At 67.6% G+C, this 114,851-nt stretch carries 109 protein-coding genes, 6 tRNA genes and 5 pseudogenes (1 of these 120 running past the window's edge); 49 read left to right on the top strand and 71 right to left on the bottom strand.

Annotated elements, in window-relative coordinates:
- On the bottom strand, window positions 1–396 hold the start of the coding sequence (locus tag VFA08_10930) for a phosphatase (protein HYZ14096.1). It extends 432 nt beyond the left edge of the window; 396 of the gene's 828 nt are visible here — the first part of the coding sequence; it begins with the start codon at window positions 394–396; its stop codon lies beyond the left edge, outside the window.
- A 42-nt stretch (window positions 397–438) separates the two neighbouring features.
- Between VFA08_10930 and VFA08_10925 the strand changes: the two genes are divergently transcribed.
- Window positions 439–1,212: an SDR family NAD(P)-dependent oxidoreductase gene (locus tag VFA08_10925; protein ID HYZ14095.1), complete on the top strand. Its 774-nt coding sequence runs from the start codon at window positions 439–441 to the stop codon at window positions 1,210–1,212.
- Between the two features lie 10 nt (window positions 1,213–1,222).
- On the opposite strand, the gene VFA08_10920 is transcribed toward VFA08_10925, so the two are convergent.
- Genes VFA08_10920 through VFA08_10895 form a run of 6 tightly spaced genes read right to left on the bottom strand, consistent with a single transcriptional unit; the run spans window position 1,223 to window position 8,251 of the window.
- Window positions 1,223–2,371 (bottom strand): acetoin utilization protein AcuC, encoded by a 1,149-nt coding sequence (locus VFA08_10920; GenBank protein ID HYZ14094.1) that lies wholly within the window; start codon window positions 2,369–2,371, stop codon window positions 1,223–1,225.
- The gene (locus tag VFA08_10915; protein HYZ14093.1) at window positions 2,368–3,684 is read right to left on the bottom strand and encodes an aminotransferase class III-fold pyridoxal phosphate-dependent enzyme; all 1,317 of its coding nucleotides are present in this window, start codon (window positions 3,682–3,684) and stop codon (window positions 2,368–2,370) included. The genes VFA08_10920 and VFA08_10915 overlap by 4 nt, the downstream gene beginning before the upstream one ends.
- The gene (locus VFA08_10910; protein HYZ14092.1) at window positions 3,681–4,463 is read right to left on the bottom strand and encodes a CoA-transferase; all 783 of its coding nucleotides are present in this window, start codon (window positions 4,461–4,463) and stop codon (window positions 3,681–3,683) included. Before VFA08_10910 ends, VFA08_10915 begins: the two co-directional genes overlap by 4 nt.
- Complete coding sequence (locus tag VFA08_10905; protein HYZ14091.1) at window positions 4,460–5,374, bottom strand: CoA-transferase; 915 nt, start codon at window positions 5,372–5,374, stop codon at window positions 4,460–4,462. The genes VFA08_10910 and VFA08_10905 overlap by 4 nt, the downstream gene beginning before the upstream one ends.
- Before the next feature lie 25 nt (window positions 5,375–5,399).
- Window positions 5,400–6,689 carry an aminotransferase class III-fold pyridoxal phosphate-dependent enzyme gene (locus VFA08_10900; GenBank protein ID HYZ14090.1) on the bottom strand — a complete coding sequence of 430 codons (1,290 nt, stop codon included), beginning with the start codon at window positions 6,687–6,689 and terminating at the stop codon, window positions 5,400–5,402.
- Window positions 6,686–8,251: an aldehyde dehydrogenase family protein gene (locus tag VFA08_10895; GenBank protein HYZ14089.1), complete on the bottom strand. Its 1,566-nt coding sequence runs from the start codon at window positions 8,249–8,251 to the stop codon at window positions 6,686–6,688. The genes VFA08_10900 and VFA08_10895 overlap by 4 nt, the downstream gene beginning before the upstream one ends.
- A gap of 145 nt (window positions 8,252–8,396) precedes the next feature.
- On the opposite strand from VFA08_10895, the gene VFA08_10890 reads away from it, so the two are divergent.
- The gene (locus VFA08_10890) at window positions 8,397–9,182 is read left to right on the top strand and encodes a fumarylacetoacetate hydrolase family protein (GenBank protein HYZ14088.1); all 786 of its coding nucleotides are present in this window, start codon (window positions 8,397–8,399) and stop codon (window positions 9,180–9,182) included.
- 134 nt (window positions 9,183–9,316) lie between these two features.
- On the opposite strand, the gene proC is transcribed toward VFA08_10890, so the two are convergent.
- From proC to sat, 8 genes are all read right to left on the bottom strand, one after another.
- Window positions 9,317–10,147 (bottom strand): pyrroline-5-carboxylate reductase, encoded by an 831-nt coding sequence (gene proC / locus VFA08_10885; protein HYZ14087.1) that lies wholly within the window; start codon window positions 10,145–10,147, stop codon window positions 9,317–9,319.
- A 90-nt stretch (window positions 10,148–10,237) separates the two neighbouring features.
- Window positions 10,238–10,879 carry a helix-turn-helix domain-containing protein gene (locus VFA08_10880; GenBank protein HYZ14086.1) on the bottom strand — a complete coding sequence of 214 codons (642 nt, stop codon included), beginning with the start codon at window positions 10,877–10,879 and terminating at the stop codon, window positions 10,238–10,240.
- A gap of 556 nt (window positions 10,880–11,435) precedes the next feature.
- A complete protein-coding gene (gene mshA, locus VFA08_10875) occupies window positions 11,436–12,707 on the bottom strand; it encodes a D-inositol-3-phosphate glycosyltransferase (GenBank protein HYZ14085.1) in 1,272 nt (423 codons plus the stop codon).
- A 49-nt stretch (window positions 12,708–12,756) separates the two neighbouring features.
- Entirely contained in the window at window positions 12,757–13,743 is a 987-nt protein-coding gene (locus tag VFA08_10870; protein HYZ14084.1) for an asparaginase, read from the bottom strand.
- A 61-nt stretch (window positions 13,744–13,804) separates the two neighbouring features.
- A complete protein-coding gene (locus tag VFA08_10865; GenBank protein ID HYZ14083.1) occupies window positions 13,805–14,584 on the bottom strand; it encodes an HD domain-containing phosphohydrolase in 780 nt (259 codons plus the stop codon).
- 175 nt (window positions 14,585–14,759) lie between these two features.
- Window positions 14,760–15,284, bottom strand: a complete 525-nt coding sequence (locus VFA08_10860; GenBank protein ID HYZ14082.1) for an aerial mycelium formation protein — start codon at window positions 15,282–15,284, stop codon at window positions 14,760–14,762.
- A 75-nt stretch (window positions 15,285–15,359) separates the two neighbouring features.
- Window positions 15,360–16,379, bottom strand: a complete 1,020-nt coding sequence (locus VFA08_10855) for a peptidoglycan DD-metalloendopeptidase family protein (protein ID HYZ14081.1) — start codon at window positions 16,377–16,379, stop codon at window positions 15,360–15,362.
- 93 nt (window positions 16,380–16,472) lie between these two features.
- The gene (gene sat, locus VFA08_10850) at window positions 16,473–17,648 is read right to left on the bottom strand and encodes a sulfate adenylyltransferase (GenBank protein HYZ14080.1); all 1,176 of its coding nucleotides are present in this window, start codon (window positions 17,646–17,648) and stop codon (window positions 16,473–16,475) included.
- Window positions 17,649–17,752: 104 nt separating this feature from the next.
- Here sat and VFA08_10845 point away from each other — a divergent pair, with 104 nt between their 5' ends.
- Complete coding sequence (locus VFA08_10845) at window positions 17,753–18,538, top strand: phosphoadenylyl-sulfate reductase (GenBank protein ID HYZ14079.1); 786 nt, start codon at window positions 17,753–17,755, stop codon at window positions 18,536–18,538.
- A gap of 4 nt (window positions 18,539–18,542) precedes the next feature.
- Here VFA08_10845 and VFA08_10840 read toward each other — a convergent pair whose 3' ends face one another.
- Window positions 18,543–19,457 carry a diacylglycerol kinase family protein gene (locus tag VFA08_10840; protein HYZ14078.1) on the bottom strand — a complete coding sequence of 305 codons (915 nt, stop codon included), beginning with the start codon at window positions 19,455–19,457 and terminating at the stop codon, window positions 18,543–18,545.
- Window positions 19,458–19,512: 55 nt separating this feature from the next.
- Window positions 19,513–19,755: a MoaD/ThiS family protein gene (locus tag VFA08_10835; protein ID HYZ14077.1), complete on the bottom strand. Its 243-nt coding sequence runs from the start codon at window positions 19,753–19,755 to the stop codon at window positions 19,513–19,515.
- 49 nt (window positions 19,756–19,804) lie between these two features.
- Between VFA08_10835 and VFA08_10830 the strand changes: the two genes are divergently transcribed.
- The 4 genes from VFA08_10830 (at window position 19,805) to VFA08_10815 (ending at window position 23,303) form a co-directional block, all read left to right on the top strand.
- Complete coding sequence (locus VFA08_10830) at window positions 19,805–20,464, top strand: winged-helix domain-containing protein (protein ID HYZ14076.1); 660 nt, start codon at window positions 19,805–19,807, stop codon at window positions 20,462–20,464.
- A gap of 45 nt (window positions 20,465–20,509) precedes the next feature.
- Window positions 20,510–20,806, top strand: coding sequence for a hypothetical protein (locus VFA08_10825; GenBank protein HYZ14075.1), 297 nt, complete (start codon window positions 20,510–20,512; stop codon window positions 20,804–20,806).
- Window positions 20,807–20,899: 93 nt separating this feature from the next.
- Window positions 20,900–22,330, top strand: coding sequence for a type I glutamate--ammonia ligase (gene glnA, locus VFA08_10820; GenBank protein ID HYZ14074.1), 1,431 nt, complete (start codon window positions 20,900–20,902; stop codon window positions 22,328–22,330).
- A 76-nt stretch (window positions 22,331–22,406) separates the two neighbouring features.
- Window positions 22,407–23,303: a DNA-3-methyladenine glycosylase 2 family protein gene (locus tag VFA08_10815; protein HYZ14073.1), complete on the top strand. Its 897-nt coding sequence runs from the start codon at window positions 22,407–22,409 to the stop codon at window positions 23,301–23,303.
- A 65-nt stretch (window positions 23,304–23,368) separates the two neighbouring features.
- On the opposite strand, the gene VFA08_10810 is transcribed toward VFA08_10815, so the two are convergent.
- On the bottom strand, window positions 23,369–26,041 hold the full coding sequence (locus tag VFA08_10810) for a DUF294 nucleotidyltransferase-like domain-containing protein (protein ID HYZ14072.1): 2,673 nt from the start codon (window positions 26,039–26,041) through the stop codon (window positions 23,369–23,371).
- A gap of 73 nt (window positions 26,042–26,114) precedes the next feature.
- Here VFA08_10810 and VFA08_10805 point away from each other — a divergent pair, with 73 nt between their 5' ends.
- On the top strand, window positions 26,115–27,443 hold the full coding sequence (locus VFA08_10805) for a glutamine synthetase family protein (GenBank protein HYZ14071.1): 1,329 nt from the start codon (window positions 26,115–26,117) through the stop codon (window positions 27,441–27,443).
- Between the two features lie 117 nt (window positions 27,444–27,560).
- On the opposite strand, the gene VFA08_10800 is transcribed toward VFA08_10805, so the two are convergent.
- Window positions 27,561–28,106, bottom strand: coding sequence for a hypothetical protein (locus VFA08_10800; protein HYZ14070.1), 546 nt, complete (start codon window positions 28,104–28,106; stop codon window positions 27,561–27,563).
- Between the two features lie 115 nt (window positions 28,107–28,221).
- Here VFA08_10800 and VFA08_10795 point away from each other — a divergent pair, with 115 nt between their 5' ends.
- The 5 genes from VFA08_10795 (at window position 28,222) to VFA08_10775 (ending at window position 35,499) form a co-directional block, all read left to right on the top strand.
- Entirely contained in the window at window positions 28,222–28,962 is a 741-nt protein-coding gene (locus tag VFA08_10795) for a hypothetical protein (protein HYZ14069.1), read from the top strand.
- 135 nt (window positions 28,963–29,097) lie between these two features.
- Window positions 29,098–32,304, top strand: a complete 3,207-nt coding sequence (locus VFA08_10790; GenBank protein ID HYZ14068.1) for an adenylate/guanylate cyclase domain-containing protein — start codon at window positions 29,098–29,100, stop codon at window positions 32,302–32,304.
- Window positions 32,305–32,375: 71 nt separating this feature from the next.
- Entirely contained in the window at window positions 32,376–34,004 is a 1,629-nt protein-coding gene (locus VFA08_10785) for an NAD+ synthase (protein HYZ14067.1), read from the top strand.
- 13 nt (window positions 34,005–34,017) lie between these two features.
- Window positions 34,018–34,092 (top strand) — tRNA-Lys (locus VFA08_10780).
- Window positions 34,093–34,197: 105 nt separating this feature from the next.
- On the top strand, window positions 34,198–35,499 hold the full coding sequence (locus VFA08_10775; GenBank protein HYZ14066.1) for a sigma-70 family RNA polymerase sigma factor: 1,302 nt from the start codon (window positions 34,198–34,200) through the stop codon (window positions 35,497–35,499).
- A 193-nt stretch (window positions 35,500–35,692) separates the two neighbouring features.
- Here VFA08_10775 and VFA08_10770 read toward each other — a convergent pair whose 3' ends face one another.
- A complete protein-coding gene (locus VFA08_10770) occupies window positions 35,693–35,923 on the bottom strand; it encodes a hypothetical protein (GenBank protein HYZ14065.1) in 231 nt (76 codons plus the stop codon).
- A gap of 334 nt (window positions 35,924–36,257) precedes the next feature.
- Here VFA08_10770 and VFA08_10765 point away from each other — a divergent pair.
- Window positions 36,258–36,536, top strand: a pseudogene (locus tag VFA08_10765) (DUF192 domain-containing protein).
- Between the two features lie 48 nt (window positions 36,537–36,584).
- On the opposite strand, the gene VFA08_10760 reads toward VFA08_10765, so the two are convergent.
- Window positions 36,585–36,749, bottom strand: coding sequence for a hypothetical protein (locus VFA08_10760; protein ID HYZ14064.1), 165 nt, complete (start codon window positions 36,747–36,749; stop codon window positions 36,585–36,587).
- Window positions 36,750–36,885: 136 nt separating this feature from the next.
- On the opposite strand from VFA08_10760, the gene VFA08_10755 reads away from it, so the two are divergent.
- Together VFA08_10755 and VFA08_10750 are read left to right on the top strand one after the other, a co-directional pair.
- Window positions 36,886–36,958 (top strand) — tRNA-Glu (locus tag VFA08_10755).
- Window positions 36,959–36,976: 18 nt separating this feature from the next.
- Window positions 36,977–37,052 (top strand) — tRNA-Asp (locus VFA08_10750).
- 22 nt (window positions 37,053–37,074) lie between these two features.
- Here the strand turns inward: VFA08_10750 and VFA08_10745 are convergent.
- Complete coding sequence (locus VFA08_10745; GenBank protein ID HYZ14063.1) at window positions 37,075–40,266, bottom strand: adenylate/guanylate cyclase domain-containing protein; 3,192 nt, start codon at window positions 40,264–40,266, stop codon at window positions 37,075–37,077.
- Between the two features lie 91 nt (window positions 40,267–40,357).
- On the opposite strand from VFA08_10745, the gene VFA08_10740 reads away from it, so the two are divergent.
- Window positions 40,358–40,738 carry a hypothetical protein gene (locus tag VFA08_10740; GenBank protein HYZ14062.1) on the top strand — a complete coding sequence of 127 codons (381 nt, stop codon included), beginning with the start codon at window positions 40,358–40,360 and terminating at the stop codon, window positions 40,736–40,738.
- 97 nt (window positions 40,739–40,835) lie between these two features.
- Window positions 40,836–40,908: transfer RNA gene (locus tag VFA08_10735), tRNA-Phe, on the top strand.
- Between the two features lie 21 nt (window positions 40,909–40,929).
- Here VFA08_10735 and VFA08_10730 read toward each other — a convergent pair.
- On the bottom strand, window positions 40,930–41,730 hold the full coding sequence (locus VFA08_10730; protein ID HYZ14061.1) for a hypothetical protein: 801 nt from the start codon (window positions 41,728–41,730) through the stop codon (window positions 40,930–40,932).
- Window positions 41,731–41,842: 112 nt separating this feature from the next.
- Between VFA08_10730 and pdhA the strand changes: the two genes are divergently transcribed.
- The 4 genes from pdhA to VFA08_10710 all read left to right on the top strand — a co-directional run bounded on the left by pdhA (window position 41,843) and on the right by VFA08_10710 (window position 45,294).
- Window positions 41,843–42,901 carry a pyruvate dehydrogenase (acetyl-transferring) E1 component subunit alpha gene (gene pdhA, locus VFA08_10725; protein HYZ14060.1) on the top strand — a complete coding sequence of 353 codons (1,059 nt, stop codon included), beginning with the start codon at window positions 41,843–41,845 and terminating at the stop codon, window positions 42,899–42,901.
- The gene (locus VFA08_10720) at window positions 42,894–43,880 is read left to right on the top strand and encodes an alpha-ketoacid dehydrogenase subunit beta (protein HYZ14059.1); all 987 of its coding nucleotides are present in this window, start codon (window positions 42,894–42,896) and stop codon (window positions 43,878–43,880) included. Before pdhA ends, VFA08_10720 begins: the two co-directional genes overlap by 8 nt.
- Complete coding sequence (locus VFA08_10715; GenBank protein HYZ14058.1) at window positions 43,880–45,019, top strand: dihydrolipoamide acetyltransferase family protein; 1,140 nt, start codon at window positions 43,880–43,882, stop codon at window positions 45,017–45,019. Before VFA08_10720 ends, VFA08_10715 begins: the two co-directional genes overlap by 1 nt.
- Window positions 45,020–45,084: 65 nt before the next feature.
- Window positions 45,085–45,294, top strand: coding sequence for a hypothetical protein (locus VFA08_10710; protein ID HYZ14057.1), 210 nt, complete (start codon window positions 45,085–45,087; stop codon window positions 45,292–45,294).
- Between the two features lie 7 nt (window positions 45,295–45,301).
- Here the strand turns inward: VFA08_10710 and VFA08_10705 are convergent, their stop codons facing one another.
- From VFA08_10705 to VFA08_10635, 15 genes are all read right to left on the bottom strand, one after another.
- Window positions 45,302–45,682 carry a response regulator gene (locus VFA08_10705; GenBank protein HYZ14056.1) on the bottom strand — a complete coding sequence of 127 codons (381 nt, stop codon included), beginning with the start codon at window positions 45,680–45,682 and terminating at the stop codon, window positions 45,302–45,304.
- Between the two features lie 126 nt (window positions 45,683–45,808).
- The gene (purM, locus tag VFA08_10700; GenBank protein ID HYZ14055.1) at window positions 45,809–46,804 is read right to left on the bottom strand and encodes a phosphoribosylformylglycinamidine cyclo-ligase; all 996 of its coding nucleotides are present in this window, start codon (window positions 46,802–46,804) and stop codon (window positions 45,809–45,811) included.
- Between the two features lie 39 nt (window positions 46,805–46,843).
- Window positions 46,844–48,244 carry an amidophosphoribosyltransferase gene (gene purF / locus VFA08_10695; GenBank protein HYZ14054.1) on the bottom strand — a complete coding sequence of 467 codons (1,401 nt, stop codon included), beginning with the start codon at window positions 48,242–48,244 and terminating at the stop codon, window positions 46,844–46,846.
- Between the two features lie 83 nt (window positions 48,245–48,327).
- Window positions 48,328–49,401: a sulfite oxidase gene (locus tag VFA08_10690; GenBank protein ID HYZ14053.1), complete on the bottom strand. Its 1,074-nt coding sequence runs from the start codon at window positions 49,399–49,401 to the stop codon at window positions 48,328–48,330.
- Entirely contained in the window at window positions 49,398–51,617 is a 2,220-nt protein-coding gene (gene purL / locus VFA08_10685) for a phosphoribosylformylglycinamidine synthase subunit PurL (GenBank protein HYZ14052.1), read from the bottom strand. The genes VFA08_10690 and purL overlap by 4 nt, the downstream gene beginning before the upstream one ends.
- On the bottom strand, window positions 51,614–52,339 hold the full coding sequence (gene purQ / locus VFA08_10680; protein HYZ14051.1) for a phosphoribosylformylglycinamidine synthase subunit PurQ: 726 nt from the start codon (window positions 52,337–52,339) through the stop codon (window positions 51,614–51,616). Before purQ ends, purL begins: the two co-directional genes overlap by 4 nt.
- Window positions 52,336–52,611 carry a phosphoribosylformylglycinamidine synthase subunit PurS gene (gene purS, locus VFA08_10675; GenBank protein HYZ14050.1) on the bottom strand — a complete coding sequence of 92 codons (276 nt, stop codon included), beginning with the start codon at window positions 52,609–52,611 and terminating at the stop codon, window positions 52,336–52,338. Before purS ends, purQ begins: the two co-directional genes overlap by 4 nt.
- Window positions 52,608–53,558, bottom strand: a complete 951-nt coding sequence (locus tag VFA08_10670; GenBank protein ID HYZ14049.1) for a phosphoribosylaminoimidazolesuccinocarboxamide synthase — start codon at window positions 53,556–53,558, stop codon at window positions 52,608–52,610. The genes purS and VFA08_10670 overlap by 4 nt, the downstream gene beginning before the upstream one ends.
- Window positions 53,555–54,859 carry an adenylosuccinate lyase gene (purB, locus tag VFA08_10665; GenBank protein HYZ14048.1) on the bottom strand — a complete coding sequence of 435 codons (1,305 nt, stop codon included), beginning with the start codon at window positions 54,857–54,859 and terminating at the stop codon, window positions 53,555–53,557. The genes VFA08_10670 and purB overlap by 4 nt, the downstream gene beginning before the upstream one ends.
- A 13-nt stretch (window positions 54,860–54,872) precedes the next feature.
- Complete coding sequence (locus tag VFA08_10660) at window positions 54,873–55,346, bottom strand: AIR carboxylase family protein (GenBank protein ID HYZ14047.1); 474 nt, start codon at window positions 55,344–55,346, stop codon at window positions 54,873–54,875.
- Window positions 55,343–56,623 carry a phosphoribosylamine--glycine ligase gene (gene purD / locus VFA08_10655; GenBank protein ID HYZ14046.1) on the bottom strand — a complete coding sequence of 427 codons (1,281 nt, stop codon included), beginning with the start codon at window positions 56,621–56,623 and terminating at the stop codon, window positions 55,343–55,345. Before purD ends, VFA08_10660 begins: the two co-directional genes overlap by 4 nt.
- Window positions 56,624–56,658: 35 nt before the next feature.
- Window positions 56,659–57,954, bottom strand: a complete 1,296-nt coding sequence (locus VFA08_10650; GenBank protein ID HYZ14045.1) for an adenylosuccinate synthase — start codon at window positions 57,952–57,954, stop codon at window positions 56,659–56,661.
- Window positions 57,955–57,979: 25 nt separating this feature from the next.
- The gene (locus VFA08_10645) at window positions 57,980–58,183 is read right to left on the bottom strand and encodes a dodecin family protein (GenBank protein HYZ14044.1); all 204 of its coding nucleotides are present in this window, start codon (window positions 58,181–58,183) and stop codon (window positions 57,980–57,982) included.
- A 2-nt stretch (window positions 58,184–58,185) separates the two neighbouring features.
- Entirely contained in the window at window positions 58,186–59,100 is a 915-nt protein-coding gene (locus tag VFA08_10640) for a DUF2090 domain-containing protein (GenBank protein ID HYZ14043.1), read from the bottom strand.
- Between the two features lie 26 nt (window positions 59,101–59,126).
- A complete protein-coding gene (locus VFA08_10635) occupies window positions 59,127–59,771 on the bottom strand; it encodes an MBL fold metallo-hydrolase (protein HYZ14042.1) in 645 nt (214 codons plus the stop codon).
- A 63-nt stretch (window positions 59,772–59,834) separates the two neighbouring features.
- On the opposite strand from VFA08_10635, the gene VFA08_10630 reads away from it, so the two are divergent.
- A complete protein-coding gene (locus tag VFA08_10630; GenBank protein HYZ14041.1) occupies window positions 59,835–61,142 on the top strand; it encodes an MFS transporter in 1,308 nt (435 codons plus the stop codon).
- 28 nt (window positions 61,143–61,170) lie between these two features.
- Here the strand turns inward: VFA08_10630 and VFA08_10625 are convergent, their stop codons facing one another.
- From VFA08_10625 to dnaK, 9 genes are all read right to left on the bottom strand, one after another.
- Window positions 61,171–61,827, bottom strand: a complete 657-nt coding sequence (locus VFA08_10625) for a LemA family protein (GenBank protein HYZ14040.1) — start codon at window positions 61,825–61,827, stop codon at window positions 61,171–61,173.
- A gap of 66 nt (window positions 61,828–61,893) precedes the next feature.
- Window positions 61,894–62,637: a hypothetical protein gene (locus VFA08_10620; GenBank protein HYZ14039.1), complete on the bottom strand. Its 744-nt coding sequence runs from the start codon at window positions 62,635–62,637 to the stop codon at window positions 61,894–61,896.
- Window positions 62,638–62,670: 33 nt separating this feature from the next.
- Window positions 62,671–65,271: an ATP-dependent chaperone ClpB gene (gene clpB / locus VFA08_10615; GenBank protein ID HYZ14038.1), complete on the bottom strand. Its 2,601-nt coding sequence runs from the start codon at window positions 65,269–65,271 to the stop codon at window positions 62,671–62,673.
- A 13-nt stretch (window positions 65,272–65,284) separates the two neighbouring features.
- Window positions 65,285–65,860, bottom strand: coding sequence for a GNAT family protein (locus VFA08_10610; protein ID HYZ14037.1), 576 nt, complete (start codon window positions 65,858–65,860; stop codon window positions 65,285–65,287).
- A complete protein-coding gene (locus tag VFA08_10605) occupies window positions 65,857–66,261 on the bottom strand; it encodes a helix-turn-helix transcriptional regulator (protein ID HYZ14036.1) in 405 nt (134 codons plus the stop codon). The genes VFA08_10610 and VFA08_10605 overlap by 4 nt, the downstream gene beginning before the upstream one ends.
- Before the next feature lie 12 nt (window positions 66,262–66,273).
- Window positions 66,274–67,413, bottom strand: a complete 1,140-nt coding sequence (gene dnaJ / locus VFA08_10600) for a molecular chaperone DnaJ (protein HYZ14035.1) — start codon at window positions 67,411–67,413, stop codon at window positions 66,274–66,276.
- A gap of 14 nt (window positions 67,414–67,427) precedes the next feature.
- Entirely contained in the window at window positions 67,428–68,039 is a 612-nt protein-coding gene (locus VFA08_10595; protein HYZ14034.1) for a nucleotide exchange factor GrpE, read from the bottom strand.
- Window positions 68,039–68,491 (bottom strand): Hsp20/alpha crystallin family protein, encoded by a 453-nt coding sequence (locus tag VFA08_10590; protein ID HYZ14033.1) that lies wholly within the window; start codon window positions 68,489–68,491, stop codon window positions 68,039–68,041. Before VFA08_10590 ends, VFA08_10595 begins: the two co-directional genes overlap by 1 nt.
- Window positions 68,488–70,353: a molecular chaperone DnaK gene (gene dnaK, locus VFA08_10585; protein HYZ14032.1), complete on the bottom strand. Its 1,866-nt coding sequence runs from the start codon at window positions 70,351–70,353 to the stop codon at window positions 68,488–68,490. Before dnaK ends, VFA08_10590 begins: the two co-directional genes overlap by 4 nt.
- A 274-nt stretch (window positions 70,354–70,627) precedes the next feature.
- On the opposite strand from dnaK, the gene VFA08_10580 reads away from it, so the two are divergent.
- The 3 genes from VFA08_10580 (at window position 70,628) to VFA08_10570 (ending at window position 74,238) form a co-directional block, all read left to right on the top strand.
- Window positions 70,628–72,631 carry a (Fe-S)-binding protein gene (locus VFA08_10580; protein ID HYZ14031.1) on the top strand — a complete coding sequence of 668 codons (2,004 nt, stop codon included), beginning with the start codon at window positions 70,628–70,630 and terminating at the stop codon, window positions 72,629–72,631.
- Window positions 72,632–72,844: 213 nt separating this feature from the next.
- Window positions 72,845–73,540, top strand: coding sequence for a sensor histidine kinase (locus VFA08_10575; GenBank protein ID HYZ14030.1), 696 nt, complete (start codon window positions 72,845–72,847; stop codon window positions 73,538–73,540).
- Window positions 73,537–74,238 (top strand): response regulator transcription factor, encoded by a 702-nt coding sequence (locus VFA08_10570; protein ID HYZ14029.1) that lies wholly within the window; start codon window positions 73,537–73,539, stop codon window positions 74,236–74,238. The genes VFA08_10575 and VFA08_10570 overlap by 4 nt, the downstream gene beginning before the upstream one ends.
- Before the next feature lie 35 nt (window positions 74,239–74,273).
- On the opposite strand, the gene dcd is transcribed toward VFA08_10570, so the two are convergent.
- Entirely contained in the window at window positions 74,274–74,858 is a 585-nt protein-coding gene (dcd, locus tag VFA08_10565; GenBank protein HYZ14028.1) for a dCTP deaminase, read from the bottom strand.
- A gap of 12 nt (window positions 74,859–74,870) precedes the next feature.
- Window positions 74,871–75,905, bottom strand: coding sequence for an anthranilate phosphoribosyltransferase (trpD, locus tag VFA08_10560; protein HYZ14027.1), 1,035 nt, complete (start codon window positions 75,903–75,905; stop codon window positions 74,871–74,873).
- A 102-nt stretch (window positions 75,906–76,007) separates the two neighbouring features.
- Between trpD and VFA08_10555 the strand changes: the two genes are divergently transcribed.
- Window positions 76,008–76,081 (top strand) — tRNA-Gly (locus tag VFA08_10555).
- Between the two features lie 15 nt (window positions 76,082–76,096).
- On the opposite strand, the gene VFA08_10550 is transcribed toward VFA08_10555, so the two are convergent.
- From VFA08_10550 to rpsF, 6 genes and pseudogenes are all read right to left on the bottom strand, one after another.
- Window positions 76,097–76,801 carry an endonuclease III gene (locus VFA08_10550; GenBank protein ID HYZ14026.1) on the bottom strand — a complete coding sequence of 235 codons (705 nt, stop codon included), beginning with the start codon at window positions 76,799–76,801 and terminating at the stop codon, window positions 76,097–76,099.
- Between the two features lie 9 nt (window positions 76,802–76,810).
- Window positions 76,811–78,160: a replicative DNA helicase gene (gene dnaB, locus VFA08_10545; GenBank protein HYZ14025.1), complete on the bottom strand. Its 1,350-nt coding sequence runs from the start codon at window positions 78,158–78,160 to the stop codon at window positions 76,811–76,813.
- A gap of 437 nt (window positions 78,161–78,597) precedes the next feature.
- Complete coding sequence (gene rplI, locus VFA08_10540; GenBank protein ID HYZ14024.1) at window positions 78,598–79,050, bottom strand: 50S ribosomal protein L9; 453 nt, start codon at window positions 79,048–79,050, stop codon at window positions 78,598–78,600.
- Complete coding sequence (rpsR, locus tag VFA08_10535; GenBank protein HYZ14023.1) at window positions 79,047–79,325, bottom strand: 30S ribosomal protein S18; 279 nt, start codon at window positions 79,323–79,325, stop codon at window positions 79,047–79,049. Before rpsR ends, rplI begins: the two co-directional genes overlap by 4 nt.
- A gap of 58 nt (window positions 79,326–79,383) precedes the next feature.
- Window positions 79,384–79,752: pseudogene (ssb, locus tag VFA08_10530) on the bottom strand (single-stranded DNA-binding protein).
- 74 nt (window positions 79,753–79,826) lie between these two features.
- Window positions 79,827–80,180, bottom strand: coding sequence for a 30S ribosomal protein S6 (gene rpsF, locus VFA08_10525; GenBank protein ID HYZ14022.1), 354 nt, complete (start codon window positions 80,178–80,180; stop codon window positions 79,827–79,829).
- A 168-nt stretch (window positions 80,181–80,348) separates the two neighbouring features.
- Between rpsF and panB the strand changes: the two genes are divergently transcribed.
- From panB to VFA08_10500, 5 genes are all read left to right on the top strand, one after another.
- Complete coding sequence (gene panB / locus VFA08_10520) at window positions 80,349–81,137, top strand: 3-methyl-2-oxobutanoate hydroxymethyltransferase (GenBank protein HYZ14021.1); 789 nt, start codon at window positions 80,349–80,351, stop codon at window positions 81,135–81,137.
- 254 nt (window positions 81,138–81,391) lie between these two features.
- Window positions 81,392–82,618 carry a glycosyltransferase 87 family protein gene (locus VFA08_10515; protein ID HYZ14020.1) on the top strand — a complete coding sequence of 409 codons (1,227 nt, stop codon included), beginning with the start codon at window positions 81,392–81,394 and terminating at the stop codon, window positions 82,616–82,618.
- Window positions 82,615–83,823, top strand: a complete 1,209-nt coding sequence (locus tag VFA08_10510; GenBank protein ID HYZ14019.1) for a mannosyltransferase family protein — start codon at window positions 82,615–82,617, stop codon at window positions 83,821–83,823. Before VFA08_10515 ends, VFA08_10510 begins: the two co-directional genes overlap by 4 nt.
- Window positions 83,824–83,901: 78 nt before the next feature.
- Window positions 83,902–84,528, top strand: a complete 627-nt coding sequence (locus VFA08_10505; GenBank protein HYZ14018.1) for a response regulator transcription factor — start codon at window positions 83,902–83,904, stop codon at window positions 84,526–84,528.
- A 144-nt stretch (window positions 84,529–84,672) separates the two neighbouring features.
- Window positions 84,673–86,793 (top strand): PAS domain-containing sensor histidine kinase, encoded by a 2,121-nt coding sequence (locus VFA08_10500; protein ID HYZ14017.1) that lies wholly within the window; start codon window positions 84,673–84,675, stop codon window positions 86,791–86,793.
- A gap of 25 nt (window positions 86,794–86,818) precedes the next feature.
- On the opposite strand, the gene VFA08_10495 is transcribed toward VFA08_10500, so the two are convergent.
- The 3 genes from VFA08_10495 to VFA08_10485 all read right to left on the bottom strand — a co-directional run bounded on the left by VFA08_10495 (window position 86,819) and on the right by VFA08_10485 (window position 89,914).
- Window positions 86,819–89,011, bottom strand: coding sequence for a transglycosylase domain-containing protein (locus VFA08_10495; GenBank protein ID HYZ14016.1), 2,193 nt, complete (start codon window positions 89,009–89,011; stop codon window positions 86,819–86,821).
- 91 nt (window positions 89,012–89,102) lie between these two features.
- The gene (locus tag VFA08_10490; protein HYZ14015.1) at window positions 89,103–89,498 is read right to left on the bottom strand and encodes a DUF5318 family protein; all 396 of its coding nucleotides are present in this window, start codon (window positions 89,496–89,498) and stop codon (window positions 89,103–89,105) included.
- Between the two features lie 44 nt (window positions 89,499–89,542).
- The gene (locus tag VFA08_10485; GenBank protein HYZ14014.1) at window positions 89,543–89,914 is read right to left on the bottom strand and encodes an Rv3654c family TadE-like protein; all 372 of its coding nucleotides are present in this window, start codon (window positions 89,912–89,914) and stop codon (window positions 89,543–89,545) included.
- Between the two features lie 121 nt (window positions 89,915–90,035).
- On the opposite strand from VFA08_10485, the gene VFA08_10480 reads away from it, so the two are divergent.
- The gene (locus VFA08_10480) at window positions 90,036–90,728 is read left to right on the top strand and encodes a hypothetical protein (protein HYZ14013.1); all 693 of its coding nucleotides are present in this window, start codon (window positions 90,036–90,038) and stop codon (window positions 90,726–90,728) included.
- Between the two features lie 21 nt (window positions 90,729–90,749).
- On the opposite strand, the gene VFA08_10475 is transcribed toward VFA08_10480, so the two are convergent.
- Window positions 90,750–91,775 carry a hypothetical protein gene (locus VFA08_10475; GenBank protein HYZ14012.1) on the bottom strand — a complete coding sequence of 342 codons (1,026 nt, stop codon included), beginning with the start codon at window positions 91,773–91,775 and terminating at the stop codon, window positions 90,750–90,752.
- Window positions 91,776–92,030: 255 nt separating this feature from the next.
- Between VFA08_10475 and VFA08_10470 the strand changes: the two genes are divergently transcribed.
- From VFA08_10470 to VFA08_10460, 3 genes are all read left to right on the top strand, one after another.
- Window positions 92,031–92,534, top strand: a complete 504-nt coding sequence (locus VFA08_10470) for a hypothetical protein (protein ID HYZ14011.1) — start codon at window positions 92,031–92,033, stop codon at window positions 92,532–92,534.
- Between the two features lie 107 nt (window positions 92,535–92,641).
- On the top strand, window positions 92,642–93,919 hold the full coding sequence (locus tag VFA08_10465) for an AAA family ATPase (protein ID HYZ14010.1): 1,278 nt from the start codon (window positions 92,642–92,644) through the stop codon (window positions 93,917–93,919).
- Between the two features lie 14 nt (window positions 93,920–93,933).
- Window positions 93,934–94,395, top strand: a complete 462-nt coding sequence (locus VFA08_10460; GenBank protein ID HYZ14009.1) for a hypothetical protein — start codon at window positions 93,934–93,936, stop codon at window positions 94,393–94,395.
- 40 nt (window positions 94,396–94,435) lie between these two features.
- Here VFA08_10460 and VFA08_10455 read toward each other — a convergent pair whose 3' ends face one another.
- Window positions 94,436–94,672, bottom strand: coding sequence for a hypothetical protein (locus tag VFA08_10455; GenBank protein HYZ14008.1), 237 nt, complete (start codon window positions 94,670–94,672; stop codon window positions 94,436–94,438).
- A gap of 379 nt (window positions 94,673–95,051) precedes the next feature.
- On the opposite strand from VFA08_10455, the gene VFA08_10450 reads away from it, so the two are divergent.
- The 5 genes from VFA08_10450 to VFA08_10430 all read left to right on the top strand — a co-directional run bounded on the left by VFA08_10450 (window position 95,052) and on the right by VFA08_10430 (window position 99,463).
- A complete protein-coding gene (locus VFA08_10450; GenBank protein HYZ14007.1) occupies window positions 95,052–95,270 on the top strand; it encodes a hypothetical protein in 219 nt (72 codons plus the stop codon).
- 66 nt (window positions 95,271–95,336) lie between these two features.
- Entirely contained in the window at window positions 95,337–95,588 is a 252-nt protein-coding gene (locus VFA08_10445; protein HYZ14006.1) for a hypothetical protein, read from the top strand.
- Between the two features lie 167 nt (window positions 95,589–95,755).
- Entirely contained in the window at window positions 95,756–96,280 is a 525-nt protein-coding gene (locus tag VFA08_10440) for an RNA polymerase sigma factor (protein HYZ14005.1), read from the top strand.
- Entirely contained in the window at window positions 96,270–98,264 is a 1,995-nt protein-coding gene (locus VFA08_10435) for a zf-HC2 domain-containing protein (GenBank protein ID HYZ14004.1), read from the top strand. The genes VFA08_10440 and VFA08_10435 overlap by 11 nt, the downstream gene beginning before the upstream one ends.
- The gene (locus VFA08_10430) at window positions 98,261–99,463 is read left to right on the top strand and encodes a M15 family metallopeptidase (protein HYZ14003.1); all 1,203 of its coding nucleotides are present in this window, start codon (window positions 98,261–98,263) and stop codon (window positions 99,461–99,463) included. The genes VFA08_10435 and VFA08_10430 overlap by 4 nt, the downstream gene beginning before the upstream one ends.
- 210 nt (window positions 99,464–99,673) lie before the next feature.
- On the opposite strand, the gene VFA08_10425 is transcribed toward VFA08_10430, so the two are convergent.
- The 4 genes from VFA08_10425 to VFA08_10410 all read right to left on the bottom strand — a co-directional run bounded on the left by VFA08_10425 (window position 99,674) and on the right by VFA08_10410 (window position 102,886).
- Entirely contained in the window at window positions 99,674–100,477 is an 804-nt protein-coding gene (locus tag VFA08_10425) for an HAD family hydrolase (protein HYZ14002.1), read from the bottom strand.
- A 76-nt stretch (window positions 100,478–100,553) separates the two neighbouring features.
- Window positions 100,554–100,931, bottom strand: coding sequence for a hypothetical protein (locus VFA08_10420; protein ID HYZ14001.1), 378 nt, complete (start codon window positions 100,929–100,931; stop codon window positions 100,554–100,556).
- 109 nt (window positions 100,932–101,040) lie between these two features.
- A complete protein-coding gene (locus tag VFA08_10415; GenBank protein ID HYZ14000.1) occupies window positions 101,041–102,456 on the bottom strand; it encodes a PH domain-containing protein in 1,416 nt (471 codons plus the stop codon).
- Complete coding sequence (locus VFA08_10410; protein ID HYZ13999.1) at window positions 102,434–102,886, bottom strand: PH domain-containing protein; 453 nt, start codon at window positions 102,884–102,886, stop codon at window positions 102,434–102,436. The genes VFA08_10415 and VFA08_10410 overlap by 23 nt, the downstream gene beginning before the upstream one ends.
- A gap of 73 nt (window positions 102,887–102,959) precedes the next feature.
- Between VFA08_10410 and VFA08_10405 the strand changes: the two genes are divergently transcribed.
- Window positions 102,960–103,051 (top strand) — tRNA-Sec (locus VFA08_10405).
- A 300-nt stretch (window positions 103,052–103,351) separates the two neighbouring features.
- Here VFA08_10405 and VFA08_10400 read toward each other — a convergent pair.
- The 4 genes and pseudogenes from VFA08_10400 to VFA08_10385 form a co-directional block, all read right to left on the bottom strand.
- Entirely contained in the window at window positions 103,352–104,506 is a 1,155-nt protein-coding gene (locus VFA08_10400; GenBank protein ID HYZ13998.1) for a hypothetical protein, read from the bottom strand.
- Entirely contained in the window at window positions 104,499–105,023 is a 525-nt protein-coding gene (locus VFA08_10395; protein HYZ13997.1) for a sigma-70 family RNA polymerase sigma factor, read from the bottom strand. The genes VFA08_10400 and VFA08_10395 overlap by 8 nt, the downstream gene beginning before the upstream one ends.
- 240 nt (window positions 105,024–105,263) lie before the next feature.
- Complete coding sequence (locus VFA08_10390; GenBank protein HYZ13996.1) at window positions 105,264–105,863, bottom strand: hypothetical protein; 600 nt, start codon at window positions 105,861–105,863, stop codon at window positions 105,264–105,266.
- Window positions 105,864–105,892: 29 nt separating this feature from the next.
- Window positions 105,893–106,021: pseudogene (locus tag VFA08_10385) on the bottom strand (PEP-utilizing enzyme).
- A gap of 162 nt (window positions 106,022–106,183) precedes the next feature.
- Here VFA08_10385 and VFA08_10380 point away from each other — a divergent pair.
- A complete protein-coding gene (locus VFA08_10380; protein HYZ13995.1) occupies window positions 106,184–106,555 on the top strand; it encodes a YciI family protein in 372 nt (123 codons plus the stop codon).
- Window positions 106,552–107,806, top strand: a pseudogene (locus VFA08_10375) (sigma-70 family RNA polymerase sigma factor). Before VFA08_10380 ends, VFA08_10375 begins: the two are co-directional and overlap by 4 nt.
- A gap of 146 nt (window positions 107,807–107,952) precedes the next feature.
- Here VFA08_10375 and VFA08_10370 read toward each other — a convergent pair.
- Window positions 107,953–108,501, bottom strand: coding sequence for a dihydrofolate reductase family protein (locus VFA08_10370; GenBank protein ID HYZ13994.1), 549 nt, complete (start codon window positions 108,499–108,501; stop codon window positions 107,953–107,955).
- Window positions 108,502–108,598: 97 nt separating this feature from the next.
- Window positions 108,599–109,213: a dihydrofolate reductase family protein gene (locus tag VFA08_10365; GenBank protein HYZ13993.1), complete on the bottom strand. Its 615-nt coding sequence runs from the start codon at window positions 109,211–109,213 to the stop codon at window positions 108,599–108,601.
- Between the two features lie 384 nt (window positions 109,214–109,597).
- Here VFA08_10365 and VFA08_10360 point away from each other — a divergent pair, with 384 nt between their 5' ends.
- The 5 genes and pseudogenes from VFA08_10360 to VFA08_10340 all read left to right on the top strand — a co-directional run bounded on the left by VFA08_10360 (window position 109,598) and on the right by VFA08_10340 (window position 113,109).
- A complete protein-coding gene (locus VFA08_10360) occupies window positions 109,598–110,125 on the top strand; it encodes a hypothetical protein (GenBank protein HYZ13992.1) in 528 nt (175 codons plus the stop codon).
- On the top strand, window positions 110,082–110,480 hold the full coding sequence (locus tag VFA08_10355; protein ID HYZ13991.1) for a zinc-binding dehydrogenase: 399 nt from the start codon (window positions 110,082–110,084) through the stop codon (window positions 110,478–110,480). The genes VFA08_10360 and VFA08_10355 overlap by 44 nt, the downstream gene beginning before the upstream one ends.
- Before the next feature lies 1 nt (window position 110,481).
- The gene (locus VFA08_10350; protein HYZ13990.1) at window positions 110,482–111,276 is read left to right on the top strand and encodes an isocitrate lyase/phosphoenolpyruvate mutase family protein; all 795 of its coding nucleotides are present in this window, start codon (window positions 110,482–110,484) and stop codon (window positions 111,274–111,276) included.
- 48 nt (window positions 111,277–111,324) lie between these two features.
- A pseudogene (locus VFA08_10345) lies at window positions 111,325–112,817 on the top strand (FAD-dependent monooxygenase).
- Window positions 112,818–112,827: 10 nt separating this feature from the next.
- The gene (locus tag VFA08_10340) at window positions 112,828–113,109 is read left to right on the top strand and encodes an antibiotic biosynthesis monooxygenase (GenBank protein ID HYZ13989.1); all 282 of its coding nucleotides are present in this window, start codon (window positions 112,828–112,830) and stop codon (window positions 113,107–113,109) included.
- Here the strand turns inward: VFA08_10340 and VFA08_10335 are convergent.
- A partial coding sequence (locus tag VFA08_10335; protein ID HYZ13988.1) for a diguanylate cyclase occupies window positions 113,106–114,851 on the bottom strand: 1,746 nt, incomplete at its 5' end. The genes VFA08_10340 and VFA08_10335 overlap by 4 nt on opposite strands.

Below are 114,851 nucleotides of genomic sequence, written 5' to 3'. Positions count from 1 at the left end.
CCCAGTCGCCAGCACCATCCGCTCGCGGCGTTCGGCGGCGAGCGCGAGGCGGTCGCCGACCTCCTCGCAGGCGGCGAGAACGCGTACCGGATCAACGGGAACGGGACCGCTGCGAACGCCCTTTTCCGGTTCGAACCCCGCCGCGGTCGCCACGAGCTCGAGCACCTCGGACTCCGAGAACGTCCCCAGGCCCGACATGCCGAACTGCTTGTCGGGGTCGCCGGCGATCAAGAGATGGATGTTGCCGAGCACATTGTCGAGCGGATGACTGATCTCCTCGCCCGCGATGCGGCCGTCGAGCAACCCGGCGACGAGCTCGTCATGGTCGACGTCGCGCGTCGTCCAGCGGTCGTCGATCCGCGGCAGACGCGCGGCGTGTCGTTCGATGACGTCCATCTCACATCCATGGTACGGAAGTGAACGTACGCTTCCGGGGCGATGGAGCTTCGCGACGCCGTAGTCGTCATCACCGGAGCGTCGTCGGGGTACGGCGTGCTCGCGGCGACACGGTTCGCTCGCGCCGGCGCTCGGGTGACGGTCGCCGCACGGCGCGAGGACCGTCTTGTCGAGCTCGCGGAGCGACTCGAGCGAGCGGGGGCCACCGTTATCGCAGTCCGGTGCGACGTCACCGAGCGAACCGATATCGATTCGTTGCGTGATCGCGTCCTGGACGCCTTCGGCCGGTGCGACGTGCTCGTGAACAACGCCGGGATCGCCGGCACGGGGCGGTTCGACCACCAGGATGCGGAGTTCCTCGAACGGCTCATCCGGACGAACGTCCTCGGCGTCGTGCTGACGACGAAAACGTTCCTGCCCACGATGCTGGAACAAGGACGGGGGCACGTGGTGAACGTCGCCTCGATCGCGGGCCGGATCGCAACGCCGGGCCTGGCCGTATACGGCGCGACCAAGCACGCGGTCGTCGCCTTCAGCGAGGCGCTCCATTACGAGCTCGCGCCGAGCGGGGTCCTGGTCACGACGGTGAACCCCTGGCTTTCGAAGACCGAGGGATTCCCGCAACGTCAGACGCCGCGATGGTTGCTCGTCGATGCCGACCGTGTGGCGCGTGTGATCGTCGACGTCGTCCGGAAGGACATTGCGCCGGAGATCTCCGTTCCCAGGTGGCCGTCGGCGCTGCAGGCGTTCCGCGTGCTGACGCCGCCGCTGTATCGGTGGGGCGTGGGCGTGGCCGTTCGGCGGTTCCGTCGATGAAGCGGGGTTACTACGGCGCGAGCCCGAACGCGGGGAACGCCAGGCGTCGGACGCGCTCGATCGCCCGCTCCGTCTCCGGATCCAGGCGATCGCCTTCGATCGTGGGGTCGGTGAACGTCACCGGGATCTCGCGGCCGACCTCGCGCTCCACCGTCTCGATCCAGGACTCGGGCAGGGCGTCCTGGAGCGTGGCGCCACACATCTCGGCGAAGTAGATCGTCCAGGCGCGAGGAACGACGTCGGCCCACAGGTAGCCGCCGCCGCCGGTCGCGAGCCACCGTCCTCCCGTCACCTCGTGCGCCAGCGCGTGCAGCTCGGCGGCGGTATCGCGGTACGCACGCGTCGTCAACCGCAAGTGCGCGAGCGGGTCGCCGGCGTGCGTATCGCAGCCGAGCTGGGTCACGAGCATCGACGGCTCGAACGCGTGCACGATTGGAGGCACGATGACCCGGAACGCAGAGAGCCACGCCTCGTTCGTTGCGCCGGGTGGAAGCGGGACGTTCACCTTCGTCCCGACGGCATCGCCGGCTCCTCGCTCGTCCTCGAAGCCGGTGCCGGGGAACAAGTACGCGCCGGACTCGTGCAGCGAGATGGTGAGGACGCGAGGATCGTCGTAGAAGATCGCCTGCGGGCCGTCGCCGTGATGCACGTCGACGTCGACGTAGGCAACGCGTTCAACGCCTTCGCGCAGGAGCCACGCGATGGCAACGGCGGGATCGTCGTACACGCAGAACCCGGAGGCTCGCGAGGCCATCGCGTGGTGGAGGCCGCCTGCCGCGTTGAACGCGTGAGCGACGGTGCCGTCGAAGGTCGCGCTCGCCGCGACGATGGACGCACCCGCGACGAGCGCACCGGCCTCGTGCATCTGCGGGAAGATCGGGTTGTCGCCCGGCCCGTAGCCGAACTGTTGCCAGTCGCCGTCCTCGTCGTGCCCCGCTCGGCGCGTCGCGTCGACGAACTCGGCGGTGTGAACGAGTTCGAGCTCCGCGTCGTCCGCCGAGCGACACCCGAGGCTCACGACGTCGGGGCGCGCGAGCAGGCCGCACGCCTCGATGAGCCTCCACGTGTAGAGCACTCGCTGCGGTCGGAGGGGATGAGCCGGACCGTGGTCGTAGATCCGGGCTTCGGGACAGACGACGAGGCCCGCTCGGCCGCTCACCCCGACGTGGCGACGGCGGCGATTGCGTCGGCGGTGTGCTCGACGATGCGGCCGCTCTCCTCGTCGGTGATCGTGAACGGAGGTCCGAGCATCAGCAGATCGCCGTCACCGTCGACGTGTCCAACGCTCGAGTAGAGCAGCAGCCCGCGTTCCCTCGCCGCGACGAGGACGCGTTCGGTCGTCTGGCGTGAGCGCGGGTACGGCGCCCTGGACGAGCGATCCGCGACGAGCTCGATCCCGATCATCAGGCCGACGCCCCGAACGTCTCCCACGGTCGCCTCGTCGTCGAGCGCCGAGGTGAGCTCCTTGAGCAGCCGTTCGCCCTGACGCGCGCTCGCCTCGATCAGCCCGTCGTCCCGGAGTCGGCGGAGCGTTGCGTGCGCCACGGCCGCGCCGGTTCCGTTGTGGGACCAGGTGAACCCGTGGATGAAGCCGTTCCGGCGAACGACCTCGAACACGTCTCCGGTGCACGCGGCGAAGCCGAACGGCCAGTACCCGCTCGTCGAGCCCTTGCCGGCGACGACGATGTCCGGCCGAACGTCCCAGTGGTCGACCCCGAACCATCGGCCGGTCCGACCGAATCCGGTCATCACCTCGTCGGCGATGACCAGGACGCCGTGCCGGCGGCACACCTCGACGACGGCGGGCCAATAGTCGTCCGTGGGAACGGCGGCGGCGAGCGTCGCGCCCGCCACGGGTTCCGCGATGAACGCGGCGACGTTGGACGTCCCGATCTCGTTGATCGTCCGATCGAGTTGCTCGGCGTGCCACGAGCCGCACCCGGTCGGGTGGTCGGGATTCGCGCAGCGGTACTCATACACGGGATCGACATGCCGGAACCGCCCCAGCCACGGCGCGTACGGCGCGCGGAGGATCTGCTTGCCGCCGACGTCGAGCGTTCCGATCGTGTTGCCGTGGTACGAGGAACGCCGACCGATCACCGCTTTCCGCTCGTCCTCGCCGCGTGCCAGGTGGTACGAACGTGCGAGCTTGAGCGCCGTCTCGACCGCCTCGCTTCCGCCGCTGACCGGGTAGATACGCGCGTCGTCGAGCGGCAACACCGACGCGACGTCGTCGGCGTAGTCCTCGAGAGCGTCGGTCGTGAACGCCGTCCCGTGGACGTACTGGGTTCGCGATGCTTGCTCGGTCATGGCGTCGACGAGCGAGGCGTCACCGTGTCCGACGCTCACGACGATGGCACCGCCCGCCGCGTCGAGGTAGCGGCGTCCGTCGGCATCCTCGATCCACACGCCTTCGGCGCGCACCGCACGCGGCAGATCGCGCGTCAGCACGCGCGGGAACACGTGGCTCACGACGTGTACACGCCTTCGGGATCGAGCTCTGTGCGGATGAGACGCAGCTCCTCGTCCGTCGGCTGAGGCGTCTCTCCGATCGACTCCGAGACGCGGGGCTTCCAGCCGGTGTTCTCCTCCACCTCGTCGAGGGTCACGCCCGGATGAACGGTGAGCAGCGTCATCTCACCGGTCTGCTCGTCGAACCCGTAGGTGCCGAGGTCGGTCACGACGGTCGTCGGACCGCTGCCGAACCAGCCTCGCGCGCGATCGTTCGCCGGGTCACCGGAGTGACCGGGTGACGTTCGGAAGTCGAGGCGTTCGACGAACGAGCGGCGGGCCTGCCGCATGATGACCAGGATCTTCCTGGCGTGGATGGCGATCTCGCAGGCGCCGCCCGAGCCGGGCAATCGGACCTTCGGGTTGCCGTACTCGCCGATCACGGTGGTGTTGAGGTTCCCGAACCGATCGATCTGAGCGCCGCCCAGGAACGCCGCGTCGATCAGCCCGGCCTGCAGATAGAACGCGAACAGCTCGAACATGGAGGTCACCGCGGTGGAGCCCGACACGAGCGTCGGATCACCGATCGACAGCGGCAACCGGGCCGGCCTGGCGCCGAACACGCCAGCCTCGTAGACGAGCTGAAGCTCGGGGGCGACCGTTCGCTGCGCGAGGTTGCAGACGATGTTCGGCAGGCCGACGCCGACGAAACAGTTCCGTTCGCCGGCCAGCGCTCGAGCGCTGGCGACGATCATCATCTCGTTCTTCGTGTGGCCGTTCGATAGCGAAGCAGTGCTCACGAGTAGTCTCCGTAGTCCACCTCACCGGACATCGCGGTTCCCGGCTTGAGGGAATCCCGTCGGTCGCCCAGCTTCTCGACGTACTCGGCGTGCGTCTCGAGGCCGTACACCCACTCCTTCAGCCAGCCGTCGAGCGACTCCGGATCCTTGGAGATCCTCTCCCATTCCAGGTAGAAGGCGTTGTCTCGGTCGTAGTAGCCCTGGGCGTAGCTCGGGTGGCAGGCGAGCGGCTGCTCGACGACGGCGTCCACCACGATGCCGGGGATGATCGTTCGATTCGGATCCCGACGGACGACGGCGTCGTCGACGACCTCCTCGCACACGACGATCACGCGCTCGGCGGCGAACGCGGCCTCCTTCTGACAGCCGAGAAGTCCCCAGATCTGGGTGTCGCCGGCCGCCGTGGCGCGCTGCGCGTGCACGATCGTCACGTCTGGCTTCAACGGCGGCACGACGTACACCTCGGTTCCGTCGTCGAAGGGCGATCGCATCGGCTTGATGTTGGGAGTAACTCGCGGGATGTCGCTCTCGTAATACGAGCGGATCGGGAAGAACGGAAGGTTCGACGCGCCGGCGACGTATCGGCACACCATGCCGAAGTGCGAGTATTCCTCGATCTCGAGCGGCTCCGGGTCGGCTTGCTCGATCCGGCGGCGGACGGCGTGGAGCGAGCCGACACCCGGGTTCCCCAGCCACGAGAAGATGAGCTTGCGCGCGACGCCCGCGCCGATCATCTGATCGTAGATCACATCGGGCGTCATCCTCGCGAGCGTCAGGTCGCGTTTCCGCTGGCGGATGATCTCGTGCCCGGCCGCGAAACAGATGAGGTGAGTGAATCCCTCGATCGCGACGGTGTCGCCGTCGCGGACGATTTCCGCGACGGCGTCACGCATCGTCGCGACCTTGCTCATGCGTACGTCCTGGCCGTCGTCCCGCCTAGGCTTTCGCCACCTCCGCGACGGCTTCCTCGAACACCTCGAGCGCCGTCTCGGCCTGATCGCGCTTGAGCACGAGCGGAGGCGATAGACGGACAACGTCCTCGCCGGCGCCGAGCACGAGCAGCCCGCGCCGGAACGCGGCGTCCTCGACCGCGACCATGTGCTCGTGATCGCTGAACTGCACGCCGATCATCAGGCCGACGCCGCGAACGTCACGCATCTCGGCACGGCGGCTCGCCATCGCGCGGAGCCCGTCGATGAGCACACCGCCCACCTGGCGGGCGTTCTCGATCAAACCATCCTCGAGGAGCTCGAGCGTGGCGAGCGCGGCCGCGCACGAAACCGGATTCCCACCGTAGGTGGAGCCGTGGGCGCCGGCGTCCCACTTCATGAGGCCTTCGCGCGCGATCATCGCCCCGAGCGGCATCCCGCTGGCGATCCCCTTGCCAGCGGCAACGATGTCGGGCTCGGTGCCGAAGTGCTCGATCGCCCACATCTTGCCGGTCCGGCCCATCCCGCTTTGCACCTCGTCGGCCACGAGCACGATGCCGAAGCGGTCGCACAAGTCGCGCAGGTAAGGGAACCATCCGTCGGGCGGGAACACGTATCCGCCCTCGCCGAGGACCGGCTCCACCACGATGGCCGCGACCTCCTCCGGCGCCACCAAGTGCTTGAAGACCACCGACTCCAGGTGCTCGAAGTCGCCGAAGTGCGTGTGAACGACGCCGGGGAGCAGCGGCGCGAACCCAGTCCGGTACTTCGCCTTGCTCGTGGTGAGGGACAGCGACCCGTAGGAACGCCCGTGAAACGCGTTCAGCATCCCCACGACGTACTGCCTGCCCGTCGCGAACCGCGCGAGCTTGATCGACGCCTCGACGGCCTCCGTCCCCGAGTTCGTCAGGAACGTCTTCGCCGCGTCCGAGAACGGCGCGATGCGCGCGAGCTGCTCGCACAGCTCCGAATAGATCGGTAGGTAGAAGTCGCTCGCCGAGTAGTGGATCAGCTCGGCGGCCTGGCGGGTGATCGCCTCGACGACTCGGGGGTGCGAATGCCCGGTCGAGGTGACCGCGATCCCGGCGTTCACGTCGAGGAACAGGTTGCCGTCGACGTCCTCGACCACGCAGCCGGCGCCCTGCTTGGGAACGAAGTCGTACACGCGTGGCAGTGAAGGGCTGGTGACCTTGCGGTCGCGTTCGATCGTCGCCCGCGCCTGGGGCCCCGGGACGTCGGTGACGAGCCGCGGGGCCTGCGCGTTCGCCAGATCGGCAAGCTCCGTGACGCTGCTCACTCCTCGATCACCGTCCGGGACTGCTCGCGCAGGTACTGCTGAACGTAGTACGGGCCGCCGCCGGCTTTACCGCTCGTTCCGGAGCCCTTCCAGCCGCCGAACGGCTGGACCCCCGGCCACGCGCCGGTGGTCGCGCCTGCGCGCCGGTTGACGTAGACGACGCCCGCCTCGATCGAGCTCAGCCACTTGTCGATCTCGGCACGATCCTCGCTGTAGAACCCTGCGGTCAGGCCGTACTCGGTGTCGTTGGCGAGCTTGATCGCCTCGTCCAGATCGTCGTACGGCGCCACCGTGACGAACGGCACGAACAGCTCCTCCTTCCAGATCCATGAGTCGAGCGGGACCTCTGCGATCGTCGGCTGAACGAAGGTGCCGTTCGCGTACTCGCCGTCGCTCAGCCGCTCGCCCCCCGTGACGATCGTGCCGTTCTTCTTGGCCTCCTCGGCCGCGCGCTCGAACGTCTCGACGGCGTTGTCGTCGATCACCGGTCCGAGCCAGTTCTCCTTCTCGAGCGGGTCGCCGATCTTGATCTTCTCCGACTTCTCCTTGAGCATCCTGACGAACTCGTCGTGCACGCTCCGGTGTACGTACACCCGCGAGTTCGCCGAGCACTTCTGTCCACCGAAGCCGAACGCCGAACGCATCACGCCGTCGGTCGCCTTGTCGAGATCGGCCTTCTCCGTGACGATCGTGGGGTTCTTCCCGCCCATCTCGCAGATGACCGGCTTGGGGTAGTCCTTCGCGAAGTTCTTGTAGATCCCCATGCCGACCTCGTACGAGCCGGTGAACGTGATGCCGTCGACATCGGGGTGGTTCACGATCTCGTCGCCGACGACGCTGCCCGGGCCGCTCAGGTAGTGGAAGACGCCCTTCGGAACGCCGGCCGCCATGTAGACCTCGTACAACTTCAGCCCGGTGAACACGCCCATGTGCGCCGGCTTGAACACCACGGTATTGCCGGCGACGAGCGCGCCCGATGATGGGCCCGCGGCAAGCGCCATCGGGAAGTTAAATGGGCTGATGACCGCCCACACGCCGTACGGCCGTAGGACGTCGTAGTACTCCCCGGGCGAGCCGAGCGACTGCATCGGTCTGCGGAATCCGTCGTTGTCCTCGATCTCATTGGCGTTCCACCGCAGCAGGTCGGCGGACTCCTCGACGTCGCCGAGCGCCTCGAGCCGGTTCTTGCCGACCTCCATGGCCATCAGGGCGGAAAGCTCGTTCCGCTGCTCCGTCATGAGATCGGCGGCCTTGCGGATGATCGCCACGCGGTCCTGCCAGGGGCGATTGGCCCACTCGTGAAACGCCGCGCTGGCGGACGCGACGGCGTCACGAACGTCCTCCCTGGTCCCTTGGGCGAAGTGGCCGATCAGCGTACCGTCGATCGGCGAGCGGGCCTCCTTGTAGCCGGAGCCCTCGCGCGCCTCTCCGTTCACGTACAGAGGGTGCTTCTGGCCGAGCCACGAGCGCGCGATCTCGATGCCCTTTTCGTACTGCCGGTGCATCTCCTCGTTGTCCGCGGACATCGTGGCGTAAGTGATCCGGAAACCTTGCTCTGCCATCGGATTGCCCTCCCGGAGTGCGGATGCTGAACTTGCATCGTAGCCGCCCCGCGCGAACGGCCCCAAATCCCCCACACGTTCCCCCTACTAGCCCCCGGATACCCTGGAATCGCACGGTAGCCGGGCGTACCATCGGCCTCCCTTTGTGAGGCTCGTGACCTTCGACCGGAGGGGGCACCGGCGACTGGGAGCGCTTCTCCAGGGGAAGGTCGTCGACCTGCCCGAGCTGGTCGGACACCCCGCCTTCCCCGACACGATGGAGCGTCTGGTCCGGCGAAACGGGGGGACGGTGCTCGATGCCGCCCGGGCCGCCCTTGAGCGCGACGAGGCAGACGTGATGGCCTGCGTCGTCGACGAAGCGCGGCTACTCGCATCCGTCGTTCCGTCGACGCTCCGCTCATCGGACGCCGCCGAGAGCCATCGCCCCGTGTTTGGCCCCGACGACGAGATCCCGTGGCCCGAGGGCGCCGGCTGGCTCGAGTTTCACCCGAAGATCGCCGCCGTCCTGCGCCGGCCGGTGGACGACGCGCTGCGACCCGAGAACGTGCCGGACGCGATATTCGGCTACACGCTCGTGGCTGACTGGTTCGCGCTCAGCGCGTCCGGAGACCCGATCGCCACGCCCGCGGGCGTTCCGGTCTCCATCGGCCCGAGCGTGGTGACGGCGGACGAGATCGATCCGCAGACCACGTTCGTCACCATTCGGGTGGACGGCACCGAGTGGCTCAAGGGAAACCTCAACGGTACGGCGCGGTCGTTGCTGCGAGAGGTCGCCGCCGCGTCACGCCAAGAACGATTGAGCCCGGGCGACGCGTTCGCGTCGGCGCCGTTTGAGATCCCCGGGTTCGAACACCGGATCTGGCAGGGCGCCGAGGTCGAGGTCGAGGGCGAAGGGATCGGCGTGCTGCGGAACCGCCTGGGCCGCCGCTAACTGGGGTCGGAGCTACTTCCGGCGCGCTGCCTTGCGGGCCTTGCCCCGCTCCTCGGCGGCGCGCTTGCGTGCTTCCTTCTTTCTGCGTACCCGGTCGTGCGCCCAGCGCACCTTCGCTCGGTCGCCGCGGCCCATCAGCCCTCGTCCTCCTCTCCGCCCTTGGCGAGCTCCGCGCTCCGGTGTCGGGCGGCGTCGATCGCGTTGAGGAACGCGGCGCGGACGCCGGCCTCCTCGAGATGTCGGATCGCGGCGATCGTCGTTCCGCCCGGTGACGTCACCATCTCGCGAAGCTCGACCGGGTGCTTCCCGGTGTCGCGAAGCATCTTGGCCGAGCCCAGCATGGTCTGGATGATGAGCTCGGTGGCCACGTCGCGCGAGAGTCCGAGAAGGATGCAGGCCTCGATCATCGCCTCGGCGAGCAAGAAGAAGTACGCGGGACCGCTGCCGCTGGTCGCGGTGATCGCGTCGAGGTGCGTCTCCTTCAGGCGCAGCACCCTGCCCACGTAACCGAGGAGCTCCTCGGCCACCGCGAGGTGCTTGTCCTCCGCGTGTTGGCCGGCGGCGACGACGGACATCGCCTCGTCGACGAGCACGGCGACGTTCGACATCACTCGAACGACGGGAACCATCTCGGTGAGATGCCTCTCCACGAACGACGTCCGGATGCCCGCCGCGAAGCTCACCACCAGGTGGTCGGACGTCACCGAGTCCGCGATCTGTTCGAGGAGCGCCTCCATGTCCTGCGGCTTGACCATCAGGACGAGCGTCTTCGCGCGTTCGACGGCGTCCGGGTTGGACAAGGTCGCGGAAACCCCGTGCCGTTCGGCGAGCTCGCGCGCTCGCTCCTCGCGCCGAGCCGTGACCACGATCTCGTCCGGAGTGCGCCCGCGCGAGCGGATCAGCCCCGAAATGAGCGCCTCGCCCATGCGGCCGCCGCCGAGGAACGCCACCGTCCGGTCGTCCAACTGCCAGTCTCCCGAGGGGATCGGTCCCCATCCCTGGCGGACGGGGCGACCATGTTCGCAGCCGGATGCGTCGCCGTCGAGCCTCGCCCGCTATCCGGTGGCGATGCCGCTCCGAAGGACCTCGATGAACTCGCGGATCCGAACGTTGCGGCGTTCGGGGAGGAATGGCTTCCGGTGGACCAAGCCGGGGTCGAGCTCCTCGCTCGCAAGCGCGTCCTGGAACCGTTCGGCGACCCAGTCGAGGACCGTGGCGATCATGTCGGGGTCGACGTCGTCGCGCACCTCTCCGCGCCGGATCCCGAACTCGACGAAGTCGAGCGTTCCGTAGGGGTCCTCGCTTCGCATCAGTCGGTCGATCGGTCGACGGAGGCCGAGACCGGTGTCATGGCGGCCGATCATGGCCACCCGGTTCGGTACCCACGCGTCGCTCAGCGACTGTTCCGTGAGGTCGATCCAGTAATCGAAAACCGCCCAGAATCCCCGATCGATCACGTCCTGCGGTGCATCCAGCCATGCGGGCAGCTCGCTCACCGCGCGTTCGAACGCCGCGAGGAACAGCCCTTCCTTGGTTCCGAAGTGAAGGAAGACGGTGCCCTTGGCCACGCCCACCTCGGCCGCGATGTCCTCGACGCGCGCACCCCGGTAGCCGTGCTCGGCAAAATGCCGCATGGCCACCTCGACGATCAGCCCGCGTTTGGTCTGCGCGTCCGAAGACCCCTGTCGGGTGGCCATGGCGGCGCAACCGTAGCGGCGGTACCGAAGCCGGACAAGGAGTGGTTCGGACGTGCGGGCCGACAGAAACGAAAGAACCCGAGGGACCTCGGGCTCGCCGGAAACCGAAGTCTCCAGCCACCCTCAGCCCCTCGGGCTCGAGTGCCCCGAGCAACCTCTCACGGCCGTCTCGGTTTCCTGGCCGTAGACCCTTTCGTTGGGCTTTGGGGACTCCCGAGCCTCTCCGCCAGCACAGCCAGTTAGCTCTCCCGACCGTACGTGACAGATGCGCCCAGTTGTCCTTACGGCTTTCCCAGGGGTCCCGACTTCGGTTCCCTGACTCGGCCGCTCCGGCTGCTCGGAGCGACGCGAAATGTATAGGCGGCCCCAGACGGGGTCAACCTTGAGAAGGTGCTGGTCATACCGCATATGCGCAGGTAGATCGATTGAGACAAAGAGTGACAAGATGTTGAACGGCACGCGACGAAGAGCTTGAACGTGTTGCGGCGCAAGTGTTCCGGAGACATCCTTTTCGAGACCACCCAGCGCGCTCGAAGGACGTGTGACTCAGAACGCGTTACGCCGCGGCCTCGACGTCGATCAGCTCGCGATACACGCCGAGAAGCTCGACGGCGGTGGCGTCCCACGAGAACTGCATGGACCGCTCGACGGCGGCTCGTCCCATACGCTCGGCCTCCGTTCGGTCGCGGAGAAGCTCGATGATCCGTTCGGCGTGATCGACGGGGTCGTGGCCGTCGACCAGGAATCCGGTCACGCCGTCCTCGACGACGTAGCGGAGCCCCCCGACGGCCGCGGCCACGACGGGGATCCCGCTCGCTTGTGCCTCGAGCGCGACGAGTCCGAACGACTCGGATCGCGACGGGACGAGCACCATCTCGGCCGCCGAATAGAAGTCCGCCAGACGCGTCTGCGACTGCGGAGGGAAGAACACCACGCGATCGCCAATCCCAAGCGCCGTTGCGAGGTCGAGCAGGCGCGCGACGTCGACGCCGTGCCCCGACCCGCTCGGACCACCGACGACGCCGAGCACGACGTCTCCGGTGGCGGCCGGATCTCGGGCTACGGCTTCGGCTACCGCTCGAACGGCGAGGTCGGGACCCTTGTGCGCCTGGAGACGCCCGACGAACAGCGCGAGCCGAACTCCGGTCAGGTGCAGACGTTCCCTCGCCGCGTCGCGTGGCCTGGGATGGAATAGCGCGTGATCCACGCCAGGTGGCACGAGGCGGATCATGTCCGGATCGGCCCCGTACAGGCCGACGAGCTGTGACGCCTCGCTGGGTGTTGCCGCGACGAGACGGTCCGCTTCGGCGATGACGCGTTCTTCGCCGGCGAGCCGCGCGGAGGGCTCCCGCGCGTCGCCGGGCGCGAGCGAGGCGTTCTTCACCTTGCCGAGGGTGTGGAACGACGCGACGAGCGGCACATCCCAGATGTCCTTCGTGCTCCGGCCGACCCAGCCTGAAACCCAGTAGTGCGTGTGGACGAGGTCGTAGCGCCTGCGTTCGAGCCGTTCGCGGCCGAGCATGCCACCCAGGAACTCGCCCGCGTACCGCTGGAGTTCGTCCTTGGGGACCGGCGCGCAGGGTCCGGCCTTGACGGTGATGAGCCTCGACCGTCCCGCGAGCGGCTGCACCTCGGGAAGGTCATGTCCGCGGCATCGCGTGAAGACGTCGACGTCGACACCCCTCGCCGCCACCCGCTCGGCCGCGGCTCTGATGAACACGTTCATGCCGCCCGAGTCGCCCGTTCCGGGCTGGTCGAGCGGGGAGGTGTGAACGCTGACGACCGCGACGCGCGGGCGTGCGCCAGCGGTCATCCGTGCGTGGGCCATCGAGGAATGGTACTCGGGAGAGCCGACATCGTTGCAGTTGCACTACGGTTCAGCGGCGATGGCGCGACAGCCGGTAGTCCGCGACCATCTCCCCGACCGGCCGCGAGCCCCCGAGAACTGGGCGCCGCGCGATCGGCTGGAGCCTCTCACGCTCGTCGGGCGTCAACGCCTCGAGGAGGGTGAGAGCTCGCACGAGCGCCGGTCCCGCTGCACGCTCTCCCCCGTCCGCGATCTTCACCGCGACGCCGATCCCCTGCTCGAGGATTCCCGCGCAGTGAAGCGCTTCCGCGCCGTACTTGCATACGACGCCGCGCGCGGCCCCCATCACCACCGTGTCAGCCCCGTTTGTCCCGGCGATCAGGAACGGACGGGCGCGCATTGCGGCGACGACGCGTTCCGCGTTCGAGGCGAGCGGCCCGAGCCGCTCAGGTCGCGTGAGCCGAGCAAAGGCCGTCGCCATCGCCCGCAGCGGGAGGCCGAAGACGGGTACGCCACATCCATCGACGCCTATCGTCGGGTCCTGCACGTCCGTCGCCCGAACGACGGCCTTCTCGATCTCCCGCTGCAGCGGGTGATCTCGCTCGACGTACGACTCCAGCGGCCACGCCGTGGCCGCGCATGCGCCGAGCATTGCGGCGTGCTTGCCCGAGCAGTTGTAGAAGATGCGTCGGCGTCTCGCACCGGTCCGAGATATGTCGTCAGCATGCGCCGGAAGCGCGGGCGGACATCGAAGCGCCGACTGCGTCACTCCGCCCGCCCGGAGCAACCGCCGGACCGCGCTGAGATGGCGCGGTTCGGCGTGGTGCGACGCCGCGCTGATCGCAATGAGCTCGTCGGGGAGGTCGGCACCGATCCGACCGAGCGAAACCGATGCCTGGATCGGTTTCATCGACGACCGGGCGAAGACGAGCCGATCGGGATCGCCCATCGCCGCGATCAACTGCCCATGCGAATCGCACACCGCGACGTGGCCGACATGCACACTCTCTTCGAGGCCGGAACGAACGACGCGAACGAGCGGAACCGGCGAGGGCACGCGCACAAGCGTAGCCACACGGACGGGGAGACGAACCTCCTGCCGCCAGAGGCGAGGACCGTCAGCAGGCGTGGCGAAGCGCGTCCGCGAGCTCGGGCTCGTCCTCGTCGGCGCCGCGACCGATCATGTCCACGAACACGCCGACGACCGCAGGGTCGAACTGCGAGCCGGATCCGGCTCGTATCTCGCCGAGCGCGCGCTCGATCCCCATCGATCCCCGGTAGGGCCGGTCGCTCGTCATCGCGTCGAAGGAATCTGCGACCGCGAAGATCCGCGCCGACAGGGGAATGTCGTCGCCTCGAAGCCCGTCGGGATATCCCGAGCCGTCGAACCGCTCGTGATGGTGACGGATCAACTCGACGGTCGTCGTGAGGAAGGCCATTGGGGCGACGATCTGCTCGCCGATCACAGGGTGCGTTCTCATGACGTCCCACTCGGAGACGCTGAGCGGGCCCGTCTTGCACAGGATGTGCTCGGGGATGCCCACCTTCCCGACGTCGTGGAGGAAGAACCCGTAGCCCAGAGTTGGTGAACGCGCGAGGTCGCCATCGATCCGCTTCGTCAGGGCGAGGCCGTACGCCTGGGTGCGTTCCAGATGACCGCGGGTCGTTCGGTCCTTCGCCTCGATCACTTGCGCAAGCGACTTCATCGTCGCGATGTACGTCTGCTGCAGGCTGGCCAGGACGATCTCGAGCTCGGCGCTCCGAGATCGCTCCAGCCGGTACAGCGTCCCGAGCTCTTGGGCGAACACGGCTAGCTGTTGGTGGATCGCCTGCATCTCGGCGTCGGGGGGCGCCGCCGCTGTCAGACCCGCTACGGGGAAGGACATCGCCTCGTTCATGACATCTGGTCGGCCCCCTTTGGGCCGAGGACCGGTCAAGGGTGGCGTCCCCACGCGGCGCGGTCCATAGGTCTCGCGGGCGAAACGCCACGTCCCCGTGGGAGGCCGCCGCCGGCAACGAGGGTTCCGACGATCGGCCTGCGCCCCCTCCCCCGGACGGGGGACGCGCCGGGCGTCATGCGAGCACCAGAGACGGATCCTCCTTGTACCGGCGCTTGAGCTCATCCTGGAGCGCGTCGAGGGCGGCGAGGACGTCGTTCCGCTCCTCGGAGACGGTGCGCTCCTCTTCAGCGAGCATCTCCGCCGCCGATTCGAGGCTGGCGTCGTCGAGTGCGCCGGGATCGGAGAGGCCCGCATCGGTCACGAGACGCTCCACACGGCGCCTCGCCAGGAGCATCTCCTCCTCGGGAATACCCACTCGGAGGGCCTCCCCCCGCGACGGGCCTTGTGGCTCGCCGGAGAGGATCTCCGACAGGCGTTCGACGATCGGCACGCCGCCGCCCGAGCCGCGCCGCTCGATCTCCGCCTTCAGGATCTCAGCGCGTCCCTGGACGAGACGCCGGAGGAGGGATAGATACTCGCGCTCGGCCAGGCACTCGTCGCGCCGGGCGCGGAGCTCGTCGATCGACAGTGCGTCGAGTCTACGAACGTACCCCTGGTCGCGGATCCGATCGATGCGCCGCTTGGTTTGCTCGCTCACACAGACTCCCGCCGGCCCGAGGCGTTGGCATCGTAGCGCTCGTGCGTCGAGGGAACTCCGAAGCGCACGAGGGATTCAGCAGACCGCGAGGAGCATCTGATAGGGGTTCACGGCCGCCCCTCCGCCGGGGTGGTACTCGAAGTGCAGGTGGTTCGTGCTCCCGGCGTTGCCTGTGCTCCCCACGTACCCGATCACGGTGCCGGCGCTCACGCTCCCGGCGGCCGCGTAGCTCGAGAGGTGAGCGTAGAACGTGTACGTGCCGCCAGACATGTGAACGTACGCTTGGAGCCCTCCGAGGGAGCTCGTGCTCTGCGAGACGACCCCGGCGTGGGCGGCCACGATCGGTGTGCCGTAGGGCGCAATGAGGTCGATCCCCTGGTGCGCCCGCCCTCCCGAGCGAGGCCATCCGAACGAGTCGACGAACGAGTTGGGACCAGCGACGGGGCATCGCTGGATCACCCCGTCGGGGTTCGGGGTCTGGCCGAAAACGAGCAGGAACGCCGTCTCCTCGCGGACCTGCGCCTGGAGCTCGTCGACCCGATCCTCGATCTGGCGGAACCGCTCGTCGATGGCCGTGCGGGCGGCCGCGAGATCCCGAGCCTCCTCGGCCTGCCGCTCGGACAGCACCTGCAGGTCCTCACGCTGACTTCGGAGCTGATCCTGCAGAACCTGTTGCTCGATGGCCAGATCCACGTCGTCCTGTGCCACGCTGCCAAGGAACTCCAAGCGGTCGGAGAACTCGGTGAACGACGAGGACGAGAGCAGGATGTCGATCGTCGTCGCCGGCCCGTTCGTGAACGCCGCGACGGCTCTCCTCGCGAGCCGAGCATCGATGCGCTCGAGCTGAAGCTCCAGATCACCGATCCGGTCGTGGGCCTGAACGATCTCGGTCTTCGTCGCTTCGAGACGAACGATCGCCGAATGCCACGCCGTGGTGGCTCGATCGAGCTCGGCCTGGACGTCGGCGAGGTCGGCCTTGGCGCGATCGAGCTCCTCTTGCGTGTCGGCGAGCGCGGGAGAGAGGCTGAGGAGCCCCGCCACGAGGGCCAGGGGAATCAGTGATGAGAACCGATTCCTGCGAGCGGTCGTCCGCACCCCCTTCGGCTCGTCGGCCGCGCTCAGGCTGCCGCAGAGTACCGAACGTGTTCGCGCTCGGGCAAGCATCGGTGCGCGCGCGAGCAACCGCGCCTAGCGGGCGCGCATCGCTTCGATCAGGATGTCGGCGACGTCGGGCCGGCTGAATTCGGGGGGCGGCCGCTCACCCGCGCGCAACATCTCTCGGACCTTCGTCCCGGAAAGCGAGACGCGGTCCTCATCACCGTGAGGACACGTCTTCGGCGACGCCATCCCCTCACACCGGTTGCACCAGAAGGAGTGCTCGAACATCAGCGGCGTGATCCCCAGCTCGCCGGGTTCGAATCGTTCGAAGATCCGCTGCGCGTCGTACGTCCCGTAGTAGTCGCCGACGCCGGCGTGGTCGCGACCTACGATGAAATGCGTGCATCCATAGTTCTTCCGCGCGATGGCGTGCCAGATCGCTTCCTTCGGACCGGCGTAACGCATCGCCGCTGGGAACACGGTGACCATCGCGCGGTCCTTGGGGTAGTAACCGTCGAACAACGCCTCGTAACACCGCATCCGAACGTCCGCCGGCACATCGTCGCCCTTCGTTGCGCCAACGAGCGGATGAACGAGCAGGCCGTCGACGATCTCGAGCGCGCACTTCTGGAGGTACTCGTGCGCGCGGTGGATCGGGTTCCGCGTCTGGAACCCGACCACGGTTCGCCACCCTCGCTGCGAAAACTCCGCGCGTGTCTCCGCCGGCGTGAGCCGGTACTGGCGGAAGTCTTCGTGTTCCGGCAGCCGCAGCACTCGAAGCTCGCCAGCGACGCACAGATCACCCGCATCGTTCAGCGCCTTGACGCCGGGATGGGCAAGGTCGTCCGTGCCGAACACCGCCTGCGCCTCACGCTCTCGCTCACGCTCGAAGACCTCGTCGACTTCGAGGATCGCGAGCGGTTCCGCCGCCTCGTCCGGTACGAGCGAGACGGCCTCCGTACCGCCGATCCGCTTCGCCTCCTCGTCGGTGAGCGAGAGCGTCACGGGAATCGTCCACGGCAGCCCGTTCGGTAGATGCATCGAGTCGAGGATCGAGTCGTACTCCGCCTTGCCCTGGAAGCCTGTCAGCGGCGAGAGCGCGCCGATCGACAGCATCTCGAGATCCGACAGCTCCCGCTCGTTCACCGTGAGCTTCGGGAAATTGCGTGCCTCGTCGGCGAGCTTGTCGCGGTCACCTTCCGATACGAGCAGGTCGACGAGCGTTCCGCCGTGCGGCGCGATCGACTGGGAGGGCTTGGGCTCCATGGGGGCGTCAGCATAGCGGCGACGATCCGACCGCAAACTCTTGGGCGGACGGCGCCGTTCGGTGTGCGCGCCTATACTTCGCGCACCGACGGGGAGACTTCCCTATGTCCCGAACCCTCCTATCCGACTCGGCCGTCCGCGACCTCAACGAACGGTTCGAACGCGCACATCCACGAGAGGTCGTTCGCTGGGCGCTCTCCGAGTCCGGCCTCGAGCCGATCGCCATCGCGTCTGCGTTCCAGGCCGAGGGCACGTGCGTGATGCACATGGCGGGTGAGTTCCGCCCCGACGTTCCGATCCTGTTCCTGGAGACGGGGTTCCAGTTCGCGGAGACGCTAGCCTTCAAGGCTCGTCTCACCGAGCACCTGGGACTGAACGTCGTGGACGTCGTCGGGGAGCACACGGTCGCATCACAAGCGGCCGCGTTCGGCCCGCGGCTGTACGAACGAGATCCCGAACGCTGCTGCGACATCAACAAGGTTCAGCCGATGCTTGCCGCACTCCGAGGGTACGAGGCGTGGATCACGGCGTTCCGTCGTGATTCGTCACCGACCCGCGCCCGTGCTCCCATCGTCGATCGGTACGAGGTCGAGAACGGCCGGTGGATCGTGAAGATCAACCCGGTCGCGACGTGGTCTCGTCGCGACACGTGGGCGTACCTGAAAGAGCACGCCCTGCCGCACAACCTGCTGTACGACCTGGGCTATGCGTCGATCGGGTGCGCGCCGTGCACCCGCGTGCAGCTCCCCGGCGAACACGAGCGCGAAGGCCGTTGGGCCGGCTTGTCGAAGTGGGAGTGCGGGATCCAGGAGCGAGGGGGCGCGGGGGGTAGCACAGCGAGCGTAGCGAGCGTTGTGCGAACCCCCGTAGCAAAGGAGACGGCTCCCTAACGCACTACGCGACGACCCACAGCGCCTCGTGGGCCAGGTCTACCTCGAGCCGTTTGTGATCGCCATGCGAGTCCCCGTCGACCTGCACAGGGAACGGCCTTTCGGACGTCACGAGGACGTGAGACGCGTCGTGGACGTAGTCGATGTCACGACCCTGAACGTGTCGCGCGGAGCCGAACACCTGCCACGCGATGCGCGGGACGCTCCGGCGTCGAAGCTTTCGAACGGAGAGCACGTCGAGACCCGAATCGAGCGACGCATCCGGCGTCATCCGCAGCCCGCGGCCCTTGTAGTACGTGTACGGGTCCGTCCGCCCCACCATCACCGAGAGCGATGGCACCGGCTCGCCATCGTCGATCCGCAATTGCAGGTCCGCCGTTCTGCCGGCGTAGCGGACGAGCAGCTCCCAGGCCACGGCGCGGAACGCGACCCTGTCGAAGTCGGCCTTCGTCCGCGGGAACTTCGCGTCGAGCCGCCGCATCGCCGCAGCGTCGACGCCGGCGCCGCAGTTCACCGCGAAGTACCGACCATCCGCACGACCGAGCGAGAGCTTGAACGCGTGGTCATCGAGCGCCTTGCCGATGAGCGTGCCGGTCGCCTCGATCGGATCGAGCGGCAGATCCAGCGAGCGAACGAGGATGTTCGTCGCGCCCCCAGGAAGTGCAGCCAGCGCCGTCCGCGTTCCCGCGAGCGCGTTCACGACCTCGTTGACGGTCCCGTCGCCGGAGAACACGACGACGAGGTCGATCCCGTCGTGCACAGCCTGTGTTCCGAGCTCGAACGCATGTCCGCGCTCCTTCGTCTCGACTACCTCGAGGCGGAAGTCGGCGGAGAGTGCCTTCTCGATGACGGCGAGCGTGGCCTTGGAGTATGTGCGGGCGACCGGGTTGACCACGAGGAGGAGTCGCTCGAAGCGCATGGGGTCGGGTCAGTATGACAAAACCCAGGTCGGCCCGCGTATCCCGTCGAGCCGGTCACCCGCCCGACACGGGAGGGAGCAGAGCGACCTCCTCCGAGCCGGTCAGCGCGGTGTCCGGCCGCGCACGCTCGCCGTCGACGACCATGGAGCCGGTCCGCGCGATCGCTTCGAACCGGTGCCCGTAACGCGCCGAAAGCGCGTCGACCACCTCGCTGACCGTCGAGCCCTCGGCATCGACCTCGCTGGCACCCGCGAGCTCGCGCAGCGCGGCGAACAGGCGGACCTTGACAGTCGACATCACTGCTCAGGCTATCGTCGGAACGCCTGTTGTCGATACTCTCGTCATCGTGGGTCGCACGGTCTTGCTCTCGGATCGCTCGCCGGACGAGGTCCTGCCGGCGCTCGCCGGACTGCTCCTCGATGTCAAGACCGAGCATCTCTCGGTGACGGCAGTCGGCCACGTCGTCGAGCTCGAGCCCGATGTCGTCCTCGTCGACGCCGTGGAGAACGTCGGACAAGGATTCGCCGTCCTTCGAACGGTGCACCAGCACGGGGCGCGACCGCCGGTCGTAGCGGTGGTCGAGCGGGCGGATCTCGAGCGGTTCGCATGGGACGAGGTAGCCGACGATCTGTTGTTCCCCGGGGCCCCGGAAGCCGAGATCCGCCTGCGTCTGACGATGCTTCGCAGGCGGGCCGGCGGTGGCGACTCGAACACCGTGAGACTCGGTGCGCTGATGCTCGACAAGGACTCGTACCGCGTGACGGTGCACGGGCGCGCGCTCGACCTCACGTTCAAGGAGTTTGAGCTCCTTCGGTACCTGGCCGAACGTCCCGGCCGTGTCCTGACCAGGCCCGGGCTGCTCCGAGAGGTGTGGGGGTACGACTTCTACGGCGGAACCAGGACCGTGGACGTGCACGTTCGCCGGTTGCGCGCGAAGCTCGGCCCGGAGTTCGAGCATCTGATCGAGACGGTTCGCGGCGTGGGGTACAGAGCGGCGGACGTCTAGTTCGACTCGCGTTCCGGCATGTCGACGGACGGGTACGCTGCGAGCATGCGTGGCAGCAAGGCGGCGGAGCTCCGAGCGCTCGCCGGTCAGCTCGAGGCCGAGGTCGACGAGGGGATCGACGAGGCGCGGGCCTGGCTGGCGTCCGAGCAGGGTCGCAGGTATCGCGCGATCGCGGCGCGCGGGCTCATCCTGGCCGCTCCGCTCATCGTTCGGCACCCCGTCTTCAAGACGCCGCTCGGCAGGTTCGTGCAGATCGCCGGTGGCGCGACGCTGATCGTCAAGGTCGCCGAGCTGCTCCGTGATTGGGAGCCCTCGGTTCCGGCCACCCTCGCCTCGCGGTAGCGAAACAAAGAGTTAACGCGCCGGAAACGGCTCTTCCCACTGTCGCTCCTAGGCTGTCCGCGTCCGTCCACGGGTGGCAGAAGGGGAGGCGGGATGGCATCGCCCAAAGAGGTTCTCGCCCTGGCCAAGGAATCGGGGGCCGAGATCGTCGATCTTCGGTTCTCGGACCTTCCGGGGTTGATGCAGCACTTCTCGGTTCCGGTTAGCGAGCTCTCCGAGGAGAGCTTCGACGAGGGGCTGGGCTTCGATGGCTCATCGATCCGCGGCTTCCAGGAGATCCAGGAGTCGGACATGCTCCTGGTACCCGACCCGGACACCGCGTATCTCGACCCGTTCACCGCACACGGCACGCTGAACATCCATTGCTTCGTGAAGGATCCGGTGACGGGCGAGATGTACTCGCGGGACCCGCGATACATCGCGCGCAAGGCCGAGCTGTACCTGAAGCAGACGGGGATCGCCGACACGTCGTTCTGGGGGCCGGAGTGCGAGTTCTACATCTTCGACGCGATCCGGTTCGACCAGAACCAGCACGAGGGCTACTACCACATCGACGCGATCGAGGGCGTGTGGAACTCGGGGCGCGAGCGCGAGCTCTCGGGTCAGCCCAACCTGGGGTACAAGCCGCGGTACAAGGAGGGCTACTTCCCGCTTCCCCCGATGGACCACTATCAGGACCTCCGCTCGGAGATGGTGCTGAACCTCGAGAGAACCGGGATCGACATCGAGGTGCACCACCACGAGGTCGGCACGGCCGGACAGGCCGAGATCGACATGCGCTACGGCACGCTCCTCGCGACCGCCGACAAGGTCATGAAGTACAAGTACGTCGTCAAGAACACGGCACGGCACGCGGGCAAGACCGTGACGTTCATGCCCAAGCCGATCTTCATGGACAACGGTTCGGGCATGCACACGCACCAGAGCCTGTGGCGGAGCGACGAGAACCTGTTCTGGGACGAGATCGGCTACGCCGGAATCTCGGACATGGCCCGGTGGTACATCGGCGGCCTGCTCACGCACGCTTCGTCGCTGCTGGCGTTCACCAACCCCACGACGAACTCCTATCGCCGGCTCGTTCCGGGATATGAGGCGCCGATCAACCTCGTCTACTCGCAGCGGAACAGGAGCGCGTGCGTTCGGATCCCACAGTACTTCAAGAACCCCGGCGCGAAGCGCCTCGAGTTCCGCACGCCGGACCCGTCGTGCAACCCGTACCTCGCGTTCGCGGCGATGCTCATGGCGGGGCTCGACGGCGTGAAGAACAAGATCGAGCCGCCGGAGCCGATCGACAAGGACCTGTACGACCTGCCGCCGGCCGAGAAGGCGACCGTCAAGCAGGTACCGGGCTCGCTCGAAGAGGTGCTCGACTCGCTCGAGGCCGACCATCAGTGGCTGCTCGACGGCGGGGTGTTCACACAGGACGTGATCGACACGTGGATCGAGTACAAGCGATTGCACGAGCTCGACCAGGTGCGGCTGCGGCCTCACCCATATGAATTCTCGCTGTACTTCGATCTCTGAGCGCTGAGAGAGCGAACCGAGAGCCCGCCATCGGGTCGGCTCTCGGCGTTTGCAGGTGTCGTAGCCTGCGCGCGCTATGCCGTCACGCTTTGTTCCGACGCCGCAACCGATCGACCTTCGCTCGACGCTCCGTCCGTTGTACCGGGGGGCAGGCGATCCGACGATGCGCCTGTCGGAGCGCGACGTCGTCCGCGCGTCGAGGACGCCGGAGGGTCCGGTCACCATCCAGTTCCGCTCGACGGACGGTGGCGTCGACGTCGAGGTATGGGGGCCCGGCGCAGATTGGATGCTCGATCGCGCGCCGGCCTGGTGCGGCGCCCTCGACGACGTCGACGGGTTCGATCCGCCGCAGGGTGTCGTCCGCGACGTCTGGCGCCGCCGTCGCGGCTTGCGCATCACGCACACCGGACTCATCACCGAGCGGATGATCCCGATCGTCCTCGAACAAAAGGTCACCGGCGGCGAAGCGCGGCGCGCGTACCGTCGACTGACACACGCGATCGGCGAACCCGCACCCGGTCCGTTCGCTCTGCTGATGCCGCCCGATCCGGCACGCGTCGCCGAGATGGCGTACTTCGAGTTCCACCCGTTCGGGGTGGAACAGCGGCGCGCGAACGTTCTCAGGACGATGTGCTCACGCGCGGCATGGCTGGATGGATCCGAGAGGCTGCCGCTCGGCCTGGCGAAGGCGCGCATCGGTTCGATCCACGGGATCGGTCCGTGGAGCGTCGCCGAGGTCGCCCGGATCGCGCTCGGCGACGCGGACGCCGTGTCGGTCGGCGACTATCACGTCCCGAACCTCGTGGCGTGGGCGCTCGCCGGCGAGCCGCGCGGAACCGACGAGCGGATGCTCGAGCTGCTCGAACCGTTCCGTCCTCACCGCGGCCGAGTGCAGGCGCTCCTCGAGCTGAGCGGCATCCGAGCACCGGCGTTCGGACCGAGGATGGAGGTCCGCGCCATCGATCGGATCTAGAGCGCGTTCCGGGAGGGCCGCGCCGGCCTCGAACTCGACGATCCAACTCGGGTCGATGGACCCCGTCATGCCTCCTCGTAGAACATTCGATCCATTGCCCGCCGGGCGCGCCGCGTGATCCTCCGGTACTCCTGCAGGAATGTCTGGCGCGGATACTCCTCGAATCCGAGCCGGCGGGCGAGCGCGAGCTGTTCGTCCGGCGCGGCCGGGATCGCCTCGGCATGCACTCGACGGTCGACCTCGAGCGCGTTCTTCACGTCGTTCAGGAAGACGAACGCTTCCCCCAACGCCAGCGCGACGCCGTCCTCCACGAGTCGCGCTTGCGCGAGCCGTTCGATCGCCTCGAGCGTTCGCGCCGTTCTGATCTCCGGGTGTGCGCCGCCGAACCGCATGAGCGACAGTTCCACGGCGAACTGGACATCTGCGAGCGATCCGTACCCCAGCTTGAAGTGGAACCGTGCTGCCTCCGGTGGACGGACCCGCTCCAGCTCGATGCGCTCGCGCATCCGGCGGATCTCCGATGCGCGCTCGACGGGCAGGTACTCGGGATACGCGAAGTCCGACGCGAACGAACGGAATCGCATCCCCAATCCCTCGTCGCCGGCAACGAACCGCGCTCGGAGCAACGACTGGAACTCCCACGTCTCGGCGTATCGCTCCCAGTACTCGAGGTAGCCGGCAAACGACTTCGCCAGCGGACCGCTGCGCCCCTCCGGACGAAGGTCGGCGTCCGGCTCCCATCCGGCAGCGCGTATGCCCGCGATGATCCGCTCGGCGATCTCGACGCCGCTGCGGAACTCGTTCGGTCCCTCGCCGTCGTAGACGAACACGACGTCCAGATCCGACGCGAAGTTCAGCTCTTGTGCGCCGAGCTTCCCGAGACCGATCACCGCGAAGGGGACGTCCGCTCGAGCGGCTTTCATCGCCTCTCGAACGACGTCGTCGGCCACGTTGGAGAGGGCCGCTCCCACGTCCTTCGGTGCGAGCTCGCGGCTGGCGTAGCGTGCGGCAACGGACACGAGCGAGCCGGCGGCGTCATGTGTGGCGGCGCGGTTCGTGAGCGCACGTACGGACCGCGGGTTGGCGACGAGCAGATCGCTCGCGAACGAGCTCGCCGACACGACGTGCCCGAGACGCACAGCCGCGCCAGGATCTCCCGCGAGCACGTCCGGGACCTCGTGGTCTTCCCCGATCGCCGCGGCGACGCGCTCCATGCGAACGAGCGCGGCGTCGGGATCGGCCGCGAGCGCGAGGGGCGGAGCGACGAGCGGAAACAGGTGCTCGAGGACCTTCCCCAGTCGGGTCGACGGGTCGACCAGGCGGTCGAGCACCGCGAAGGCCTGGGACGGTCGCTGGAAGCCGAGTCCAGCAAGAAGCTCCTCCGTCGCCAGGCGATCGACACCCGGCCGCGGCGCGCGCGGCCCGGCGAACGCCTCCAACAGCGGGCGATAGAACAGCCGCTCGTGCAGCCCGCGAACGAGCGCGGTCTGGCGCTCGTACTCGGCCTGGAGGCCGGCGAGACCCGAGAATCCAAGCGACCGTGCCAACGTGCTCCGCGCGGCTCGATCCGACGGGAGCTCGTGTGTCTGGAGGTCGCGCACGATCTGCAACCGGTGCTCGACGGTTCGAAGGAACCGGTAGGCGCCGGCGAGAGAGTCGGCGTCGGCCTCGGCGACGTATCCGGAGGACGCGAGCGCGTCGAGCGCGGCCAGAGTGTTCGGTTCGCGAAGCCGCTCGTCGCGACGACCGTGAACGATCTGCAACAGCTGGACCGCGAACTCGATGTCGCGGATCCCGCCCCACCCCCGTTTGACCTCGACAGCTGCTTTGCCCCGGGCGCGCACGTATTCCTCGAGCCGAACCTTGACCTGACGAACCTCGTCGATCGCTCGCGGCGTGAGCTCGTCCGGATACACGAACGGGGCGACGGCCTCGACGAACGCCTCGCCGAGCTCGACGTCTCCCGCCACCGGACGCGCCTTCAGCAACGCCTGCCGCTCCCACGTCGCGGCCGTCGAGGCGTAGTACTCGCGCATGGCGCCGAGCGAACGCGTCAACGCGCCGCCGCGACCACCCGGCCGCAGCGTCGGGTCGACGCGCAGCGCGACCCCCTCCGCAGTGGGTTCCGAAAGCAGGCGAATCAACGCCGCGACAGAGCGGTCGACCTGTGTACCGCCGGCTGTGTCGGCGGACACGAACACGATGTCGACGTCTGATGAGTAGTTGAGCTCGCGCCCACCGAGCTTTCCGAGCGCGATCAGCGCCAGGCGGGTCGCCTCCTCGCTCGCGCGCGCGAGACACGACTCCGCGACCGCGGTGGTCTCCGCAACGATGTCCTCGAACGTCGCGTCGCCGAGATCTCGGGCCGCGATCCGCAGCATCGCTCGCTTACGGAATCGCCGAAGCCCGCCCGCCGCACCGAGCCGTTCGACATCATCGGCGAGCTCCGCGTCGAGCTCGGCGCGTGTTCGCGCCCGAACGTCGGCGAAGACGCCGATCTCCTCCGGATGCGCCACCAGGAAGTCGGCGGCCGCGGTCGAGAACCCCAGGACTCGAACGGCCACGGCGAGCACGTCCTCTCGCGCCAGGACCTCGCGAACGCCGGGACCCTCGCCCACTCGTGAGAGCGCGACGCGCGCGAGCTCGGGGTCGGCGGCCGTCGACAGCGTTCGGCCGAGCACCTCGGGCGTGATCACCAAGACATGATGCCCGGCGTCGCGGCCGGAGCGCGCAGGCAACCGACTACACCCAGACGTGGAGAGTTAACCCTCCCGTAACGGGCGTGGCCGCGGAGGCGCTACGCTGCAAGGCATGGCGCTCTCAGCCGAAGCCGAGTACGCGCTCAAGACGATCGAGGAGCGAGGCATCCGGTACGTTCGGCTGTGGTTCACCGACGTGCTCGGGTTCCTCAAGTCCTTCACCATCACCTCGCAGGAGCTCGAGGGCGCGTTCGCCGAGGGCATGGGGTTCGACGGCTCGTCGATCGACGGGTTCAGCAGGATCCAGGAGTCGGACATGGTGGCGATCCCCGACCCCTCGACGTTCCAACTGATCCCGTGGAAGACCGAGGCGCAGGTCGTGCGGATGTTCTGCGACGTGCTGAACCCCGACGGGACGCCGTTCGAGGGCGACCCCCGGAACGTCCTCAAGCGACAGCTCGCGCGCGCGGCTGAGCTCGGTTACACGTTCTACGTCGGTCCGGAGCTCGAGTACTTCTATTTCCGCGGCCCCGACGACCCGTCCTTCCTCGATCAGGGCGGCTACTTCGACGAGACGCCGCTGGATGTAGCCACGGACTGGCGCAAGCGGACCGTCGCGTACCTCGAATCGATGGGGATCCCGGTCGAGTACGTCCATCACGAGGTGGCCCCGAGCCAGCACGAGATCGATCTGCGTTACGCGGACGCGCTCACGATGGCGGACAACGTCATGACCTACCGGCTCACGGTGAAGGAGGTGGCGCAGGAGTTCGGCATCTACGCCACGTTCATGCCGAAGCCGGTCATGGGCGTGAACGGCAGCGGGATGCACACCCACCAGTCGCTGTTCTCCGGCGATCGCAACGCATTCTTCGAGCAGGGCGACGAGTACCACCTGTCGCGAACCGCGAAGCGGTACATCGCGGGGATCCTTACCTATGCGCCGGAGATCACGCTCGTCACCAACCAGTGGGTGAACTCGTACAAGCGGTTGGTTCCCGGGTACGAGGCACCCGTCTACGTGTGCTGGGCCCGCCGGAACCGCTCGGCGCTCGTGCGGGTTCCGCAGTACAAGCCAGGCAAGGAAGAGGCGACGCGGATCGAGTTCCGCTCCCCGGACCCGGCATGCAACCCGTACCTGGCGTTCGCGACGATGCTGGCGGCGGGTCTCGCGGGGATCGAGGAGGAGCTCGAGCTCCCGCCCGAGGCCTCCAACAACATCTATGAGATGGCCGAGGCAGAGCGCCGCGCTGCGGGGATCCGGTCGCTCCCGGCGGATCTCTACGAGGCGATCGAGCTCGCCAGCGAGTCGAAGGTGCTCCGAGACGCGCTGGGCGAGCACGTCCACGAGTTCCTGATCCGAAACAAGCGGGAGGAGTGGGACTCGTACAAGTCCTACGTCACCCCCTACGAGCTGGAGCGATACCTGCCCATCCTGTAGCTGTTCGCTCGCCTTGTCAGCTGCTGGCTCGATTGCCCTTCCACAGTCATCCCCCAACTGCGGGACGTGCGGTGGATTTGCCTCTCGCCTCAGGCACGCCTCAGTTGACAGCGAGCGCTACCGCCGGGAGACTTCTTCGGCCATCCTCCGGTCGCCCGGACGGGGGACAGCAAATGCATTGGTCCGGCGACCCGTCAGGAGGCAGATTGTGAAGCTCGCTACTCCCCGTTGGGGTGCGCCATTCGTCCTTACCGCCCTTCTGTTGCTGACAGGCCTGATGGCGCCAGCCGCGCTCGCCGTTCCATCGACCGCGACGGCGAGTATCACGGCTTCATCGCCCCCGGCAGAGGCGGGCGCGACCCAAGACTTCACGTTCTCGCTCGCGCCATCAAGCGGCCAGATCAGTTCGTTCAACCTAACTGCACCATCAGGTTGGAGCATTTCCCCTCTCGTGTCGCCGCCTGCCGGCGTCACCCGGCCGTCGGCCTCGCAAATCCAGGGCCGGAGCCTCAGCATCTCCTCCTCGTCTCCGTTCACCCTCAGCTTCACGGCCCAGGCTGCCTGTAGCCCGGCGAGTGCGGCGTGGTCGGTCGCCGCGAGATCGGGTCCGAACTTCAACGGCTCTTCGTTCGACATCAACGAGCAGCCGACGACGACGCTCACGCCTTCGTGCACCGCCGAGTTCGTTACTGGGCGCCAGCCGGCGGACGCGGAGTTCGGGGCGAACACCAGCGGGCCGAGTCAGAACATCACGAGCGCCCCGTATACGGCAGACGGCTTGGCGATCCAAGCGATCGTGAAGGACGGCAGCGGGGCACCCCGGCCGGGTATCTCGGTCACCCTCGCGTTCGCGACCAACCCGACTGGCGCCACGCTGGCCGGGTCGATCTCAGCGGTGTCGAACGGCAGCGGCGTCGCGACGTTCGACGGCACGTGTGGCACGTGCTCGCCCATCACGATCAACAAGATCGGCCAGGGGTACAAGCTGAAGGCCACAGGTACCGGCGTTGTCGGGACTCCGCAGACGGACGTCTTCGGCGTCTATCAAGAGGGCGAAGCGTGCACGACCACTCCCTGCGTGGTTCACGGACACAACGGCAACAACAGCATCAAGACGACGGTGTCTGCAGGTGCCGGTGGTGACCTGGGGACATTCGTTTCGGCTGACGTGAACGTTGCGTGCGCCGGGTACACGCCGCTCACGGGCGATGCCGTCGTCTGGAAGTACACAGGCGGTGGGTCACAGACGATCGTCATCGACTTGAGCAAGAGCATCATCCGGCAGATCGTCGATCGAGGCTCGGACCACCTCGACTTCTGCTTCGACAGCGAGGGCAAGCCGTTCACCGACAAGTTCGGCGACGATCACTGGGGAGACTCGGGGAACGACACCAACGGGCTGCTCTCCGACTGCAATACGGGCATCGATCCGCTCAATTGCATCGTCTCGCAGACCGGACTCAACGGTGGTGGCCGCCGGGTCACCGTCATCGTGGCGGACGGTCGAGGGAAGATCTAGACGGCTCGATCGACAGATCAACCGCGAGGGCCGATCCGAAGGATCGGCCCTCGCGCATCTCCGCAGTAGACGCTTCGCGCTCGATAGTTCGCACGGTCCCTCCCCCGCGCCGGGAGACGCTCATACACTTGCCGCGTGCAGATCTGTCCCAACTGCGGCGAGGAGAACCCCGATCGGTTCCGCATCTGCGGGATCTGCGGGACCAAGCTCGCCGTTGAAGAGGTCGCACCGGAAGTTCGCAAGACCGTCACGATCGTCTTCAGCGACCTCAAGGGATCGACCGCGCTCGGGGAGGCGCTCGACACGGAGTCCGTCCGCGAGGTCCTGAACGTCTATTTCAACGAGATGAAGGCGGTCCTGGAGCGGCACGGCGGCACCGTCGAGAAGTTCATCGGCGACGCGATCATGGCCGTCTTCGGGCTGCCGACTCTCCACGAGGACGACGCCCTCCGTGCGGTCCGCGCCGCGCTCGAGATGAAGGCCACGCTCGAGGTCGTGAACGACCGCCTGGAGCAGGGGTGGGGTGTCCGTCTCGAGAACCGGACTGGGGTCAACACCGGCGACGTCGTGGCGGGTGACGTCGCCTCAGGTCAACGACTCGTGACCGGCGACGCGGTGAATACCGCGGCGCGGCTCGAGCAAGCCGCACCGGCGCTCGAGATCTTGATCGGGGAGCCGACGTACCGCCTGGTGCGAGACAGCGTCGAGATCGAACCGGTCGAGCCGCTCGAGCTCAAGGGCAAGGCCGAGCCGGTACCCGCGTACCGGCTGCTGTCGGTCCGCGCCGTCGACGATGCCATCAGCCGCCGGATGCACGCGCCCATGATCGGCCGGCTCGAAGAGCTCGAGAGTCTCACGGGCGCGCTCGACAACGTCGAGGCGCATGGCCGACCGCGGTTGGTCACGGTCGTCGGGCCCGCCGGGGTGGGCAAGTCTCGCCTGCTGCGCGAGTTCCTCGACAGGGAGGCTGACCGGATCTCCGCCGTGCGCGGCCGATGCCTGTCCTACGGCGACGGCATCACGTTCTGGCCTTTGGGAGAGGTGATCAGACAGGCAGCCGACATCTCGGACGACGATCCGCTCGAGACGGCGCGCGCAAAGCTCTTCACGCTGGCCGGCGAGGAGGGCCGCGATGCCGCGGAGCGCGTCGCGGCGGCGATCGGCCTCTCGGATGCGACGTTCCCCGTGCGGGAAACGTTCTGGGGTGCGCGCCGTCTCCTCGAGGTCGTCGCGCGCGAGCGTCCGACGGTGATGCTGATCGACGACATCCACTGGGCCGAGCCGACCTTCCTGGAGCTCCTGTCGTACTTGCTGGAATCGGTCGAAGCTCCCGTGCTGATCGTCTGCTCGTCGCGACCGGAACTGCTCCACGACCAGATCGAGTGGGTCGACGACAAGGAGCACGCAACGTGGATCACGCTCTCGCCTCTCTCCGAGGATGAGAGCGCGCGCGTCGTCGAGAACGTCCTCGGGGCGGCGCTCGACGAGCGGCTGCGTGCCCGGATCATCGAAGCGGCTGAGGGCAACCCGCTGTTCGTGGAGCACATGGTCTCGATGTTGATCGACGAGGGCGTCCTTCGCCGTGACGAAACCGGTGCCTGGATGATCGTCGGCGACCAGCGCTCGATCACGATTCCTCCCTCCATCCTGGCGCTTCTCACGGCGCGCCTCGACCGGCTGTCCACGGCGGAGCGCACGGTGATCGGTCGCGGCGCGGTGATCGGACAGGTGTTCTTCCGGGGCGGTGTCGAGTACCTCGTTGGCGAGCCGACCCGGCCGCTCGTCGAGGCCAGCCTCGGTGGTCTGATGCGAAAGGAACTGATCCACCCCGGCGAATCGATGTTCGCTGGTCAGGAGGCCTACCGGTTCGCGCACGTCCTGATCCGGGATGCCGCGTACCTCGGCCTGCTGAAGCGGACGAGGGCCGAGCTACACGAACGGTTCGTCGACTGGCTCGAGGAGGTCACGACCGACCGAATCAAGGAGTACGAGGAGATCCGGGGCTACCACCTCGAACAGGCGTACACCGTCCTTGTGCAACTGGCGCCCGTCGACGATCACGCGCGTCAGCTCGGGCTGCGTGCCGCCGGGTATCTCGCGTCCGCCGGACATCGAGCGCTTGCACGGGCGGACCTCCACGCCGCGTCGAACCTGCTGCAGCGAGCCGCGACCTTGCTTCCCGCTGAGGACGAACGGCGGTCGCGTCACCTCCTCGACGCCGGCGAGGCGCTGATGGAGCTCGGCGAGTTCCGTTCGGCCGAGATGTTCCTTCAAGCCGGCATGGACTCGGCCGCCCGACGAGGGGACGCAGGGCTCGAGGCGACCGGTCGAATGATGATGCTCAGCCTCCGATACGAGACCGCGCCCGAGGAGAGCGGCGCGGACGTCGTAGCGGAGGTCGAGCGGACCATGCCGCTTCTCGAGGAGCTTCGGCAGAACGAGGGGCTCGCACGCGCGTGGCGCATGCTGACGCTCGTCCACTGGGAGGCATGCCGGTGGGGTTCGAGTGAGACAGCGGCGCAGAGGATGGTCGAGTACGCGCGTCGTGCAGGGAACACGCAGCTCGAGGATCGGGTCTTGCCGGCCCTCGCCACGTGTGCGCTGTACGGACCGACGCCGGTACCCGACGCCATCGAACGGTGCACCGAGATCCTCGGGCGGACGGGATCCGACCGGAAGGCCGCCGCGGTGACGAAGCGGGCGCTCGCGCATCTCGAAGCCATGCGAGGACAGTTCGACCGCGCCCGTGAACTGTGTCGGGAGAGTCGATCTTCCCTCGAGGAGTTGGGGTGGAAGGTACAGGCCGCCGTCACGTCTCAGTCCTCTGGGCCGATCGAGCTCTTGGCAGGCGATCCGGCCGCCGCGGAGGTCGAGCTCTTGCTCGACTTCGCCGCCCTCGATGCCATGGGCGAGAAGTACTACCTGTCCACCACCGCAGCGTTCCTCGCGGAAGCGCTGTACCAGCAAGACCGTCTCGAAGATGCGGCCGGCTACTGCGCGATCTGCCGCGAGCTCGCCTCGCCGGACGACATCTCGTCGCAGTTCCTGTGGCGCTCGATCCAGGGGAAGGTCCTCGCCCGAACGGGTGACCTCGAGAACGCGCAGTCGTTGGGCAAAGAGGCGGTGGCACTCATCGACCCGTCTGAGGATCCCGATGCCGCAGCATCGACGCTGCTGGATCTCGCCGAAATCTACGAGCTTGGCGGCAGGCTCGACGATGCTCGAGACGCCGCACGCCAGGCCGAGACGCTCCTCGATGCAAAGCAGGACATCGTCTCTCGCGAGAGAGCGCGGAAGCGGTTGGCGTCCCTGGGATCGGTCCACGAACCCTTGGGTGGCTAAACCGGTCGATCTCGTTCGCGTCTCGACCTGGGGTGCGGAGGAACGCTGGCCCACGGCTAGGCTGAGCGGCGATGGTTCGCATCGCGCTCGGGCAGATCGATCCGTCGGTCGGCGATCTCGAGGGCAACGTGGAGCTCATGACCGCGTGGGCGTCTCGAGCCACCGAGGCCGGCGCCGACGTCGTGGTCTTCCCCGAGCTCGCGATCACGGGGTACCCCCCGGAAGATCTGGTGCTGCGGCCGGCGTTCGTCGACGACAACCTCTCGGCGCTCGAGCACTTGGCAAAGCGGACCGCGGGCGGCTGCTCCATCGTCACCGGCTTCGTCGATCGGACCGACCGAGGGCTTCACAACGCGGCGGCGCTCGTGGCAAACGGCGAGATCGTCGCCCGCTACCACAAGGTCAAGCTGCCGAACTACGGGGTGTTCGACGAGCAACGAACGTTCGTTCCAGGCGATGCCGAATGTGCAGTGCGCCTCGCCGGCTCCGAGCTCGGGCTCTCCGTGTGCGAGGACGCGTGGGCGCCCGGCCCGCCATTCGACGCGTACGCCGCCCGAAAGACCCCGATCGTCCTCAACATCAACGGCTCGCCGTATCACCGGGGCAAGGCGGGAGAGCGCATCGAGATCGCGCGCGATCGCGCACTCGAGACCGGCGCATGGATCGTGTACGTCAACACCATCGGTGGCCAGGACGAGCTCGTCTTCGATGGGGGAAGCATGGTTGTCGCGCCGGACGGAACGCTGCGGCACCGCGCCGCGATGTTCGAGGAGGACCTGCTGATCGTCGACATCGAAGGCGACCGCTCGATCGCCGAGGATCGGCCCGAATGGCCGGGCGAACCAGAGGACATCTACCGCGCCCTCGAGCTCGGTCTCGGCGACTACGTTCGCAAGAACGGGTTCGAGGGGGTGGTGCTCGGGCTGTCCGGTGGAATCGACTCGGCGTTCGTCGCCGTACTCGCGACGGACGCGCTCGGCGCCGGGTCCGTTCGCGCGCTCACGATGCCGTCGCGGTACTCGTCGGCGGAGAGCACCGAGGACGCGACGGAGGTCGCACGTCGCCTGCGGGTCCGGCTCGACGAGGTGGCCATCGACGACGTCTTCTCGGCATACCTCAACGCGCTGCGGGAGCCGTTCCACGGAACCGAGCCCGGCCTTGCCGAGGAGAACATCCAGGCGCGAATCCGGGGCAACCTGCTGATGGCCTTCTCGAACCGGTTCGGCTCGATGGTGCTCGCGACGGGGAACAAGAGCGAGTACGCCGTGGGGTACGCCACACTGTACGGAGACATGGCTGGCGGGTTCGCACCGATCAAGGACGTCCCCAAGACGCTCGTCTACAAGTTGGTGCGGTGGCGGAACGCTCAGGGACCGGGCGAGGGACCGATCCCCCACCGCGTCGTCGCGAAGGCACCATCGGCAGAGTTGCGGCCGGACCAAAAGGACACGGATTCGCTTCCCCAGTACGAGCAGCTCGACCCGATCATCGAAGCGTACGTCGTCGAGGATCGTTCTCCGGAGGAGATCGCCACGTCGGGCGACGATCCGGAACTCGTCGAACGCGTCGTCCAGTTGATCGACCGAGCCGAGTACAAACGACGGCAGGCCGCGCCGGGCATCAAGATCACCCCGAAGGCGTTCGGCCGCGACCGCCGCATGCCGATCACGAACCGGTATCGCCCGGACGCAAGCCCGTAGACTCGTCAAGCACGGGGCGGTAGCTCAGTCTGGTCAGAGCAGGGGGCTTTTAACCCTCGTGTCGCGGGTTCGAATCCTGCCCGCCCCACGCGTCTCATTCATCTGGCTCGGCAGGACGGCTTCCTGATACCGGCAGGTAGGTCTGACCTTCCTGGAATGAAGCCGACCGGGGCTCCCGCCGATAACTGCTTGGATGCTCGGTCCGAGTTGGGGGTCCGTGCTCGCGGCCTGCCGAGTGGGCGCCGAGTGGGCGTGGCGGCAGGTTTATGAGGATCTCGCGCCGGCGCTCCTTCGGTACCACCGCGCGCGAGGTTCCGCCGACCCCGACGACCTGGTCGGCGACACGCTCGTCAGGGTTGTGCGTGGGCTACCCGCGTTCGAAGGCAACGAGGAACAGTTCCGAGCGTGGGTCTTCGCGATCTCGCGTCGACGCGCGATCGACATCGGTCGTTCGGTGCGTCGCCATCCGGTCCACCCTGTCCCCTCCGAGGACCTCATCGCGCAGGCGCCCATCGGCGACGCCGAGGACGACGCCATGCGCTCGCTCGACGAGGAGCGGGTTCGCGTTGTGCTCGACGGGCTCACGCCTGACCAGCGGGACGTGCTCGTGCTCCGACTCGTGACCGACCTCACCATCGATCAGGTGGCAACCGTGATGGGGAGGTCGCCCGGCGCGGTGAAGGCGCTGCAGGCTCGTGGACTCGAGCACGTCCGCCGACAGATCTATCGCGGAGCCGTGACCTTTTCAGCCCCTGCTTGCGTTTCCACCAATGAGATGAGCAGCCATCTGGACCCCGACGAGCGCTTCGCTCTGGACCTTCGGACGGCGTTCCCCCCCGCCGCGATGCCTAAGGAACTCGCCGAGGAGCACGTCGTGGCGATGATGGCCGAGGCTCAGCTCCTCGCCGAGCAGGGAGCCACCCCGGCGCCGGCGAGCCGTCCGCAAGTCGCCAGTGAGCGACTCCAGGTACGGAGGAGGAGATCGATGCGAGGACGAATGCTCAGGCGGGTGATCGCAGTGGCCGCCGGACTGGCTTTGTCCCTCGGAGGTGTGGCAATGGCGGCTGCGCTCACCGGGGACGAAACGGGCGACGATGACCAGGCGACCCTGGTGTCGACCGACGATCCGGCGGGCGACGTCGAAGAAAGCGAAGACGTCGACGAGGCCGAGGCGGCCGACAGCGATGACGCCGACGCCGACGAGCAAGGTGAGGACGCCGATGATCAAGGCGAGGACGCCGATGATCTGGGCGAAGATGGTGACGACCAGGGCGAAGACGGTGAGGACCAGGGCGAGGACGGTGACGACCAGGGCGAGGACGGAGACGACCAGGGCGAGGACGGAGACGACCAGGGCGACGATGCCGATGACCAGGTCGAGGACGCCGATGATCAGGGCGACCAGGGCCAAGACTCCGACGACGACTCGGACGATGACTCGGACTCCGACTCAGACTCCGACGAGGGCGATGGAGGCAACGGCGACGATCAGTGATTCGCCGGGATCCGACTACTTGGTCCGGATCTCCTAAACCGCAGATTCACCGTTGAGCGGAAGGGTGGGCACCGCGCCCACCCTTCCGATCTGTTCAGCATCGGAGTGAGTGAGCACCGAACAATGGGCCGCTCGAGACAGACAGCGACGGCCCGCTACTTCTAACGTTTAACGTCGAGGTGGGAGCACCCTTCTAGCTGCCGAGCGCCGCCGAACCGTCGTCCTCGGTCTTGCCGCCGGCGTGCGCCTGTCCGGCCGCCATGTTCTCGAGCGCGTGCGCCGGCGGTCCACCGCCGTGTCCGACAGCCACCATCGGCTTGCCGCAGTCGCTGTGTGCGGCCTCGCGGATCTGAATGGCGGCGCCATCGGCGGCGACGGCGCTCACGTAATCGCCGTGCGTCCAGTTACCGGGGAGCGAGGACACGGCCGTGAGATCGCACGACCCCGCGTTGTGGAATCGATCGATCGGCCCACCGTGAACTCCGGCGTCCTGCTCGTTAGCCTCAGCGTTATTGTCTTGCCCAAGAGGCCCTCCGGCAGGCGACCGGGCGGCGAGGAAACCAGCTGTGGCAATGCCCGACACACCAAGAACCGCCATGACCACGAATGCGACAACACCTCGCCTCACACGAGCCTCCTTTGTCTTCTCGGAGAAGCATCGGCAGGGGCGAGCGCCCGGTCAATGGTCCGATCGGACGTTTCGTAGGCCGGATGACCTAGCACCGAGCTTCGTCGGCGCTGCGCGCTAGCGTCCGCCGATGTATGTGGTGGCGGCGGTAACGCCCCGAGGTGACGCCCTTCTGTGCCGTGTGGCGGAGGCAGGCCCCGACCGGCGAACGGGACTGCGGAACGCAACCGACCTCTCGCCCGAGGCGGCCCTCCTGTTCCCGAACGCGACCTCGGTTCATACGTTCGGCGTGCGGTTTCCGATCCTGGTGGCGCGCCTCGACGATGCCTTCACGGTCGTCGACGTTCGCAGAGTTCGCCCGGGGCGGTTCGTCCCTCCGATGAGACGAGCGAGCCACGTTCTCGAGTGCAACGAGGACGTCGACCTACGGGTGGGGGATGTGCTTCGGATCGGCCGGTCAGCTGGCGATCGCGCGAACGAGCGCGAACACCACCATCGAGACAACCGTCAAGGCGACGACAACGATCGGAACGAGATGCGTGGCCCAAGCCGGGAGAGCGACTGGTTCGCGGCGGGTGGAGTCGGGTTCGACGAACCCCAGGAACTCCAGCAGAGACCGCATCGATAGAGGCATCGGCAGCAGTTCTCATGATCTGAAGCCAGACGCCGACCTCTCCCCCGGTTCGAGCGCAACGCCGTCGCTATACTTCGGGCGCTGCCCTCGGGCCGGGGGTGGGGGCGAGCACGGTCCGACCCAGGCCCCCATCGTCTAGCGGCCTAGGATTTCGCCCTTTCAAGGCGGCGACACGGGTTCGAATCCCGTTGGGGGCACACAACTGAATAGAACACGCGCCCGTAGAGGAGCCTGGCCGTCCTCACCGCCCTGTCAAGGCGGAGATCGCGGGATCGAAGCCCGTCGGGCGCGCTACGAACGAACCGCGATCGCTCTAGCCGAGCGCCGCGAGCCTGCGTCTCGTCGAGTCGGCCGCCACCTCGTTCCCCTTGGCCTCGTAGCGTTCGAGAGCCTTGGCAAACGCGGACGCAGCGTCCTGCGACTCGTTCGCCGCCCCGTGAACCTCGCCGAGGGCGATGAGCGTGTCGGCCCGCATGTTCAGGTCGTCCGTCTGTTCCGCCAGCCGTACCGCCGTCTCCGCGAGCGCCCTGGCCTCGTCCGGTCGTCCGCGAGCCGACAACACTCGAGCGAGGGCGCTCCGCCACATCACCTGCGTCGACACGTCGTCCTCTGCGCCGGTCTTCTCGCTCAATGACGCGGCGTCTTCGGCTTCGTCGAAGCGTCGCTGGTCGACGAGGGCGTGCGCGAGCAGCGCGGCGACCGTCGACGCGAATCCTTGCTCTCCCATCTCGGCCGCCTGATCGAGGCCGGAGCGCAGCTCGCGCTCGGCGGCGACCGGATCGCCCGCGAGGAGCTCGATCGAACCGAGCGTCTCGGAGACGAACATCGCGCGCAGCTGCAGTCCGAGCTCGTCGTGGAGCGTCCGGGCGCGACGTGCGAGCTCACGGGCTTCGTCGAAGCGTCCGCGCATCGCGCGCGCGACGGCGAGCGCGCGGTGAGCGGGAGCCTCGTAGCCCGTGCCGCTCCACCTCTCGAGGACCTCGTTGCACCTGCGCTCGATCTCGTCGCCCGGCGCCGGTCCGTACGCGCCCGAGCCCGTGTAACGGCCGAGCGCGTCGGCCTCCTCACGACGTGCTCCCGCCTTTCGAGCGTGCTCGATGGCCCGAGACAGCGCGTCGTCGACGGCGGCGTAGCGCGCGTGCGCCCAGTTGAGGTCCGCCACCAACAGCCACGCCCGAGCTACGCCGAGGTCGTCGCCCAAGCTCTCGAGGATCGAGATCAGGCGCTCTGCCTCCGAGAGCTCACCGGCTAACAACTTGGGATCGGTGGACTCCAACAACAGCAAGCGTTGGATCGCGGCGTTGGCCGCCGTTTTCTCATCGCCAGCCGCCAGCCCGAGCTCTTCGGCCTGGTTCATGACGGCCTCGGCGGCAGAAAGGTCTCCGAGCTCGGACAGCGCCTCGCCGAGCGCGAGCAACACAGGGCGTCGCTCTGAATGGTCTCGAGGGAACAGGTCCGCGCCGCGCCGAAGCAGCTCGGCGGCGGCGGAAACATCGCGGCGGTCCATCGCCCGCAGGCCGGCAGCCGTAAGCGGCCGAGCGGCACGAACGGCGAGTTCCTCGACAGTCTGCCGCGGTGCACCCAGCTCCGCTCGGTACCGCACGGACTGCTCGAGGTGGTATCCGATGACCTCGTCGAGCTCGTTCGCTCGGTCCCGCGTCACGCGCGCGACCCACGTCGCGAACCGCTCGTGGAGCTCGGCACGCTGCTCTTTCGGCGTCGCTCGATAGGCCGTTTCCTGGATCAGGATGTGATGGAAACGGAACGCGTCCTCCCCGCCGAAGTTCGAGCGGTCCGGGCGCACCAGATCCTTGCGAACGAGGGATTGCAGGTGTCCTCCGATGCGCGGTCGGACGTGGTCGGGCGCGATATCCGCAACGGCGCCCCACCAGAACACCTTGCCGATCACCGACGCACATCGGATCACCACCCGTTCTTCATCGGAAAGCCGGTCCAACCGTGCACTGAGGAGCGCGTGGATCGTGTCGGGGACGCGGACCGTGGCGAGATCACCCTCGACGACCCAACGAGTTCCCTCGCGACGCAGGACACCGTCGTCCTCGAGCATCCGCAGCATCTCCTCGAGGAACAACGGGTTGCCGCCCGCGGCGTCGGAGATGCGAGCGAGAGCGCTGCCCTCGAGCTCGGCCGCTCCCGGACCAAGAAGCCCCTCCACGAACCGAACCGTGTCCTCGTCGCCGAGCGGCTCGAGCATCAGCGTCTGCGCTCGCGAAACGCCGCCCCACGACGGCCGCGATTCGAGTAGGTCGGGTCGAGCCAGACAGACCAAGAGCACCGGCGCGTCGCGCGTCCACCCGGAGACGTACTCGACGAGATCGAGGAACGTCTGCTCGGCCCACTGAACGTCGTCGACGATCGCGACGACGGGACGGTCGCGCGCCAGCCAGGCGAGGAACCGGCGGATCGCCCAGAACGTCTCCTGCGGTCCCGCGTCCACCGTTCCGATCCCCGTCACTTCGGCCAGGCCGCGCACGATGATCTCGGCGTCTTCGGCGCCGTCGAGGGCGGCCGACAGCTTCGCCTGCGCGACGTCGCGTCGTTCGTCGTCCGTGATACCGCAGGCGCGTTTAACCAGCTCCGCCACGGGCCAGAACGTGATGCCCTCGCCGTACGGCAGACAGCGTGCGCGCAGCACGACCGCGTCGCCCTCGAACGACGTCGCGAATTCCCGAGCCAAGCGTGACTTGCCCACGCCGGCCGGTCCGACGACGGTGACGAGGACGCACTCCCGAGTGGAGATGGCGCGTTCGAACGCCGAGCGAAGGGCGGTGAGCTCGCGCTCACGGCCGACGAGCGGCGGATCGGGTCGAGCACCGATCGCATCGGCGCCGGGCTCGACCGATCCCAGTCGATACGCGACGACCGGGGATCGCCGTCCCCTCAGCTCCATGGGGTCGGTCGGCGTGGCGACGACGTGGTCGCGAACGAGGGCGTACGTCGTGGGTCCGAGGAGGATCTGGCCCGGCTCCGCCGCCCGCTCCAGACGCGCCGCGACGTTGACGGCATCCCCCACGACGAGCGAGTGCCCCGCCCCGGGATCTCCGACCACGACCTCGCCGGTATTGACGCCGATCCTCGCCTGGATCTCCGTGCCGAATCGCTCTCGGAGCTCGACGTTCAGCTCGCCGAGCGCCCTGACCATCGCGTCGGCCGCTCGCACCGCGCGGAGCGCGTCGTCCTCGTGCAGGCGAGGAACGCCGAACACCGCCATCACGGCGTCGCCGATGAACTTCTCGACCTGGCCGCCGTGGCGTTCGAGCTCGTTGCGCATGCGACGGAAGAAGCGCGCGATCAGCTGCCTGGTCGATTCGGGATCGAGCTCTTCTCCCAGCGCCGTGGAGCCGACCACGTCGCAGAACACGACGGTTACGGTCTTGCGATCGGCCTCCGGCGCGGGCCCGGTCCCGGCGAGAGGTGACGCGCACGACATGCAGAAGCTCGCATCGGCGGGATTGGCCCGGCCACACGTCGCGCAGACAACCATCGCAGGAGTGTAGGCCACCGTTTCGAGCGGTTTGCCCCGAAAGGACGAGCGCGCCTAGTGTGCCGACGGTACGCGGGCGAGGGAGGGAACGATGGGAACAGAGGGTGCCGGCTACGACTTCCCGGTCGTGAGCGACCGGCCGGGCGAAGAGCTCATCGGTGCGCTCCCGGGGTCGACGGTGATCGTCGACGAACCCATCTATTCGCCGGAGGCACCGGACCCCTTTGGCCACGGGGACGAGGAGATCGGAACCGTGACGATCGTGCAGTTCAAGGGCCAGGGGAAGCGGATCCCGTTCGCCGCGCACTTCGCCTTCAACGACGGGGACTCGGTGTCCCTTACTGGATTCGTCCCGGGGGATGGATCGTGGAAGGGTAGGGGCGTCGTGGCGTACGGCGGTGGAACCGGCAAGTTCGCCAGCCGCGCAGGACAGGTCGACCTGCAGAGCGACAACCCGAAGCGGTGGGGGTAGCCGCCGTCCGGCGCGGTATCCTTGGCCGACGCGCGCAACGTCCGAACGAGAGGCGATCTCCAGCAGCCGATCGTCGGTCCCGCCGATAGCACTCGCCGGCCAGGTAGCTCAGTTGGCAGAGCACGCGGCTGAAAACCGCGGTGTCGGCAGTTCGATTCTGCCCCTGGCCACGAACACCGGATCGTTCCGTGTCAGTTGACGCTCTCGCGGCTTCGCAGCTCGGCTGAACGAGCGGCGGCCGCCTGATACAGCTCCGCGGAGCGCGTGAACTCCCTCGCCCCGAGCGCCTTCAGCGCGTCATTCACGTCCCGCGCGCTGTGATCGTCGTCCATCTCGTCCCACGTCATGAACTCGCACAGCCCGCCGTAGTCGAGCTCGAGCAGCGCGGTCGTGTCGAACGCTGTCAGCCATTGATGAACCTCGACCACGAGCTCCGCCATCGGGCCGAGCTCGCTGTGGCGAAGCACCGGAACGGATCGCTCGGCGCGCCGGAGCGCTTTCCGTACGGTTGTCAGGTAGGAAAGCCGGTGCGCTTCGTGCACCTCTCGGATCCGACGCTCGTCGTCGTCGAACAGGACGAACCACCTGACCGGCACGTGCCACGGGCTCTCCATGATCGCCGCGAGCTGTCCGGGGTTGCGCCGGCGCATGCGGCCCAGCTCGCGCCGCGCGCGGCGCGCTGCGCCGTCGGGAACGAATGCCTCCGAACCCTCGAACGGCGTACCGTCGTGAAACGCGAGAAGTCCCGCGAGCACGCGCAGGCGCGTTCGCTCGGGGCAGACGAAGAACGCGCCGTCGATGACCTTCACGTGCGCTTGCTCAGGGCTCGATGGAGTGAGAAATCCGAGGCCGTCGCGCGTCGCCAGATCCGTGTAACGCGGCGCCACCGCTCGCGGCGCGCCCTCCACGATGTATCGCTCCCAGTACGCCATCTCCTCCGCGGCGAACGCGTCGAGCGGCTGGTAGACGCGCAATTCGGCGGCCGGGATCACGGCGCACGAGTGTATATCCTCTCGTCCGCCCGCCGTTGCGAGGGGTCACGGGGGGTAGCGCAGTGAGCGAAGCGAACGTTGTGCGTGCCCCCGTACTGAGGAGACTCCGCGCGTGAGCCGCGACATTTACGGCGTTTCGATGGTTCAGATCCTCGCGCCGGACGGAACGCCGACCGCCGACACCGGGGTCGGCCTCGACGATGAACGGTTGCGCGATCTAATGCGCTTGATGATCCGAGCGCGCCGACTCGACCGCGAATGCATGGCGCTACAGCGACAGGGTGAGCTGACGGTCTATCCCCCGTTCGAAGGGCAGGAGGCGGCCCAGGTGGGCAGCGCGTTCGCGCTCGGGGCCAACGACTTCGTGTTCCCGTCATTTCGGGAGCTCGCAGCGGCCGTCGTTCGCGGCGTGGACGTCGTCGAGTACCTGGAGTATCACCGCGGCACGTGGCACGGCGGTCCGTACGACCCGATCGAGAACCGGTTTGCGCCGATCTGTGTTCCGGTTGCCACGCAGATCGTCCACGCGGTCGGGTGGGCCCTCGGGGCGAAGCTCGACGGACTCCCCGCGTGCGCGCTCGCCTACTTCGGCGACGGTTCTGCGTCAGAGGGCGACTTCCACGAAGCCGCGAACATGGCCGGCGTGTTCGGCGCGCCGGCCATTCTGTTCTGTCAGAACAACGGGTGGGCCATCTCGGTGCCGCTTGCGGAGCAAGCGGTCGCGCCGATCGCGAGCCGCGCGAGCGGCTACGGGTTCGAGGGCGTCCGCGTCGACGGGAACGACGTGCTGGCGGTGTACGCCGTCACAAAGACGGCAGTCGAACGGGCACACGCCGGCGAGGGCCCGACACTGATCGAGGCGGTTACGTACCGGATCGGTCCGCACTCGACGGCCGATGACGCATCCCGCTATCGAGACGACGACGAGGTCGCGGCGTGGCGTGCGCGCGATCCGATCGACCGCTTCCGCCGATACCTATCGGGTGCCGGCGTCGCGGACGATGCGTTCGTGCACGAGTGCGAGTCAGATGCGGCGCGCTGGGTGGCGCAGATCCGCGCGAAGCTGATCTCACTCGAGGCCCCCGCAGCGTCGGAGATCTTCGACCAGGTGTTCGCCGCTCCGCCGCGAACGCTGGAACGGCAACGCGATGCTTGGTCCGCCGATGCCTGATATCACGATGGTCGCGGCGCTCAACGCCGCGCTCCGCGACGCTCTCGAAAGCGATCCTCGAGCGCTCGTTTTCGGCGAGGACGTCGGTGAGCTCGGAGGCGTATTCCGTGTCACCGAAGGTCTGCAGCAGAAGTTCGGCCGGGAGCGCGTGTTCAACACGCCGATCGCCGAAGCGGGCATCGCCGGGATCTGCGTCGGTCTGGCGATGGCTGGATGGCGTCCGATCGCCGAGATGCAGTTCGATGGGTTCAGCTACCCCGCGCTCGACCAGGTCATCAGCCACATCGCGAAGTACCGGCTGCGGACCAGAGGCCGGGTCTCGATGCCGATCGTGATCCGTATCCCCTCGTTCGGTGGGATCAAGGGGAAGGAGCACCACGGCGAGAGCCCCGAGACGTACTACGCACACACCGCAGGCCTGAAGGTCGTCGTGCCCGCGGACGCCATCGACGCGTACCGACTGCTTCGCCTGTCCATCGACGATCCAGATCCGGTCGTCTTCCTGGAGCCGAAGAGCCGGTACTGGTCGAAGTCGCAGAACGGACCCGAGGCGCTCACGACGGACGGGCCGCAGATCGGCGTGGCCGTTGTGCATCTACCCGACGGCGGCGACTGCACGATCGTCACGTACGGAGCGATGCGCGCACGGTGCCTCGACGCGGCGAGATCGCTCGCCGAGGACGGCATCGGTGTGCGCGTCGTCGACCTTCGATCACTCGTTCCGCTCGACGTCGAGACGATCAGCCGCTGTGTCGTCGAGACCGGGCGTGCCGTCGTCGTGCACGAAGCCCCGCTCACGCTGGGGTTCGGCGCGGAGATCGCGGCGCTGATCATGGAGGAGGCCTTCGATCATCTGGAGGCCCCGGTCGCCCGCGTCACCGGACCCGACGTTCCCTACCCCCCGGCGTCGCTCGAGCAGGAGTACCTCCCGAGCGTCGAACGTATCGTCGCGGCTGTCCGCCGAACCATCGAGTACTGATGGCCGCTCGCGTCTTCGTGTTGCCCGACCTCGGCGAGGGACTCGAGGAAGCCGTGGTCACGCAGTGGCTCATTGCCGAAGGTGACGAGGTCGAGCTCAACCAGCCGATCGCGGAGGTCGAGACGGCGAAGGCCGTCGTCGAGGTGCCGTCTCCGTTCGCGGGGAAGGTGGCCCGACTGCACGTAGCCGCCGGCGCGACGCTCACGGTCGGATCTCCACTCGTCACGTTCGACGTCGCCGGAACGGAAGAGCGGCGGGAGCCGTCGGGGCCAAGCGCTTCGGATGAGCAGTCACGCCCAGTTGCTTCGATGTCAGGCGGATCGCACGTCGCGACGACGCCTGCCGTGCGGAAGCTCGCCAAGGACCTCGGCGTCGACCTCGGATCCGTCACGCCCTCGGGTGCAGGCGGTCGCGTCACGCGGATCGACGTCGAGACCGCGGCGGGTGTCGAGCGTGCAGCGAGCGACCTGGAGAACGTCGAGACAGTTCCCGTCACCCCGGTGCGGAAGGCCATCGCCAACCGGCTCGCGCAGGTCGCCGCCATCCCTCACGTCACCACGTTCCGCCACGTCGAGTGCTCGGCGCTCGAGACCGTGCGGGGCGAACTCGGCGTGTCACCACTCCCCCTGTTCGTCGGCGCGCTCGCCGAGGTGTGCGCCGATCACCCCCTGCTGAACTCGAGCTGGGGCGGCGACCGGATCCTCGTCCATCGCGCCGTGAACGTCGGCATCGCTACAGACACCGAACGAGGACTCGTCGTGCCGGTCGTGAGGGACGCCCGTGCCAAGACGGTCGCGCAGATCGCTGAGGAGATCGCCTCGCTCGCCGAGCGGGCGCGCGCGAACGCCCTTTCGCGGGACGCTCTTGCCGACGCGACGATCGCCGTCACGAACACCGGGAGCTATGGATCGGAGTTCGGCACTCCGCTGCTCAACCCAGGCCACGCCGTCACGATCGCGCTCGGCGTGATCGAGCCGCGCGCACTCGTCGTCGACGGACGGGTCGAGGGTCGACCTGCGTGCACGCTCTCGTTGACGTTCGACCATCGAGTGCTCGACGGCGCGACGGTCGGCCGGGCATTCACTGCGCTCGTCGATCTGCTCCAGTCGTCGGAACGGCTCTCGAACCTCCCGCGCTAGGCTTTCCCGGGGGTACGCACGCCACTCGCCTCGCTCGCTCTGCCTTTGGCCGATATCCTCGACTCGTGAAGCGAGAGAACCACGTGACGCCCGCGGACGTGGGAAGGCGCGTCTCGTTCCAGTTCGAGCTCCCGAACGGGTTCCTCGGCGAGGCCGTCGGCGTGCTCGAGTACTACGACGAGGGAGCCGAGACGTACATGGTTCGCCGGAAAGACGGCGAGCTGGCGCGCGTGCCGGTGCGCGGGATCCGGTTCGGGAAGCTCGTCGAAGGCTGACGGCTCGTCAGCCCTCGAGTCCGTGGATGATGCCGATGAGCTCGTCCATGCTGAAGGGCTTCGCCACGAACGCGTCCGCGCCGAGCTCCATGGCCTTGGCTCGATCGCGCCGGCTCGAACGGGCGGAGACCACGACGACCTTGGGGCGCTCGTCGGCAGGGAACTGCCGGACGCGCTCGAGCACGGTCCATCCGTCCATGACGGGCATCATGATGTCGAGCAGCATCATCGAGGGCCGTTGCTCGGCGATCTCCTCCAAAGCCTCCTCGCCGTTGCGGGCGGCGTAGGTTCGGTATCCCTCGGCCTCGAGGCTGAACTGGAGCATCCAAAGGACCTGCGGCTCGTCGTCCACGACGAGGACACTGGTCGTCGTCTTCGTGGCGCTCATCTGTGTAGGTATCGGCCGCAGCTCGTTGCTCGAAGATGCGACCAAGGGACCAACTTCGTTCGCCTGGACGGCCTCCCCCCGACGCCCGACGCGCCGGCACGGATCGGCGTCCCGCTCCGCGTCGCGTCACCCGCGCACTACACGTCCGATCTCGAAGGACGCGGATCCCCCAGCCTTCCCCCGAGAGATCACCTCAGCGGTGCGATGGGCAGGTACGACGAGGATCATCCCGACGCCGAGGTTGAACGTCCGGCGCAGCTCCTCGTCTCCGGCACCTGAAGCCTCCGCGACAAGGTCGAACACGGCAGGAACCGGCCAGCTGCGCCAGTCGATGTCGGCGTGGAGACCGGCCGGCATGACTCGCGGAACGTTCTCGACCAGCCCACCCCCGGTCACGTGCGCGGCGGCGTGGACGACACCGTCGCGCGCCAGCCCCAGCACGAGTGGTGTGTAGACCGCCGTGGGCTCGAGCAACTCGTCTCCCAGCGACCGGCCGAGCCGCGGTAGGACGTCGTCCAGGCGGTACCCGCCGTCTTCGAGGAGCGCCTTGCGGACGAGCGAATAGCCGTTCGCGTGCAATCCGGTCGAAGCGAGCCCGATCAACACGTCGCCTTCCTGAACGCGGTGCGGCCCCAGCATCGTGCGCTCGTCGACGACGCCGACGCAGAATCCCGCCAGATCGAGCTCCTCCGGACGCATCGTTCCCGGGTGTTCGGCCGTCTCGCCGCCGAGCAACGCGCAGCCGGCGCGGCGACACCCGTCGGCGACTCCCGTAACGATCGCCGCAACGTCCTCCGGCACGAGGCGTCCCGTCGCGACGTAGTCCAGGAAGAACAGCGGCTCGGCGCCCGTACACACGACATCATCCGCGCACATCGCCACGAGGTCGACGCCGATCGTGTCGAGCCGGCCGGCCGCGAGCGCGACGCCGAGCTTGGTCCCCACGCCGTCGGTTGCCGCGGCGAGCAGGCGATCCTCCGAGATGCGGAACAGGCCGGCGAATCCTCCGACGCCCTCGATGACCTCCGGACGAGTCGCTTCGCCAGCGAGGTCCCGTATCAGGCCGACGGCACGGCCCGCGGCGTCGAGGTCGACACCGGCGCGGCCGTACGCATCACTCATCGCGACGACGCGAATCGGCGCCGACCACGCACGCGATAATCACGACTTCGCGGGATTCTCGAGGAGGAACTTGCCGGCGTACTCCGGGATGGGGATCGGATACTCCCCGTCGAAGCACGCGCGACAGAACTCGCCGCCGCCCTGTCCAGTGGCGGCAACCATTCCTTCGAGGGAGAGGTACCCGAGCGAGTCCGCGCCGACGTACCGGCGGATCTCCTCGACCGCCAGATCCGAGGCGATGAGCTCGGAGTGGCTCGACATGTCGATCCCGTAGAAGCACGGCCACCGGATCGGCGGGCACGTGATACGGGTGTGAACCTCGGCCGCGCCCGCCTCGCGCAGCGCCTGAACGAGCTGACGCGTCGTCGTTCCCCGGACGATCGAGTCGTCAATCACGACCAACCGCTTGCCGGCGATCGCGTCCGGGATGGGGTTGAGCTTGAGCTTCACCCCCCGTTCGCGAAGTGTCTGCGACGGCTGGATGAACGTCCGTCCGACGTATCGATTCTTCATCAGGCCTTCGCCGTACGGGATACCGGAGACCTCGGCGAACCCCTGCGCCGCGGAGTGTCCGGTATCCGGAACGGGGATCACCAGGTCGCCGTCGGCGGGCGCCTCGATCGCCAGCCGGCGCCCGAGGTCGCGGCGAACCTCGTAGACCGTGCGACCGCGAAGGCGGGAATCGGCGCGCGCCAGGTAGACGTACTCGAAGATGCACAGCGCTTGCCGCGGGCTCTCGGCGAAGCGCGTCGACTGCAACCCGCGATCGTCGATTCGAACGACCTCGCCGGGCTCCACGTCGCGAACGAACACCGCGCCCACGATGTCGAGCGCACACGTCTCGGACGCAACGACATAGCCGTTCGTCAAACGGCCGATCGACAGAGGGCGCAGCCCAAGAGGATCGCGCACGGCGAACACGCTCCGCTCGTTCATCATCACGAACGAGAACGCGCCCTCCAACGTTGGTAACACGTCGAGCGCTGCGGCCTCGAGGCCACCGTCCCCGAACCGCGCCAGCAGCGTGGCGACCAGGTCCGAGTCCGTGGTCGCCCCGCCCGCCCGCGCCGCGCGCTCGGCGAGCTCGAGCGTGTTGACGAGGTTGCCGTTGTGGCCGAGCGCGAGCGACCGGATGCCGTCGGTCTTGAAGGCGGGCTGCGCGTTCTCCCACGTCGTCGAGCCCGTCGTCGAGTATCGGTTGTGGCCGATGCCCAGATCTCCCTGCAGCGTCGTCAGCGTCGCCTCGTTGAAGACCTGGGAGACGAGGCCGAGCTCCTTGTAGACGAGGAGATGCTCGCCATCGGATACCGCCATGCCGGCGGATTCCTGGCCGCGGTGCTGCTGCGCGAAGAGGCCGAAATAGATGAGACGGGCGACGTCTTCGCCCGGCGCCCAGACGCCGAAGAGGCCGCATTCGTCTTTCGGACTCTCCGCCCCCACGCGCCGCGATGCTAGCACCGGCCTCCGACGGGTCCGGGATGCACGGCGTTTCTTGTCGATCTTTCCGTGGCGGCGTGGGAAGGTCAGCCGCGAACCGTGACGGTTACGCGCTGGACGGAGTTGTTGGCGTAGCCGCCGACGTTCCATCCCGGCTCGAGTGGCTGCGCCACGCCTGTGGAATCCGTCGCTCGACAGCACAGGACGCGCGCACCCGGTGACGCGCCCCACTCGATCGACCACCCGCGCCACGCGGTGGAGTCGCGGTGCGGCGCATCCAAGCGAGTGTCGACCCACGTCCCGCCGTCGTCGTCGGAGAACTCCACGCGTTCGATCGCGCCGAGCCCCGACCACGCCCGACCTCGAACCTCGTGCGTTCCTGCGTCGAGGACCCGGCTCCGAGTGAGGAACTCCGGGATGCCGGGCGGGATCATCAGGCTCCGCGGGCGGATCCGGGTGACCGCCTCGCCCACCTCGTCGGGATCCGAACGGAACCGGTAGCTCGTCGCCATCTGATAACCGCCGAACTTCTCCCCCACCGCCGTGATGCGTGAGAGCCACTTCACGCTGGTCATGCCGTACCACCCGGGGACGATCAGGCGCAGCGGGGCACCGTGCTGCGGGGGAAGCTCCTGTCCGTTCATGGCGAACGCCAACAGGACGTCCTCGCGCATCGACTCGTCGATCGACAGGCTGCGTTCGTAGGCCTGCTCGATCTCGCCCTCGACGCCGCGATCGAGCCCGGTGAAGACGAGCTCGGCAGCGCCGGGCTCGACGCCCGCTTCCTCGAGCACGTCGCGAAGCGGCACGCCCGTCCATTCCGCGTTGCCGACGGCTTCCAGGAGCCACGGCTGGCTGAGCGGGCGCGGATCGAGCAACGCCCTTCCGTTCCCGGCGCACTCGAGCGTGACGGCGCGAGTGACCGTTGTGCGTTGACGAAGATCCGAGAGAGAGAGCTCGAGCGGGCGAGCGAGGAGACCGCCGACGCGCAGTCGCCACGCGTCGGCGTCGATCTGCGGGATGTCGTAGTGGATCAGCAGGTAATGCAGGCCGGGCGGCGTCACGTCATACCGCAGCGCCTCGAGTGGCATCCCGTGATTGCGGGCCGCGAGCTGAAGCTCCTGCCGCGTGATGCCCGCGTCGTCTGCCACGGACGTCATCCCGCCTCTCGCAGGACGCGCTCGCCCGACATGAGTTTGGGGATCGCGTCCTCGTATGCCGCCGCGGCCTCGTCGACGGTGACGTCGGCGACCTGGTCGAACACCATCCGCGGCCCGCCCGTTTCGCCGATCCGCGCGAACGGCACCCGGAGATCTGCGGCCAGATCCTCGAGCTCGGACGCCCGAGCGGGATCGACGGTGACGACGGCGCGAGAGGCCGATTCGGCGAAGAGCGCCACGTGCGACGGCAGGTCGCCGGGGATCGACACGGCGAATCCGGTACCGCCGGCCATCGCGGACTCGGCGAGCGCGATCGCCAGGCCACCGTCGCCGCAGTCGTGCGCCGAGCGGATCAGGTCCCTCCGCGCCGACTCCACAAGGAGAGAATGGAGAGAACGTTCGCGTTCCAGATCGAGGGCAGGCGGCCGACCGGCGACGACACCGAGAACGGACTCCGCGAACTCGGAGCCGCCGAGCTCCGGGAGGGTCTCTCCCATGACGTACACCAGCGTTCCGTCACCGAACGCATGGCGCACGGCGAGCCGGTAGTCCTGTATGAGCCCGACCATGCCGATCACGGCGGTCGGCCAGATCGCCGAGTCCCCCGACTCGTTGTACAAGCTCACGTTCCCGCCCGTAACGGGCGTCTCGAGCGCACGACACGCGTCGGCGATCCCCCGGATCGATTCGGCGAACTGCCACATCACCTCGGGACGCTCCGGGTTGCCGAAGTTCAGACAGTCCGTGATGGCCAGCGGTTTTGCGCCCGTGCACGCGACGTTTCGTGCCGATTCCGCGACCGCATGTGCCGCGCCGAGGTACGGGTCGAGCGCGCCGTATCGACCCTTTCCGTCCGTGGCGAGCGCGAGCGCCTTCAGCGTTCCCTCGATACGGACGAGCGCGGCGTCGGCGCCCGGGCCGAAGACCGTCCCACCCTGCACGATGGAGTCGTACTGCTCCCAGACCCAGCGCTTGCTCGCGACGTTCGGGGCGGAGAGCAACCGGAGCAGCGCGTCGCCAACCGGGGTGGTCATCGTGGTAAAGGTCGGATCATCGGCGAGGAGGTCGTCGCGTTCGAGCGGCACCGACATCGGCCGCGAGTAGACCGGCGCGCCGTCGGCGAGCGAACGCGCGGGCACCCGAGCGACCTCGAAGCCGCCGTGCCGGACATCCAGCATTCCGCCCCCGTCGACCAGCCGGCCGATGACTGCGGCGCCAAGGCCCCATCGCGTGCACACCTCGATCACGTCCTCCAGGCGTTCCGGGACGAGAATCGCCAACATCCGCTCCTGCGACTCGCTCGTCAGGATCTCGAACGGCTCGAGATCGTCCTGGCGGAGCGGAACGGCGCCGAGGTCGAGTTCCGCCCCGAGATCCGCTCGCGTTGCCGTCTCGCTCGCCGCGCACGTCAGTCCGGCGCCGCCGAGATCCTGGAGACCTTCGAGCAGGCCGCGCTCGACCATCTCCATCGACGCCTCGATCAGGAGCTTGCCGGCGAACGGGTCGCCGATCTGCACGCTGGGTCGGCTCTCGGCTGCATCGTCCTCGAGCGTTCGCGAGGCGAGCACCGACACGCCGCCGATACCGTCCCGACCGGTCGACGCGCCGAACAGGACCAGCAGCGACCCCGTCGGCGGCGCCTTCGCGGCCGTGACCAACCGATCGGCTCGTGCGATCCCCAGGCACATCACGTTGACCGTCGGATTCGCCGAGTGCGGCGCCCCGAAGTGGACCTCGCCGCCGATGGTGGGGACGCCGATGCAGTTGCCGTAGCCGCCGATGCCGGCAACGACGCCGTCGAAGAGCCACCGATTGCGCTCGTCCGTCAGCGGTCCGAACCGGAGCGGGTCGAGCAACGCGATCGGGCGCGCCCCCATCGAGATGATGTCGCGGACGATGCCACCAACGCCGGTAGCCGCGCCCTGGTACGGCTCAACCGCGCTCGGGTGCGAGTGCGACTCCATCTTGAACACGACGGCGACCCCGTCGCCGACGTCGATCGCGCCCGCGTCCTGCCCGGGACCGACGAGGACGCGCGGACCGTCCGTAGGCAGGTTGCGCAGGTGTACCTTCGAGCTCTTGTACGAGCAGTGCTCGGACCACATCGCGGCGTACATCGCGAGCTCGGTGGGGTTCGGATCGCGACCGAGCGTCGAGCTGATCGACGCGAGCTCATCGTCGGTGAGCCCGAGCCGTCGATGAAGCGGCTCGTTCACCTGATCCCTGAGGCGACCGGGTCGAGGGCAGACTGCAAGAGGGCGGCGAGCATCGGCTGCCCACCCGTCGGCCCGAGATCCGGATCGATCGCGTGCTCCGGATGCGGCATCAGGCCGACGACGTTGCCCGCCTCGTTGCGAACCCCGGCGATGGCGGCGGCGCTGCCGTTCGGGTTGTGCTCCGCCCCTAAGCCGCCGTCGGGATCGCAGTAGCGGAACACCACGAGTCCATCGCCCTCCATGCGATCGAGCTCGTCCCCACGGGCGACGAACTGGCCTTCGCCGTGCTTCACGGGAACGCGGAGCACCTCGCCGGCGACGAGCCCGGCGGTGAGCGGCGAGAGCGACGTCTCGACGCGGACGTCCACCCAGCGGCAGACGAACCGCCTGCCGGCATTCCGAATGAGAGCGCCCGGCAGGAGGCCCGCTTCGCACAGGATCTGAAATCCGTTGCAGATGCCGACGACCGGCCGCCCGGCATCGGCGAACGCGCGGAGCTCATCCATCACCGGCGCGAACCGCGCGATCGCGCCGGTCCGCAGGTAGTCGCCGTAGGAGAACCCGCCGGGAAGGATCACCGCGTCCGCGCCGCCAAGGTCGCGTTCGCCGGACCAGAGCGAAACGGCTTCCCCGCCCATCGCTCGCACGGCGCGAACCGCGTCGCGGTCGTCGAGCGATCCGGGGAACGTGACCACGCCGACCCGTGGCGCGCGCGCGGTCATGCTCGGTCGTTCCCCACCGCGTCCTCGAGGACCTCGCGGATCACCGCGTCCTCGATGACGGGGTTCGACAGCAGCCGTCGCGACATATCTCCGACCTGGGTCGTCGCCGCCTCCAGGTCGGTTGCATCGACGACGAGACGAACGTACTTGCCGACGCGGACGTCGGACACGTTCGACCAGCCGAGCGCGGGCAGCGACCCTTCGATCGCTTTGCCCTGAGGGTCGAGGAGTCCGGGCTTCAGCGAGACCTCGACGTGCGCGACGTACCTCACGTGCCTTCGAGACGCGCGAGGTCCACCGACGCGCGCTCCCAGTCGTTGTCCGTCATCACGCCCATCCGGTGACGGTAGTGATCCCATCGATCGCCGGCGACGCGCTCGTAGGCCTCGCGGTACTTCGACGCGGTGCGTTCGATCACCTCGGACGGCAGGTCGGGAGCCGGCGGCTCGTGGTCCCATCCGCTCGCGTCCAGCCAGTCGCGCACGAACTGCTTGTCGAACGAGGGCTGCACGCGGCCGGGCGTGTACCCATCGGCAGGCCAGAACCGCGACGAGTCCGGCGTGAGCACCTCGTCGATCAGGATGAGCTCGCCATCGACGAAACCGAACTCGAACTTGGTGTCGGCGACGAGGATGCCGCGTTCGGCGGCGACCTCGGCGCCGCGCTCATACAGCGCGATCGTGATCTCGCGGAGCTTCTCGGCGAGACCCTTTCCCACGACGTCGACGGTTTGCTCGAACGTGAGTGGAAGGTCGTGCCCCTCCGAGGCCTTCGTCGTTGGGGTGAAGATCGGCTCGGGGAGCTTGTGAGCTTCATCCAGACCGGGTGGCAGCGGAACGCCGCACACATGCCCCTCGGCTCGGTACTGCTTGAGGCCCGAGCCGGTGAGGAATCCGCGAGCGACGCATTCGACCGGCACGACCTTCGCCCTCCGCGCGAGCATCGCCCGCCCCGCCAGAGCGGGCTCGCTCCGGAACGGCTCGGGGAAGTCGCGTCGGTCGGCGCTCAGAAGATGGTTGGCGATCAGGTCGCGCGTTCGCTCGAGCCAGAACAGCGTGAGGCCGGTGAGCACGCGACCCTTGTCGGGGATCGGGCTCGGAAGCACGACGTCGAATGCGCTGATCCGATCCGTCGCCACGAGGAGGAGGCGTTCGTCGCCTGCCTCATACACGTCGCGCACCTTTCCCCGCGAGTGAAGGTTCACAGCCGCCTCGCTCACGCGTTCACCTCGACCTTCTCGAGGCGGTCGAACACGACGTCGAGGTAGCGAAGCGCGCGCAGCGGGTCGAACAGCTCATCGAGCGAGCCGCGGATGCGCTCACGCACCTCGGTGTCGGACGCGATCGTCTCGCGGAAGGGAGCCCCATCGTCCCACGCGGACGCCGCGGCGCGCTGCACGATGGTGTACGCCTCGTTCCGACTCATCCCCGAGTCGACGAGCGCCAGAAGCACGTTCTGCGAGTACGCCAGCCCACCGCCGACGTCGAGGTTCTCCCGCATCCGTTGTGGGAAGACAACGAGACCCTCGAGGATCTCTACCGTCTCGGCCAGCATGAAGTCCAGCGCCATCGTCGAGTCCGGCAGGATGACCCGTTCGGCCGATGAGTGGGAGATGTCGCGCTCGTGCCACAGCACGGCGTTCTCCAGTCCGACGTGCGCGTTGCCCCGCACTACCCGCGCGAGGCCCGTGATCCGCTCGCATCGCACGGGGTTCCGCTTGTGCGGCATGGCGCTCGAGCCCCTCTGCCCTTCGGCGAACGGCTCCTGCACCTCACGCACCTCCGTGCGGGCGAGATGACGGATCTCGGTGGCGACCGCGTCCAGCGTCGTGGCCGCGATCGCCATCGCGCTGAGGTACTCGGCGTGACGGTCGCGCGCGACGATCTGGTTCGACGCCTCGACCGAGCGGAGGCCGAGGCGCGCGCACAGCTCTTCTTCGATCCGCGGATCGACCTGCGCGTACGTCCCCACGGCGCCGCTGATGGCGCCGACGCTCACCGTCTCGCGGGCACGACGGAGTCGCTCGCGGTCGCGATCGAGCTGGAACGCCCACAGCGCAACCTTGTGACCGAAGCTCGTCGGTTCGGCCACGACACCGTGCGTACGACCAGCCATCACGGTGTCGCGATGCTCGAGGGCCAAGGCCTTCGCCACGGCGAGCAGCCGCTCGACGTCATCGAGCAACAGGTCGGCGGCTTCTCGAAGTTGCAGGGCCAGCGCCGTGTCGAGCACGTCGGACGACGTCAGGCCGAAATGCACCCATCGACCGGCCGGACCGACCGACTCGGCCACGTCCTGGACGAACGCGGCCACGTCGTGCCTGGTGTCGCGTTCGAGCTCCTCGACGCGGGCCGGATCGAACACGGCGCGCTCACGTACCTGACGCGCGTCGGCCTCGGGCACGACGCCGAGCCGAGCCCACGCCTCGACCGCCAAGATCTCGATCTCCAGCCAGTGGCGCAGGCGGGCGTCGTCCGACCAAACGGCCGCCATCCGGGGAAGGGCGTACCGCGAGATCACATCTCGCGGAGGGTCACAGCCGGAGGCCCTCCGCCAGGTCGTCTTTGAACCGCCACAAGCGCTTCTGCACAACCGGATCGCCCACCCCGACGACCTGCGCGGCGAGGACGGCGGCGTTGACGGCGGCGTCGACCCCGACGGTTGCCACCGGGACGCCGCTCGGCATCTGCGCCGTGACATAGAGCGACTGTTCGCCACCCATCTGATCGCTCGTGACGGGCACCCCGATCACCGGGAGGATCGTTCGCGCCGCAACGGCGGATGCGAGATGGCCCGAGATGCCGGTCGTGCACACGACCACCTTGAGGCCGCGGTCGAACGCGGTGCGCGCGTACTCGTCGACGAGATCGGGACTCCGAGCGACCGACATGACGCGGATCTCGTGAGGGATCTCGAGCTTCTCCAGGATCGCCGTGGCCTGCTGCATCACTGCGAGCTCTGCCGGCGAGGCGACGAGTACGCCGACCTGCGGGGCCTCGCCGTTCACGCTCTCCCCCCTTCCGCCGCCTTCGCTGCGATATCGCTCCGAAAGCGCATCCCGTCGAACGAGATGCGCGACACCGCCTCGTACGCCCGCGCCCTCGCCTCGGCGACATCGTCCCCGAGCGCGCCGACCGATAAGACACGCCCCCCGGCAGTGACCACTCTACCCCCGCGCTCCGCGGTGCCGGCGTGGAAGATGAGCGCGCCCTCGACCGATTCGGCTGCATCGAGCCCCTCGATCGCGAACCCCGTTTCGTAGGTATCCGGATAGCCGCCCGACGCGAGCACGATGGTCACGCACGACTGCGGCGACAGGTTCGTCTTGTAGAGGGCGAGGTTCCCCTCCGCGCACGCGAGACACAACTCGGCGAGATCGGAGCCGAGTCGCGGAACGATCACCTGCGTCTCGGGGTCGCCGAATCGCGCGTTGAACTCGAGCACCTTGGGACCTTCTTCGGTGAGCATCAGTCCGGCATACAACACGCCTGCGTAGCGTGCGCCCTCGGATTCCATCGCGCGTACGGTGCGAACGAGCACGTCGTTCAGGATCTCGTCCGCCGTCGCGTCGTCGACGAAGGGCACCGGAGAGTACGCCCCCATCCCTCCGGTGTTGGGCCCGGCGTCGCCGTCGCCCACGCGCTTGAAGTCCTGCGCGAACGCGAGCGGCAACACGTCGCGCCCGTCGGAAAGCGCGATCGCCGACACCTCGGTTCCGGAGAGGAACTCCTCGATCACGACTGTCGCTCCCGCCGCCCCGAACGTGCGCTGTTCCAGCGACGCCCGAAGCCAGGCCATCGCCTCGTCGCGGTCCGCGACGACGGCAACGCCTTTGCCGGCCGCGAGCCCGTCGGCCTTCACAACGTACGGGGCCTCGAACTCGTCGAGCGCCTCGAGCGCACCTTCCATCGTGGTCGCCGTTCGCGAACGCGCGGCCGGGATGCCGTACCGCTCGCAGAGCGACTTCGCCCACGACTTCGAACCCTCGAGCCTGGACGCGTCCTTCATCGGACCGAATACGAGCCGTCCCCGCGCGAGGAGCTCGTCCGCCAGTCCGGCGACGAGTGGGATCTCCGGGCCGACCACGGTCAGGTCGATCCGCTGCCGATCGACGAGGTCGGCGATCGCAGTGACGTCGTCGAGCGCGACCGGAACGCACTCGGCGTCCTTGGCCATTCCGGCATTCCCGGGCGCCGCGAACAGCTTGTCGATCGTCGGGTTCTCCGCCATGCGCCAGATGAGCGCGTGCTCACGCGCTCCGCCGCCGACGACGAGCACCCTCATCGATCAGCCCGGGGTTCGCCCAACGTTCGCTTCGCTCACTGTGCCGCGCCTCCCTCGGCGGTGAGGCTCTGCTCTCGCGCCGGCCCGACCGAGACGACGCCGATCGAAACGCCTGCCAGATCCTGCAACCGGTCGAGGTACTTCCGCGCGGGGGAGGGAAGGTCGCCGAACGAACGCACCCGCCCAAGGTCCTCGTCCCACCCCTCCAGCTCCTCGTACACCGGCTCCGCGTCGTGGAACAACGACTGATTCGGAGGGAAGTCCTCGAACATCTCGTTGCCGGCTCGGTAGGCCGTGCATACCTTGAGCGTCTCGAATCCCGACAGCACGTCGAGCTTGGTCACGAACAGCTCGGTGAGACCATTCACGCGTGCCGCGTATCTCGCGATCACCGCGTCGAACCACCCGCAGCGGCGCTTGCGTCCGGTCACCGTCCCGAACTCGCGGCCGCGCGCGCCAAGCCGCTCGCCGTCCGAACGGGTGTCCTCTGTCGGGAACGGCCCCGCGCCGACGCGCGTCACGTATGCCTTGGTGATCCCGACGACGCGGTCGACCTCGCGCGGCCCGATGCCCACCGACGCGAGCGCGTAGCCGGCCACAGGATTCGAGGATGTAACGAACGGATACGTCCCCTTGTCGAGGTCGAGCATGGTCCCCTGAGCGCCTTCCAGGAGGACGTTCTTGCCGGCGCGGAGGCCCTCGTGGATCAGCTTGGACGTGTCGACGACGTGCGGGCCAAGTCGCTCCGCGTAGCGCACGTAGTCGTCGACGATGAGGCCCGCGGTGATCGGCAACCGCCCATAGACACGCGTCAGGACCTGGTTCCTTTCTTTGAGGACGACGTCGAGCTTCTCTCGAAGGATCTTCTCGTCGAACAGATCCTGGATCCGAAGTCCGATCCGCGCCGCCTTGTCGGCGTACGCCGGACCGATTCCGCGCTTCGTCGTGCCGAGCGCGTTCTTGCCGAGGAACCGCTCCGTCACCTTCTCGAGCTCCAAGTGGTAGGGCATGATCATGTGACAGTTCCCGCTCACGACGAGTCGCGATGGGTCGATCGCGATGCCGAGGGCGGCAAGTCCGTCCACCTCCTCGAGCAGTACGCGCGGATCGACGACGACGCCGTCGGCGATCACCGAGGTGATGTGCGGATACAGGATGCCCGACGGGATCAGCTGCAGCTTGAGCGTGTGCCCCTCGGCAAGGATCGTGTGGCCGGCGTTGTTTCCGCCCTGATACCGGACGACGAAATCCATCCGGTCCGCCAGATAGTCGGTCGCCTTGCCCTTACCCTCGTCCCCCCACTGCGTCCCCACGACGATCGAGGCAGGCATGACGCCGCGAGTCTAGCGAGGGTGGTTAGCGCTCGATGCGGAAGCTGATCCTGACCTGCGTGTGGTACTCGGTGATGCTGCCATCCTTCACGACGGCGCTCGTGCCGAGGATGTCCATCGAGTCGATCCCGCGGATCGTTTTCGCCGCCTCTGATAGCGCTTGCTGCGCAGCGTCTCGCCACGACTCAGATGAAACTCCCACGAGGTCGATCGTCTTGATGACCGCCATCCCTACGCCCTCCCGTTGTAGACGTCGATGAAACGCCGGTAGTTGGCGGCGATCTGCTTGGCCGCCTCTTCGCGCTCGAGGTTCCCGTCCACGAACGCCTTCAGCGGGTCCCACCAGATCGAACGACCGATCGCGAAACCGATGTAGCCGGGAACTCCCGACCCCGTCCTGAGCCAGTGGTCGACGGCTGCGTCGTCGGCTCCGCGTCCGAGGACGACGCACGCGACGCCGGCCCGCCCCCCGGCCCGTGTCGTCGCGGCGATCGTCTCGCAGTCCTCACGGTGATCGATCCCCTCGATCTTCCAGATGTCGGGTTCGACACCCGACGCCTGCAGCTGCTCGATCGCCGTCTTCATCAGCTTGGGGCGCTCGTCCCGGTCCCATGTCTGCTCGTCGCCGGCAGCTTCGACCTGTTGCGGCGTCGGCGGGACGAGCAGCTCGAACAGGTACTTCCGTCCCTTCCCGTGCAACCAGTCACCGAGACGCTTGAGGCGCTCGGACTGTCGAGCGTTCATCGCGTCGGATTCGTGGCCGCCCTCCGGGTTGTACCGGACGAGCACCTTGGAGAACGTGGGATCGAACTCCTCGATGTGCGCTCCGAAATCCTCTCCGTACTGGAAGTCGAACTCGTCCTGCCCGCTCTTCTCGACGGGCATGGCCAGGGTCAACCCGGACGCCTTCGCGTCTCGCGCGGCGTCGGCGCCGAACTGCTCGTCGACGAGCACGCCAGCGGACTCGCGGGGAACGCCCTCGTCGAGCGCCCGCTTCGCGCCCTGGTAGATCACGTTCTTCGCGTCAGAGATGCGCCCTGCCTCCTCGGCGTTCGGTTCACCGGCCACTCCGAAGAACTTCTTCTGGAACGAGCCGCGATGGTCGAACGCGAGGATGTAGAGCGGCTTGTCGTAGCCGAGAGCCATTCGTGTTCCTTTCTCTTGGGCCTCTCTCAGGTTTGCTCGTATTGGTTCATCGGTTCGAGCACCTCGACCGAGATCGGCTGCGCCTCCTTGCGGAACAGGTCGCCGTGTGACGGCGAACACACGACGAAACCGAAGTGCATGGGAACCGCGAGTCCGGGCTCCATGGCCTTCACGAACGCCGCGGCCTCTCGGTAGTCCATCGTGTACGTCCCACCGATCGGCACCATCGCAACGTCGGTGTGCAGTGACTCAAGCTCGGGCAGCGCGTCGGTGTCGCCTGCGTGGTAGTAGCGGCGTCCGTCGAACTCCAACACGTAACCGACCCAATCATTCGATTTGGGGTGCATGTCGAGTCGGTCGGGCGCGACGTTGTAGGCGGGTACGGTCTCGAACCGCACGCCTGCGACCTCGTGCGACTCGCCCGGCGATACCGGCGTGACGTCTCCCGCGAGCTCGTTCGCGACGTCCTTGGGCGCGACGAGCTTGGTATTCGCGGCACTCAGCCGTTGGATCTCGCGGGGCTGCAGATGGTCGAAGTGCGCGTGTGTGATCAGGATCAGGTCGGCCTTCGGGTCGCCCTCGGCGGTTCCCCACGGATCGATGTAGATCGTGCGGCTTTCCGTCGCAAGGCGCATCGACGACTGACGGAACCACGTGACATTCTCGAGCACGTCTGGCTCCTTTCCGGCGCGACCCGGGCCGCCTGCGTCCCCCATGTAGTCTGGCAAATCGTCGTGGCCTCGCGCGAGCCCATCGAAGACGCAGGCGGTTTCCGGGCGTCGTTGTCGCTTCTGCGGCGCAACGGCGACTTCCGAAAGCTGTATCTCGCATCGCTGATCTCTCTGGGCGGCGACTGGTTCCTGCTGGTCGCACTGTTCGGTCTGGCCCTCGAGTTCACGGGGTCTGCGGTGTCGGTCGCCGCGCTGATCGTCGCGCAGGAGGTCCCTTTCGGCGTCGCTTCTCTGATCGGCGGCGTCTTAGCGGACCGGTTCGACCGGCGCCGGCTGATGGTCGTGTGCGACGTCGCGCGGACCCTCCTGTGCCTGGGGTTCCTGCTCGTCAACGACCCGAGCATGATGTGGCTCGCCTACTTGCTGCTCGCGGTCATCTCGTCGTTCTCCGCCGTGTTCGATCCGGCGTCGAGCGCGGCGCTTCCCAACCTCGTCGAGCCGCGAGAGCTCGGACCGGCGAACGCGCTCTCCGGCTCGCTGTGGGGAACGATGCTCGCCGTCGGCGCGGCACTCGGCGGCATCGTGGCCGCCGCGCTCGGTCGCGACGCCGCGTTCCTGATCGACGCGTCCAGCTTCGCCGTCTCGGGCCTGCTCATCGCGAGGATCCGCCGGCCGTTCTCTGCCGAGCGGACCGAGGAGCCGGAGGCGAACGTGATCCGGGCGACTGTGGAGACCGTTCGATACGCGCGCCGCGATCACCGCGTGCTCGCGCTCGTGACGGTCAAGGCGGGGTTCGGGATCGCGGCGGGCGTGATCGCGCTGATCGCCGTGTTCGCGCACGAAGAATTCGGCGCGGGCGACGCAGGGATCGGGGCGTTGATGGCCGGCCGAGGTGTCGGCGCGCTGATCGGACCGTTCCTGGGGCGGTGGCTGGCCGGGCCGCAGGACCGCAGGCTGTTCGGCGCGATCGGCGTGGCCCTCGCCGTCTTCGGCCTCGGGTACGCGACGCTCGGAGTCATGCCGAGTCTCTTCGCGGCGGCCGCGGCGGTCGGCGTCGCGCACCTGGGCGGCGGGGCTCAGTGGACGCTGTCTTCGTACGGACTGCAACGGCTCGTGCCCGATCGGATACTGGGTCGCATCTTCGCTTTCGACTTCACGCTCATCACGCTGTCGCTCACGGTGTCGGCGCTCGTTACCGCGTGGGCGGCCGATCGTTTCGGCGCTCGCCCGACCGTCGCGGTGCTGGGCGGCGTCGCGGTCTTGTGGGCTGCGATCTGGACGTGGCTCACGACCGACGTACGTCGCGCCACAATGCGCAGGGGTTCCGCTCCAGTGCCGGAGCTCGCCTCCGAGTCCGGATCGGGCCCCTAATGCGTGGCGGAGGCGAACGCCGAGCGCACTAGGACGACGACTCGGGCGGCGGAGGCGGCGTCGGTGCCGAAGGCGCCGGCGGCTGCGACGTCTGCTCGACGGTCGCAGCCGGGGCCGATCCGGTGAAGTCGACGCGCGGAGGGCCAGCCTCTCGCAGCGCGTCGTCCACCTCGAAGAACTCCTCCTGCTCGAACCCGAACACGCGGGCGATGATCGTCGAGGGGAACTGCTGCACCCGCTCGTTGAAGTTGCGTACGTTCGCGTTGTAGAAGCGCCGCGACGTCTGCAGTCGGTCTTCGGTGTTCGAGAGCTCCTTTTGCAGCGCCAGGAAGTTCTGGTTGGCCTTGAGATCGGGATAGTTCTCGACCACGGCGAACAGCTGGCGCAGCGCCGCGACGAACGGGCCTTCCGCGGCCGCCTGTTCGGCCGGCGAACCCGTCGCCGACGCGGCCGCGGCGCGTGCTCGCGTCACGTTCTCGAACACCGCCCGCTCGTGCGAAGCGTACCCGCGAACGGTTTCGACGAGGTTGGGGATCAGGTCGTACCGCCGACGGAGCTCGGTGTCGATATTCGCCCACGAATCGCGGATCAGCTGCTTCTGCGAGACGAACCGGTTGTAGGAAACGATGCCCATGATGGCGAGCAGCACGAGGACACCGATGACGACCCAAACGGCGACGGCCACGTTCGTTCCTTTCCGTTCCTCGGCGCGAGAGCTTAATCGCCGCGGCCGGACCGCGCAGCAAGGCGGCTAGCTGCCGGAGGTCACGGGCGGATGTGCCGCACGCACCTCGCTCGGAACGTGCTCCACGAGGCCTTTCAGCGTGTCGAGCACTCCGAACACGTCGGGGCTGTTCGGACGGGGACCGTAGACCAGAGCCATCGAACCGCTCACCTCGATCGCCCATGCGTCGTCGAGCGATCTCAGCCAATCGCGCATCGGTTCGTCGAGGAGGGCTCGAGCGAACGATCCATCCTCGCTCCAGACGTTCCACTCTGCGTCGAACCCGGGATCGTCCACCTCGACGCGACTGAATGTCGGAGCGCGCTCGAACGTTGTCAAGAAGACTTGCGGTTCTGCGACGACCGATGGAAACGAGGCGTCGCCCTTCGTGAGCCCGCAGGCGAACACCGTTCGCGGGGCCGACGAGCTCGACAGTGAAGGAGCGTCGAACCCGAGACCGAACACCGTCACCTCGAGTCCGCTCCACGGACCCCACACGAGCTCGGTGATCTCGGGATGGGAGGTGCGTGAGAACAGCGCGAAGGGGAATCCGAGGAGTCCGAACGGATCGGCCGTCTCGCGTCGTAAGCCGAGCACCTCCGCGCCGGTCTTGCCCACGTCCTCCTTCATCTCCCGCTTCAGGCGCGAGGTCGCAAACACCGCCCCGCCGATGAACAGGGCGAGCACGACGATCCCGGGCAGGGCCCGGAGGAAGAACACCGCGACCACGGCCGCGAGGAACCAAAGAAGGACGAGACCCCACCTGTTCACGAGACGATGTATCGACCGCGAGTGCGCCCGGGCTTAGGCGCTGGCCGATGCGTGCTTCGGGGCGGTGAGCGTGAGCCCACCCTCCACGGCGTCCACGACGACGATGTCGCCCTCGGCGACCTCCCCGGCCAGCAGTTTCATCGCCAGCGGGTCCTGAAGCTCGCGCTGGATCAACCGCTTCAGCGGCCGCGCGCCGAACGTCGGGTCATAGCCGGCGCCGGCCAGATGCTCGCGAGCCGCATCGGTGAGCTCGACCGTGAGGGAGCGTTGCGCGAGCCGTTGCACGAGCAGTCCTACCTGGATGTCGACGATCTGCCTGAGGTCGTCTCGGTCGAGTGGTTCGAACACGACGATCTCGTCGATCCGGTTGACGAACTCCGGACGGAAGAAGCCGCGGACGTCGTCGACGAGCGCGTCCCTCCGCTTGTCCTGGGGGATCGACGAGTCATGGAAGATCGGGCTTCCCAGGTTCGAGGTCATGATCACGATGGCGTTGCGGAAGTCCACGGTGCGGCCCTGACCGTCCGTGAGCCGCCCGTCGTCGAGGAGCTGCAGCAACACGTTGAAGACGTCGCCGTGCGCCTTCTCGATCTCGTCGAGCAAGATCACCGAGTACGGCCGGCGGCGAACGGCCTCCGTCAGCTGACCTCCCTCCTCGAACCCCACGTAGCCCGGCGGTGCACCGACCAGCCGCGAGACCGTGTGCCGCTCCTGGTACTCGCTCATGTCCACGCGGACGATGGCGCGCTCGTCGTCGAACAGGTACTCCGCGAGGGCGCGGGCGAGCTCGGTCTTGCCGACGCCGGTCGGTCCGAGGAACAGGAACGAGCCGATCGGGCGGTTGGGGTCCGAGAGTCCGGCGCGCGACCGCCGGATCGCGTTCGCCACCGCGTTCACCGCTTCCTCCTGCCCCACGACGCGCCGGTGCAACGCCTCCTCCAGGTGAAGGAGCTTCTGCATCTCGCCCTCCATGAGGCGGCTGACCGGGATGCCGGTCCACTTCGACACGACCTGAGCGACGTCCTCCTCGGCCACTTCCTCGTTCAACATCTTGCGGTCGCGCTGCAGCTCCTCAAGTCGTGCGTTCTCGCCCTCGAGCTCCCGCTCGAGCTCCACGAGCCTGCCGAACCGGAGCTCGGCCGCACGCTCCAGGTCTCCGTCGCGCTCGGCCCGCTCGAACTCCCCGTGCGCCGACTCGATCTCGGCCTTGAGTTGCCGGATCCGATCGATGCGCTCCTTCTCCTGCCGCCAGTGCGCCTGCATGCCCGCGCTCTGCTCGCGCAGGTCGGCAAGCTCCTGTTCCAGCCGCTCGAGCCGCTCCTTCGACGCCGCGTCGGTCTCCTTGCGGAGCGCGGCGCGCTCGATCTCGAGCTGCTTCAAGCGCCGCTCGACCTCGTCGATCTCGACGGGCATCGAATCGATCTCGATGCGGAGACGGCTCGCCGCCTCGTCGATCAGGTCGATCGCCTTGTCCGGCAGGAACCGCCCGCTCACGTAGCGATCCGAGAGCACCGCGGCCGCCACGAGCGCCGGGTCCTGGATCCGCACACCGTGATGCACCTCGTATCGCTCTTTCAACCCGCGGAGGATGGCGATCGTGTCCTCGACGCTCGGTTCCTCGACCAGAACCGGCTGGAAACGCCGCTCGAGCGCCGCGTCCTTCTCGATGTGCTTGCGGTACTCATCGAGCGTCGTCGCACCGATCGCGCGCAGCTCTCCCCGGGCGAGCATCGGCTTCAGCATGTTGCCCGCGTCGACGGCGCCCTCGGCAGCGCCTGCACCGACGATCGTGTGCAGCTCGTCGATGAACGTGATGATCTCGCCCTCGGACTCCGCTATCTCGCGAAGCACGGCCTTCAGGCGCTCCTCGAACTCACCGCGGTACTTCGAACCCGCGACCATCGCACCCACGTCGAGCGCGACCACGCGCTTGTTCTTCAGCGAATCGGCTACGTCGCCATCGACGATCCGCTGGGCGAGGCCCTCGACGATCGCGGTCTTGCCGACGCCGGGCTCGCCGATCAGCACGGGATTGTTCTTGGTACGTCGCGACAGGACCTGGATCACGCGGCGAACCTCGTCGTCTCGTCCGATCACCGGGTCGAGCTTGCCGCGACGGGCCAGGTCCGTGAGGTCACGACCGTACCGCTCGAGAACCTGATACTTCTCCTCCGGGTTCGGGTCTGTGACCCGCTGCCGTCCCCGAACCTCGGCGAGCGCCTTGAGCACCGTGTCGCGCTCAACGCCGTTTTCGCGCAGGATCCGTGCCGCTCCCGTGTTGCCCTCGAGCAGAGCAAGCAGCAGATGCTCGGTCGAGACGTACTCGTCGGTCAGCGCCTCGGCCTCGCGAAAGGCTTCCTCCAGCGCGGCCCCGAGCGCGGGTCCGATCCGGACGTCGCCGCCCTGGGCGTACACCTTCGGCAGGCGATCGAGGGCCGCATCGACGTGGTCGCGAAGCGGCTTCGGCGCGACCCCAAGGTGGTGCAGCAACGGATAGACCACGCCTTCGGGGTCGGAGAGCAGCGCGAACAGCAAGTGCTCCGGCTCGATCGCCTGGTTGTTGCGGGCGAGCGCCTGTTGCCGCGCCCCCTCCAGCGCGGCCTGGGACTTCATCGTCAGCTTGTTCGGATCCATGTCGATCGTGGGGCTACCGCTCGCGCGTTCGCACTCGCTCCTTGAGCCCCCACACCCCCTCGAGCCTTCTCGTTGTCCAGTCGTCAATCGTGACGCCGTAGATCGCGTAGTCGCGAGCTGTCCCGTCGCCGGTCGGCATGAAGCCGCGGAGCACCCCCTCGAACCCGAACCCGAGCGCTCCCAGAACCCGGCGCATCGGTGCGTTCACGACGTCGGTCGTCGCCTGTACCCGGATCGCCGCCTCGTGTTCGAACAGGTGCGTCGACAGGAGCGCGACCGCCTCACGGCCGAGTCCCCTCCCGCGATCCGCGGGATCCCACAGCTCGATCCCGATCTCCCACACGCCTGGCGGCATCGCGTGGTCGGAGCAACGCCCCTGGGCGTCGCCGACCAGGCGGCCCTCCGCCTCGACGGCGAACAGAACCTCCCAGTCGTTGCGAGCGCCGGAGCCCTGAAGGCGCGCGCGACGACGCATGGCCTGGCCGTCGTTGGACGGCTCGATCCCGCCACCCATACGGCGCATCGCGTCGTCGATCTCCTCAGGCCTGAACGCTCGGAGCGTCACACGCGGACCTCGGAGCGCCGTCATCCTTCGTTCCCCCACGTGAAGCGCATGACGCTCCGTAGGGGGACGATGTCGGCGGTCGGCTCCTCGCGTCGCGTTCGCGCCGTCAGCTCGCGTTCGAGTCGCGCCGCTCGTCGCTCCATCTCATCGAGCTGCTCACGCATCTCGATGAACAGCTTCACGCCGGCCAGGCTGATGCCCCCGAGCTGGGTCAACTCTTGGATCGCCCTGATGCGGTCGATGTCGCGCTGGGAGTAGCGGCGCGTGTTGCCCGACGTCCGCTTGGGTTGCAGCAGACCCTTCCGCTCGTACATGCGGAGCGTCTGCGGATGCACGCCGGCGAGCTCCGCGGCAACGCTGATGACGTAGACCGCACGACGATCGTCGGACCGATCAGGGCCGCCGTCCCGACGTTCCCGAGCCACGCTCATCTCCTCCTACGAAACCCCGAGCCGCCGCCTGGGCGACTCGTTCTCGGCGTCCTGGAGCTGCTTCAGCAGCTCCTTCTCCGATCGCGAGAGCTTCCGCGGCACCTCGACGTTCACCGTCACGAGCAGATCGCCGTGACCGCCGCGCTTCGCGGCGCCCTTGCCCTTGAGCCGGAACGTCTTGCCGTTCGGCGTTCCCGCGGGGACCTTCATCGTCACGGGACCGTTCAGCGTCGGAACCTCGACGTTCGCGCCGAGCGCGGCCTCGGCATACGTCACGGGCAGGTCCACCGTGAGATCCGAACCCTTCCGTCCGAAGAACGGGTGAGCACGAACGTGAACTTGCACGAACAGGTCGCCCGCCCGCGCACCCGCGGCACCGGGCTCGCCGCGTCCTGTTAGACGGATCCGCGCGCCATCCTTGACGCCCGCCGGGATCTTCACCTGGAAGCTTCGCGTGCGCGTCGTACTGCCGCTGCCGCCGCACGTTGGGCACGGCGTCTCGACGATGCGTCCGGCGCCGTGGCAGCGCGGGCATGTCTGCGACATCTGGAAGAACCCTTGGTTCACCGCGATCTGTCCCGAACCGCCGCATTGAGGGCACGTCACCGGGGTGGTTCCCGGCGCCGCGCCGGAACCGCCGCATGTCTCACACGGGGCCGGGCCGTCGATACGCACCGGGACCGTAACACCCGACATGGCCTCGTCGAACGAGACGGTGACGCGCGTTTCGAGATCGGCGCCGCGTGCAGCGTTCGCGCGAGCCCGCCCGCGACCCGCTCCACCGAACAGCCCGCCGAACAGGTCACCGAGGTCCCCCATGTCGAAGTCCTCGAATCGAACCCGTCCACCGCCGGGCGCTCCGCCGGGGAAGCCGCCGACGCCGCCCCCGCCGAACCCCGATGCCGCCATCTCGCGTACCTGGTCGTACTGCTTGCGCCTGTCCTCGTCGCCGAGGACGTCATTCGCGGCGGAGATCTCCTTGAACTTGTCTTCCGCGGCTTTGTTGCCCGCGTTGCGATCGGGATGGAACTCCTGCGCGAGCTTGCGGTAGGCCTTCTTGATCTCGGCGGCGGTCGCATTCTTCGGCACACCGAGGACCTTGTAGTAGTCCTTCTCGAACCACTCGCGGCGGACGTCCCCGTTCATGGGCGGAGACCCCGTTACTCGCGCTCGACGCGAACGCTCGCCGGGCGGATGACGGAACCGCGCAGCTTGTACCCCTGGCGGAAGACTTCGGCGACGTGCGGCTCGCCGTCACCCTCGCCGGTCTGCATCAGGGCCTCGTGCTCGTTGGGATCGAACGGCTTGCCCTCCGCCGCGATCCGCTCGAGGCCCTCCGAGCGAAGCGTGTCCGCGAGCTTCGCGTACACGAGCTCCACGCCCTTACGGAAGCTCTCGAAGTCCGGGCTTCGCTCGGCGGCGATCAGCGCGAGGTCGAACTCGTCGAGCACCTCGAGCAGTTGCTGCACGAACCGCTGGAGCTCCGACTCGACCAGCCGCTCCTGCGAACGAATCGTCCGCTTGCGGAAGTTCTCGAAGTCGGCCTGGAGGCGCTGCAGGTGATCGCGGTACTCCGCGGCCTGTGTCCGCGCCTCGGCCAGCTCGTCCTGCGGCGCGGCGTCCGCCGCGCCGCTTCGATCGGGCTGCTCGGCCGGGGAGGCCGCGCCGGCCGTTCCGGCCGGCGCGGCCCCACCCCCGCCGAAGCGGCGCTTGTCGACGACGCGGACCTTCGGACGGTCCTCGTCTCGCTCGCGCTCGTCGTGCTCTGTCATTACGACGCCTTCACCTGGATCTTCTTCGGCTTGGCCTTCTCGGCCTTGGCCACCTCGATCGTCAGCACTCCGTTGTCGAAGTTCGCGTTCACCTTCTCGGTGTCGGCGGTCTGCGGGAGCGTGATCGCTCGAGTGAACGAGCCGTACCGCCGCTCGACGCGGTGGTAGCTCTCTTCGTTCACCTCATCGGAAAACTCGCGCGTTCCGGTGACCGTGAGCGTCGAGTCCTCGACGGAGACGTCCACCTCGTCCGGCTCGATGCCGGGCAGCTCGAGCTTAGCGACGATCTTGTCCTCGGTCTCGTACACGTCCATCGACGGCATCCACACGCCGCCCGCGCTGGGGCGGAGAGCCTCGGACCCGCCGTACGTGCGACCGAACAGCCGGCTCAGCTCGTCCTGAATCGAGACGAGGTCACGGAACGGATCCCAGCGGACGAGTCTGTCGCTCACTGCTGTCCACCTCCTTCATCGACGATCTCGCCCTCGACCACCTCGTTGTCACCGTCGGTGCCGGGGTTCGAGGGCGCTCCACCCCCGGCCGCGGCGGCCTGCTGCGTCTGCGATTGTGCGGTCTGCTGGTACATCGCCTGCCCGATGCTCTGGAACTTCGCCATGACCACGTCGGTCCCGGACTTGATCCGGTCGGCGTCCTCGCCCTTGAGAGATTCCTTCAGCTCCTCGTTCAGCTTCTTCAGCTCCTCGCGGTCGGCCTCGGGGACCTTGTCGCCCCATTCCTCGAGCGAGCGGTCGACCTGGTACGCGATCTGGTCGCCGGCGTTGCGGGCTTCGGCCGCCTCGCGCCGGCGGTGGTCCTCCGATGCGAACTTCTCCGCGTCGGCGACCATCCGGTCGATGTCGTCCTTCGAAAGGGCCGTGCCGCCGGTGATGGTCATGGCCTGCTCCTTGCCGCTGGCCATGTCCTTGGCCGAGACGTTCACGATGCCGTTCGCGTCGATGTCGAACGCCACCTCGATCTGCGGCATGCCGCGTGGCGCGGGGGGAATGCCCGTGAGCATGAACTTGCCGAGCGAACGCACGCCGGGCGAGTAGACGGTCTCGGCTTCGCCCTGCAGCACATGGATCTCGACGTTCGTTTGGTTGTCGTCGGCCGTCGTGAAGATCTCCGACTTGCGCGTCGGGATCGTCGTGTTGCGCTCGATCAGCTTGGTGAAGATCCCGCCCTTGGTCTCGACGCCGAGCGTGAGCGGTGTGACGTCGAGGAGCAGGATGTCCTTGACATCGCCCTTCAGGACACCCGCCTGGATCGCGGCGCCGACCGCAACGACCTCGTCGGGGTTCACGCCCTTGTGGGGCTCCTTCCCGCCGGTTAGCTCTCGGACGAGCTCCTGGATCATCGGCATGCGCGTCGAGCCGCCGACCAGGATCACGTGGTCGACCTTCTCGATGCCCTTGCCCCAGTCCTTCACCGCGAGCTCGAACGGCTCACGGCACCGACGGACGAGGTCGTCCGTCATGCGTTCGAACTCGCCGCGGGTGAGCTTCACCTCCAGGTGCAGCGGTCCCTCGGCACCCGCCGAGATAAACGGCAGATTGATCGTCGCCTCGGACACCTGCGACAGCTCGATCTTCGCCTTCTCCGCGGCTTCCTTCAGCCGCTGCATCGCCATGCGGTCGGCGGCGAGGTCGATGCCGTAGTTGTTCTTGAACTCCTTGACCATCCAATCGATGACCCGCTGGTCCCAATCGTCGCCGCCGAGCTGGGTGTCGCCGTGGGTGGCCTTGACCTCGAAGACGCCCTCACCGATCTCCAGTAGCGAGACATCGAACGTCCCGCCGCCCAGGTCGAACACCAGGATCGTCTGGTCGTGCTGCTTGTCGAGCCCGTAGGCAAGCGCTGCCGCGGTCGGCTCGTTGATGATGCGAAGGACCTCGAGGCCCGCGATCTGGCCGGCCTCCTTGGTCGCCTGGCGCTGAGCGTCGTCGAAGTACGCCGGAACGGTGACCACCGCCTGCGTGACGCTGTCGCCGAGGTACGACTCGGCGTCGCGCTTCAGCTTGGCCAAGATCTGTGCGGACACCTCCTGCGGCGTCCATCGCTTGCCGTCGACGTCGACGTCCCAGTCCTTGGCCCCCATGTGACGCTTCACCGAACGGACGGTGCGGTCTGGGTTGGTGATGGCCTGGCGCTTGGCCACCTCGCCGACGAGGATCTCGCCTCCCCGGGAGAACCCGACGACCGACGGGGTCGTCCGAGAACCCTCCGCGTTCGGGATGACGACAGGCTCGCCGGCCTCCAGCACGGATACGACCGAGTTCGTCGTACCCAGGTCGATCCCCACGGCTCGTGGCATTCCCTTACCTCCTGCACGATCGCTTCGTTGGTCGACCGGCGGCCCTGCCGGCCTCAGTCACTACCCATGATGGAAGTTGAGCCTGGGACTGTCAACTCTAGGCACGGACGCGAGGGCCGGACCCCCGACCGCGGCAGCTCGGGGGTGCCGACTGGACGAGCGCTACGCTCTGGCGGCGGGCCCCCCGGGGAGGCGCGGCGCCATTGTTGGCAAGCGATGAGGCACGAACCGCCCCGAAGGAATCATCCGGATGCGCTGGGTATGCTCGCCACCGATGCTCGCCCGGGCCGCGCTGCTCGTTGCGATGGTGGTCGTCGCGGGCGGTCTCGCCGCCTCACGAGCTCGGCTTCTGACGCGACTGGTTCGACAGGGAAGACCCGTCGAACGGTCGAGCGACCTGCCGGTCCGCCTCGCGCGCGAGGGCACGCGCGTGCTCGGCCAGCGGAAGTTGTTCCAGCGGCTCGTTCCGGGGTTGATGCACGCGCTGATCTTCTGGGGCTTCCTCGTGCTGCTCACGACGATCGTCGAGGTCGGCGGCCAGGTCGTCGATCTTTCGTTCGAGCTCCCGCTGATCGGAGGAACGCGTTGGCTCGTCCTGGTTCAGGACGTCTTCGCAGGCGGGGTGCTCGTAGGGATCGGGCTTGCGCTGTGGATCCGACTCGTGCAACGACCCGAGCGGTTCGTCGGCAGCCACCACGCCGATGCCTACCGGATCCTGGGGCTGATCTTCCTGATCATCGCGACGTTGCTCCTCGGCCGTGGCGCGCGGATCGCGCTCGGTCTGGCCCCCGACTGGTGGTGGACTCCCTTGTCGACTGCCGCATCCGCGCTGTTCGGGTGGATGTCGCCCGGACTACGGCGCGCCGCGATGTGGCTGCTGCTTTGGTCGCACATCGCGTTGATCCTCGGGTTCCTCGTCTACATCGGCTATTCCAAACACCTGCACATCGCGACGAGCGCGATCAACGTCTTCTTCGCCCAGACGAAGCCGCTCGGCTACCTCACCCCGCTTCGGGTCGATATCGAGGCGGCCGAGGCGAACGACGACGTTCGGTTCGGCGCGGCGACGCTTCCCGACCTCACCCGGAAGGAAACCCTCGACCTCTACGCGTGCACCGAGTGCGGGCGATGCCAGGCGGCGTGTCCCGCGTGGAATACCGGCAAGCCGCTGTCGCCGAAGCTCTTGGTGATGAACCTCCGCGACCATCTGCTCGCCGAGGGGCCCAATCTCCTACGTGCCCGCGAGCGCGGAGAGACCGTGGAAGCGTCCCCGCTCGTCCCGGACATCGTCGACGAGGAGGTCCTCTGGGACTGTACGACGTGCGGCGCATGCATGCACGAGTGTCCCGTCGACATCGAGCACGTCGACACGATCGTCGACCTCCGCCGGAACCTCGTCATGGCCGAATCGCGCTTCCCGCCAGAGGCGGGCGGAATGCTCCGCGCGCTCGAGAGCGCCGGGAACCCTTGGGGGATGCCTCAGGCGCAGCGCGCCTCGTGGGCGGACGGACTCGACGTCCGCGTGATCGGCGATGGCGAGCGGGCTCCCGAGTACCTCTATTGGGTCGGCTGTGCGGGCTCGTTCGACGACCGAGCGAAAACGATCTCCCAGGCGGTGGCACGGCTGCTGCAGCGCGCTCAGGTGTCGTTCGCCATCCTCGGGCCTCGCGAGCTCTGTACCGGTGATCCCGCCCGCCGAATCGGCAACGAGTACCTGTTCCAAACGCTCGCCGAGCGAAACGTCGAGACGCTCGATCAGACGGGAGTAACGAAGGTCATCGCCAACTGCCCCCACTGCTTCAACACGCTCCGCAATGAATACCCGGACTACGGAGGGCGCTACGAGGTCGTTCACCACTCGCAGCTCCTCGGACGCCTCATCGATGAAGGCCGCCTGCTGCCGAGCGCCCGGGTGCCCACACGCGTCACGTACCACGATCCCTGCTATCTCGGCCGGCACAACGATGTCTACCGCGATCCCCGTGAAGCCCTCTCGTCCGTGCCGGGGGTCGAGCTGGTCGAGATGCCGCGCCACGCCGAGCGGTCGCTGTGCTGCGGCGCGGGCGGCTCGCGCATGTGGATGGAGGAACGGATCGGCAAGCGCATCAACGCCGAGCGGATGGACGAGGCCGCCTCGACGGGAGCCGACGCCATCGGCGTGGCCTGCCCCTATTGCCTGATCATGCTCGACGACGGCTCCAAGGCGCGCGGCGACGGGACGGACGTCGTCGATATCGCTCAGCTCGTCGCGCGCTCGCTCGGAACCGTCTCTTCGTAGCCCGCCGCCCGGGCGACCGCGCTCCGGCCGGGGGTTCAAGCGAACGCCCCAACCGACCGAAGAAGGACTAGACCGAACGGAGCCCGTGCCCGGTCGTGCGATGGGCGCCGTCCGGACGGCCGACGGAGGCAAGCGGTACGGCTATGGCCAGTGCCAGGCGTGCGGACGCGCCGGAAGGCGCGAACCGTTCGCCACGAACCGAATAGGAGACGAGTGGACGGGACGACACCAGCCGCGGGCGTCGGGGGGGGCGAACCGCCGGATCTTGGCGGCGTCGCGCCGGACGACCCGATCGAACGTGAGCGGACACGTCTTGCCTACGCGATCCACGATGGCCTCACCCAGGTCGTGACCGCCGCCGTGCTCGAGCTCGAGTGGCAGGCGCGTCGGGTCGACCTTGCCCCGCAAGACGCGGCCAAGGCCCTCACCGACGCCACAGCGGAGCTGCACGCCGCGCTCGACGAGATTCGCGCGCTGCTCTCGGCGTTGTCGCCGCGCGCCGATGAAGCACACCGGTCGGTGAACGAGCTCATCGAACACGTGATGGACCGTTGGAAGCTCCGCGCGAAGTGGTCGGTGAACGGCGATCTTCGTGACGTCCCCGGACCCGTGCTCGACGTAGCGACCTCCGTCATCCGAGAGTGCGTGGCCAACGCCGCGAAGCATTCCGACTCGAACGACGTCGCCGTCGACGTTCAAGCGTCCGCCAGCGGCGTCGAGGTTCGGATCGAAGACGGCGGGCGAGGGTTCCGACCCGAAGAAGCCGGCCTCCATGCCGGTCATCTGGGGCTCGAGATGATGCGCCGCCGCGTGGCCGAGGTGAACGGCACGCTCGACGTCCAGTCGTCGCCGGGAAACGGCACGAGGGTCGTAGCGAAGCTCCCCGTCAATCAAGGAGTGACGTCGTGAAGATCCTGATCGTGGACGACCACGCGCTCGTGCGCCGTGGGATGGGACACGTCGTGCGCGAGTCGTTCAGCGACGCGGAGATCGTCGAAGCGAGCTCGGCTGCTGAGGCGATGGAGGCGATGGCCACCACGGGCGCGGACATCGCGCTCGTCGACGTGCGTATGCCCGACCTGGACGGACTCGAGCTCCTGCACGACATGCGCGAACGCTGGCCCAACGTCCCCGTGATCATGCTCACGTCGTTCGATCACGCCCACTACGTCAGGCGCGCGCTCGCCGAGGGAGCCGCGGGTTACATGCTGAAAGACGCCACTCCGGAGGACCTGGAGCAGGCGATCAAGGTCGCGCTGTCGGGAGGCGGCAACGTCCTGTCGCCGAGGGTCATCCAGAACCTGTTCGAGACGGTCGAGGGCGCGACCTCCGTCGAGAACGGCGAGACGCATCACCGCCCGACGAGCTCGTTGACGCAGCGCGAGACAGACATCCTCGCGCTCCTCTCCGAGGGGAGGAGCAACCGCGATATCTCGCGCGCGCTGTTCCTGTCCGAGAAGACGGTCAAGGCGCACCTCGCAGCGATCTTCCGCAAGCTCGGCGTGACGAACAGGACCCAAGCGGCCATGGCCGCCGTGGCGATGGGCATCGGTCCCGGTCTCCAACCCGCTCAGTTGCGTGCGGGCACGGGCAGCTCCAGACCGTGACGCAAGCAACGACGAGGAGATAGCAAATCGGAGGACTAGCCCTCCGAGCGTTCTCCGTTCGCGAACTCCTCGAAGAAGCGGCTCGCCGTGGGGCCGCGCTGTCCTTGGTACTTGCTCCGCGTGCGGCCCGATCCGTACGGGATCTCCGCCGCCGTCGACAGCCTGAAGAACGAGATCTGTCCGATCTTCATGCCGGGGTAGATCGTGATCGGCAGGTTGGCCACGTTCGAAAGCTCGAGTGTGAGGTACCCGTCCCACCCCGGATCGACGTAGCCGGCGGTCGAGTGGATCAACAGGCCGAGCCGACCGAGGCTGGACTTTCCCTCGAGGCGCGCGACCATGTCGTCGGGCAGTCGGACGCGCTCGCGGGTCGACCCCAGGACGAACTCTCCCGGGTGCAGGATGAACGGCTCCGGACCCTCGACCTCGACGAGCTCCGTGAGCTCGGGCATGGGCTTTCGAACGTCGATGTACGGGTACCGCGAGTTCGCGAACACCCGGAACTGCGAGTCGACGTGGAGATCGACCGACGACGGCTGCACGCACGTCTCGTCGAACGGCTCGATCTCGATCCGGCCTGCCGCGATCTCCTTGCGGATGTCGATGTCGGACAGGATCATCGCCGCGCGATGCTACCCGCTCGTTGCAGTGGAGACGGCGACCCAGCGTTCGAGCGTCGCGGAAGCGGCGCCGGAATCAATCGATTGGGCCGCGACCGTCAGCCCTTCCTCCATTGACGCGGCGTGACCGCCGACCTCGAGCGCGGCGGCAGCGTTCAGGAGGACGACTTCGCGGCGCGGGCCTTGCTCACCGCCCAGAATCGCCAGGGCGATCTCCGCCCCGACGCCGGGATCCCCACCCTTCAAGTCGTCCGGTTTCGCGCGCGACAGTCCGAGCTCGGCGGGGTCTGTTGAGCGTTCGGTCACGGTCCCGGCGTCGACCTCGAACACTTTCGACGGGGCGGTGGTCGTGAGCTCGTCGATGCCGTCGGCACCGCGGAACAGCTTCGCTCGCGTGCCGCGCCGAGCGAGAACCTCGGCCATGAGGGGCAGCATCCGTTCGTCGGAGACGCCGACCACCTGGGCGAACGGGCGGGCGGGATTCGTCAGCGGACCGAGGAAGTTGAACGCCGTCGGCACGCGGAGCTCGCGGCGCACCGGTGCGGCGTGACCCATCGCAGGGTGGAACACCGGCGCGAACATGAACGCGATGCCCGCCTCGGCGAGGCACCGTTCCACGCCGGCAGGAGGCAGGTCGATCCGGACGCCCAGAGCCTCGAGCAGGTCGGCGGATCCGCAGCGAGAGGACGCCGCCCGGTTGCCGTGTTTGGCGACCGGAACGCCGGCGCCGGCCACGACGATCGCCGCGATCGTCGAGATGTTGAAGGTCCCGGTTCGGTCGCCGCCGGTGCCGCACGTGTCGATCACGGGCGCAGGGGGAGTGACCGGATTGGCGAAGGCGAGCATGGTACGGGCGAGACCGTCGACCTCGTCGACGGTCTCGCCTTTCGTCCGCAGAGCCATCAACAGGCCGCCGAGCTGCGCCGGCGTCGCTTCGCCCGCCATCACCTCTTGCATCGCCGCGGCGGCCTCGTCGGCGGTGAGCGCATCGTGCGCCGCGAGCTTCGACAGGATGTGCGGCCACAGATCCGGATCGCGCTCGGTCATGCGTGGGGCCGGAGGCTAGCAGGGCCTCGACGGGCGGCATGCGACGCCTTGCCATGGCGTCGCCGCTAGACTGAGCGCGCTCGCCCGGGGCGAGCGCGAACCGCGGGCGTGGTTCAATGGTAGAACGCGAGCTTCCCAAGCTCGAGACGGGGGTCCGATTCCCCTCGCCCGCTCCAGCCGACTGACGGGCGCTACCTGGATCGTCGCAGGGTGGGACGACGCGTCGAGCGACCGAGCACGATGGGACCCGTCGGACAGAGCTCGAACACCGGACAGACATCGCATCGGGGGCGACGCGCGATGCAGATCTCGCGGCCGAGCCGGATCAGTCCGACGTGCACCGGAACGCGGATCTCGCCGGGAACGAGCTCGGCCAGGACGCGATGTGCAACCGCTGCGGTCGTGCGCGGCTCGACCCAGCCGAGCCGAGTCGCCACTCGGTGCACGTGCGTGTCGACGGGAAGCGTGTTCCGATCCAACGAGAACGCCAGCACCACCGCGGCCGTCTTCGGCCCGACGCCGGGAAGGGACGCGAGGTACCCCGCTGCCTCTTCGTCGCCCATCTGCCTCAGTCGCGAGAGGTCGTAATGGCCTTCCCGCTCCCGGATCTCGCGAAGGATCGCCTGGATCCGAGGCGCCTTCGTGTTCGCCAGGCCGCCCGAACGGATCGCGTCGGCGACCGCCGGCGCGCCCGCGGCCACGACGTCCTCCCACGACGGGAAGGAATCGCGGAGCGAGGCGAACGCGCGCGAGGCGTTCACGTCGCTCGTGTGCTGGGAGAGCACCGTTAGGATCAGTTCCTCCAGCGGGTCGGTTCGTCGTGGTGGTTGCAGCTCACCAAAATGCCGAAGCAAGCGCGCGTGAACGGCTCGAACGCGCCGCCGATCGATCGCCACGGCGGCAGGCTACGAGGCGGGAGCGAAGCTGCGGAACTGCGTGAGGTGAGGCAGGAACGTGAGCGGCAGCGTGTCCGTCGGCCCGTTGCGATGCTTGGCCACGATCAGGTCCGCGAGCCCCTTTTTCGCCGGGTCGGCGTCGTCGCGGTGGATGAACATGACGACGTCCGCGTCCTGCTCCAGTGCACCGGATTCACGAAGGTCCGAGAGCTGAGGACGCTTGTCCTGGCGGCGCTCGGGGTCGCGGTTCAGCTGCGAGACGGCGACAACCGGGATGTCGAGTTCCTTGGCGAGCATCTTCAGGCCCCGGCTGATCTCGGCGATCTCCTGCTGACGGTTCTCGACGCGTCGCGAGTGGGACATCAACTGGAGGTAGTCGACGATGATCATCCCGAGGCCCTGCCGCCGCGCCGCCAGGCGTCGCGCCTTCGCACGGATGTCGACGAGCGTCACGTTGCCCGAGTCGACGATGAACAGCGGCGCGTCGTGGAGTGTGTCGGCGGCCTGCGCGATCCGGGACCAGTCCTCGGCGCCCACGCGCTTGTTACGGATGGCGTCCCACGGCACTCGCGCCTCCGCGCACAGCAAGCGCATGCCGATCTCCCACCGCGACATCTCGAGCGAGAACATCGCGATCGGGAACCCTGCGTCGACCGCGACGTTGCGCGCGACGTTTGTCACGAAGGACGACTTGCCGACACCGGGGCGAGCCGCGACGATGATCAGGTTGCCGGCCTGCATCCCCGAGAGCAACGCGTCGACGTCACGGAACCCCGTAGGCACGCCGGCGAACGCTGACTCGCGGTTCTGGATCTTCTCCAGGTCGGTCATCGCCTGGTCGACGAGCTCACGAAGCGACGCGACCTGCTCCTTCTCGTCGTGGCGCGCCACCTCGTAGATCCGCTGCTCCGCCTCGTCCGCGACGCGCTCAGGTTCTTCGGGCGCGGCGAACGCCCTCTCGATGATGTCGCCCGCCGCCGAGATGAGCCGCCGGAGCAGTGCCGTCTCGGCGACGATCCGGGCATACGACCCGGCTGACGCCGGTGTGGGAACTCGCTCGACGAGCTCCGAGATGTAGAGGTGGCCGCCGACCTCGACGAGGAGGCTGCGGCGCTTCAGCTCCTCGACGGCGGTGATCGCGTCGACGGGGTCGCCGCGCCCGTAGATATCACGGAGCGTCTCGAAGATCTTGGCGTTGGCGCTCCGATAGAAGTCGGCCGGCCGAACGACCTCGATGACGTCGGCGATCGCTTCGGCCGACAGCATCATCGAGCCGAGGACGGACTCCTCGGCTTCGAGGTTGTGCGGCGGTACGCGATCAGGCCGAAGCCGACGAACGTCCTCAGCCGTGCGCGCCACGATCCCGCCCCCCTCGCCCCAAGGTCCTCGACCCCGGACCGGCGGGAACCCTAGACCTCGCCCCGTCCGGTCTCCAGCGGAAAACCCGTGGGGAAACGCGACGACCGCGTGGGCACGAGAGATTCCTTGTCACTGTGGCCTTTACCTGCGATTCCCCATGTGGATAACCCTGTGGACAGGTGTGTATCAGGCGGGAATGACAGGCGTGTCATTTGTGGGGAGAGGCACCGTGACCAAGCCGCGGTCCCGGGCACACGACGATCGTGATAGGTGCCGGCGGAACGGTTGCGTCGCGGGCGGCGACGGTGATCGGCGCGCGGGAAGGGGTGCGTCTCGGGCGTCGTCGAGCGAAGCGAGGCGAGAAGGGCCATCTCGCGCAACCCCGTCGGCCGAGCGGAGACGAGCAGCCCGAGACGCGCCCCGACCTCAGCGCGCCCCTACGACTCCGTGCCCGAGACCTCCACCGAAACGACCGGGTCCACCTCGTGGAAGAGGTGGACGCGAATCTCGTGGCTACCGACCGAACGGATCGGCTCTACGAGGTGCACGTCGTGCCGGTCGACGCGGATCCCGGCCTGGTCGTCGATCGCGTTCGCGATGTCGGACGCCGTAACGCTACCGAAGAGCTTGCCCTCCTCCCCGGCATGCGCGGAGACGCGGATCGGTGTCGCAGTGAGGCGCGCGGCGACCTGCTCGGCTTCGGCCTTCGCGGCGTCGACCCGGACGGCGTGCGCCCGCTGGAGGCTGCCTACGTGGTTCACGCCGCCCTTCGTGGCTTTCACGGCGAGGCCGCGCGGCATCAGGTAGTTGCGCGCGTAGCCGTCGGCGACGTCGACGACATCGCCCGGCACGCCGAGCTTGTCGACCGCTTTCTGGAGGATGACCTTCATCGCGTCGAGTACGGCAGCAGCGCCATCTCGCGCGCGTTCTTGACCGCAACGGCGACCTCGCGCTGATGCTGCGAGCAGTTGCCGGTCACGCGACGCGCGCGGATCTTCCCGCGCTCCGAGACGAACTTTCGGAGCGTGGCCGTGTCCTTGTAGTCGACGTACTCGGACCGGGCCTTACAGAAGACGCAGACCTTGCGTTTGGTCTTCCTCTGCCAGCCCTTGTCGTCCTTCTCTTTCTTCGGTTTTCCAGTTCGCTTCCTAGCCTTGGGTGGCATCCAGCGGTGTCTCCTCGCTTCCCAACGAAGCGCCAACCGCCGCCGGCTGCCAGTCCGATCCAGATCTGCCCTGCCGCTCGACCTTGGCGGTCGCCCAGCGCAGGCTCGGCCCGATCTCGTCTGCCTCGATCTCCACGACGGTGCGCTTCTCGCCTTCCTGGTTCTCCCACGATCGCATCTGCAGGCGCCCGGCCACGACGACGCGCGTGCCACGCGTCAGCGACTCGGCCACATTCTCCGCGAGGCTGCGCCAGCCGTTGACGGTGAAGTACGACGTGTCGCCGTCCTTCCAGTTGCCGGCCTCATCCTTGTACCGACGGTTGACGGCTACTCGGAACTTGACGACGGCCGCTCCGTTCGGCGTGTAGCGGAGCTCTGGGTCATCCGTGAGGTTTCCCACGATGATGATCTGGTTCTCGCTCGCCATCTCCATCACCTTCCGTTTCGGGATCCGCTTCCCGGCGGATGGCAGTGCCGGGAAGGGGGAAGTCGCTCGTTCGCCTACGCGGCCTCGCCGCGGACGACGACCTTGAACCGCAACACCTCGTCGGCCAGCTGCAGCGCACGGTCGAGTTCGCCGATCCGAGCGGGGTCCGCGGTGAACTCGACGACGACGTAGTAGCCCTCGCTTTGATGCTCGATCTCGAAGGCGAGCCGCCGCCGGCCCCAGCGGTCGACGTTACCGACCGCCCCGCCTCCATCGGAGACGATGCGGGCGATGCGATCCGCCGCCCCGGAAACGACCGACTCATCGGCGTCCGGGGGCAGGATGAGCATGACTTCGTACTGCCTCAGTGCCCCACCTCCTCTGGTCTGGGCGGCCCCCCCTTGGTGAGGAGAGCGGCGTCTGCGCACCACTCGACCTCTTGGGGGAGCAGGAATGGGTCCGCCCAGAGTCTACCGTTTCGTTCGGGCAGACCGTAGCAAGGGGTACCGACATGCCCTGACCGCAAGCATGGCGGTGCAAGAGCCGCCAACTAGACTTGCTGAACAGCCGTGCACTGCCGGAAGGAGGCGCGAGCGATGGTGACGATCCGCGACCTGCGCGATTGGAAGACGGATGGCAGGCGCTTCGCCATGCTCACCGCGTATGACTTCCCCACCGCGCGGATCCTCGACGAGGCTGGGATCCCGGTGTTGCTCGTCGGCGACTCGGTGGCGAACAACGTCCTCGGTTACGAGGACACGCTGCCGGTCACGATGGTGGAGATGCTCCACCACACGCGAGCCGTCGCGCGCGGCGCGCGGGCCGCTCTCATCGTCGGCGACATGCCGTTCCTCTCGTATCAGGTGTCGATCGAGGAAGGCATCCGGAACGCCGGACGCTTCCTCAAGGAGGGGGGCGCGCACGCAGTCAAGCTCGAGGGATCGCAGATCGAGCTCACCTCCCGGCTCGTCGAGCTCGGTATACCCGTGATGGCACATGTTGGCCTCACGCCGCAGTCAGTGCACGCGATGGGCGGATACCGGGTCCAGGGCCGGGACGAGGAGACCGCGCGAAGCCTCCTCGATCAGGCGCACGCCCTGGAGAAAGCGGGCGCGTTCTCCGTCGTCCTGGAAGGGATCCCGGCGGAGCTCGCCGCCAACATCACGAAGACGGTGCAAATCCCGACCATCGGGATCGGCGCGGGACCGCACACGGACGGTCAGGTGCTCGTGGTGAACGACCTCCTCGGCCTGAACGAACGCCTCCCCCGGTTCGCCAAGGCGTACGCGAACCTCCGCGCCCAGATCGCCGACGCGGCGCGCGCGTTCGCCAGCGACGTCGAGACCGGTGCGTTCCCGGACCAGGCGCACTCCTACCGCAGCTAGGACGCGCCGAAGAAACACGGCCGCGACGGCGTAGGCGAAGACCACCCGATCGGGCCATTCGCGCACCGTGGCGACCTGCCGATCCACTGCTCCAGCGCGCCTCGCGGGTGGCGCTCAGGTGTCGCCCGCGCCGGAACGGGCCATCGGCCCGTCCGAACCGGTACGGCGGGGTCGCCACCCCCTCGGCGGCCCCGCTGTACGCACCCAGGCGCGGCGCGCCGACCGATCGCCCTTGCGATGCGAAGATGCGCTCGGTGCCGACCGCCGTACGACAGATAGGTCTGGGCCTCGTTCTCGCAGCGCTCGCCGGGACGCTGGCGGCAGGGTTCGCCGTCAAGGCGCCCTGCGCGTCGGGCGACTGGGCGGATGGCCGTCAGTACACGAGGCTTTGCTACAGCGACATCGTCCCCCTTCTCCGCGCGGAGGAATTGACCGGGGATCGGCTGCCCTTCCTCGAGGCGTGCGAGGAGACGCAGCCGGGCGCGTGCGACGAGTACCCCGTCCTGTCGATGTGGGCGATGCGGCTCACCGCGTGGGTCTCGGGACCGGACGTGGGGCCGTTCTTCACCGCCAACGTCGGCTTGCTCACGATCGCGGCGTTCGTCACGACGCTCTGCCTGTACCTGATGGTCGGCGGGCGCGCGATGTACTTCGCGCTCGCGCCGACGCTGCTCATCTACGCCTTCGTCAACTGGGACCTGCTCGCGGTGTCGTTCGCCACGGCCGGGACGCTCCTATACCTGAGGCGCAGGGACGTGGCCGCGGGGGCACTGCTTGGGCTCGGGGCGGCCACCAAGCTCTATCCGGCGCTCCTCGTCGTGCCCTTCATGGCCGGACGGTTCCGTTCACGCGAGCCCGACCGAGGGATCCACCTCGTCTGGGCGGCGGCCGCCGCGTGGGCGATCGTGAACGTGCCGTTCGTGATCGCCGCACCGGGCGGCTGGTGGGAGTTCTTCCGGTTCAACGCGGAGCGCCCCACCGACTGGGACAGCCTGTGGCTCATCGCGTGTCACCGCGTCGGAGGGGAGTACCCGTGCGGTGGGACACGCATCATCAACGCGCTGTCGCTCCTGATCTTCGTCACGCTCGTGGCCGTCGTGTGGCGGTGGAAGGCGGCGCGCGACCCGGGGATGGCTCGGTGGACGCTCGGCTTCCCGATCCTGGTCCTGTTCCTGCTCTCCAACAAGGTCTACTCACCGCAGTACAGCCTGTGGCTGCTCCCCTGGTTCGCACTCGCCTTGCCCGATCTGCGCCTGTTCGCCGCCTTCGAGGCAGCCGACGTCGCGGTCTTCGTAACGAGGTTCTGGTGGTTCGCCGAGCTCACAGGGTTCGAGGGAACGCCGTTCGGCGCGTTCGAGCTCGCCGTCCTCGTCCGCGCGCTGATCCTGGTCGCGTGCCTGGTCGCCTGGGTACGCCGTCGCGAGCCGGCACCGGTTGCGGCCGCGCTGCCCGAACACGCATTCGCAGGTGTAACGACGTGAGAACGAAGGAACGGCGGGACAGGGTGGTGTTGGTCGCGGCGATCCGCGACCAAAGAGCGCACCTGCTCTCCGTCATTCGCTACTGCGCCCTCGTCTTTCTCCTCCTCCGGCTCCTCACGCTCGTGGTGGGCGTGGTTGCCGTCGGACTGGTGCCGGCGCTCGATCCGGTCGGCGTACCCGGATGGCCCGCACCGATCGCCGAGCCGGGGTGGCACAACCTGTTCACGGCATGGGAGCGATTCGACGCGCTGTGGTTCCTGCGGATCGCGGACGAGGGATATCGCCTCGGAGACGGCAGCGCGGCCTTCTTCCCGCTGTTCCCGCTCGTCGTCCGCGCGGTGTCGTTCGTCGCCGGCGGTCACCCGTTCGGAGCCGCCTTGGTGGTCTCGAACCTCGCGTTCCTGGCCGCGCTCGTCGTCACCTATCTCCTTACCGATCTCGAGTACGACGAGCGCCGAGCCCGGGCCACCGTTGTGCTCCTCGCCTTCTTCCCGACCTCCTTCTTCTTCCTCATGCCGTACTCCGAGTCGCTGTTCCTGTTGCTCGCCGTCGCCGCGTTCTGGTTCGCCCGTCGAGGCAGTTGGGTGGGCGCCGGCATCGCCGGAGCGCTCGCCGCGCTGACCCGGAGCGTGGGGATAGCTCTCGCCCCGGCAATCGCGATCGAAGCGCTTCATCAGCGCGCCGAGGGACGGGGCAGGGCGTGGCCGGGCCTGCTCGCCGCCGTCGCCACGGCCGGCGGAACGCTCGCCTACCTGGGTTCGTGGGAGCTCCGCGCCGGCGACCTTCTCGCGCCGCTGCATACACAGCAAAGCTGGGAGCGCACGTTCTCGTGGCCGTGGGCATCGCTGTGGGAGGGAACGCGCACGGCATTTCGGTATGTCGGCGACACGAACGGCGGGTACTGGTTGCTCGACTGGCTGATCGTCATCCCGTTCCTGGCGGCGGCCGCATACGCTCTCGCTCGCTCCCGGCCGTCGTACGGCGTGTACCTCCTGGTCACGCTGCTGATCCCGTTGTCGTTCGTCTTCGAGGACCGAACGCTCATGTCGATGCCGCGGTTCGTGCTCGTCGTCTTCCCGGCGTTCTGGGCCGCCGCTGAGGTGGTGGAACGCCGTCGCGTGCCGGCACTGGCGCTCGCGGCGATCGGTACGTGCGGAATCGGGCTCCTCTCGGTGCTCACGGTGAACTGGTACTACGTGTTCTGATCCATAGGGCGCGACATATAGGATTGACCCGCTCTGCCGTGCGGCGGAGCTCGATGGAGGCACAGTTTGGCGATTCGAGTGGCTATCGCGGACGACCATTCCCTGGTCAGGCAGGGCCTCCGGCGGTATCTGGACATGGCGGACGGCATCGAGGTCGTGGGCGAGGCCGCCAACGGCAGCGAGCTCGTCGACATGATCGAGCGCGAGGCTCCGGACATCGCGCTGGTGGACATCCGGATGCCCGAGATGGACGGTCTCGAGGCCGCACGCCGGATCCGTGACAAGTTCCCCAAGGTCGGCGTCATCATGCTGACCGCCTACGACGACAGGCAGTTCGTCGTCGAGGCGGTTCGCTCGGGAGCACGTGGCTACGTCCTGAAGGCCCGAGACGCCGAGCATCTCATCCAGACCGTTCGACTGGTCGCCGGCGGGAATATGGTGATCGACCCGCAGCTCGTCGTCGCCCTCGCCGAGGAGCTCTCTCAGGCGAAGGAACGCGACCGCCGCGCCGAGACGCTCACCGCTCGCGAGATCGAGGTGCTGCAGCTTCTCGCGTTCGGCCACACCAACCGCGACATCGCCGAGCGCCTGTACATCTCCCCAGACACCGTCAAGACACACCTGGAGCACATCTTCGAGAAGCTCGGCGCGTCCGACCGAACGGCGGCCGTGGCCGAAGCGCTCCGCCGGCGCCTTATCGAGTAAGACCGGGTCCCCTCTCCGGGGTGTCGACCGATCGCCCTCCACGCTACAGCAACCGGCCGTCCGGCGTAGGTCGCTCCTTGCGCCAGGCCACCATCCCGGGTGATGGAGTCGGCATCGGCGCTGCGCGATGATGACGGCTTGATCATGTCCACGCGGTCCATCCGCTCGCACGTCTGGATCGTTCCGTCGGTCCTTCTGCTGGCCGGCGTCGGCGTGGCGCTCGCATATACGGTCGCTCCGACCGACATCCGTTCGACCGACGGCGCGCCGGGAACGATCGTCGCGGGATCGTGCGTTCTCGCCGCGACGGCGATCTTCGCGAGAGCGCGTCGGCCGCGCGCGTGGCGGACAGCGAGATGGCTCGGATTCGGTGTGCTCGGGCTGGCCGCGCTCGGCGTCTCGTTCGCCATCATCGACGTACGAGGCACGTCGCCGATGCAGCCGTCGCCACTCGACATCGTGTTCGGAGCCGTCGCCGTTTTGTTCTTGGTCCCGGTCGTCCAGGAGTTCCGCAGTCACGTCGACCGCGACACGCGCCGTGAGATCGCGGCCGACGTCGCGCTGATCACCGCGGCGGTGGGCACGATCGTGTACCTGATCATCCGGCCGGCGAACGCCGACGTCGGCGTCTCGCTCGCGGCAGCCCAGCTCGCCGCGAGCGCCGCCGCGGCGTTCTGCTCGTACGGCGCGCTCGCCATGTGGCTACCGTCGGCCCCGCACGTCGGAATGTTCGCCGCCGTTGCCGGCGCGGCATCGGCCGTGCTGACGTTCGCCGGCGACTGGGTCGAGGGCTCGTTCGAGCCCGGCCGCGCCGAGATCGACGTCCCGATCGCGCTCTCCAGCCTGTTCATCGCTTTGCTGATCACTGTGGTTCCCCGCGGCGTGTACGAGTACGCGCCCGAACGACCCACGCGGTACGGACGTGCCCTCCTCACGACGCTGTCGGTGACGACGGCGTGCGCCGCCCTCGGGTTCGTCGCGACCTACGAGATCGAGGGCCACGTGGGACCCGTCCAGGCATCGGGATTGATCGCCATCCTCGCCGTCGGCATCGGCGTAAGGATCCTCGTCAACCAGGTCCGCGGGACGCATTCGCAGCGTGCCGTGCAAGACGCGCTCGAGCAGAAGGAAAGCGCGCTGCGGGAGACAGACAAGGCGCTGGCGCGCCTGCAGCGAGCGAACGAGACACTCCGCGAGTCCGAGGAGCGCCTTCGCACGGTCTTCGAGGCGGCCGTCGACGGCATCGTCGAGCTCGACGACTCGGACGTGATCGTCCGAGCGAACGGCGCGTTCTGCCGGATGATCGAACTCCCGCAGTCGCTCGTGGAAGGGCAGGCGTGGACGGCGCTCGCGGGGTCCATCGACGCTGACGAGTCCTTCGGCGCGCTTCCGGCGACGGGTCAGGGGACGCTGCACCGCGAAGGCCACGCGGTGTACGTCGAGGCGCGCATGTCGGAGATCCCCGGCGATCCACCGCGACGCCTGCTCCTCGTGCGCGACGTCACGCCGGCCCGAGTGGCGGACCAGACGATCCGCTCGCTGTTCAAGTTCCTGCAGGATCGCGACGAGGACCGCACCCGGATCATGCGCCGGACCAACGCGGCGATCGAGAGCGAACGCAACCGCATCGCGCGCGACCTGCACGATGGCCCGGTGCAGGGTGTCTCGGCCGCGTCGCTGTCCCTCGAGGCCGTGCTGCTCATGCTCAGAGCAGGCGAGACCGAGGACGGCGTCGAGGTCCTGTCCAAGGTTCGACGAGAGCTGTCGGAAGAGGCAGACAACCTGCGCCGCCTGATGTCCGGGCTGCGGCCACCGTTGCTCGAGGAGCGGGGACTGATACCAGCGCTCCGCGAGACGCTCGACAAGCACGGACGCGACAGCGGCGTCCGCGCGGAGTTCGTCGGCAAGGAGATGGCCGACATCCCACAAGATCTCGAGACGCTGGCGTTTCGGATCGTCCAGGAGGCGTTGTCGAACAGCGCGAAACACGCGCAGCCGACGTCGGTGACGGCGACCGTCGAGGCCGTGGCCGGACAGCTGCGGATCGAGATCGCGGACGACGGGATCGGCTTCGACTCGACCAGGGCACGCGAGTACCTTCAGATGGGGCGGGTCGGGTTGGCGTCGATGCGCGAGCGCGTGGAGCTCGCCAACGGCACGTTCATGGTGCACTCGACGATCGGCAAGGGCACCACGGTGCTCGCGACGTTGCCCCTCGACGCCGTCCCGGGGCCGAGAGAGTTCTCGGTCGGCGAGGCCTCGTAGGGCCCTACCCGAAGCCGTACCAGCCCTAGGGAGTCGGGCTCGGTAACGCCCCGGTTGCCCCGCTCGCTCCGGTCGGTCCCGTCGGCGCCGGCGTCTGGGTCGGTTGGGGCAGCGGCTCCTGTGTGGGCTCGGGCTTGGGCTCCTTCGTTGGCTCCGGCTCGGGCGTCTCGGTCACGGTCGGCGAGGGCTGCGGCGAGGAGACCGGGGTGGGCGGACTCTGCGTGTACCCCTCGGTCGTCGGCGTGGCGAACTCGCGAACGCGCATGCCCTCCATAGCGGAGAGCATGAAGTCGTGCCAGATGAGCGCCGGGAGCGTTCCCCCGTACACGACCGAGTAGCCCTCCACGTTGTACAGCTCGATCTGTGCCTCGGCGTATCCGACCCACACGCACGTCGCGATCTGCACGGTGTATCCGCAGAACCAGGCGTCTCGGAACTCCTGGTTCGTCCCGGTCTTGCCCGCGGCCGGCCACGGGATGATCGCGTTCGTCCCGGTCCCGCTGGAGATGACGGTCTGGAGCGCCGAGGTGGCCAGGTCGACATCGTTTCGGTCGATGACTTGCTTACCGTTCTCCCGGATCGAGGTCGTCTCGCCGTTCGGGTCCTCGACGCGAAGCAGCGGCGTCGGCCGGTGATACTCCCCGCGCGAGGCGAGCGTCGCATACGCGCTCGCCATCTCGAGCGGGTTGACCTCCTGCGTGCCGATCGCGATCGAGCAGACGGGCTGAAGCTCCGAGCGGATCCCCATTCGGTGGGCCACGTCGACGACGGCCTCGGGGCCGACGGCCGGCGCGATCTGTGCGTACACGGTGTTGACGGAGTTGGTCGTCGCCGACAGGAGTGTGAAGTACCCGCTCGTCGAGTCGCCGGCGTTCGATACCTGCCACGGCTCGCCGTCCGTGTAGCAACGCGGATCCTGGATCGTGATCGACGACGGTCCGTTCCATCCCGACGTGAGCGGATACCCCTGCTCGAGCGCGGCGAGCAGCGTGAACGGCTTGAATGCCGAACCCGCTTGCCGGCCCGTGCCACCCTGGCCGGTCGCGAGGTTGGTGTGCTCGCGATTGAAGTTCTTGCCTCCGTACATGGCGAGGATGCCCCCGGTGCGGGTGTCGATGGCGACGAGCGCGGCATCGGGCGTGTTCTCGTCGTTCAGGTACTTGCCGACCGCGGCTTCGGCCGCGTTCTGCATCTGCATGTCGAGCGTCGTTCGCACCTGGAGGCCGCCGCCGAACACGATGTCCTCGTTGTCGTCGTACCGGTCGAGCAGCGTCCTTCGAGTGTGGTCGAGGAAGTAGCCGAGCTTGCCGGAGAAGTTGAGTCCGATGTCGATCGGGTTCACCTTGACGTCCTTGTCCATCATGGCCTGGGCTCGCTCCTCGGAGAGGTAGCCGTCGATGACCATGCGGCCGAGCGCGTAGTTCCGTCGCTCGAGCGCCGTCTCTGGCTGGTCGACAGGGTCGTACAGCGACGGCTTCGTGATCAGGCCGGCGAGCGTGGCCGACTCCAGGATCGTCAGGTCTTTCGCGTCCTTCTGCCAGTACGTCTGCGCGGCGGCCTGCGCGCCGTACGCGCCGCGACCGAAGTACACGGTGTTCAGATACTTGGCCAGGATCTCGTCCTTGCTGAACTGCTGCTCGACCTTGACGGCCAGGAGAACCTCACGGATCTTCTGCTCGATGTTCCGTGCCGGGACGACGTACTCGCTGTCGCCGGTCTCCGGATCCTCTACGTACTCGCCGGCGTAGACGTTCTTCACCAGCTGCTGGGTGATCGTCGACGCGCCCTGGACGACCTCCTGGCGAACGAGGTCCGTCCAACCGGCGCGCAGGATCCCGACGGGGTCGAACCCCGGATGGTCGTAGAAGCCGCCGTCCTCGACGGAGATCACCGCGTTGCGCAGATGCTTCGGCATCTCGGAGAGCGGGATGATGGTTCGGTCCACGCTCGCGTGCAGCGTAGCGATCTGGTTGCCGTGACGGTCGTAGATGTACGTCGTTTGTAGCGGCGGCGGCGTCTTGGGTAGCTCGAGCCGTGAGTAGATCCAGATCAGCGTCAGCAGGACCAGCAGCAAGGCCCCGGCGGGCGCGACGATGAACACCCACCACCAGCGCTTCAGCCAGCCTTTGAACCCCTTCAGCTGTGGGCGCTTCTTGTGGGGGGCGTGCTTTCGACCGTTCGTCGCGCCGGTCCGGGTCCGTTCGGTGCCGACGGCCACGTCAGGCCTGAGTGTAGCCACGGCGTCACGTTTCCCCATATGCGACCTGCGGAAACGGTGTGGCGATGCTGTAGCGGTCGAGGGTTCTCGGCTAGACGGCCCGAGCCACGAAGGCCTCGGACAAGTGGTTCCACTGGCACTCGGTGCACACCTCGACGACGTAGCACCAGGAACCCGGACGGTCGGCGGCCATGGACAGGCCGACGTCGAGCGGCCACACGCGGCCGTTCTCCCGCTTCAGGCCGTCGCCGAACACGAACGCGAGGAGTCGCAGCTTGGCCTGTGCGCACACGGGGCAATCGCGTCGGGAGTTCTCTCCCACATTGCGAGCCGCGCGCATGAGCTCTGGGTGAGCGTCGCAGATGTCAGAACGCGAGAGCAGACCCGTACGCACCTGCCGCAGCAGGGCGCGTTTGGCCAACGTGTAATCGACGGTCGCGAGGAGCGCTCGCTTCCCTCGTTTCGGCCAGGCTGCTCGCATCGCCATGGTCCGGGCATCGTACACCCGGCCGGTGTCAGGGCGTCCGGCCGTCAGGCCGGCAGATTGACGACGGCGCGCGCACGCGCCTCGACGACTCGATCGTCGGTGAACAGGAGCAGCGGTCCGACCGCGGCGTGCACGGTGACGACGGCCTCGAAGGTGTCCTTCGAGCAGGAACACGACACGAGGGTGACCGCGTTCCGGGTCGCATACTCGCGCGCGACGTCCTCGGGCTCGATGTCGGAGGGAAACGCGAGCTCTTGCGCCGCTGCCAGCGCCGTGAAATCGGCGGCGGTCTGCGCAGAGGCGGCAACCGCGACGACGCGCGCCAGATCAGCGGCGCCCAGCGAGAGCACCACGAGGGCCGCGAGGATCGACGCAACGACGATCGAGACCGAGCCGCGTTCGGAACCCACCCTCACCCGAACTCCTGGCGAGCGGTTGCCGATGTCGTGAACGTGACGGTCGGTGGCAGGAGGCCAGGAACCCACTCGGAGAGCGGCGTCGCCTCATCTGGAGCGCCGAGTTCGTAGCATGCGTGTGATGGCGAGATGGCAAGTAGAGCTCAGAGGAGATGAAGCAGATCTTGAGTTGTTGGTCACCCTGTTCAAGTCCGCCGATGATGAGATCGTCCGGGACGGGGACTCCATACTCCTCGAGTCCCTTGAGCTCGAATCTCTCGAGCACAGCTCCGACGTCTACGGTGCCGCCAAGGACATCGTGACGCGAATCAACGGGGCGACACGGCTCCAACAGCGGAACTTCAAGAACGTGACAATCGGATCGGTTCACGAACAGAAAGCGGACGGTACCAAGGCAACAAACGTCTTCGTAGAGGCGGCCACGATTGAAGTTCACCCCGTCGTGTTTCCGGCAGCCATAGTCGGCGGCGCTACGTCTGAACCAGTCGCGAGTCCTGCCAGCCGCTTCGCCAAGGCAGCGGCCCGCGACCGGGACGCGCAGGAGGCGCTAGATCTTTGGGCTAACGAGCCGCACAACTGGGTGAACCTGTACAAGGTGTACGAAATTGTCCGGGCGCGGAGCGGGCTGGGGGCGAGCGGTATCAGTACCAACGAGCTGAGTCGATTCACGCACACTGCGAATCATGAGAAGGGCGGGGGTCGAGGTGCTCGGCACGCTCGACGGGGCACCGACCCACCGAAAGACCCAATGCCCGAGCGGGAGGCTGACGATCTCGTCAGTCGCCTACTAGAGGCCTGGCTGCTGTCGCTTTGACTTGGATGGATCTTCTGCTCGCTATACGGGTTCGACGGGGAGATACAAGGAGTGAGCGCTTCGCTCGAGGAAAGCCCGAACGCGCTCGTGCACGTCGGGCGATGGGTTCCGGACTGTCACTCGAGCGTTCTTCGAGCCCCGGTGGATCCCTGCGCGAAGCAGCGTCCGGATCTCGGCATCGTCATCAGGCATGGAGTAACCAACGATTTCCAGGGCCTTTGCCCGACTAAGCGCGCCGTATGCGTCTCGCCAGACATCTCGTAGAGGTCCGAGATCGCCGGCCTTGCCTCGGACCATCGTCACCATGTGTGGATCGATGGTCCTGCTTCGCAAGACGTTCCAGGCTGACGACCAACTCTCCATACAACGCGTCCGGAGGAGGAGTTCTGGCTCCTTGTCGCGCAGCTTGTCGTTGAGAGCAAAAGTATATGGATGATCTACGAAAAGGACCTCCTTTAGCCACGCGTAATCGGCTTTGGTCAGATTCCGCTTTGCGTTGCCGGCCGTACACCAGTCAATGGAGCCGTGCAGCTTCAAGAGGAGCAACGTGCTATCAGCCGGGGATCCGCAGAGTCGGACAGGAACACCGATTACTTGTGCAGTTCGTTCGATCAAGGGGTCCCAGTTCGAGGTAATGACAATATTCCCGGGCTGGACTATCTGCTTCAGGTACTCGCGATTGATAAGGCGGGCGTCGTTGACGTCGCGGGTGCCTTCAAGAAGGACCCGCGCAATTGAGACCTTGAGAGCACGATAGAGATCTGGCGCGTCAGTGAATCCCGTTTCCACGAAGCCCGTGCCGACATCAAGGAAAGTCCTCAGCGTCGAGAAGAAATCCACGACTCCCGGGCGAAATCCGGCATGGACGGCGTCCGGATAGAAGAACTTGAAGGCTTTGAGCAGTTGCTCCTCTGTGACCGAGGAGCGGTTCTCCCTTGCCAGCGCCAGAACGGCGTCAATCAAGGAAGGCGTATTTGGCAGGCCTGCTGTCGACGAGAGGCCGGCACCAACGAAATAGACCTGTCTGTTCCGTTCCGGCGGCGGCACGACTCCCTCACCCCTATGCGCATGTAGTCAACCCGTGATACTGCCTCGAATCCACCCCTCAACGCACGCGCCGGCTGACGCGCCATTCGCTCTTCCACTTGAAGGGTCGTCCCGACGATCCGGTGTACGTAGACGGCGTAGGAGGGGCACCTTCGCCTCTACTCAGACAGGTACCCGTCCGCCCTGATCGACCAGCTCCACCCCGTCGGTCCGAAGATCGAGGCAGCCCACATGGGCCGCTACGATCCACCCGTGATGAAAGTCACGCTGGACACGAATCTTCTCTTTGAGTATTGGAGGGACCGGCCGAAGAAGGCCCTAGTAGAGAGATTGTTGGCACTCGCGGCCAATGGCGACATCGGCCTCGCTATCACCGCACGGGTACGAGAGGACATTCCGGATGAGCCGTATGCCAGCGGCATCAACGCCCTCGATGAAATTGGGGTTGAGGAGACGGGTTCGGTTACCAGGCTTGGCAATTGGGTCCTCGGGAGAGATCAACTGGGTTCGGCGGGGTTCGAGGACTTCCGACTCGAACTCGAATCGGCCTGGGAAGAAGGCGATCCCAAGCTTCCTGACTGGCGAGACTGGGACCATCTACACGCTCATATGCTCCAAGGACGGACGGTCTTCCTTACGTGGGATGGCGCGATGCTTCGGTTGAGAGAGATCCTCGATGCGCGTTTCCAGATTCGGGTTCAGACTCCGGAGGATTTCCTCATCGAGATTGGCACAGACGACAGTCAACATGGCCACTAGTAGGCCTATGGCGGTGACCTCGCGCCCTACGATGGCGCGTTCCAGCGGGCCACAGCTATGCGCATTGGGCTACGACGGGGAGGTCTCAGGTGTGGCGAAGCATCACGTTGCGCAACTTCAAACTCTTCGATGAGCAAGGTGTAGCCGTCGACCTCCGGCCAGTCACGGTTCTCATAGGAGCTAACGGTGCCGGCAAGAGTTCTGTCCTTCAGGCTTTGGCGCTGCTCAAGCAATCGAAAGCAAGCCAGACCCTAATCCTGCAAGGACCACATCTCAACCTTGGCTCGTACCGCGACGTCGCACACAACCAGAACGAAGACTTACGGATGGGCATCGAAGTCTCAGCAGACTACGCCCCGGCTGACTCTGACATTGCTGAAATCCACCCGATGTTTGATGCCGGTTCATTCGACTACAAAGCGGAGTTCGTTCGCGGTGGAGCGCTGCAAACGCACTCTGGGACGCTGAATGGGGAACGTGACATCGTTCTACAGGGGGAATGGGACGCGCGAGTGGCGTCACCTACCTTCCCCTTGCCGATGCGGGAAGGTATTGGTTATCAGCTTGCTCCGATTCAACAGATTTCCATTCCTTTCCAAATCAACTCGGTGTCGGTGCCTCCGGACGACTATCTTTGGACGAGGGTCACTGAGCAACTCATCAGCCGTCTGCACACGGTGTTTTCGCTCCTCGAAAAGACATACCTTGTACCGCCTATTCGCGGTCTTGATAGGCCGTCGTACGGCGTGTTGCCTGGCATCCCCGAACTCGACTACCCGGCTGGCTGGGGGCCCGAGTCACAAGCAACTTACGTGGTCAATGCGTTCGCGTACCAACCGGAGCTGTCCGCTCACGTCGCACGTTACTTGCAGGAAGTACTAGGTCCGGACGCGTTGCAGATTCGCCCTCGGTTGGCTCCAAACCAACAGGTGTCGGCAGAGACTTTCGTCGAAGGTATCAACATCAACTTGGTGAACGAGGCCTTCGGTCTCAATCAGCTACTCCTGCCGCTCATCGGGTTCGCGAGAGCTGGCGAAGGGTCAGTCATAACAATCGAAGAGCCAGAGATTCACCTGCACCCCAAAGCACAAGTCGCCCTTTGCGGACTGTTCGTAGAGCTGGTGAAGGCACGAAGGGGACAACTGATCCTGACAACTCATAGCGAGCACATCATCATCGGCCTGCTGAACGCCGTGACAGCCCGGCGATTGCCGTCGACGGAGATCTCCATCTATGAGTTCAGTCGAGTTAACCAAACAACCCGCGCTCGGCGCCTCGAAGTGAACGAGTTCGGCCAAATCTCGGGTGGCTTAAAGGGCTTCATGGACGTCGACATTGAGAGCCTGAACGACTACCTGAACAGCCGCTTTGGCCAGAGAGAATGAGTAAGCATCACTTCGTGCTGGATGAGAACATAGTTCGGCTTGCTCAGTTGCAGGAGGACGACAAAGGCAAGAGCAATCCAGATTGTTTAGAGCTTATCCTCCGAATCGACCGGAACTGCCACTCTCTCGTCTTCCCATATTCGGCGTGGAAACGCTACGTACGCCATGTAGAGAGCCTTCCTCAATCGAAACTCGCTACTCCTCGGGTCCTTGCCATACTTGCCGCCCTTCTTCTCAATGCGGACAAGGACCATCGATTCCTGAGCGATGACGACCTTCCGCCCGTACCGGAGGCGGAGGATGTTGTGAAACCTGCGGACCTACCATTCGTTCAAGCCGCTGCCGCGGTGAATGGAGCGATTTTGGCGACGACGGATGGCCCTCTGCGGATTCGGGTCGCAGCGGCGGGTATCGACACCAAGTACTCCTTCATCGTTGAGGAGCCTGCCGTTGCCGTAAAGCGTGCCGGGCCGTAGCGATCGTTGGGGTATGAACACCTTGGCGCCGTCAGTTCGATCAACGGGAGTCGCGCAGCATCCCAATGACGAGTGCCCTCGCGGCGCGATCATCCTCAAGATCGATTAGCAGCTCGCCAAACATCCGCGTCCTCGGCTCGCCCCAGTACTCGCCGATCCTTCCGGCCCGCTCGAAGTCGGGAAGCATGAGGACGTGGAGCAGCTCAGCGCGGGCGGGCTTCGGGAGTGCGTCAAGACGCTCTCGGAGACACTGCTCCAGTTCGGGAAGTGTCGTCACTGCGCCACAGTATCCGAGTCGTCTGACGGTCCACGGTCGCTTCAGTCAAACGAGGGAGAGGTTCAGGGGAGTCGCGGCGAACCGCGATGCGGCGAGACTATGCGCGAGTGGTCGCGCGGACAATCGCCAGAGCGGCCGATTCGCGCATTGAGCACGCCGATGAGTCGCGGGGATGCTTCAATCGGCCGTCCAGGGGCATAGCTCGCTCACGCAAGGTGATGTTCAGCAACGGGAGGATCGATGGCCGAAGTAGACATCAAACGGTTCGATGAAGCGGACGAGACGCGAAGGTTCGAGCACGGAACGTTCGAGCTCGTCACGATCGGCGGCGTCACCGTCGGACGCGCGCGATACGAGCTGGGCTGGGTGTGGTCGGAGCATGTCGGGAAAGCGACACCGCGAATCACTCTGTCAGGTCGAGCACGTCGGGCTCGTCGTGTCCGGGCGCTGCGCGGTGAAGATGAGCGACGGGACCGAGCACGAACTCACGCCGGGCGATCTGTTCCACGTCGCGCCGGGTCACGACTCCTGGGTGATCGGCGACGAGCCGTACATATCGCTGCATTTCCTCGGCGCGACCGACTACGCGAAGCACTAGCTCCTTAACGGCTCCAATTGCTGGAGGTTCCGAGGAACTGTCAGACCCCGGTTCTACGATCGCATCGTGGGTCAGGTCATCGAGCTCTCCGACTGGCGTGAGGCACGTGAGCGCGATCCCGTGGCGCGCCTGGAGCGGGCGATCGCCCGCCTGGAGGCACAGCTCGAGCGCGGGAGCGGCCGCATCGGAAGGCGCGTCGAGGCCGAGCTTCTGGCCATCACCGGAGCCATGACCGCCGGCCTGCAGGACGAGGCGGCCGAGCGCGCCGAGCGTCTGACCGAGCGCCTCGACCACCCTTCTGCCCGCCTCTCGAGCTAGGCACGGCTCGGAACAAACCAGCCGAACCCCCGGTCCTACGGGCGGACCGAGAGAGATGGAAGAGGAGGCCCGCCCGCGTCGCGACGCCATCCCCGCAGGTCAGCGGGGTATTCGGGCGTGCGCCGCGGGGCTACGCTTGCGTGGCCGGCCGGACCGAGAGGGAAGACGTGCAGGACCCCGACCCGCGCACGATCGCGCGCGCCCGCGAGGGCGACCTCGACGCGTTCGAAGACCTGGTGCGGCGGTACCAGGGCGACCTGTGGCGGTTCGCCTTCCACTTCACGCGCGACCGCGCCCTAGCCGAGGACGTCACGCAGGAGGCGTTCCTCCGAACCTTCCGGTTCCTGAAGGGCTTCCGCGGCGACTCCAAGTTCACGAGCTGGTTGTTCCGGATCGCGCGGAACTGCGCGATGGACGCCATCAAGGCTCGGAACGTGCACTACGAGAAGGAGCCCGCCGCGCCGCTCGCTACGACGGACCCGCAGGCCCGAGTCGAGCTGCAGGCAGCGCTCTCGGCCGTGGGCGAGGAGCACCGCGAGCCGTTCCTGTTGATCGAGGTCTTCGGCCTTTCCTATCAGGAGGCCGCCGACGTCCTGGGGGTGCGCGTCGGGACCGTGAAGAGTCGGATGCATCGAGCCCGGAAGGCCATGATGGGAGCGCTCGCGCTGGAGGAGGACGCCGGTGGATCATGAACGCGCCGAGCGCCTGATCTCCGAGCGCCTCGACGGCGAGCGGCTGTCGTCGCGCGACACCGTGGCGCTCGAACGCCATCTCGAGACGTGTGCCGAGTGTCGTGCGTTCGAACGTGGCGCGTACCGGCTGCGCGATGCCGCGCGGTTCGAGATCGCGCCCGCGGTGCCCGACCTCGTCGAGCAGATCATGACCTCGGTCGAGAACGAGTCATGGTCGCGTCCGGCCGGAATCCGAGTGGTTCGCCCGATGCGTCTGCCGCAACGACGATCGTTGCTCCCGCGAGTGGCACCCGCGATCGCCGCGCTCCTTGTCGGGTTGCTCGCCGGCAGCCTCGTCGTGGGCGGTCCGTGGCGAGATGCGGAGCGCGACTCGATGACGGCGTTGGCCGCGGAGGACGTGACCGACGGAGTCGCCGGTGCGGCGCCGTCGCTCGACTCGTACGCGGCGCATTTCTCCATCGTCGAACGCAACCTCGGGGCAGACGTTCCCGTCCGCGAGATGCGGATGCGCGTGTGGTTCAACGCGCCCGAACAGTTCCGCATGGACGTCGTCGACCGAACGGAATATCCGGCGCATGCGACGCCGACCGATCTGAAACTCGTAGTGAACGGCGACCGCTGGTACTCCTCGGCGCCGACGCCGTGTCCGCTTCCGCGTTGCCCGCAGCGCGAGACGAGCATCCGCAACCGCGCGCCGTTCTCGTCGCACGCGCCGGCGCCGACCGATCTGGTGCTACCGCTCGTTGCGCTCGCCGAACCTGAGTCCTTCGAGGTGCTGCGCATCGGGCGCGCGCTCGAACGCGAGGCCGTCGTCGTCGAGGTGCCGTGGGACCGTGCGTCTTCGCTGTTCCCGTTCCTGTCGATGGGCGGCCGGTGGCGCCCGTTCTTCCCGAACGACCACGTTCGGATCTGGCTCGATGCTGAGAGCTGGTTCCCCCTTCGGTGGCGCGTGTTCCCCGCACGGGGCCCCGCGCGCGATCAGTGGCAGCTCCGGTTCGGGCTCGAGGAAGAGCGCCCCAGGCGGTGGATCTTCGACGTGGTCGCGAGCTCCGTCCGCCTGTCAGCGCCGCCGGCCGACGTGTTCGAGATCCCCTCGACGGCGCGAACGGAGGATCTCGGCGCGCGCGCCGTAGCACTCGACGAGGTCCCGGGCGAGACCGGCTTCGAACCCGTGGCGCCGCCCTCGGAGCTCGGCGGACTCGACCTGTACCGCGTCGTGATCCCCGACGCGACGTCGGACGAGCAGACGCTCGTGACGTACGCCGACGGCCTGTCGTTCGTGAAGCTCGGCGAGACGCGTTCGTGGACCGCGGACTCGCCGTTCGGGCTCACCGACGTCCGGGCCGAGGAGGTCGTGCTCGGCGGGGGAAGCGTGGGCTACTACGAACCGGCGACCGAGACCCAAGGGCGACGCTTGTCGATCCACGCAGCCGGTACCGACCTCTACGTCGAAACCAACCTGCCGCGAGAGCGCCTGCTCGACGTGGGGGCGTCGCTCCCGGTGACGGGTCTCGAGATGCCCGACGAGTGGCGTGCGCACGGAACGGACGGCGCGCTCGTCGAACGGGTCACCCTCGAACAGGCCCGGGCTGCCGTCCCCTTCGAGATCGCGATGCCCCAACGGCTGCCCGCCGGCTTCACGCTGGCCAGCACCGAGATCGTCGAGGTCGAGGGCGACGTCGGCGTGAACCTGTACTTCCGCGATGCTGAGGTGGACGTCGGCGTCGGGACGGTCCGCCTGCACCTGGAGGCGGGAAGGGAGCTTCCGCCGGCGAGCGCCGCTCGGCAGTCGACGGTCGATGTGGGCGACGCCCAGGGGCGGTGGACGCCCGGACGCACGCAGCTCGAATGGATCGATGCCGGCGTGTACCACTCGCTCGACGTGCCGGAAGGGAGCGATCTGCGCCTCGCGGATCTGCTCGCGATCGCCGACTCGATGGCCGGCGATGACGCCGGCCAGGGCTTCCTGCCGGGAGTTCGGTGAACGCACGTGCTGCGGGCGGCGTCGCCGCCGCGCTGGTTGTGGGGCTCGTCATCGGAGCGGTGCTGACGCTCTCGATTCAGGGAACGGCGATCATCCCCGAAGAGCGCGACGTCCCGTCGATGCCGGAACCGATCCTCACCCCTGAGCTGCCCGATACGTTCCTCGCGTGGTCCCCCGGTGGGATGCCCGCCCGCTTCGCCGATGCAGTCGCCGAGATGCCGCAGATCCGCCGGGCGGTCGTGGTCGCCAGCGACAACACGTGGCTCACCAAGTCGTACTCGGCCGACGGCGAGGTCGTCGACGACCCCCCGCCGACGTTCTCGATCCCGCTCGAGGTCGCCGCGGTCGACCCGCGCGCGTACGCGCCGTTCTTGCCGCCGGCCGATCGTTCGGTAACCGTGGCGCTTGCACAAGGCAAGGGAGTGCTCGGAGAGTCGAGCGCGCGACTGCGCGGCCTGACACCGGGCGCGGTGCTGCGGTTCGGCGGCGAACGAGTCGAGATCGCGGCGATCCTCGCCGACGAGCTCGTCGGCGCGCACGAGCTCCTGGTCTCGAGCGAGGTGGGCCTGCGGATCGGGGTCACCCGCAACCGATATGCGCTCCTCGTCCCCGAGGGCGAGCCGACGGCTCATGAGGTGACGGTCGCCGTCAGGAGCGTCCTACCGACGGGGACGCTCGTGCGCGTTCGCGGCCCGGGCGACACACCGTATTTCCGCCACGGCGATGCCGTGCTGCCGCCCGTCAAGATCAAGGAGCTGTTCGGCGAGTTCGCCGCGAAGCCCCGCGAGGGCTGGCCCGCGGGGTTCCTCACGGCCGATCCCGAGTGGGTGCGCACGTACATCGACACGCAGCGGGTGCCGCTCCTGGGAACGGTGACGTGCCACGTCGCGCTGTTTCCGCAGATCCGCGGGGCGATCCGCGAGCTGATCCGTCGCGGTCTCGAGGACACGATCACGAGCTACTCGGGCTGCTGGGCGCCCCGACACATCCTGGGCGACCCCAACTCGGGGCTTTCACATCACGCCTGGGGCATCGCCATCGACGTGAACGTGCCGGAGAACCCGTTCGGCGCTCCGCCGAACCAGGACCCGCGTCTCGTCGAGGTGTTCGAGAAGTGGGGGTTCATCTGGGGCGGCCGGTTCATCGTGCCGGACGGGATGCACTTCGAATACCACCGCCCGACCAAGGACTCGTCGTAGGCAAACTTCGAAGCGAGCGGTGCGCGAAGGGAGCAGCGAACATGCGCAGTCTGCACGTGCCCGAGTACCGGCGACCAGGCCGCCGAGCCTCGGGCATGCCTCCCGCGGCACGACGCGCGTGGGTTTCTGCTCCCTTCGCGGTCACCCGAAGGTGACGTTCCGACCCTACAACGAGGGCGCTCGCTCGCGCGACTCGGTCGACCGGGGGATCTATGCCGCTTCGCGCGCCGCCGTCCGCGACCGGATGACGAGATAGCCGAGGATCGCCGCTGCGGCGACGGCGGCCGCGACGCCGGCGGCGACCCGCGTCTTGGGCTGCGTCGCCGTTCGAACGATCCGAGTTCGCATCCGCACCGGTCTTCGGAAGTCGCGAAGCTTCCACCCGCGCGCCTCTGCCTGGCGCCGGAGGTCCCGATCCGGGTTCACGGCGATCGGATGGCCGACGGCCTCGAGCATCGGCAGGTCGGTGATCGAGTCGGAGTACGCGTAGGAGCCGGCGAGATCGATCTTCCTGCGCTTGGCGATCGCCCGGATCTCGTCGGCCTTGGCCTGCCCGTAGCAGTAGAACTCGAGCTCGCCCGTGTACTTGCCGTCCACGATCTTCGCGCGCGTGGCGATCACGTCCGTCACGCCGAAATGGCTCGCCAGGGGTCGAACGACCTCTTCCGGCGAGCTGCTCACGATGTACAGCAGACGCCCCTCGGCGCGATGCAGCGCCATCAGGTCGAGCGCTTCCTGGTACACGAACGGATCGATGACCTCGATGATCACGTCGCGCACGAGGTTCTCGACCTCGGAATGCTCCCATCCCCTCGTCAGCGCGAGCATGCCGTGCTTGAGACGGTCCATCCGCTTTTCGTCCGCACCGACGAGCGCGTACACCAGCTGCGCGTACGCGCCTCGAACGAGCTGACCCCTTGTGACCATGCCAGCGCGATACATCGGACGCGACAGCGCAAGCGACGACGAGCGCGAGATGATCGTCTTGTCGAGGTCGAAGAACGCTGCCTCCATCACGCGTAAGGGTACGGGAGCCTGCCGACCGATCTCGGCAGGCTCCGCGAGCAGGCTCCGCGCGCGGCGAGACACGCTAGAACGAGGCGCTTCCCGCGCACACCTCGTCGGTCGAGAGGTTCCGCGCCCGGGCGCGGACGTTGTCCGCGCCGGCGTGGTTCGGCTCGACGATCCGAAGCTCGAACGAGCCGCTGGCGCCGCGTGTCGTCCGGGTTCCGCGGAACGCGAGCTGTCCGTCGTGACGGATGCGCACGCGCCACTCGTCACCGACGACGTTCTGGTCGACCTCGAACTCGACCTCGATACGGCCGTTCTCCGGACTGAGCTTGAGCTTCCAGTCGCTCCTGCCGCTGCACGGACCCTCGCGGATCACGTCGCGATCCCCGGCGGACGCAACCGCCGGTACGGCTAGAACGAACAGCGCAACGAGCGAGACTGCCACAGCTTTGCGCATCCTCGACCTCCTCCATCCGATACGGCTCGAACCTACGGGGGTTCGAGGAAACCGCCGGTTAAGGGGCACGCAAGGGCGGATGAAGGCTGCCGTCTCGACCACCGCGCGTTCATGCGACCGAGCGACGGAACGACTTCTCCAGCTCGGAGAACCGACGCGCCGCGACGGCGTTCGGCAGATGCAGGGCCCGGCCGACGGCCCTTGGGATCGAGAGCCGCAGCGTTGCAAGGCCCAGAGGTCGTTGCTGCGGCGACACGGTGAACGACAGGTGCTGCAGATTGCCGACCGGCATCACCAGCGTCCGCCTGACGAACACGCCGGAACGGACGACGGCGATCCCGGCATCGAACGTCGTGCCGAGCGTCCGCCATGACACGATGGCCAGGGCGACAGCGATCGGGATGGCAGCGAACGCGACACTCCCGGCGCGACCGTACGCAACGATGGAGAGAACACCGAGTGCGGTCCCGACCACGACACCCCCTAGAACGCGCGGGACGAGCGCCCGCATCGGCGGACGCACCAGGCCGGCGAGGAGCTCCTCCGCCGGCGCGCCGAGCAGCGATCCGATGAGCGCGACTGCGATGCGCCGGTTGCCGACGGGCAGAAGAAGGCTCGTCTCCTGTTCGTCTTGCGCTTGGCGAGGACGGCCGGCGCTGACCGCTCGGAGCGACGCCAGCCCGAGCAACCATCGCAGGAGGTTCTCCTCCATCCGGATCGCCTGAAGGCGGCCGAGCGGAACCACGGCTCGACGCTTCTCGACCAGCCCGCGAGTGATCGTCAACCGCTCGCCTTCGCGTGTGATCGTGAAGTCCCAGTACACGAGCAACGTCGCGACGATCGAGATGGCGACGGCAACGGCGACGAACGCAGCGCCGATCAAGACGATCCGACCGATCCCCGCGCTTCCCAAGCGGCTCAACAACCGGAACGCCGTCTCCTCCGAGACCGCGTCGAGCCCGTATCCCAGCAACACGGCCAGGACCGCGACACGGCCGCCCGTCACGCCGGCGAGCAGAAGCAGCCGCGGATGAAGCTTGACGAGCGGAGGAACCACAACGTCTGGACGCGGTGGCGCGCCGGTGTGCGCGAGCAGTTGCGTTCGGATCCGTGCGGCTTCCTCGGGCTTGAGCGCGACGAGCGCGGCTTCCGTCTCGCGCCCACCCGCCGCTTCGATCCGAAGCTCCACGACGCCGAACACGCGGTGGCGCAGCTTCTCCACAACGTCGACGCTCTGGATCCGAGCGTACGGGATCACACGACGCCACGTCCCCAGCACGCCACCCTCGACAACCAACGCGTTCTGCTCGAGCCGGTAGCCGAACCTGAAGTAACGCACAACCGACGCGCCGATGCCGATCGCCAAGATGATGTAGAAGATGCGCAGCGACTCGCCGCCTAATAGCAACACGGCGATGATCGGGACCGCGAAGCGACCGACGGTCTCCGCGATCCATACCCCGACGGCCGCAGGGTCGAGCCGCTTGAGGGCGCCCGGGTCCTCAGACGGTGTCGGCGCCTGCAACCCTCGACAACTCCTCGCGAACGCCGTCCGCCTCGGCCACGTCGAGTCCCGGCACTTGACCCGCACGTCCCGCGGCCGTGTAGACGATCAGCCGTGTCAGGTGGAAGAGGCGATCGAGCGGTCCTTGTCTTGTCTCGACGAACTGGATCCGATCGAAGGGGATCAGCGTGGTGATCTGGAAGAGCGCCCCGCGCGCGATCAGCACGTCGCGCGTCCTGATCTCGTATCGCCATCGCCGGTACCGGAGGTACGGGATCAGCACGGCGCCGAGCACGACGATCCCGGCGATCACCCCCGCGATCGGCGGCGGGATCTCTTCCTCGCCAGTATTCAGACCCAGGAGGATCGCGACGACGAACGCGGTAGCGCCCGCGATCGCCCACCACAACAGAAGGACACGTCGATCAAGCCTGCGTGCCGGGCGTTCCACGCATCCGACGCTAACGCCGGAGACGCACCGAGTCAGCGAACCTGCATTCGAACGCGACGTTATCCTCGACGCTGGAGGCGTCAGGGCGCCTGGTGGGCCCCCCGGTCTTCAAAACCGGTGTGCGGGCGAGAGCTCGCAGGCGGGTTCGATTCCCGTCCGCCTCCGCTACGGCGTGACCAGCCGAAACGCGCGAGCGAAGGGAACACCATAAGAACGGTGGGTCGAGACCACCAGGCGGCTGCCCTCGACAGTCGAGGATAGAACTCTTCGGTGTAGCCGGGGCCCGTGTAGCCAAGGTACGGGCCGCTATTCGGGGGTGCGATCCAGCTCATGAGGTCGCCGCCGACGCATTCAGCGAAGTCGACGTTGGGCACGGTCATCTCCAGATGCTTGCCGCAGTAGGCGTAGTCCCATCTTCGCGTTCCGCCTCGCTCGCTGAGCCGACCGCGGGAGCGCGCCGCGCGATCACCGCGACAGCCACTCCCCCACCAGCGTTCCGGCGACGACGAGCCGGGCGTCGGAGCCGTCAGTGCCCATGCTCCACAGCGAAGACTCGCCCGTTCCTCGGTCCTCGGTCCTCGAGAAGAGGATGCGGTCGCCCTGCGGTGAGAACCCGATGATCCCGAGGCTCGTTCCGCGCTCCGCTTCGGTCAGCAGAGTCACCGATCCGGTCGCCACATCGAGGACTCGCAGTTCGTCCGGACGGCCACCGCCGTACGTGGTGAACGCGATCCGATCGCCGGTCCGAGACCATGTGGGGTTCCAGGCGGAGTCTCCGAACACCTCCCGGGGCTCAGAGCCGTCGGACCGAGCGACCATCAGCGACCGGTGGTCGACGTACGCGACCTGCGACCCGTCGGGCGAGTAGGTGATCGTCCACCCGGCACTCGCGGGCACCGGGAGCTGCCGTGGCGCGCCGCCGTCGAGCGGCACCTCCAGGTTGGGAACCATCAACGAGGTGCCGTCCGGCATCCACAACGGGTCGTGATCGCCACCAGCGATCCCGGGCGGGACCGTGAGGCGAGCCTGCCGAACGCCGTCGAGCCCGTAGACGCCGATCGTTTCGAACACGGTGTCCCACACCGCGACGCGAGTGGAATCTGGCGACCACCTGATCTGCCAACCCTCGCCCGGGAACGTCGCAACGACGTTGCCCGCCGCGTCGGTGATCACGACGCCCCCCCACCCGAAATCACCGCCGGAACAATCCGAGTAGCGATAGGCGAGGTACCTCCCGTCCGGCGCCCAGAGCGGCCCCTCCGCCCAGTACTCGCCGACGCCGCCGCACTCGTCGGCGGGAAGGCCGTCCGCGATCTTGACCGCGTTCGATCCGTCCGGATCGGCGACGTAGATGTCACCGTCGAGGGCGTATGCGAGGGAGCCCGAGGCCACCGGAGCCGGCCGGGGCTCGACGGGGGGGTTCGCCGGGATGCCGTCCGAGGTCAGCGAGCGGACGAGGACGATCCCCATCGCGAGCGCCAGGATGACGCCGAGGGCGCCCGCGAGGATCTGCCGGTTTCGTTCCTTGCGCTCGCGCCGACCGAGCAGCCGCTCGAAGTCGCCCCGCTCGAGGTCAACGGTCCGGCTCTCGCGTTCGAGGACGTCCGCGATCCTAGGCATCGTCGACCTCCATCACCTTTCGGAACGCGTCGCGCCCGTGGCGCGTCAGGGAACGGATCGTCGCGTCCGTGACGCCGAGCGCATCTCCCGCCTCCTTCGACGAAAACCCGAGCATCTCGGTCAGCACGAGCGCCGCTCGTTGCCGCGGCGGGAGGGACGCGAGGACGTGCCGGACGGTCTGCCGGTCGTCGGCGTCGGAGAAGTCGTCGCTCGACGGCGTGAGCCCGACGGATCGTCGGATCGCGAGCACGGCGCGCCGATAGCGCTTGCGGAACAGGTTCATCGCGCTCCGGTACAGGTAGCCAACCGGGTCGTCCATCCCGCCGACGCGGTCCCACCGCTCCCACACCTTGAGGAACGCGTCCTGCATGAGCTCCTCCGCCTCGGCACGGTTCCCGGTGACGAGCCACAGCCGCCGGAACAGGCTGCGAGCCTCCGCGTCGTAGAAGGCCTCGAAGGCGCGGGACGCCTCGAGCTGGTCGAGGGCCGCGTCCGAGACGACGATCCGTTCGGTCATGTCAGGTGGATGAACCCACGAGACGCCACGAGCGTGCAAGTGGACTTGGCCCTCCTCGATCTCTCCCCCTCTGGAGGACGGCGTGAAGAGCCGGGCGGCAGCACGCGGCTTGCGGTGCTCACGCCACCTGATCCCAGCCGCAAGCGCTCACCCACACGCACCGACCTGCGGCGTTTGGGTACTTAAAGTGTTCCCTTCGCCTCCACTACGTCGCCGCCACCGGAGCACTCCGCCCGGAGGTCACATGCGCGTGACGGCGGGTCTTCGTTCCCCAAGGCATCTCGCAACGACCAACACCAGCACGCCGGCTCCAGGGATGATCCACGGCGGCACGACGAGACTCACGACGGTCCCCGCGACCGCAACCCGCGTGCTGACGTGCCGTCGCCGCCACAGAACCGCCGTCAGGGCGAGGGCTGCCACGAGCCCGAACCACGGTGCGAGATTCGCCAGCCCGTGGGCCGATGCGATCGCGGGCGACTCGACGAGCTGCTCGGTGGGGATCTGCCCCATCCCCGCTCGGATCAGAGCATCGACCACCTGAACGTTGCCGACGAGGACAAGGGCGTTCGCCACCAGCCAAGCTCCGCACGCGAAAAGGACGTCTGGCTGGCGAAGCGCCGATGGGGTCGACCACAGGAGGATCACGATCAGGGCGACAGCCATGAACGGAGCGGTCGCGCTGCCGAGATGTTCTGCGGCGTGACCGGCGACGTCGTAGCGATTCTCGAACACGAGCTTCTGCACGACCAACGACCCGCCGAGCGCGATAGGGACGAGCCACCAGCGGGAGACCCACTGCCGCCAGCGTTCGTTCCTCACCTGGAGCTCCCTGTCCATCCGTCTTCCTCCGCGGTTCGACCCCGCCATCACCCCGGCTCGACGTTCCCGGTGAAGCCGTCGACCGTCACGAGCATGCCGGTCTGAAGTCGTGCCGTCGCGTCGCCGCAGCCCACGACCGCGGGGATGCCGTACTCGCGCGCGATGATCGAGGCGTGGGGCGGCAGCGCTGACTGACGCCGGCGGATGCATCGGTTCGACGGAGGGCCCTGGGCAATGCCGTTCAGCACTATTCTCGCCCCGGAAGTGTCCTCTTGCGTCGATCCCGTTCGTAAGGAGGTGAGCGCGGGGACGACCCGCACCGATGGGGAGGAGAACCCATGAGCCAGTACCTCTTGTCCACGTACGCCGTGGAGGGCGAGGTCCCCGGGGCACCGAGCACGCCGGAAGAGATGCAAGGATTCATGCAGCGGGTCGTTGCCCTCGAAGACGAGATGGAGGCGACCGGCACGTTCGTCTTCGGTGGCGCGCTCCATGAACCAGACGCGGCGACGGTCGTCCGCGCGAGCGGGGGCGATCTGGTCATGACCGACGGCCCGTTCGTGGAAGCGAAGGAGCACATCGCGGGGTTTTACGTCATCAACGCGGACGACCTCGATGCCGCTTTGGTCTGGGCCCGGAAGGTCGTCGACGCGATCAAGCACCCGATCGAGGTCCGTCCGTTTCGAGCGACGGGCCGCGTCCAGGCATGACAACTCGTCAAGCCCGCTGGGACACCACCGAAGTCGAGCGGGTCTTCCGTGACGCGTACGGTCAGGCGGTGGCGACGTTGGTTCGGATCTTCGGCGACATTACGCTTGCCGAAGACGCCGTGCAGGACGCGTTCGTCTTGGCGAGCCGGCGTTGGCCGAGCGATGGCACCCCACCCAACCCGGCCGGGTGGATCGTCACGACCGCACGGAACCGAGCGATCGATGACCTTCGCCGGTCGGCCCGCGGCAGTGCCCTCCACGAACAGTTGGCCGCGTCAACGGCTCTTCCGGACCCAAACAGCGAGGCGTGGAGAGAGGACGGACCCGTGAGTGACGACCAACTCCGACTCATCTTCACCTGCTGCCACCCAGCGTTACGAACGGAGCACCGCGTCGCCCTGACCTTGCGGCTGCTCGGCGGCCTGAGTGTGGCTGAGGTTGCGCGCTCGTTCCTCGTGAGCGAGCCGGCGATGGCTAAGCGACTCGTCCGGGCCAAGTACAAGATCAAAGCCGCCGGGATCCCCTATCGAGTCCCGGGCGACGCCGACCTGCCGGAGCGGCCGCTCGGTGTTGTCGGTCCTGTACCTGATCTACAACACGGGGCTGGACGACCCCGAGCGGACGTCTTTGCGGAACGAGGCGGTCCGGCTCGCGCGCTCGCTCGCCGGGTTGATGCCCGATGAACCCGAAGCGGCAGGGCTGCTCGCGTTGATCCTGCTCAGTGATTCACGAGTGTCGGCCCGCACGGCGGGGCGTGACCTCGTGCTCCTTCGTGATCAGGATCGGACCACGTGGGATCGCGCGAAGATCGACGAGGGACATGCGATCGTGCGCGCCTGTATCCGCCGCGGCCAACCGGGTCCCTACCAGCTCCAGGCCGCTATCCAAGCCGTCCACTGCGACGCTCACTCCTTCGAGGCAACGGACTGGCGCCAAGTCGTCGCTCTCTACGATCACCTGTTCTCAACGATGCCTACTCCCATCGTCGCCCTCAATCGGGCCATCGCCGTCGCCGAGGTCGAAGGCCCCGGCGCCGCGCTCACCACGCTCGACGCGATCGCATCGGAGCTCGACGGTTATCACCTCATGCACGCCGCCCGCGGCACGATGTTGCGTCGGCTTGGACAGCGAGACGCCGCGCGAGCCGCGTTCGCACGCGCCTTCACCCTCGCAACAACGCAAGCCGACCGGCGGTTCCTTACGCAACAGATCCAGGAGCTTGGCGAAGAAGGACGCGATCAGGAGATATGACCCCGGCGGTCGAGCATCGTACCCAGCCCGGCTGACCTGCGGCGTTCGGGTTCTTGGAGTGTTCCGGTCGCTTCCGCGTGAAGAAGACGGGAGAGAAGCGCAGTGTTTCGCAACTCGCTGATCACGACGAAGTAGCCGGCGACTAGCTACCTAGGTTCATACCGCATCGCGACCGCCCCCGAGCCGAACTCCAGCCGGCTAACGAGCTTCAAGTCGACAGGCTTCGATAGCCCCGCGAACAACGTCGGCCCGTGGCCCACTAGCCTGGGGTGCACCACAAACTCGTACTCATCGATCAATCCCAGCTCCGCCAACGCCAGCGGGAGCTTCACACCTCCCACGAATATTCCCTTACCTGACTCCCGCTTGAGCTGCTGAACGGCCTTGCCCAGATCACCGCGCACGAGCTCCGCGTTCCAGTCGACCCTCTCCAGGGTGCTCGACACGACGTACTTCTTTGCCGAGTTGATCGTCCGGGCGAAGGGTTCCATCCAATCAGGTCTCGCTCCCGTCGGCGCCGGCGGCCGCCACGCTGCCTCCATCATTTCGTACGTCACCCGCCCAAAGAGGAGGGCATCCGCTCGGTCGAGGTTCTCGACCGCATGACGATGCAACTCTTCGTCCGGGGGAATTCCCGCACGATGATCGCAGCACCCGTCCAACGTGACGTTGATGGAATACCGAAGGGGTCGCATCACGTCAGCGTACTGAACAGCCCGTGCGGATTGGTCGCCGGGCGTCGACGTGGTTCGTCCAACTCCGATTAGCGTCGTGCGGGAGACGATCTGTCGCTCACGCGTCCAGCCCGAACGTCCCCGACTTGATCTCACGTCCCGCCCTGTAGGTCGCGATGATGACGCCAGAGCTCGAGACCTCGTGATCGACGAGCTCGAGGCCATCGGGTATCGCGCCTTCGACGAACAGTCGCTTCCCCTTACCCAGGACGACCGGAAAGATGAGCAGGTGGAACTCATCGATCACGTTGTGTGGAAGAAGCGATTGGATCAGGTTCGAGCTTCCATGGATCTGCAGCTCCGGTCCGTCCGATTGCTTGAGGGCCCGGACTCCTTCGACAACGTCGCCTTCGATTAGCACCGAATTGGCCCACTCCAAGGACTCGAGGGTGCGCGAGGCAACATTCTTGGTTGCGTCGTTCATCCGCTTGGCGCCTTGCTCTTCAGTCGCGGTCGGCCAGAACGAGGCGAAGATCTCATACGTCTTGCGACCGAGGACGAGATCGAACGGGGTGCCCATGAAGTCGCTCATCTCCTGGTCCACCTGATCGTCCCAGTAGCCGACCGACCAGCCGCCTTGATCGAAACCACTATCCGGGTCCTCTTCTGGCCCCCCGGGCGCCTGCATGACGCCATCGAGCGTGAGAAACGTGGTTACCTTCAGCTTCCTCATGGCTTCCTCCTAAGTAGGCGAGCACTTGGTGCTTAGAGCGCATCTGGGCGGAGACCTCATCGGTGATGTCGCTCGAGCTCGACCGGTGGGTCCTACCTCTCCTGGCCACCACTGCCTCCGAAACAGCCATTCCTTATGACGCCAACGTAGGGCCGCTGCGCCTTACGTCAACGGCGAACCTTGTGTGTCCATGGATGCCGGGTCGGCTGCGGCGTCCGTTGACAATGGCGCGACCGCGACCCTTATGGCCGGACCTGGAGTGGCTCGGGTTCTTAGAGTGTTCCCCCCGCCTCCGCGTGGAGAGGAGCGGAGAATGATCGTGGAGACCGCCGAGAATCACTTCCTCTCCGCGATGCGATTCATGTGGAACTGAAAGTGGGATCAATGCGCGCGGTCCGGCTTCACGGTGAGGGAGTCAACACCCTCTCGCTCGACGAGATCGACGTACCGAAACGCGGCGCGGACGACACGCTCGTGCGAGTGCACGCGGCCGGGCTCACCCGGGAGGAGCTCACGTGGCGCACGGACCGTCTGCCCGCGATCCCCTCCCACGAGCTCTCGGGCGTCGTGGTCGAGGCGCCGAAGGAGAGCGATCTCGCGGCTGGCGACCCGATCGTCGCGCTGACTCCGTTCGACGCGGACGGCGTCGCCGCCGAGCTCGCGATCGTTCCGTCGGTGATCCTCGCGCCGAAGCCGACGAAGCTCTCCCATGTGGAAGCCGCGTCGCTCCCGTTGGCCGGGTTGAGCGCGTGGCAGGCGTTGTTCGACCACGGGCGACTCGAGCCGGGCGAGAGTGTGCTGGTGACCGGGGCGGTCGGTGGCGTCGGGCATCTCGGAACGCAGCTCGCTCGTGTGGTCCGGCGCGCACGTGGTCGCCGCTGTCGCACCCGGGGCGGAGAGACTCGCTCTTGAGCTCGGGGCGCACGAGATCCTCGGCGAAACGGGCTCCGAGCCCCTCGATTTGGTCTTCGACACGGCGGGCGGGCAATCGGCCGCCGACGGCGCGGGGCGCCTGCGCGAGGGTGGGCGGTTCGTTTCGGTCGCGGAGGAGCCGGCCGACGTCCCCGGCGGCGTAGCGGCGACGTACTTCGTCGTCGAGCCGAACCGGGAGCAGCTCGGGCGCATCCTCGAGCTCGCGGGGAGCGGGGAGATCCGGCCGCTGGTCGATTCTGCTTTCGCACTCGCCGACGCGCGCGCGGCCTTCGAGCGGACTGAGGCTCGCGGCAAGCGTGGCAAGGTGGTACTCCGCGTCGCGGAGGAGTACTGACATGCCGACCCAAGCCGAGAAGGCGACCGCGTTTCGAGCCCTGCACGAGGGCGCCTCGTTCGTGATCCCGAACGCGTGGGACGCGGGTTCGGCGCGCGTGCTCGCGGGTGTCGGGTTCGTCGCGCTGGCCACGACGAGCTCGGGGTTTGCGTTCACGCTCGGCCGTCGCGACGGAGGTGCGGGCCTCGACGAGGTCGCTGCCCACGCGTCGGCACTCGACGACGCGACGGATCTTCCGGTCTCCGTCGATCTCGAGAACGGGTACGGCTCTGACCCTGATGACGCTGCGCGGGCGATCGAGCGTATCGCCGAGGCCGGCGCGGTCGGCGGGTCGATCGAGGACTACGATCCCGCCGGCCACCTCTACGAACGCTCGCACGCCGTCGAACGGATCGCAGCCGCCGTCGAGGCGGCGCGCGCATTGGTGTTCCCATTCACGCTCACGGCGCGAGCGGAGAACCACATTCGGGGCAACCCCGACCTCGAGGACACGATCGAGCGGTTGCTCGCGTTCGAACGGGCAGGGGCCGACGTCCTCTACGCGCCCGGCCTGCAGACCGTCGAGGAGATCCGATCGGTAAGCGAGGCGGTCACGCGGCCGATCAACGTCCTGGCGTTGCCGGTGCTCGGCACGGTTGCGGAGGTCGCCGGGGCCGGCGCGCAGCGGATCAGCGTCGGCGGGCAGCTCACGTGGGTCGCTGTACAGGCGCTCGTCGACGCCGCCACGACGATCCGCTCCACAGGTGACCTCGACGTGCTGACGACGTCGCTCGATCTCGACCGCTGGCTCGGGTGAGCCTTCGCTTGGTCGCGTGGCCGGTGTGATGCCGGCCCGAACGTTGCGATGACCGAGCATCTGGTGGTGATCGCCGGTGGAGGTCCGACCGGGCTGATGCTGGCGGGCGAGTTGGCATTGGCGGAGGTCGACGTCGCCATCGTCGAGCGGCGCCCCAGCCAGGAGCTCGTCGGCTCGCGCGCCGGTGGTCTGCACGCACGCACCATCGAGGTTCTCGATCAGCGTGGCCTCGCGGACCGGTTCCTCTCGGAGGGGACCGTCGCTCAGGTCGCAGGATTCGCGTGGATCCCGTTGGACATCAGCGACTTTCCCACCCGGCACAACTACGGGCTCGGACTGGTGCAGAGCCACATCGAGCGCATCCTGGCCGACTGGGTCGGCGAGCTGGCGGTGCCGATCTATCGCGAACGGGACGTGACTGGCTTCGCGCAAGACGACACCGGAGTCGACGTCGAGCTCTCCGACGGCCGGTCGCTGCGGGCGGAGTATCTCGTGGGGTGCGACGGAGGACGCAGCCTGATCCGTCGAGGGGCCGGCATCGAGTTTCCCGGGTGGGAGCCGACGATCAGCAACCTGATCGCCGAGGTCGAGCTTGCCGAGGAGCCCGAATGGGGCCTGCGCCGTGACGCTCGTGGCCCCCAGGTCCTCACTCGGACGGGAGACGACGGCCCCGTCCGGTCCTCGTGACCGAACAGCGTGTCGGAGCGTCCGGCGAACCCACCCTGCAGGATCTCAGCGACGCGCTCACCGCCGTCTACGGGACGGATTACGGGGTCCACAGTCCCACGTCGATCTCCAGGTTCACCGATGTGAGTCGGCAAGCGGCGTCCTACCGTGCCGGACGGGTGCTGCTGGCCGGCGACGCCGCGCACGTGCACTACCCGGTAGGTGGACAGGGCCTCAACATCGGCGTGCAGGATGCTGTGAATCTGGGATGGAAACTGGCCCAGGTGGTCAAGGGGACATCACCCGACAGCTTGTTGAATACCTATCACGCAGAGCGTCATCCGGTGGCCGCCCGCGTATTACGAAACACAATGGCGCAGACCGCGCTCCTTCGCAGTGACGACCGTATCGAGGCCCTGCGCGAGATCGTGTCCGAGCTGCTGAGCATGGACGAGCCTCGCAAACGATTCGCCGGGATGATGTCCGGCCTGGACATCATCCACTACGACCTCGGCGAGGGGCATCCACTGCTCGGACGCCGCATGCCGGATCTCGACCTGGTCATCGCCGACGGGCCGCTGCGGGTCTACACGCTGCTGCACGACGCCCGGCCGGTGCTCCTCAACCTCGGCGAGCCCGGCAGCTCCGACGTCACCCCGTGGACCGCTCGGGTTCAGGTCGTCGACGCCGAATACGCAGGTCCGTGGGAGCTTCCGGTACTTGGGACGGTGACTGTTCCCAGCGCGGTGTTGATTCGGCCGGACGGCTACGTCGCCTGGGTAGGAGACGGAACCCAGCTCGGCCTGTCCGAAGCGCTGACCACCTGGTTCGGACCGCCCACTGCGGCACAGGGGACGCATTCCAGATCTAGATGACGGGAGGAGCATGATCGCGCACATCGCCATCCACACGCCGAATCCCGAGAGCACCGATGCGTTGATCGCTTCGATGAACAGGTTCGCGGCCGCTGGTCGTTCACAGCCCGGGCTTCAGGAGGTCCACACGATGCGTGACGCCGAGTCCGGCAAGCTGCTCGGCCTTGCGCTCTGGGAGACGCGCGAGGCCTTCGAGAGCGGTGTTCAAGCGATGCGGGCAGCCGTCGATGACGATCCATTCCCGGAGTGGGAGGACACCTCACCCGAGGTGTACCTCTTCGAAGACATCTAGTCGTCGAACGTTTCTTGCGGGGCTCCGGCACCCGCGCCAAGGACAGGCGCCAACGCGTCGCTCGCTCGCCGGTGCGGATCGAGGGAGTCCTCCATCGAGAAGACCTCGACGCGGTTGCGGCCGTTGGCTTTGGCTCGGTACAGCGCGCGGTCGGCGTTGCGGATCAGCCGCGTCGGATCCGGCGCGTCCTCTGGGAACACGGCGATGCCGAAGCTCGCTGTGACGCGCCGTTCACCGAGCACGTCGATGTCCACGATGGTCTGGCGGACTCGCTCCGCGATGACCGCGGCCCCCTCGCGGTCGGTGTTCGGGAGCAGGATGATGAACTCCTCGCCGCCGTAACGGCCGACGAAGTCACTGTCGCGAGCCGTGGACTGCAGGGCCACGCCCACTGCCGCGAGCACCTCGTCGCCGCGGCCGTGGCCGAGCTCGTCGTTGATCCGTTTGAAATGGTCGAGGTCGAGCAGCACGGCGGACAGCGGCCAGACCATCCGCGCCGCCTGCGCCACGACGCGGTTGAGCGTGTCCTGCACCGCTCTCGTGTTGGGGAGGCCGGTCAGCGAATCGGTCGCGGCGCGAAGCTGAGCGAGCGCGAGGTTGCGCAGGTTCGCCAGCACGGGGGCGGCCTGGCCGACGGAGTCGCGCACCCGCGTCGCGTCGAGCTCGTCTAGCTCCTCCGATCGGTTCACCAGGACCGATCCGATCACCTCGCCGCCCACGAGCAGTGGCCGGCACGTCGACGAGCCGTCCAGGGGATGGCACAGGCTGCATGCGATAAGCGGATCGGCGTCGGCACGTTCCATGTGCGAGCGGGCCAGCCGAACGGCGACGCAGTCACGCGGCTTGGCCTCGGCGATTCGTTCGGTGAAGTCGTGGTCGTCGGGAAGCTCGGTCGTCGCCTCCAAACGGTCGGCGCTGTTGTTCCGGTTGAGCACGACGGCCACGCTGTGCGGCACCGAGCGCTCGATGTGGCGCTTGAGAAGCTCGTGCGCCTCCTCCTCGTTCTGGGTGACCTGCAGCGCCTCGACGAACTCGTCCTGGCTGTCGTCGTAGGACTGGGCGGCTTCACCGCGTACGACCATCTCGTTGAGCGCCCAGCCGAGATCCGTGAGCTCGTCGCGGCCTCGCGGCCTGACGCGCTCGTGCATGGCACCCGACGCGACCGTCCCGGCGAACGCCGAGTACTCGCGGACCCGGCGGACGACGCTGCGGATCAGCCACAGCGTCGCCGCGACGGCGACGAGCACGCTACCTATTGCGATGGTCCGGAAGAGGACGACGGACCGAGCGTACGAGCGTTCGGCCTCCGCTTTCGAGTCTCGCGCCTGCCGCTCCTCGGCGACGTGGATGGGCTCGGTCGCCGCCGTCATCGACTGGCCGAGCAGGCCGACGTGCTCGGAGGCGAGGTCGCGTTCGCGCGGCGACTCGATGGTCAAGAACTCCGGGGACGTCGCGTACGCGATGAACTCGCGCCACGTGCGCTCCAACTCCGCTTCCAGCTCGAGGTCTTCCGTGTCGCCCTCCGAGAGGCTCCGGAGGTCGAACAGGAGCCCTTCGACGTGCGGCACGACGCGGTCACGTAGGTCCAGGCGGAGCTGATCTCTCACCTCCGCGTGCCGTTCGGTCACCAGCCGCTGCACGACGACCTCCGCCTCTCGCATGCCCTCGGCGACCTCGCCCACCACGCGAGTGCTCAGGAGGTTGTCCTCGTAGACGCGATCGAGCTCTTGCTTTTGGTTGGA

The organism is Actinomycetota bacterium (genome assembly GCA_035640355.1).
Classification (GTDB): domain Bacteria; phylum Actinomycetota; class UBA4738; order UBA4738; family HRBIN12; genus CALGFI01.
Note: the sequence above shows the minus strand (reverse complement) of the source record. Positions and strands in the feature narration are given on the sequence as shown.

Bases quoted from the DNA above. Each gene is read 5' to 3' on its own strand.
- VFA08_10425 (HYZ14002.1), bottom strand. From the start codon at position 100,477: ATGGAGGCAGCGTTCTTCGACCTCGACAAGACGATCATCTCGCGCTCG.
- VFA08_10490 (HYZ14015.1), bottom strand. From the start codon at position 89,498: ATGGCGATGCGAGCAGCCTGGCCGAAACGAGGGAAGCGAGCGCTCCTC.
- VFA08_10350 (HYZ13990.1), top strand. From the start codon at position 110,482: ATGCCGACCCAAGCCGAGAAGGCGACCGCGTTTCGAGCCCTGCACGAG.
- VFA08_10480 (HYZ14013.1), top strand. From the start codon at position 90,036: ATGGCGAGATGGCAAGTAGAGCTCAGAGGAGATGAAGCAGATCTTGAG.
- dcd (HYZ14028.1), bottom strand. From the start codon at position 74,858: ATGATCCTGTCCGACATCGACATCCGCAAGGAGATCGCGGCAGGCCGG.
- VFA08_10380 (HYZ13995.1), top strand. From the start codon at position 106,184: ATGAGCCAGTACCTCTTGTCCACGTACGCCGTGGAGGGCGAGGTCCCC.
- VFA08_10715 (HYZ14058.1), top strand. From the start codon at position 43,880: ATGGCCGCTCGCGTCTTCGTGTTGCCCGACCTCGGCGAGGGACTCGAG.
- VFA08_10390 (HYZ13996.1), bottom strand. From the start codon at position 105,863: ATGGACAGGGAGCTCCAGGTGAGGAACGAACGCTGGCGGCAGTGGGTC.
- VFA08_10805 (HYZ14071.1), top strand. From the start codon at position 26,115: ATGGCGCTCTCAGCCGAAGCCGAGTACGCGCTCAAGACGATCGAGGAG.
- VFA08_10760 (HYZ14064.1), bottom strand. From the start codon at position 36,749: ATGCGGTCTCTGCTGGAGTTCCTGGGGTTCGTCGAACCCGACTCCACC.
- VFA08_10420 (HYZ14001.1), bottom strand. From the start codon at position 100,931: ATGCGCAAAGCTGTGGCAGTCTCGCTCGTTGCGCTGTTCGTTCTAGCC.
- dnaK (HYZ14032.1), bottom strand. From the start codon at position 70,353: ATGCCACGAGCCGTGGGGATCGACCTGGGTACGACGAACTCGGTCGTA.
- mshA (HYZ14085.1), bottom strand. From the start codon at position 12,707: ATGGCCCACGCACGGATGACCGCTGGCGCACGCCCGCGCGTCGCGGTC.
- VFA08_10365 (HYZ13993.1), bottom strand. From the start codon at position 109,213: ATGAGGAAGCTGAAGGTAACCACGTTTCTCACGCTCGATGGCGTCATG.
- VFA08_10785 (HYZ14067.1), top strand. From the start codon at position 32,376: ATGGTTCGCATCGCGCTCGGGCAGATCGATCCGTCGGTCGGCGATCTC.
- VFA08_10340 (HYZ13989.1), top strand. From the start codon at position 112,828: ATGATCGCGCACATCGCCATCCACACGCCGAATCCCGAGAGCACCGAT.
- VFA08_10775 (HYZ14066.1), top strand. From the start codon at position 34,198: ATGCTCGGTCCGAGTTGGGGGTCCGTGCTCGCGGCCTGCCGAGTGGGC.
- VFA08_10360 (HYZ13992.1), top strand. From the start codon at position 109,598: ATGCGCGCGGTCCGGCTTCACGGTGAGGGAGTCAACACCCTCTCGCTC.
- VFA08_10925 (HYZ14095.1), top strand. From the start codon at position 439: ATGGAGCTTCGCGACGCCGTAGTCGTCATCACCGGAGCGTCGTCGGGG.
- VFA08_10650 (HYZ14045.1), bottom strand. From the start codon at position 57,954: ATGCCTGCCTCGATCGTCGTGGGGACGCAGTGGGGGGACGAGGGTAAG.
- VFA08_10825 (HYZ14075.1), top strand. From the start codon at position 20,510: ATGCGTGGCAGCAAGGCGGCGGAGCTCCGAGCGCTCGCCGGTCAGCTC.
- VFA08_10580 (HYZ14031.1), top strand. From the start codon at position 70,628: ATGCTCGCCCGGGCCGCGCTGCTCGTTGCGATGGTGGTCGTCGCGGGC.
- VFA08_10835 (HYZ14077.1), bottom strand. From the start codon at position 19,755: ATGTCGACTGTCAAGGTCCGCCTGTTCGCCGCGCTGCGCGAGCTCGCG.
- VFA08_10645 (HYZ14044.1), bottom strand. From the start codon at position 58,183: ATGGCGGTCATCAAGACGATCGACCTCGTGGGAGTTTCATCTGAGTCG.
- panB (HYZ14021.1), top strand. From the start codon at position 80,349: ATGGTGACGATCCGCGACCTGCGCGATTGGAAGACGGATGGCAGGCGC.
- VFA08_10500 (HYZ14017.1), top strand. From the start codon at position 84,673: ATGTCCACGCGGTCCATCCGCTCGCACGTCTGGATCGTTCCGTCGGTC.
- VFA08_10610 (HYZ14037.1), bottom strand. From the start codon at position 65,860: ATGACGGCGCTCCGAGGTCCGCGTGTGACGCTCCGAGCGTTCAGGCCT.
- VFA08_10450 (HYZ14007.1), top strand. From the start codon at position 95,052: ATGTCGGGAAAGCGACACCGCGAATCACTCTGTCAGGTCGAGCACGTC.
- VFA08_10705 (HYZ14056.1), bottom strand. From the start codon at position 45,682: ATGAGCGCCACGAAGACGACGACCAGTGTCCTCGTCGTGGACGACGAG.
- sat (HYZ14080.1), bottom strand. From the start codon at position 17,648: ATGGAGCCCAAGCCCTCCCAGTCGATCGCGCCGCACGGCGGAACGCTC.
- clpB (HYZ14038.1), bottom strand. From the start codon at position 65,271: ATGGATCCGAACAAGCTGACGATGAAGTCCCAGGCCGCGCTGGAGGGG.
- VFA08_10745 (HYZ14063.1), bottom strand. From the start codon at position 40,266: ATGGTTGTCTGCGCGACGTGTGGCCGGGCCAATCCCGCCGATGCGAGC.
- VFA08_10740 (HYZ14062.1), top strand. From the start codon at position 40,358: ATGGGAACAGAGGGTGCCGGCTACGACTTCCCGGTCGTGAGCGACCGG.
- purD (HYZ14046.1), bottom strand. From the start codon at position 56,623: ATGAGGGTGCTCGTCGTCGGCGGCGGAGCGCGTGAGCACGCGCTCATC.
- trpD (HYZ14027.1), bottom strand. From the start codon at position 75,905: ATGACCGAGCGCGATCCGGATCTGTGGCCGCACATCCTGTCGAAGCTC.
- VFA08_10370 (HYZ13994.1), bottom strand. From the start codon at position 108,501: ATGCGACCCCTTCGGTATTCCATCAACGTCACGTTGGACGGGTGCTGC.
- dnaJ (HYZ14035.1), bottom strand. From the start codon at position 67,413: ATGAACGGGGACGTCCGCCGCGAGTGGTTCGAGAAGGACTACTACAAG.
- purQ (HYZ14051.1), bottom strand. From the start codon at position 52,339: ATGACCGCGCGCGCGCCACGGGTCGGCGTGGTCACGTTCCCCGGATCG.
- VFA08_10840 (HYZ14078.1), bottom strand. From the start codon at position 19,457: ATGCGCTTCGAGCGACTCCTCCTCGTGGTCAACCCGGTCGCCCGCACA.
- VFA08_10400 (HYZ13998.1), bottom strand. From the start codon at position 104,506: ATGCCTAGGATCGCGGACGTCCTCGAACGCGAGAGCCGGACCGTTGAC.
- purM (HYZ14055.1), bottom strand. From the start codon at position 46,804: ATGAGTGATGCGTACGGCCGCGCCGGTGTCGACCTCGACGCCGCGGGC.
- VFA08_10690 (HYZ14053.1), bottom strand. From the start codon at position 49,401: ATGACGTCCGTGGCAGACGACGCGGGCATCACGCGGCAGGAGCTTCAG.
- VFA08_10595 (HYZ14034.1), bottom strand. From the start codon at position 68,039: ATGACAGAGCACGACGAGCGCGAGCGAGACGAGGACCGTCCGAAGGTC.
- VFA08_10895 (HYZ14089.1), bottom strand. From the start codon at position 8,251: ATGGCAGAGCAAGGTTTCCGGATCACTTACGCCACGATGTCCGCGGAC.
- VFA08_10815 (HYZ14073.1), top strand. From the start codon at position 22,407: ATGCCGTCACGCTTTGTTCCGACGCCGCAACCGATCGACCTTCGCTCG.
- VFA08_10395 (HYZ13997.1), bottom strand. From the start codon at position 105,023: ATGACCGAACGGATCGTCGTCTCGGACGCGGCCCTCGACCAGCTCGAG.
- VFA08_10880 (HYZ14086.1), bottom strand. From the start codon at position 10,879: ATGGCCACCCGACAGGGGTCTTCGGACGCGCAGACCAAACGCGGGCTG.
- glnA (HYZ14074.1), top strand. From the start codon at position 20,900: ATGGCATCGCCCAAAGAGGTTCTCGCCCTGGCCAAGGAATCGGGGGCC.
- VFA08_10640 (HYZ14043.1), bottom strand. From the start codon at position 59,100: ATGGCTCTCGGCTACGACAAGCCGCTCTACATCCTCGCGTTCGACCAT.
- rplI (HYZ14024.1), bottom strand. From the start codon at position 79,050: ATGAAGGTCATCCTCCAGAAAGCGGTCGACAAGCTCGGCGTGCCGGGC.
- VFA08_10905 (HYZ14091.1), bottom strand. From the start codon at position 5,374: ATGAGCAAGGTCGCGACGATGCGTGACGCCGTCGCGGAAATCGTCCGC.
- VFA08_10865 (HYZ14083.1), bottom strand. From the start codon at position 14,584: ATGAACGAGGCGATGTCCTTCCCCGTAGCGGGTCTGACAGCGGCGGCG.
- VFA08_10845 (HYZ14079.1), top strand. From the start codon at position 17,753: ATGTCCCGAACCCTCCTATCCGACTCGGCCGTCCGCGACCTCAACGAA.
- VFA08_10470 (HYZ14011.1), top strand. From the start codon at position 92,031: ATGAAAGTCACGCTGGACACGAATCTTCTCTTTGAGTATTGGAGGGAC.
- rpsR (HYZ14023.1), bottom strand. From the start codon at position 79,325: ATGCCACCCAAGGCTAGGAAGCGAACTGGAAAACCGAAGAAAGAGAAG.
- VFA08_10720 (HYZ14059.1), top strand. From the start codon at position 42,894: ATGCCTGATATCACGATGGTCGCGGCGCTCAACGCCGCGCTCCGCGAC.